At 74.9% G+C, this 110,780-nt stretch carries 110 protein-coding genes (2 of these 110 cut by a window edge); 54 read left to right on the forward strand and 56 right to left on the reverse strand.

Going from position 1 to position 110,780, the window contains the following annotated elements; all coding sequences use genetic code 11:
* On the forward strand, window positions 1–148 hold the 3' end of the coding sequence (locus ACIA5A_RS07275; RefSeq protein WP_396757431.1) for a type II toxin-antitoxin system Phd/YefM family antitoxin. Its footprint begins 263 nt before the window's first position; 148 of the gene's 411 nt are visible here — the last part of the coding sequence; its start codon lies beyond the left edge, outside the window; its stop codon occupies window positions 146–148.
* Window positions 149–754: 606 nt separating this feature from the next.
* Here the strand turns inward: ACIA5A_RS07275 and pgi are convergent.
* Entirely contained in the window at window positions 755–2,389 is a 1,635-nt protein-coding gene (gene pgi, locus ACIA5A_RS07280; RefSeq protein WP_396757434.1) for a glucose-6-phosphate isomerase, read from the reverse strand.
* Between the two features lie 235 nt (window positions 2,390–2,624).
* Here pgi and ACIA5A_RS07285 point away from each other — a divergent pair, with 235 nt between their 5' ends.
* The 4 genes from ACIA5A_RS07285 (at window position 2,625) to ACIA5A_RS07300 (ending at window position 7,803) form a co-directional block, all read left to right on the forward strand.
* Window positions 2,625–4,565: an ABC transporter ATP-binding protein gene (locus tag ACIA5A_RS07285; RefSeq protein WP_396757437.1), complete on the forward strand. Its 1,941-nt coding sequence runs from the start codon at window positions 2,625–2,627 to the stop codon at window positions 4,563–4,565.
* 78 nt (window positions 4,566–4,643) lie between these two features.
* Complete coding sequence (locus ACIA5A_RS07290) at window positions 4,644–5,693, forward strand: aldo/keto reductase (RefSeq protein ID WP_396757440.1); 1,050 nt, start codon at window positions 4,644–4,646, stop codon at window positions 5,691–5,693.
* A 416-nt stretch (window positions 5,694–6,109) separates the two neighbouring features.
* Window positions 6,110–7,201, forward strand: coding sequence for a hypothetical protein (locus tag ACIA5A_RS07295; RefSeq protein ID WP_396757443.1), 1,092 nt, complete (start codon window positions 6,110–6,112; stop codon window positions 7,199–7,201).
* 53 nt (window positions 7,202–7,254) lie between these two features.
* Window positions 7,255–7,803 carry an RNA 2'-phosphotransferase gene (locus ACIA5A_RS07300; protein WP_396757446.1) on the forward strand — a complete coding sequence of 183 codons (549 nt, stop codon included), beginning with the start codon at window positions 7,255–7,257 and terminating at the stop codon, window positions 7,801–7,803.
* On the opposite strand, the gene ACIA5A_RS07305 is transcribed toward ACIA5A_RS07300, so the two are convergent.
* From ACIA5A_RS07305 to ACIA5A_RS07330, 6 genes are read right to left on the reverse strand one after another with little or no spacing between them, the layout of a single operon-like run.
* Complete coding sequence (locus ACIA5A_RS07305) at window positions 7,790–9,061, reverse strand: sulfite oxidase (RefSeq protein ID WP_396757448.1); 1,272 nt, start codon at window positions 9,059–9,061, stop codon at window positions 7,790–7,792. The genes ACIA5A_RS07300 and ACIA5A_RS07305 overlap by 14 nt on opposite strands.
* A gap of 52 nt (window positions 9,062–9,113) precedes the next feature.
* A complete protein-coding gene (locus ACIA5A_RS07310) occupies window positions 9,114–9,752 on the reverse strand; it encodes a hypothetical protein (RefSeq protein WP_396757451.1) in 639 nt (212 codons plus the stop codon).
* The gene (locus ACIA5A_RS07315; RefSeq protein WP_396757453.1) at window positions 9,749–11,155 is read right to left on the reverse strand and encodes a selenium-binding protein SBP56-related protein; all 1,407 of its coding nucleotides are present in this window, start codon (window positions 11,153–11,155) and stop codon (window positions 9,749–9,751) included. Before ACIA5A_RS07315 ends, ACIA5A_RS07310 begins: the two co-directional genes overlap by 4 nt.
* A gap of 16 nt (window positions 11,156–11,171) precedes the next feature.
* Complete coding sequence (locus ACIA5A_RS07320; RefSeq protein WP_396757456.1) at window positions 11,172–11,897, reverse strand: ABC transporter ATP-binding protein; 726 nt, start codon at window positions 11,895–11,897, stop codon at window positions 11,172–11,174.
* Window positions 11,870–12,703: an ABC transporter permease gene (locus ACIA5A_RS07325; RefSeq protein WP_396757459.1), complete on the reverse strand. Its 834-nt coding sequence runs from the start codon at window positions 12,701–12,703 to the stop codon at window positions 11,870–11,872. The genes ACIA5A_RS07320 and ACIA5A_RS07325 overlap by 28 nt, the downstream gene beginning before the upstream one ends.
* On the reverse strand, window positions 12,700–13,668 hold the full coding sequence (locus ACIA5A_RS07330; protein WP_396757462.1) for a sulfonate ABC transporter substrate-binding protein: 969 nt from the start codon (window positions 13,666–13,668) through the stop codon (window positions 12,700–12,702). The genes ACIA5A_RS07325 and ACIA5A_RS07330 overlap by 4 nt, the downstream gene beginning before the upstream one ends.
* A 142-nt stretch (window positions 13,669–13,810) precedes the next feature.
* Between ACIA5A_RS07330 and ACIA5A_RS07335 the strand changes: the two genes are divergently transcribed.
* Window positions 13,811–14,977 carry an LLM class flavin-dependent oxidoreductase gene (locus tag ACIA5A_RS07335; RefSeq protein WP_396757464.1) on the forward strand — a complete coding sequence of 389 codons (1,167 nt, stop codon included), beginning with the start codon at window positions 13,811–13,813 and terminating at the stop codon, window positions 14,975–14,977.
* A 3-nt stretch (window positions 14,978–14,980) separates the two neighbouring features.
* Here the strand turns inward: ACIA5A_RS07335 and ACIA5A_RS07340 are convergent, their stop codons facing one another.
* From ACIA5A_RS07340 to ACIA5A_RS07370, 7 genes are all read right to left on the reverse strand, one after another.
* Complete coding sequence (locus tag ACIA5A_RS07340; protein WP_396757467.1) at window positions 14,981–15,490, reverse strand: NUDIX domain-containing protein; 510 nt, start codon at window positions 15,488–15,490, stop codon at window positions 14,981–14,983.
* A 70-nt stretch (window positions 15,491–15,560) separates the two neighbouring features.
* Window positions 15,561–16,118 (reverse strand): NADAR family protein, encoded by a 558-nt coding sequence (locus ACIA5A_RS07345; RefSeq protein ID WP_396757470.1) that lies wholly within the window; start codon window positions 16,116–16,118, stop codon window positions 15,561–15,563.
* A gap of 103 nt (window positions 16,119–16,221) precedes the next feature.
* Window positions 16,222–16,860 carry an SRPBCC family protein gene (locus ACIA5A_RS07350; RefSeq protein ID WP_396757473.1) on the reverse strand — a complete coding sequence of 213 codons (639 nt, stop codon included), beginning with the start codon at window positions 16,858–16,860 and terminating at the stop codon, window positions 16,222–16,224.
* Window positions 16,857–17,222 carry an ArsR/SmtB family transcription factor gene (locus ACIA5A_RS07355; RefSeq protein ID WP_396757476.1) on the reverse strand — a complete coding sequence of 122 codons (366 nt, stop codon included), beginning with the start codon at window positions 17,220–17,222 and terminating at the stop codon, window positions 16,857–16,859. The genes ACIA5A_RS07350 and ACIA5A_RS07355 overlap by 4 nt, the downstream gene beginning before the upstream one ends.
* A 151-nt stretch (window positions 17,223–17,373) precedes the next feature.
* Complete coding sequence (locus tag ACIA5A_RS07360) at window positions 17,374–18,045, reverse strand: peptidoglycan recognition family protein (protein ID WP_396757478.1); 672 nt, start codon at window positions 18,043–18,045, stop codon at window positions 17,374–17,376.
* 67 nt (window positions 18,046–18,112) lie between these two features.
* Window positions 18,113–18,859, reverse strand: coding sequence for a lysozyme (locus tag ACIA5A_RS07365; RefSeq protein ID WP_396757481.1), 747 nt, complete (start codon window positions 18,857–18,859; stop codon window positions 18,113–18,115).
* Window positions 18,860–18,945: 86 nt separating this feature from the next.
* Window positions 18,946–20,298, reverse strand: a complete 1,353-nt coding sequence (locus tag ACIA5A_RS07370; RefSeq protein WP_396757484.1) for a flavin monoamine oxidase family protein — start codon at window positions 20,296–20,298, stop codon at window positions 18,946–18,948.
* Between the two features lie 122 nt (window positions 20,299–20,420).
* On the opposite strand from ACIA5A_RS07370, the gene ACIA5A_RS07375 reads away from it, so the two are divergent.
* Window positions 20,421–20,771, forward strand: a complete 351-nt coding sequence (locus ACIA5A_RS07375; protein WP_396757487.1) for a YciI family protein — start codon at window positions 20,421–20,423, stop codon at window positions 20,769–20,771.
* Complete coding sequence (locus ACIA5A_RS07380; RefSeq protein ID WP_396757489.1) at window positions 20,768–21,973, forward strand: RNA polymerase sigma factor; 1,206 nt, start codon at window positions 20,768–20,770, stop codon at window positions 21,971–21,973. Before ACIA5A_RS07375 ends, ACIA5A_RS07380 begins: the two co-directional genes overlap by 4 nt.
* 6 nt (window positions 21,974–21,979) lie before the next feature.
* Here ACIA5A_RS07380 and ACIA5A_RS07385 read toward each other — a convergent pair whose 3' ends face one another.
* Window positions 21,980–22,399 (reverse strand): MarR family winged helix-turn-helix transcriptional regulator, encoded by a 420-nt coding sequence (locus ACIA5A_RS07385; RefSeq protein ID WP_396757492.1) that lies wholly within the window; start codon window positions 22,397–22,399, stop codon window positions 21,980–21,982.
* 118 nt (window positions 22,400–22,517) lie between these two features.
* Between ACIA5A_RS07385 and ACIA5A_RS07390 the strand changes: the two genes are divergently transcribed.
* Window positions 22,518–24,269 carry an ABC transporter ATP-binding protein gene (locus ACIA5A_RS07390; RefSeq protein WP_396757495.1) on the forward strand — a complete coding sequence of 584 codons (1,752 nt, stop codon included), beginning with the start codon at window positions 22,518–22,520 and terminating at the stop codon, window positions 24,267–24,269.
* A gap of 67 nt (window positions 24,270–24,336) precedes the next feature.
* Here ACIA5A_RS07390 and ACIA5A_RS07395 read toward each other — a convergent pair whose 3' ends face one another.
* A complete protein-coding gene (locus ACIA5A_RS07395; protein ID WP_396757498.1) occupies window positions 24,337–25,146 on the reverse strand; it encodes a hypothetical protein in 810 nt (269 codons plus the stop codon).
* 440 nt (window positions 25,147–25,586) lie between these two features.
* Here ACIA5A_RS07395 and ACIA5A_RS07400 point away from each other — a divergent pair, with 440 nt between their 5' ends.
* Together ACIA5A_RS07400 and ACIA5A_RS07405 are read left to right on the forward strand one after the other, a co-directional pair.
* Window positions 25,587–26,189, forward strand: coding sequence for a hypothetical protein (locus tag ACIA5A_RS07400; protein WP_396757501.1), 603 nt, complete (start codon window positions 25,587–25,589; stop codon window positions 26,187–26,189).
* Window positions 26,190–26,193: 4 nt separating this feature from the next.
* The gene (locus ACIA5A_RS07405; RefSeq protein WP_396757504.1) at window positions 26,194–26,739 is read left to right on the forward strand and encodes a hypothetical protein; all 546 of its coding nucleotides are present in this window, start codon (window positions 26,194–26,196) and stop codon (window positions 26,737–26,739) included.
* Window positions 26,740–26,983: 244 nt separating this feature from the next.
* Here the strand turns inward: ACIA5A_RS07405 and ACIA5A_RS07410 are convergent, their stop codons facing one another.
* Window positions 26,984–27,196 carry a cell division protein DivIVA gene (locus ACIA5A_RS07410; RefSeq protein ID WP_396757507.1) on the reverse strand — a complete coding sequence of 71 codons (213 nt, stop codon included), beginning with the start codon at window positions 27,194–27,196 and terminating at the stop codon, window positions 26,984–26,986.
* A gap of 12 nt (window positions 27,197–27,208) precedes the next feature.
* On the opposite strand from ACIA5A_RS07410, the gene ACIA5A_RS07415 reads away from it, so the two are divergent.
* On the forward strand, window positions 27,209–27,448 hold the full coding sequence (locus ACIA5A_RS07415; protein ID WP_396757510.1) for a winged helix-turn-helix domain-containing protein: 240 nt from the start codon (window positions 27,209–27,211) through the stop codon (window positions 27,446–27,448).
* 6 nt (window positions 27,449–27,454) lie between these two features.
* Here the strand turns inward: ACIA5A_RS07415 and ACIA5A_RS07420 are convergent, their stop codons facing one another.
* Together ACIA5A_RS07420 and ftrA are read right to left on the reverse strand one after the other, a co-directional pair.
* On the reverse strand, window positions 27,455–28,225 hold the full coding sequence (locus ACIA5A_RS07420) for a phosphotransferase (RefSeq protein WP_396757512.1): 771 nt from the start codon (window positions 28,223–28,225) through the stop codon (window positions 27,455–27,457).
* Entirely contained in the window at window positions 28,222–29,220 is a 999-nt protein-coding gene (gene ftrA / locus ACIA5A_RS07425) for a transcriptional regulator FtrA (RefSeq protein WP_396757515.1), read from the reverse strand. The genes ACIA5A_RS07420 and ftrA overlap by 4 nt, the downstream gene beginning before the upstream one ends.
* Window positions 29,221–29,291: 71 nt before the next feature.
* On the opposite strand from ftrA, the gene ACIA5A_RS07430 reads away from it, so the two are divergent.
* From ACIA5A_RS07430 to ACIA5A_RS07450, 5 genes are all read left to right on the forward strand, one after another.
* Window positions 29,292–29,753 carry a rhodanese-like domain-containing protein gene (locus tag ACIA5A_RS07430; RefSeq protein WP_396757518.1) on the forward strand — a complete coding sequence of 154 codons (462 nt, stop codon included), beginning with the start codon at window positions 29,292–29,294 and terminating at the stop codon, window positions 29,751–29,753.
* Between the two features lie 38 nt (window positions 29,754–29,791).
* Window positions 29,792–30,628 (forward strand): alpha/beta fold hydrolase, encoded by an 837-nt coding sequence (locus ACIA5A_RS07435; RefSeq protein ID WP_396757521.1) that lies wholly within the window; start codon window positions 29,792–29,794, stop codon window positions 30,626–30,628.
* Window positions 30,629–30,771: 143 nt separating this feature from the next.
* Complete coding sequence (locus tag ACIA5A_RS07440; RefSeq protein ID WP_396757524.1) at window positions 30,772–33,681, forward strand: M36 family metallopeptidase; 2,910 nt, start codon at window positions 30,772–30,774, stop codon at window positions 33,679–33,681.
* A gap of 321 nt (window positions 33,682–34,002) precedes the next feature.
* Window positions 34,003–34,443: a ribonuclease domain-containing protein gene (locus tag ACIA5A_RS07445; RefSeq protein ID WP_396757527.1), complete on the forward strand. Its 441-nt coding sequence runs from the start codon at window positions 34,003–34,005 to the stop codon at window positions 34,441–34,443.
* Window positions 34,444–34,499: 56 nt separating this feature from the next.
* Window positions 34,500–34,913 carry a barstar family protein gene (locus ACIA5A_RS07450; protein WP_396757530.1) on the forward strand — a complete coding sequence of 138 codons (414 nt, stop codon included), beginning with the start codon at window positions 34,500–34,502 and terminating at the stop codon, window positions 34,911–34,913.
* A 213-nt stretch (window positions 34,914–35,126) separates the two neighbouring features.
* Here the strand turns inward: ACIA5A_RS07450 and ACIA5A_RS07455 are convergent, their stop codons facing one another.
* From ACIA5A_RS07455 to ACIA5A_RS07490, 8 genes are all read right to left on the reverse strand, one after another.
* Entirely contained in the window at window positions 35,127–35,849 is a 723-nt protein-coding gene (locus ACIA5A_RS07455; RefSeq protein WP_396757533.1) for an HD domain-containing protein, read from the reverse strand.
* A 7-nt stretch (window positions 35,850–35,856) separates the two neighbouring features.
* Window positions 35,857–36,315: an ATP-binding protein gene (locus ACIA5A_RS07460; protein WP_396757536.1), complete on the reverse strand. Its 459-nt coding sequence runs from the start codon at window positions 36,313–36,315 to the stop codon at window positions 35,857–35,859.
* A gap of 230 nt (window positions 36,316–36,545) precedes the next feature.
* The gene (locus ACIA5A_RS07465) at window positions 36,546–37,895 is read right to left on the reverse strand and encodes a polysaccharide lyase family 1 protein (RefSeq protein WP_396757539.1); all 1,350 of its coding nucleotides are present in this window, start codon (window positions 37,893–37,895) and stop codon (window positions 36,546–36,548) included.
* A 19-nt stretch (window positions 37,896–37,914) separates the two neighbouring features.
* Complete coding sequence (locus ACIA5A_RS07470) at window positions 37,915–39,093, reverse strand: Gfo/Idh/MocA family protein (RefSeq protein ID WP_396757541.1); 1,179 nt, start codon at window positions 39,091–39,093, stop codon at window positions 37,915–37,917.
* The gene (locus tag ACIA5A_RS07475; RefSeq protein ID WP_396757544.1) at window positions 39,090–40,577 is read right to left on the reverse strand and encodes a mannitol dehydrogenase family protein; all 1,488 of its coding nucleotides are present in this window, start codon (window positions 40,575–40,577) and stop codon (window positions 39,090–39,092) included. The genes ACIA5A_RS07470 and ACIA5A_RS07475 overlap by 4 nt, the downstream gene beginning before the upstream one ends.
* Entirely contained in the window at window positions 40,568–41,869 is a 1,302-nt protein-coding gene (locus ACIA5A_RS07480) for an enolase C-terminal domain-like protein (protein ID WP_396757547.1), read from the reverse strand. The genes ACIA5A_RS07475 and ACIA5A_RS07480 overlap by 10 nt, the downstream gene beginning before the upstream one ends.
* Window positions 41,866–43,299, reverse strand: a complete 1,434-nt coding sequence (gene uxaC, locus ACIA5A_RS07485) for a glucuronate isomerase (RefSeq protein WP_396757550.1) — start codon at window positions 43,297–43,299, stop codon at window positions 41,866–41,868. The genes ACIA5A_RS07480 and uxaC overlap by 4 nt, the downstream gene beginning before the upstream one ends.
* 17 nt (window positions 43,300–43,316) lie before the next feature.
* A complete protein-coding gene (locus ACIA5A_RS07490; RefSeq protein WP_396757553.1) occupies window positions 43,317–44,645 on the reverse strand; it encodes a Gfo/Idh/MocA family protein in 1,329 nt (442 codons plus the stop codon).
* A gap of 239 nt (window positions 44,646–44,884) precedes the next feature.
* Here ACIA5A_RS07490 and ACIA5A_RS07495 point away from each other — a divergent pair, with 239 nt between their 5' ends.
* From ACIA5A_RS07495 to ACIA5A_RS07530, 8 genes are all read left to right on the forward strand, one after another.
* The gene (locus tag ACIA5A_RS07495) at window positions 44,885–45,931 is read left to right on the forward strand and encodes a LacI family DNA-binding transcriptional regulator (protein WP_396757556.1); all 1,047 of its coding nucleotides are present in this window, start codon (window positions 44,885–44,887) and stop codon (window positions 45,929–45,931) included.
* 97 nt (window positions 45,932–46,028) lie between these two features.
* A complete protein-coding gene (locus ACIA5A_RS07500) occupies window positions 46,029–47,372 on the forward strand; it encodes an ABC transporter substrate-binding protein (protein ID WP_396757559.1) in 1,344 nt (447 codons plus the stop codon).
* A gap of 29 nt (window positions 47,373–47,401) precedes the next feature.
* Window positions 47,402–48,382, forward strand: a complete 981-nt coding sequence (locus tag ACIA5A_RS07505; RefSeq protein ID WP_396757562.1) for a carbohydrate ABC transporter permease — start codon at window positions 47,402–47,404, stop codon at window positions 48,380–48,382.
* Window positions 48,379–49,242, forward strand: a complete 864-nt coding sequence (locus ACIA5A_RS07510; protein ID WP_396757565.1) for a carbohydrate ABC transporter permease — start codon at window positions 48,379–48,381, stop codon at window positions 49,240–49,242. The genes ACIA5A_RS07505 and ACIA5A_RS07510 overlap by 4 nt, the downstream gene beginning before the upstream one ends.
* On the forward strand, window positions 49,239–49,883 hold the full coding sequence (locus ACIA5A_RS07515) for a hypothetical protein (RefSeq protein WP_396757568.1): 645 nt from the start codon (window positions 49,239–49,241) through the stop codon (window positions 49,881–49,883). Before ACIA5A_RS07510 ends, ACIA5A_RS07515 begins: the two co-directional genes overlap by 4 nt.
* A complete protein-coding gene (locus ACIA5A_RS07520) occupies window positions 49,880–50,737 on the forward strand; it encodes a PmoA family protein (protein WP_396757571.1) in 858 nt (285 codons plus the stop codon). The genes ACIA5A_RS07515 and ACIA5A_RS07520 overlap by 4 nt, the downstream gene beginning before the upstream one ends.
* Window positions 50,734–51,717 (forward strand): sugar kinase, encoded by a 984-nt coding sequence (locus ACIA5A_RS07525; protein ID WP_396757574.1) that lies wholly within the window; start codon window positions 50,734–50,736, stop codon window positions 51,715–51,717. Before ACIA5A_RS07520 ends, ACIA5A_RS07525 begins: the two co-directional genes overlap by 4 nt.
* Window positions 51,714–52,328, forward strand: coding sequence for a bifunctional 4-hydroxy-2-oxoglutarate aldolase/2-dehydro-3-deoxy-phosphogluconate aldolase (locus ACIA5A_RS07530; RefSeq protein WP_396757576.1), 615 nt, complete (start codon window positions 51,714–51,716; stop codon window positions 52,326–52,328). Before ACIA5A_RS07525 ends, ACIA5A_RS07530 begins: the two co-directional genes overlap by 4 nt.
* On the opposite strand, the gene ACIA5A_RS07535 is transcribed toward ACIA5A_RS07530, so the two are convergent.
* The 17 genes from ACIA5A_RS07535 to ACIA5A_RS07615 form a co-directional block, all read right to left on the reverse strand.
* Window positions 52,321–53,085 carry a hypothetical protein gene (locus tag ACIA5A_RS07535; RefSeq protein WP_396757579.1) on the reverse strand — a complete coding sequence of 255 codons (765 nt, stop codon included), beginning with the start codon at window positions 53,083–53,085 and terminating at the stop codon, window positions 52,321–52,323. The genes ACIA5A_RS07530 and ACIA5A_RS07535 overlap by 8 nt on opposite strands.
* A gap of 27 nt (window positions 53,086–53,112) precedes the next feature.
* Complete coding sequence (locus ACIA5A_RS07540) at window positions 53,113–53,589, reverse strand: hypothetical protein (RefSeq protein WP_396757582.1); 477 nt, start codon at window positions 53,587–53,589, stop codon at window positions 53,113–53,115.
* A 114-nt stretch (window positions 53,590–53,703) separates the two neighbouring features.
* Window positions 53,704–54,624, reverse strand: coding sequence for a hypothetical protein (locus tag ACIA5A_RS07545; protein WP_396757585.1), 921 nt, complete (start codon window positions 54,622–54,624; stop codon window positions 53,704–53,706).
* Window positions 54,621–55,337 carry a phage tail protein gene (locus tag ACIA5A_RS07550; RefSeq protein WP_396757587.1) on the reverse strand — a complete coding sequence of 239 codons (717 nt, stop codon included), beginning with the start codon at window positions 55,335–55,337 and terminating at the stop codon, window positions 54,621–54,623. The genes ACIA5A_RS07545 and ACIA5A_RS07550 overlap by 4 nt, the downstream gene beginning before the upstream one ends.
* On the reverse strand, window positions 55,318–57,966 hold the full coding sequence (locus tag ACIA5A_RS07555; protein ID WP_396757590.1) for a putative baseplate assembly protein: 2,649 nt from the start codon (window positions 57,964–57,966) through the stop codon (window positions 55,318–55,320). The genes ACIA5A_RS07550 and ACIA5A_RS07555 overlap by 20 nt, the downstream gene beginning before the upstream one ends.
* On the reverse strand, window positions 57,963–58,412 hold the full coding sequence (locus tag ACIA5A_RS07560) for a GPW/gp25 family protein (RefSeq protein ID WP_396757593.1): 450 nt from the start codon (window positions 58,410–58,412) through the stop codon (window positions 57,963–57,965). Before ACIA5A_RS07560 ends, ACIA5A_RS07555 begins: the two co-directional genes overlap by 4 nt.
* Window positions 58,409–58,747: a hypothetical protein gene (locus tag ACIA5A_RS07565; protein ID WP_396757596.1), complete on the reverse strand. Its 339-nt coding sequence runs from the start codon at window positions 58,745–58,747 to the stop codon at window positions 58,409–58,411. The genes ACIA5A_RS07560 and ACIA5A_RS07565 overlap by 4 nt, the downstream gene beginning before the upstream one ends.
* A complete protein-coding gene (locus ACIA5A_RS07570) occupies window positions 58,747–60,318 on the reverse strand; it encodes a phage baseplate assembly protein V (protein ID WP_396757599.1) in 1,572 nt (523 codons plus the stop codon). The genes ACIA5A_RS07565 and ACIA5A_RS07570 overlap by 1 nt, the downstream gene beginning before the upstream one ends.
* Complete coding sequence (locus tag ACIA5A_RS07575; protein ID WP_396757601.1) at window positions 60,315–61,076, reverse strand: hypothetical protein; 762 nt, start codon at window positions 61,074–61,076, stop codon at window positions 60,315–60,317. Before ACIA5A_RS07575 ends, ACIA5A_RS07570 begins: the two co-directional genes overlap by 4 nt.
* A complete protein-coding gene (locus tag ACIA5A_RS07580; protein ID WP_396757604.1) occupies window positions 61,076–61,363 on the reverse strand; it encodes a hypothetical protein in 288 nt (95 codons plus the stop codon). Before ACIA5A_RS07580 ends, ACIA5A_RS07575 begins: the two co-directional genes overlap by 1 nt.
* A 1,414-nt stretch (window positions 61,364–62,777) precedes the next feature.
* A complete protein-coding gene (locus ACIA5A_RS07585) occupies window positions 62,778–63,260 on the reverse strand; it encodes a phage tail protein (protein ID WP_396757607.1) in 483 nt (160 codons plus the stop codon).
* Window position 63,261: 1 nt separating this feature from the next.
* Window positions 63,262–64,500, reverse strand: a complete 1,239-nt coding sequence (locus tag ACIA5A_RS07590) for a phage tail sheath family protein (RefSeq protein WP_396757609.1) — start codon at window positions 64,498–64,500, stop codon at window positions 63,262–63,264.
* A gap of 15 nt (window positions 64,501–64,515) precedes the next feature.
* A complete protein-coding gene (locus tag ACIA5A_RS07595; RefSeq protein WP_396757612.1) occupies window positions 64,516–65,199 on the reverse strand; it encodes a carboxypeptidase-like regulatory domain-containing protein in 684 nt (227 codons plus the stop codon).
* On the reverse strand, window positions 65,196–65,804 hold the full coding sequence (locus ACIA5A_RS07600; protein WP_396757615.1) for a glycine zipper family protein: 609 nt from the start codon (window positions 65,802–65,804) through the stop codon (window positions 65,196–65,198). The genes ACIA5A_RS07595 and ACIA5A_RS07600 overlap by 4 nt, the downstream gene beginning before the upstream one ends.
* Before the next feature lie 14 nt (window positions 65,805–65,818).
* Window positions 65,819–66,160, reverse strand: coding sequence for a hypothetical protein (locus ACIA5A_RS07605; protein ID WP_181568724.1), 342 nt, complete (start codon window positions 66,158–66,160; stop codon window positions 65,819–65,821).
* Window positions 66,161–66,336: 176 nt separating this feature from the next.
* Complete coding sequence (locus ACIA5A_RS07610) at window positions 66,337–67,068, reverse strand: LppM family (lipo)protein (RefSeq protein ID WP_396757619.1); 732 nt, start codon at window positions 67,066–67,068, stop codon at window positions 66,337–66,339.
* Window positions 67,069–67,277: 209 nt separating this feature from the next.
* A complete protein-coding gene (locus ACIA5A_RS07615; RefSeq protein ID WP_396757622.1) occupies window positions 67,278–67,775 on the reverse strand; it encodes a nitroreductase/quinone reductase family protein in 498 nt (165 codons plus the stop codon).
* Between the two features lie 140 nt (window positions 67,776–67,915).
* Here ACIA5A_RS07615 and ACIA5A_RS07620 point away from each other — a divergent pair, with 140 nt between their 5' ends.
* Complete coding sequence (locus ACIA5A_RS07620) at window positions 67,916–68,659, forward strand: hypothetical protein (RefSeq protein WP_396757625.1); 744 nt, start codon at window positions 67,916–67,918, stop codon at window positions 68,657–68,659.
* 11 nt (window positions 68,660–68,670) lie between these two features.
* On the opposite strand, the gene ACIA5A_RS07625 is transcribed toward ACIA5A_RS07620, so the two are convergent.
* Window positions 68,671–69,660, reverse strand: coding sequence for a LacI family DNA-binding transcriptional regulator (locus ACIA5A_RS07625; RefSeq protein WP_396757628.1), 990 nt, complete (start codon window positions 69,658–69,660; stop codon window positions 68,671–68,673).
* Between the two features lie 119 nt (window positions 69,661–69,779).
* Between ACIA5A_RS07625 and ACIA5A_RS07630 the strand changes: the two genes are divergently transcribed.
* Together ACIA5A_RS07630 and ACIA5A_RS07635 are read left to right on the forward strand one after the other, a co-directional pair.
* Window positions 69,780–71,012, forward strand: coding sequence for an MFS transporter (locus tag ACIA5A_RS07630; protein ID WP_396757631.1), 1,233 nt, complete (start codon window positions 69,780–69,782; stop codon window positions 71,010–71,012).
* A gap of 92 nt (window positions 71,013–71,104) precedes the next feature.
* A complete protein-coding gene (locus ACIA5A_RS07635; RefSeq protein WP_091055961.1) occupies window positions 71,105–71,437 on the forward strand; it encodes a hypothetical protein in 333 nt (110 codons plus the stop codon).
* A gap of 9 nt (window positions 71,438–71,446) precedes the next feature.
* Here ACIA5A_RS07635 and ACIA5A_RS07640 read toward each other — a convergent pair whose 3' ends face one another.
* From ACIA5A_RS07640 to ACIA5A_RS07660, 5 genes are all read right to left on the reverse strand, one after another.
* Complete coding sequence (locus ACIA5A_RS07640; RefSeq protein WP_396757634.1) at window positions 71,447–72,151, reverse strand: MBL fold metallo-hydrolase; 705 nt, start codon at window positions 72,149–72,151, stop codon at window positions 71,447–71,449.
* A 62-nt stretch (window positions 72,152–72,213) separates the two neighbouring features.
* Window positions 72,214–72,576, reverse strand: a complete 363-nt coding sequence (crcB, locus tag ACIA5A_RS07645) for a fluoride efflux transporter CrcB (protein ID WP_396757637.1) — start codon at window positions 72,574–72,576, stop codon at window positions 72,214–72,216.
* A complete protein-coding gene (locus ACIA5A_RS07650) occupies window positions 72,573–73,064 on the reverse strand; it encodes a fluoride efflux transporter FluC (protein WP_396757750.1) in 492 nt (163 codons plus the stop codon). The genes crcB and ACIA5A_RS07650 overlap by 4 nt, the downstream gene beginning before the upstream one ends.
* Window positions 73,065–73,295: 231 nt before the next feature.
* Window positions 73,296–74,369, reverse strand: a complete 1,074-nt coding sequence (locus ACIA5A_RS07655; protein ID WP_396757639.1) for an IS110 family transposase — start codon at window positions 74,367–74,369, stop codon at window positions 73,296–73,298.
* 343 nt (window positions 74,370–74,712) lie between these two features.
* Entirely contained in the window at window positions 74,713–75,945 is a 1,233-nt protein-coding gene (locus ACIA5A_RS07660; RefSeq protein ID WP_396757640.1) for an MFS transporter, read from the reverse strand.
* 136 nt (window positions 75,946–76,081) lie between these two features.
* Here ACIA5A_RS07660 and ACIA5A_RS07665 point away from each other — a divergent pair, with 136 nt between their 5' ends.
* The 3 genes from ACIA5A_RS07665 (at window position 76,082) to paaI (ending at window position 78,366) form a co-directional block, all read left to right on the forward strand.
* Window positions 76,082–76,531 carry a MarR family winged helix-turn-helix transcriptional regulator gene (locus ACIA5A_RS07665; protein WP_396757643.1) on the forward strand — a complete coding sequence of 150 codons (450 nt, stop codon included), beginning with the start codon at window positions 76,082–76,084 and terminating at the stop codon, window positions 76,529–76,531.
* A gap of 109 nt (window positions 76,532–76,640) precedes the next feature.
* On the forward strand, window positions 76,641–77,948 hold the full coding sequence (gene paaK, locus ACIA5A_RS07670; RefSeq protein ID WP_396757646.1) for a phenylacetate--CoA ligase PaaK: 1,308 nt from the start codon (window positions 76,641–76,643) through the stop codon (window positions 77,946–77,948).
* Window position 77,949: 1 nt separating this feature from the next.
* Entirely contained in the window at window positions 77,950–78,366 is a 417-nt protein-coding gene (paaI, locus tag ACIA5A_RS07675; protein ID WP_396757649.1) for a hydroxyphenylacetyl-CoA thioesterase PaaI, read from the forward strand.
* A 93-nt stretch (window positions 78,367–78,459) separates the two neighbouring features.
* Here paaI and ACIA5A_RS07680 read toward each other — a convergent pair whose 3' ends face one another.
* Entirely contained in the window at window positions 78,460–80,982 is a 2,523-nt protein-coding gene (locus ACIA5A_RS07680) for an AAA family ATPase (RefSeq protein WP_396757652.1), read from the reverse strand.
* Window positions 80,983–81,171: 189 nt separating this feature from the next.
* Between ACIA5A_RS07680 and ACIA5A_RS07685 the strand changes: the two genes are divergently transcribed.
* The 3 genes from ACIA5A_RS07685 (at window position 81,172) to ACIA5A_RS07695 (ending at window position 87,223) form a co-directional block, all read left to right on the forward strand.
* Window positions 81,172–84,120 carry a helix-turn-helix transcriptional regulator gene (locus tag ACIA5A_RS07685; protein ID WP_396757655.1) on the forward strand — a complete coding sequence of 983 codons (2,949 nt, stop codon included), beginning with the start codon at window positions 81,172–81,174 and terminating at the stop codon, window positions 84,118–84,120.
* A 112-nt stretch (window positions 84,121–84,232) separates the two neighbouring features.
* On the forward strand, window positions 84,233–85,003 hold the full coding sequence (locus ACIA5A_RS07690) for a DUF5995 family protein (RefSeq protein ID WP_181568712.1): 771 nt from the start codon (window positions 84,233–84,235) through the stop codon (window positions 85,001–85,003).
* Window positions 85,004–85,126: 123 nt separating this feature from the next.
* Complete coding sequence (locus ACIA5A_RS07695; RefSeq protein WP_396757658.1) at window positions 85,127–87,223, forward strand: amino acid transporter; 2,097 nt, start codon at window positions 85,127–85,129, stop codon at window positions 87,221–87,223.
* Between the two features lie 192 nt (window positions 87,224–87,415).
* Here ACIA5A_RS07695 and ACIA5A_RS07700 read toward each other — a convergent pair whose 3' ends face one another.
* From ACIA5A_RS07700 to ACIA5A_RS07720, 5 genes are all read right to left on the reverse strand, one after another.
* On the reverse strand, window positions 87,416–87,622 hold the full coding sequence (locus tag ACIA5A_RS07700; protein ID WP_181568710.1) for a hypothetical protein: 207 nt from the start codon (window positions 87,620–87,622) through the stop codon (window positions 87,416–87,418).
* A gap of 119 nt (window positions 87,623–87,741) precedes the next feature.
* Window positions 87,742–88,944 carry a low temperature requirement protein A gene (locus tag ACIA5A_RS07705; RefSeq protein WP_396757661.1) on the reverse strand — a complete coding sequence of 401 codons (1,203 nt, stop codon included), beginning with the start codon at window positions 88,942–88,944 and terminating at the stop codon, window positions 87,742–87,744.
* Window positions 88,945–89,144: 200 nt separating this feature from the next.
* Window positions 89,145–90,062, reverse strand: a complete 918-nt coding sequence (locus ACIA5A_RS07710; protein WP_396757663.1) for a helix-hairpin-helix domain-containing protein — start codon at window positions 90,060–90,062, stop codon at window positions 89,145–89,147.
* 219 nt (window positions 90,063–90,281) lie between these two features.
* Window positions 90,282–90,629, reverse strand: coding sequence for a TcmI family type II polyketide cyclase (locus tag ACIA5A_RS07715; protein WP_396757666.1), 348 nt, complete (start codon window positions 90,627–90,629; stop codon window positions 90,282–90,284).
* Window positions 90,630–90,726: 97 nt separating this feature from the next.
* Window positions 90,727–91,566 (reverse strand): BTAD domain-containing putative transcriptional regulator, encoded by an 840-nt coding sequence (locus ACIA5A_RS07720; RefSeq protein ID WP_396757669.1) that lies wholly within the window; start codon window positions 91,564–91,566, stop codon window positions 90,727–90,729.
* Between the two features lie 410 nt (window positions 91,567–91,976).
* On the opposite strand from ACIA5A_RS07720, the gene ACIA5A_RS07725 reads away from it, so the two are divergent.
* The 20 genes from ACIA5A_RS07725 to ACIA5A_RS07820 all read left to right on the forward strand — a co-directional run.
* Window positions 91,977–92,339, forward strand: a complete 363-nt coding sequence (locus tag ACIA5A_RS07725; protein ID WP_396757672.1) for a TcmI family type II polyketide cyclase — start codon at window positions 91,977–91,979, stop codon at window positions 92,337–92,339.
* Window positions 92,336–94,069: an acetyl-CoA carboxylase carboxyltransferase subunit alpha gene (locus tag ACIA5A_RS07730; protein ID WP_396757674.1), complete on the forward strand. Its 1,734-nt coding sequence runs from the start codon at window positions 92,336–92,338 to the stop codon at window positions 94,067–94,069. Before ACIA5A_RS07725 ends, ACIA5A_RS07730 begins: the two co-directional genes overlap by 4 nt.
* The gene (gene accB / locus ACIA5A_RS07735) at window positions 94,069–94,545 is read left to right on the forward strand and encodes an acetyl-CoA carboxylase biotin carboxyl carrier protein (protein WP_396757677.1); all 477 of its coding nucleotides are present in this window, start codon (window positions 94,069–94,071) and stop codon (window positions 94,543–94,545) included. The genes ACIA5A_RS07730 and accB overlap by 1 nt, the downstream gene beginning before the upstream one ends.
* The gene (locus tag ACIA5A_RS07740; RefSeq protein WP_396757680.1) at window positions 94,545–96,011 is read left to right on the forward strand and encodes an acetyl/propionyl/methylcrotonyl-CoA carboxylase subunit alpha; all 1,467 of its coding nucleotides are present in this window, start codon (window positions 94,545–94,547) and stop codon (window positions 96,009–96,011) included. The genes accB and ACIA5A_RS07740 overlap by 1 nt, the downstream gene beginning before the upstream one ends.
* Window positions 96,008–96,718, forward strand: coding sequence for an SRPBCC family protein (locus ACIA5A_RS07745; RefSeq protein WP_396757683.1), 711 nt, complete (start codon window positions 96,008–96,010; stop codon window positions 96,716–96,718). Before ACIA5A_RS07740 ends, ACIA5A_RS07745 begins: the two co-directional genes overlap by 4 nt.
* Complete coding sequence (locus tag ACIA5A_RS07750) at window positions 96,715–97,125, forward strand: cupin domain-containing protein (RefSeq protein ID WP_396757686.1); 411 nt, start codon at window positions 96,715–96,717, stop codon at window positions 97,123–97,125. The genes ACIA5A_RS07745 and ACIA5A_RS07750 overlap by 4 nt, the downstream gene beginning before the upstream one ends.
* Window positions 97,122–98,393, forward strand: a complete 1,272-nt coding sequence (locus tag ACIA5A_RS07755; protein WP_396757689.1) for a beta-ketoacyl-[acyl-carrier-protein] synthase family protein — start codon at window positions 97,122–97,124, stop codon at window positions 98,391–98,393. The genes ACIA5A_RS07750 and ACIA5A_RS07755 overlap by 4 nt, the downstream gene beginning before the upstream one ends.
* Window positions 98,390–99,637 carry a beta-ketoacyl synthase N-terminal-like domain-containing protein gene (locus tag ACIA5A_RS07760; protein WP_396757692.1) on the forward strand — a complete coding sequence of 416 codons (1,248 nt, stop codon included), beginning with the start codon at window positions 98,390–98,392 and terminating at the stop codon, window positions 99,635–99,637. The genes ACIA5A_RS07755 and ACIA5A_RS07760 overlap by 4 nt, the downstream gene beginning before the upstream one ends.
* Before the next feature lie 219 nt (window positions 99,638–99,856).
* Entirely contained in the window at window positions 99,857–101,242 is a 1,386-nt protein-coding gene (locus tag ACIA5A_RS07765) for a class I adenylate-forming enzyme family protein (protein ID WP_396757694.1), read from the forward strand.
* Between the two features lie 217 nt (window positions 101,243–101,459).
* Entirely contained in the window at window positions 101,460–101,723 is a 264-nt protein-coding gene (locus ACIA5A_RS07770) for an acyl carrier protein (protein WP_091056030.1), read from the forward strand.
* A complete protein-coding gene (locus tag ACIA5A_RS07775) occupies window positions 101,723–101,968 on the forward strand; it encodes a hypothetical protein (RefSeq protein WP_091056033.1) in 246 nt (81 codons plus the stop codon). Before ACIA5A_RS07770 ends, ACIA5A_RS07775 begins: the two co-directional genes overlap by 1 nt.
* Window positions 101,961–103,091: a beta-ketoacyl-[acyl-carrier-protein] synthase family protein gene (locus tag ACIA5A_RS07780; RefSeq protein WP_396757698.1), complete on the forward strand. Its 1,131-nt coding sequence runs from the start codon at window positions 101,961–101,963 to the stop codon at window positions 103,089–103,091. Before ACIA5A_RS07775 ends, ACIA5A_RS07780 begins: the two co-directional genes overlap by 8 nt.
* Before the next feature lie 107 nt (window positions 103,092–103,198).
* Window positions 103,199–103,690 carry a hypothetical protein gene (locus tag ACIA5A_RS07785; RefSeq protein ID WP_396757700.1) on the forward strand — a complete coding sequence of 164 codons (492 nt, stop codon included), beginning with the start codon at window positions 103,199–103,201 and terminating at the stop codon, window positions 103,688–103,690.
* On the forward strand, window positions 103,687–105,306 hold the full coding sequence (locus ACIA5A_RS07790) for a class I adenylate-forming enzyme family protein (RefSeq protein WP_396757703.1): 1,620 nt from the start codon (window positions 103,687–103,689) through the stop codon (window positions 105,304–105,306). The genes ACIA5A_RS07785 and ACIA5A_RS07790 overlap by 4 nt, the downstream gene beginning before the upstream one ends.
* Window positions 105,303–106,544, forward strand: coding sequence for a beta-ketoacyl-[acyl-carrier-protein] synthase family protein (locus ACIA5A_RS07795; protein ID WP_396757706.1), 1,242 nt, complete (start codon window positions 105,303–105,305; stop codon window positions 106,542–106,544). Before ACIA5A_RS07790 ends, ACIA5A_RS07795 begins: the two co-directional genes overlap by 4 nt.
* A 61-nt stretch (window positions 106,545–106,605) precedes the next feature.
* Entirely contained in the window at window positions 106,606–107,706 is a 1,101-nt protein-coding gene (hppD, locus tag ACIA5A_RS07800; RefSeq protein ID WP_396757709.1) for a 4-hydroxyphenylpyruvate dioxygenase, read from the forward strand.
* Window positions 107,703–108,626: a phytanoyl-CoA dioxygenase family protein gene (locus ACIA5A_RS07805; RefSeq protein WP_396757712.1), complete on the forward strand. Its 924-nt coding sequence runs from the start codon at window positions 107,703–107,705 to the stop codon at window positions 108,624–108,626. Before hppD ends, ACIA5A_RS07805 begins: the two co-directional genes overlap by 4 nt.
* A gap of 2 nt (window positions 108,627–108,628) precedes the next feature.
* Entirely contained in the window at window positions 108,629–109,426 is a 798-nt protein-coding gene (locus tag ACIA5A_RS07810; RefSeq protein ID WP_396757715.1) for a DUF3050 domain-containing protein, read from the forward strand.
* A complete protein-coding gene (locus ACIA5A_RS07815; protein WP_396757718.1) occupies window positions 109,423–110,394 on the forward strand; it encodes a thiamine pyrophosphate-dependent dehydrogenase E1 component subunit alpha in 972 nt (323 codons plus the stop codon). Before ACIA5A_RS07810 ends, ACIA5A_RS07815 begins: the two co-directional genes overlap by 4 nt.
* Window positions 110,394–110,780, forward strand: partial view of an alpha-ketoacid dehydrogenase subunit beta gene (locus tag ACIA5A_RS07820; RefSeq protein WP_396757721.1) — the start only. Its footprint extends 579 nt past the window's final position; 387 of the gene's 966 nt are visible here — the first part of the coding sequence; its start codon is at window positions 110,394–110,396; its stop codon lies beyond the right edge, outside the window. Before ACIA5A_RS07815 ends, ACIA5A_RS07820 begins: the two co-directional genes overlap by 1 nt.

Here is a 110,780-nt window from a genome sequence, read left to right on the forward strand (position 1 = left end):
GCAGTCCAGCCGGCGACACGCCGCCGAGCTGCGCGCGTTGACCGACGCGCTCGCCGAGGCGTGGGCCGAGCTGGATCGCCGCGCGCCCGGCGGCGACCCCGCGCTCGCCCGCCTGAAGGCCGCCCACGCCGACCTCCTACGCCGCTGACCCGCTCCGCCGCGCCCGCCCCGCCCCGCCCCGTCGATCTTGGACTTGCGGTGCCAGGAATTGTCCCTTCCGGACCGTTATCCGAGGCGCCACAACTCCAAGATCGACGGGCTGGGTGGGTGGGGCGCTGGGGCCAGGGTCGTCCGTCAGTCGGGTGGAACGCCATGGGTGTCTAGCGGGCCCTGAGGCACCCGTGCTGTTCCACTCACGGGCAGGGTGGGGCCTGAGTGGAACGCCATGGGTGTCTACGGCGCCCTGACTCACGCGTGGCGTTCCACCCAGAGGTACGAGGGGGGCGGTCACCGACGGAAGGCACGTCGACCCGGCCAGGCTCGTCCACGTCTGGAAGAGCCCGACGGTGGTCTCGGCAGTCGGCGTGGCGGTCGGTCCGGCCGCGTTCCGGCCAGGTGCGGGGCAGCGCCCTTGCCCGCACCTGCCGCCGCGCCCGCTCGAACGCCCGGGCGCGGCGGCTCGTCGAGCTGGTGGCGGGTGGTGATCACGAAGCAGCGGGATTGCGCGCCGTGGAACCGCGCGCAATCCCGGGTCGACGCGGTGGTGCTGCCGCGACGCCCGGGCGGTCGGGCCGCCCGGGCGTCGCCGGTCGGGTCAGCTCCGGCCGCGCTCGGCGCGGTAGCGGCGGATCAGCTCGGCGGTGGAGGTGTCCACCTCGGTCAGGTCCGGGTCCGGCCCGGTGAGCTTCGGGGCGAGCTGGTTGGCCATCACCTTGCCCAGCTCCACGCCCCACTGGTCGAAGGCGTTGATGTCCCAGACCGCGGCCTCGGTGAAGACGATGTGCTCGTAGAGCGCGATCAACTGGCCCAGCGTCGACGGGGTGAGCTTCGGCGCCAGGATCGAGGTGGTCGGGTGGTTGCCGGCCATCACCCGGTGCGGCACCACCTCGGCCGGAGTGCCCTCGGCCTCCACCTGCTCCCGGGTCCGCCCGAACGCCAGCGCGGCGGTCTGCGCGAAGAAGTTCGACATGAACAGGTCGTGCATGTCGCCCAGGTCGTGGTTCGGTCGGCTGAACGCGATGAAGTCCGCCGGGATCAGCCGGGTGCCCTGATGGATGAGCTGGTAGAAGGCGTGCTGGCCGTTGGTGCCGGGCTCACCCCAGAAGATCTCCCCGGTGGGGTACGTGACAGGCGTGCCGTCGACGCGTACCGACTTGCCGTTGCTCTCCATGGTGAGCTGCTGGAGATAGGCCGGGAACCGGTGCAGATACTGCGCGTACGGGAGCACCGCGTGGGTCTCCGCGCCGAGGAAGTCGGTGTACCAGACGTTGAGCAGCCCGAGCAGCGCCGGCACGTTGCGCTCGACAGGCGTCGCGCGGAAGTGCTCGTCGACGGCGTGGTAGCCGGCCAGCATCTCGCGGAACCGGTCCGGGCCGACTGCCAGCATCACCGACAGCCCGACCGCCGACGGCAGCGAGTAGCGCCCGCCCACCCAGTCCCAGAAGCCGAACATGTTCTCCGGGTCGATGCCGAAGTCGCGGACCCGCTGCTCGTTGGTGCTGACCGCGACGAAGTGCCGGGCGACGGCGTCGTCGTCGGCGTCCAGCCCGGCGAGCAGCCAGCGTCGCGCCTGGTCGGCGTTGGCCAGCGTCTCCTGGGTGGAGAACGTCTTCGAGACCACCACGAAGAGCGTGGACGCCGGGTCCAGGTCGGCGGTCTTGTCGTGGATGTCGGTCGGGTCGATGTTGGACACGAACCGGCAGGCGATCCCCGCGTCGCGGTAGGCCTTCAGCGCCTCGTACGCCATCACCGGGCCCAGGTCGGAGCCGCCGATGCCGATGTTGACCACGGTGGTGATCCGCTCGCCGGTGTGGCCGCGCCACGCGCCGGAGCGCACCCGCTCGGCGAACGCCGCCATCCGGTCCAGCACGGCGTGCACGTCGGCGACGACGTCCTGGCCGTCGACCGTGAGGGAGGCGTCGCGGGGCAGGCGCAGCGCGGTGTGCAGCACCGCGCGGTCCTCGGTGACGTTGATGTGCCGCCCGGCGAACATGGCCGCGATCTTCTCGGCCAGGCCGACCCGCTCGGCGAGCGCGGTGAGCAGCGCGACCGTCTCGTCGGTGAGCAGGTTCTTGCTGTAGTCGACGTGCAGGTCGGCGACCTCGCCGGTGAGCCGTTCGCCCCGCTGCCCGTCGGCGGCGAAGAGGTCGCGCAGGTGGGTGCCGCGCATCGCCTCGGCGTGCTTGCGCAGCGCCTGCCATTCGTCCGTGGTGGTGACGTCCACAGCCATCGGGTCGATCTTCTCCTTCACGACGGGCGGTCGGCGTTCGCCGGCGACCCCACCAGCCTGCCACCCGCGGCCGGTTGCCGCGACGCGACCCGGCGTCACCCACCCGGCGGGCGCGTCGTGGGAGGTGACGCCGCGACACGCGGTTGGGACACCTGTTCGACACGCCGAACACGGGGAGACATCGACCGATAGCGGAACGTAAGCTCCGGGAGGCTTGCCGGAGGAGGAGGCGCACATGGTGAGGGTGATCGGCCCCCGGACCCCACCGGAGGGGGAGGCGACGGCCGAGGAGTCGCCGTTGCCGGAGCTGGCAGACGGACACTGGATGAACCGGGCCACCGAGTTCGCCCACACGAGCTTCTGGGCGGTGGCCCGGCGGCTGCCCGCGCTCGTCCGCGAGGCCGTCGGCCTGGCCTGGTCGACCAGCCGGCGGGACACGATCGCCTCGATCGGACTCAACGTCGCCGCCGGGGTGCTCACCACGCTCGGCCTGCTCGCCACGACCGGCGTGCTCCGGCAGCTCTTCGCCGCCGGGCCCACCCCGGACCGGATCCGCGCGGCCCTGCCGGCGCTGCTGGTCGCGGCCGCCGCCGTGACCGGTCGCGGCGCGCTGACGATCGCCGCGGGATGGGCGCAGGCCCGGCTCATCCCACAGATCAACTACCAGGTCGAGCTGCGGCTCTTCGAGGCCACCACCGCCGTCGAGCTGGCCGCCTTCGACGACGCCGGCTTCGCCGAGGAGATGGACCGGGCCCGTGACCGCGGCATGGCCGAGGCCGCGTCGATCGTGGACCACAGCGTCAACCTGGTGACCGGCCTGGTGGGCGTGCTGGCCACCGCCGCCGCGGTCACGGTCATCCAGCCGCTGCTGCTGCCCTGCCTGCTCCTGGCCGCCGTGCCCGAGGCGGCCACCGCGGTCAAGCTGGCCCGCCGGCAATACCTCGCCCTGCTGGCCTGGATCACCCGGCGCCGCCGGATGTACATGCTGGCCCGGCTGATGGCCGACCGGCACACGGCCGCGGAGATCCGCGCCTACCAGATGCGCGACTTCCTGCTCGCCGAATACCACCGGATGATGACCGTCGAGACCGGGGCCCAGCTTCGGCTGGCCCGCTCCCAGACCGTCACCCGGGCACTCGGCCTCTCCGTCACCGGGGTGGCCGCGTTCGCCGTCTACGCCGTGCTCGGCGGCCTGCTGCTCACCGGTGTGGTCGCGCTCGCGGCGGCGGCGACCGCGCTGCTCGCCCTGCAGTCCGCGCGCAGCAGCCTGCGTACCGCGATCTTCGCCACCAACTCGCTCTACGAGGACGCCCTCTACTACCAGGACTACCGGGACTTCCTCGACCGCGCCGGCCGGCGCATCCCGACCGGCGGCGACCGCCCGGTCGACGGGTTCGACCGGATCGACCTCGACCGGGTCAGCCTGCGCTACCCGGACACCGAGGCCGCCGCCGTGGACGAGGTCAGCCTCAGCTTCCGGCGCGGCGAGGTGGTCGCGCTGGTGGGGGAGAACGGCTCCGGCAAGACCACGCTCGCCAAGCTGATCGCCGGCCTCTACCGGCCCACCGGCGGCAGCATCCGCTGGGACGGGGTGGACGCCGCCGACCTCGACCCCCGGCAGATCGCCGCCCAGGTCGCGGTGATGAGCCAGGACTGGTGGAAGTTCCCGTTCACCGCCGGGCAGAACATCCGGGTCGGCCGCCACGACCGGACCGGCCGGGACGGACCCACCGTGGAGGCCGCCGCGCGGGACGCCGCCGCGCACGACATGATCAGCGAACTGCCCTTCGGGTACGACACGTTGCTGGACCGGCAGTTCAAGAACGGCCAGGACCTGTCCGGCGGGCAGTGGCAGCGGCTGGTGGCGGCGCGCGGCCTCTACCGCGACGCCCGGCTGCTGATCTGCGACGAGCCCTCCGCCGCGTTGGACGCCCGCGCCGAGCACGCCCTGTTCCAGCACCTGCGCCGGCACCCGGGCCGGACCGTCGTGCTGATCACCCACCGGCTGGCGAACGTCCGGCACGCCGACCGGATCTTCGTCATGGACCACGGCCGGCTGGTGCAGTCCGGCGACTACGACACGCTGATGGCCGCCGACGGGCCCTACCGGGAGCTGTTCGAGTTGCAGGCCGCCGGCTACCTGGCCGGCGCGAACAATGCCGCCGGCGACCGTTGACCTCCAGCGCACTCGAACTCCTACCGTGACCGCACCGGCCGCCGCCCGGTCAGCGCGGCGTCACATCCTGGAGTTCCCATGCGCTACCGCGTCCTCGGCGGCACCGGCATCGAGGTCAGCGTCCACTGCCTCGGCACGATGATGTTCGGCGCGGTCGGCAACCCCGACCACGACGACTGCGTACGGATCGTGCACGCCGCGCTGGACCGTGGCGTCAACATGGTGGACACCGCCGACATGTACTCGGCGGGTGAGTCCGAGGTGATCGTCGGCAAGGCGCTGCGCGGCCGTCGCGACGACGTGGTGCTCGCCACCAAGGTGCACTTCCCGATGGGCGAGGGCCCCAACCGGGGCGGCAACTCGCGGCGCTGGATCGTCCGCGCGGTCGAGGAGAGCCTGCGCCGGTTGGGCACCGACTGGATCGACCTCTACCAGATCCACCGGCCCGACCACACCACGGACATCGAGGAGACGCTGGGCGCGCTCACCGACCTGGTCCGGGCCGGCAAGATCCGCGCGTTCGGCTGCTCGACGTTCCCGGCCGACGAGATCGTGGAGGCCCAGCACGTCGCCGAGCGGCGGGCGCTCGGCCGGTTCCGCACCGAACAGCCCCCGTACTCGATCCTGGCGCGCGGGATCGAGACGTCGGTGCTGCCGGCGTGCCGCCGGCACCGGATGGGCGTGCTGGTGTGGAGCCCGTTGGCCCCCGGCTTCCTGTCCGGCCGCTACCGGCGCGACCGGCCGGTCGACCTCACCGCCGGCCGGCCCGCGCTCACCCCGGCCCGCTTCGACCCGGCGCTGCCCGGCAACGCCGCCAAGTACGCCGCCGTCGAGGACCTGGCGGCGCTCGCCGACGAGGTCGGCTGCACGCTGCCGCACCTGGCGGTGGCGTTCACCGCGGCGCACCCGGCGGTCACCTCCACGATCATCGGGCCGCGCACCATGGAGCAACTGGACACGCTGCTCGCCGGCGCGGCGCTGACGCTCGACGACGCGGTGCTCGACCGGATCGACGAGATCGTGCCGCCCGGCGTGAACCTCTACCAGCCCGACGGGGCCTGGTCCCCGCCGACGCTCACCGATCCCGCGCTGCGCCGCCGGCCGCTGCCGGAGCGCGCCGCCGCCTGACCCGCGCGTGCCCACTCCCGCCGTGGGTGCCCACTCCCGCCGCCCCTGCCCGTCCGCACCTGCGTGCCACAGCGGTGCCTCGTTCTGTCGCCGACGTGCGGCCGGTGGATCTTGGTAACGAACGGCCCCTCTGGGGGCCTCTTCGTTCCAAGATCTACGACGGTCCTGATATGTGAGACGTCGATCCCGGAAAGTGGTCACCGAGGACGATCCACAGTGGTGAGGCGGATGGTCGCAGGCCTGGGCCGGGCGGTCCTCCGTCCGTCCGTCCCGGCCGGACGGCGGGCTTGCCGGGTGGGCGGTACGGCGGAGCGGGCTGGGGTCGCCGGGTGGGCGGCGGGAGGGCGTGGGGTGGGGGACCGGTGGGTGGGGACGGGTGGTTGCCGGGGAGGACGGGGTGGGGCAGGATCGCCGGAATGCTCCGTCCCCGCCCTCGCCTCGCCGCGGTGATCGCCGTGCTCACCCTGGTCACCGGCGGCTGCTCCGCGTCCGGGGCCACCGCCGGAACCGGCGCCACCGCTCCCGGCGCCACCTCGGCCGCTCCCGGCGCCTCGGCGGCCGTCGGCGGGGCAGGCGCGCCGTCGGCGTCGCCCGCGCCGGCAGGCCGGGCCGGGATCGGCGCGCGACCGAGCGCCCCGGCAACTCGGGCCTGCACCGTGTTCCCGGCCGACAACGTCTGGCACGCCGACGTCTCCCGGTTGCCGGTGCACGCCCGCTCCGCCGCGATGGTCGGCACGATCGGCGCCGCCGCGACCGTGCACGCCGACTTCGGCTCCGGACAGTGGGAGGGCGCGCCGATCGGCATCCCGGTCACCGTGGTTCCGGCCGGGCAGCGGAAGGTGCCGGTGACCTTCGGGTACGCCGACGAGAGCGACCCGGGGCCGTACCCGATCCCGCCCGACGCGAAGGTGGAGGGCGGGCCGTCCGGCACCGGTGACCGGCACGTGATCGTCTGGGACCGGGCCGCCTGCCGGGCGTACGAGCTGTTCGACGCGCACCGGTCCGGCGCGGGCTGGCGGGCCGGCTCCGGTGCGGTGTTCGACCTGCGGTCCAACCGGATGCGCCGGGCCGGCTGGACGTCCGCCGACGCGGCCGGGTTGTCGGTGCTGGCCGGGCTGGTCCGCTACGACGAGGTGGCGGCCGGCCGGGTCGATCACGCGATCCGGGTGACCGTGCCGCGTACCCGCACCGGCTGGACGTGGCCGGCCAGCCACTCCGCCTCGTCGGCCACCGACCCGGCCCTGCCGCAGCTCGGTCAGCGGTTGCGGCTCAAGCGCTCGGTGGACCTGTCCGGGCTGCCCCGGCAGGCGCGGGTCGTGGCCGAGGCGATGCGGATCCACGGGCTGGTCGTGGCCGACCACGGTTCGGCCTGGTACATCTCCGGCGCACCGGACCCGCGCTGGGACAACGTCGCGTTGCACGCCCTGGACCGCCTGCGCGGCAGCGACTTCGAGGTGGTGGACGTCGCCGGCCTGATGACCGACCCCAGGTCGGCCGCCGTCCGGTGAGTCGGCCGCCGAACCCGGTCGACGCGGCCGGGCCAAGCGTCCACACTGTGCGGATGGAACACCGTGACCTGGTCCGGGTGAGCAGGCGGATGTCGCTGGCGTTGCGCCACCGTCCCGACCGGTTCGGCCTGACCCTCGACCGAGCCGGCTGGGTGCCGGTCGCCGACCTGCTCGCCGCGATGCGGATCGGCCGTGCCGAACTGGACGCCGTGGTGGCCGGCAACGACAAGCAGCGCTTCGCGGTCGAGTCCGGCCCGGACGGGGTCGACCGGATCCGCGCCAGCCAGGGGCACTCGGTCCCGGTCGACCTCGGGCTGGCCCCGGCCGATCCGCCCGGCCGGCTCTTCCACGGCACCGGCGAGGACGTGCTGGCCGCCATCCGGGCGCAGGGGCTGCGCCGGGGGCGGCGACACCACGTACACCTGTCGGCGGACGTGCCCACGGCCCGGCGGGTCGGGGCGCGCCGCGGCGGCGCGGTGGTGGTGCTGGAGGTCGACGCCGCCGCGATGGCCGCGAACGGCCACCTGTTCCACAGGTCCGCGAACGGGGTGTGGCTGACCGACACCGTCCCGCCGGCCTACCTGAGCGTCAGCACGCCGTGACCGGGTGCGCCACCACGGCGTCGAATAGGTACGCGAGGTCGTTCGGGGCGGCCCGGTCCGGCTGACCGGCGCCGGTGCGGTCGGTGGCGCGGGCGCGCAGCGTGTGCCGGCCGGCCGCCGGTGGACGCCAGCGGGCGGTCCAGCGCTGCCAGGGGCCGCCCCGGTCGGCGGCGACCAGGTCGGCCGGGCGCCACCCGTCGCCGGTGTCCACCTCGACCCGCTCGATCGGGCCGCTGCCGGACCAGGAGCGGCCGCGCAGCAGCACCTCCTCGCCGGCCGTCACCCGGGCGTCCCAGGCCAGCTCGAACGCGCTCTTCACCGGCTGCGCGCCGAGCACCGTGCCGTCGGCCGGGTGGTCGGGGCCGAACAGCCGGTAGAACTGGGTGTTCCACGGCGAGAACAGCGGTGTGGTGGAGACCTCGACCGGGCCCACCCACTTGATCGAGGAGATGCCGATCCAGCCCGGCACCACCACCCGCACCGGGAAGCCGTGGTCGGCGGGCAGCGGCTCGCCGTTCATCTCGTACGCCAGCAGCACGTCGTCGAGCGCCTTGGCCAGCGGCAGCGGCCGGCGGACCCGGCCCAGGTCGACCCCGCCGGTGACGTAGTGCGGGTCGAGGCCCTCGGGCATCACGTCGACCGCGTCGTCGCGCAGGCCGGCCCGGCGCAGCACGGCGCCCAGCCGCACGCCGCGCCAGCCGGCCACGCCGACGCCGCCCAACCCCCAGGCCACGCCCGGCGTGGGGTCGCCCTGCTGCTCGGCGAAGAAGCGTCGACCGTTGCCGGCGCACTCGACGAGCGCGGTGCTCTCCTCGGCCGGCAGCCGGCGCAGGTCGTCGAGGCTGAACTCGACGGGTGCGGAGCGGGTGGGCGCGCCGTGCAGCCCGTCGCCGAACAACGACAGTCGCCAGGCGGCCGGGTCGAGGCGCGGGGTGACGGTGTGGTTGCGGACGAAGAAGCGGTCGGTCGGCACCACGTGGCCCTGCCCGGCCATCGACGACCAGCGCATCTCCGCGTTGCTGCCCAGCGGGCGCAGCAGCTCCGGCGGCAGTGGCTTGACGATCGGCGGGTCCACGCCGACCGGGGCGGACTCCACCGCGACCGGCTCGCGTTCGGCCGCCGCGGCGGTGACCGCGGCCATCGCCGCGCCCAGCTCCCGCAGGGCGTCGCGGTCGACGCCGGACCCGCGCGCCTCGCCGGCGAGCCACTGCCGGCTCCGCTCGGCGTCGTGCACTGCTTCGGCGGGGGAACGGCTCACGGGTGACCTCCGGTGTTCGGCGACGCTGCCTATCCCTATTCAACCAGTAGGACTAGCTGGCGCCGAGCAGCGTCACCACGCCGGCCGCCACCAGCACGCCTGCCCAGAGCCGGTCGACGTTGAACCAGGCCCGGCGCAGCACCCCGACGCCGAGGACCTCGTACACCAGCAGTGCGACGACCAGCGCGACGCCGAGCATGGCCGCGGTGTGCACGGCCGCCGCGGCCAGCCCGGTCAGCGCGCCGGCCGGCGCGGCGGCCAGGTGCCCGGCGTGCGGTCCGGCGCCGACCGCCGGCTCGGCGAGCAGCACCGGCAACAGCATCAGGCCCGCGCCGTGCGCCGCCGACATCAGGAACGACCAGGCGGCGAGCTGGGCCGCGGACAGCCGCATCCCGGCCCAGCGGAAGTGCCGCTCGGACAGCAGCCGCCACAGCCCGAACCCGACGAGCACCAGCCCACCGGTCACCGCGACCACGGTGCCGGCGGTCGCCGAGCGGATGGCGCTGACCAGCGCGGCGACCACCGCCACGGACGCCAGGTGACCGGCCGCGATCGGCGGCAGCGCGGCCAGCAGCGCGGCCCGCCGCTGCTCCTGCAGGCCCCGGGCCACCGCGAACAGCCAGCCCATCGCCGGGTTCAGGCCGTGGAACGCGCCGAGGCCGGCCAGCGCCGCCCAGGTCGCGCCGGTCACGGGAAGCAGTACGAGTCGGACGAGGCGTCGCCGCCCTGCAACCGGGTCTGGTGCACCCGCCGGCCCCGGAACTCGTCGCCGCGCGGGAAGAAGCGCGGGTCCGGGACCAGCCCGCCGTGCTCCGGGTCGACGTCCAGCTTCGCCACCCAGGCGCCCACCCCGTCGGGATAGAACTGGTCGTCCCAGGCGCCGTAGAGCGAGTTGCTGACGTAGACGCGTCGGCCGTCGCGGCTGATCTCGACCATCTGCGGGCCGCCGGCCAGCGGCTCGTCGGGGAACGCCGGGTGCGGGGTGCGGTGCACGATGCCGCCGAGGCGCACCGAGCCGACCCGCACCGGGTGGAACGGGTCGCTGACGTCGTAGCGGATCAACTCGCCGGTGCCCCAGCAGGAGACGTGCAGGAACCTGTCGTCCACCGACAGGTCGATGTCGGTGACCAGCGGCGGCACCGCGCCGAACGGTTTGAGCAGCTCCGGCAGGTCGCCCGGGTCGGCGGGCTCGGCCGGGACGTCGATCACCTTGGTCACCGCCCAGGCGTCGCCGTCGCGGTGCCACAGCCACACCGAGGCGGACAGGTCCTCGACGTTGATCACCACGCCGACGAAGCCGTACGACTTCGTCGGGTCGTGCGCGGGGCGCAGCTCCAGCGCCATCTGGTACGCGTCGCCCAGGTCGACGCGCTGCACGTGGCGGCGCTTCGCCAGGTCCCAGAAGTGGAGCGCGTGCCCGTACCGGCGGCCCAGCAGCAGCTCCCCGACGAGCCCGTCCTCGATCATCGACGGCGTGCCCCACTCGCTGGTGACCAGCACGTCCTGGGTGTAGTGCCACCAGAAGTCGTACGCCAGGAACTGCGGTCCCCGGTCGGCCTCCCACGCCCCGCGTACCTCGAACGTGGTGTGGTCGAGCACCGCGATGCCGCCGGGTCCCTCCTGGCCGTCGGCGCCGCCGAGCGCGGAGACGTAGATGCCGTCCGGACCGCAGTGCACGGTGTGCGGGCGCGAGTAGCCGGCCCGCCTCCCCAGCTCCTCCGGGCCGATCACCGTGACCAGTTCGGGGCGGCGGGGGTCCGGCTTGGTGTCCAGCACGTGGATCCGGGACGAGCGCAGCCCGGGCACGATCAGGTAGCGGCGTTCCACGTGCGGGTGCGGCGCGGTCGGGCAGAGCGCGCTGCTGCACGCGTTCCAGCCGAAGTGGTGCACCTCGTCGCCGGTGTGCGGCAGCTCGGTCCAGCCCACCACCCGGCCGTACTCCTCGGAGCCCGGGTCGGTGTCCAGCACCGCGATCGCGTCGGGGCGCTGCCCGGCGCGGTCGAACGCGGCCACGTAGGCCAGCTTCTCGGCCGGGGCGGCGGCGGCCAGGGCGGGGGACGGGTAGAACGACGGGTCGGGGGTCCAGCGGGTCATCGGTCCTCCGTGACGGTCAGGTGGTGGGCACACCGAGGCGGTCGAGCAGCCGCCGGCGCAGCGCGCCGAAGGCCGGGTCGTCGGGGCTGCGGGTCGGGCCGAGGTGGACCGGGATCTCCTCGGCGATCACGCCCCCGTCGAGCAGCAGGACGCGGTCGGCGAGCAGGAGCGCCTCCTCCACGTCGTGGGTGACCAGCAGCGCGGCGAAGCCGTGCTGGGCCCGCAGCCGGCGCAGCAGCCCCTGCATGCGCAGCCGGGTCAACGCGTCGAGCGCGCCGAACGGCTCGTCCAGGAGCAGCAGGTCCGGTTCGCGGACCAGCGCCCGCGCCACCGCGACCCGCTGCGCCTGGCCGCCGGAGAGTTCCGCCGGCCAGGCCCGGCCCCGGTCGGCGAGGCCGACCTCGGCCAGCGCGCGGGTGACCCGGCCACGGACGTCCGGGCCGCCGACGCCGAGTGCGACGTTGTCGGCGGCCCGCTTCCACGGCAGCAGCCGGTGTTCCTGGAACACCACAGCGGCGGCGCCGTGCACCGTCCAGGCGCCGCCGGCGGCGTCGTCCAGCCCGGCGAGCACGCGCAGCAGGGTGCTCTTGCCGGAGCCGCTGCCGCCGAGCAGCGCCACCGTCTCGCCGGCGGCGACGGTCAGGTCCACGCCGGCCAGCACCGGGGTCGGGCCGAAGGAGCGGGTCACCGCGCGCGCGGTGAGCACCGGCCCGCTCACGTCGCGCGCAGCCCGCGTCGCCATGCCAGGGTTCTCCTCTCCGCGAGGCGGATGAGCAGGTCCGACGCCAGGCCGAGCAGCGCGTAGACGAGCAGGCCGAGCACCACCACGTCGGTCTGGCTGAACTCGCGCGCCTCCATCATCAGGAAGCCGACGCCGGTCTGGGCGTTGACCTGCTCGCCGACGACCAGGCTGAGCCAGGCCGCGCCGATGGCCAGGCGCAGGCCGAGGAAGAGGGCGGGCAGCGCGCCGGGCAGCACCACGTGCCGCAGCCGAGCGGCCGGGCCGAGGCCACAGGTGCGGGCCGCCTCCACCAGCCGCTCGTCGATGTCGCGGATGCCTGCGTACAGGTTGAAGTAGATCGGGAAGAACGCGCCGAGCGCGACCAGGGTGATCTTCAGCGACTCGCCGATGCCGACCCAGATGATCAGCAGCGGGACCAGGCCGAGGTGCGGCAGCATCCGGGCCGCCTGCACCGGCGGGTCGACCAGGTCGTCGCCGAGGCGTAGCAGCCCGGCCGCCGCGCCGAGCACCAGCGCCAGGCCGCCGCCGACGAGCAGGCCGAGCGCGGCGCGGGTGAGCGAGTCGAGCAGGTGCACGCCGAGCGTGCCGTCGGCGGCCAGCCGCCAGCCGGTGGCGAGCACCGTGCTCGGCGCCGGCAGCTTCTCCGCCGGCAGCAGCCCGACCCGCGCGGCGGCCTCCCAGGCCAGCACCAGCGCCACCGGGCTGAGCAGCCGCCGCCACCGCCGGGCGGTCACGGCACGCGGTCGTCGCGGCGCCGGCCGGGGTACGACCGGAGCGGGCGCCTCGGCGAGCGCCGGGCCGCTCACCGGAACGCCTCGTTGAACCGCCCGTCCACCCGGCCGGCGATGTCCACCGGCCCGGGCACCAGTTTCAGCCCGACGAAGCTGTCCGCGATGGCCTGCAACTCCGTGCCGATCTCCGGGGTGACCGGCGCGAGCGGCTTGGCGCTGCGGGCCAGCGCCCGGGTGGTCACGTCCAGCGGGATGTTCAGCTCCGGCGCGAGGACGGCGGCCCGCTCGTCCGGGTGGGCGATGCCCCAGTCGGTGGTCTGCCGGTAGGCGTCCAGGAACGCCCGGACGTCGTCGGTGCGGTTCTTCACCGCGTCCGGCGCGGCCAGCACGTACTCGCGGTTGCCGGCCAGGCCGGTGGCGTCGGCGAGCACCCGCACGCCGGGCCGCTCGGCCAACGCGAAGTAGGGGTCCCAGATGATCCACGCGTCGACCTGCCCGTTGTCGAACGCGGGCCGTCCCTCGGCCGGCTTGAGATACTTGACGTTGACGTCGGCGAGCGTCATCTTGTTCGCCTCCAGCAGCTTCACCAGCAGCCAGTGCACGTTGGAACCCTTGTTCAGCGCCACGGTCCGGCCGCGCAGGTCGGCGAAGCTGCGGTACGGGCTGTCCGCCTTCACCAGCACCGCCTCGCCCTGCGGGATGGGTTGGGACGTGCCGACCACGGAGAACGGGATCTTCCCGGCCGCGGCGAAGACCGGTGGCGCCTCACCGGTCTGTCCGATGTCGATCGAGCCGGCCTTGAGTGCCTCGGTCAGCGCCGGGCCGCTCTCGAACAGCGACCAGGTGACGTTCTTGGCGGCGCCGCGCGCCTTGACCAGGCTCAGGCCGCCGAAGCGTTGGTAGCCGATCCGCAGCGGGGCGTCGTCGCCGCGGGCGTCGGCCGGCTCGCCGCCGCAGGCCGCCAGCGTGGTGGCGGCGAGCAGTGCGAGCGCGGCGAGCAGCGCGCTGACCCGGCGGCGGGGTCTCGACGGGGTACGCATGGCGACTCCTCGGGGAGGGGGATGGCCCGGCCGTCGGCGGGCGTCAGCAACCTACCAACCCGATAGGATTTATGGGTAGTGTGTCGCGGTGGTCGTCCCATCCCTCAGGAGACGGCCCGCCCGACTCGCGCCGGAGGCCACCATGTCGCTCACCTTCCACTGGTTCCTGCCGACCAACGGCGACAGCCGGGCCATCGTGGGCGGCGGGCACGGCGTGCCGGTCGGCGCCGCCGGCGGGGTTCGCCCGGCCGACGTCGCCTACCTCGGGCAGATCGCCCGCAGCGCCGAACAACTCGGCTTCGCCGGCGCGCTCACCCCCACCGGTGCCTGGTGCGAGGACGCCTGGCTGTCCACCGCCATGCTCACCGAGGTCACCGAGCGGCTGAAGTTCCTGGTGGCGTTCCGGCCCGGCCTGCTCTCTCCCACGCTCGCCGCGCAGATGGCCTCCACCTTCCAGCGGCTCTCCGGCGGCCGGCTGCTGCTCAACGTCGTCACCGGCGGCGAGTCCACCGAGCAGCGCGCCTACGGCGACTTCCTCGACAAGGACGCCCGCTACGCGCGCACCGACGAGTTCCTGCACGTGGTGCGGGCCCTGTGGCGCGGTGACACGGTCGACCACGACGGCGCCCACCTCCGGGTCGAGGGCGCCAAGCTGGCCCGGGTGCCCGACCCGGTGCCGCCTGTCTACTTCGGCGGGTCGTCCGCCGCCGCCGGCCCGGTCGCCGCCCGGCACAGCGACGTCTACCTGACCTGGGGTGAGCCGCCCGCCCAGGTCGCCGGCAAGCTGGACTGGATCCGTGGGCTGGCCGGCACGGCCGGCCGCGAGCTGCGCTACGGCATCCGGCTGCACGTGATCAGCCGGGACACCGCCGACGAGGCGTGGGCGCAGGCCCGCCGGCTGCTCGACGGCATCGCCCCCGACGACATCCGCGCCGTGCAGGAGGGGTTGCGGCGCAGCGAGTCCGAGGGGCAACGCCGGATGCTGGACCTGCACGGCGGCTCCCGCGACGGCCTGGAGATCGCGCCCAACCTGTGGGCCGGGGTGGGCCTGGTGCGCGGCGGCGCCGGCACCGCCCTGGTCGGCAGCCACACCGAGGTCGCCGACCGGATCGCCGAATACCACGCGCTCGGCATCGACGAGTTCATCCTCTCCGGGTACCCGCACCTGGAGGAGGCGTACTGGTTCGGCGAGGGGGTGTTGCCGATCCTGCGCCGGCGTGGGCTGTGGCGGCACCCGGCCGGCGAGCCCGCCGTCGAGGCGTCGGCGAGCGTGCCGTTCTCCCCCCAGCCGGTGCCGGCCCGCGGCTGACGCTCAACGCGGGGGCTGCCCGGCCAGGAAGTCGGCGAGCACCCGGGTGTGCGTGGAGAACGCCAGCTCGACCGGCTCGGTGAGCACCAGCCACTCGGTGGCCTCCTCGGTCGGCGCGGACGGCGGCAGGTCACCGGCCGGCCGCTCCGGCAGCACCCCGAAGACCATCATCGTGCCGCCGGCCGGGGCTCCGTGCACCGCGAACAGCCGCGCCTGGTCGGCGTCGGCGCGCAGCCCGGTCTCCTCCCGCAGCTCACGCACCAGCGCCTCGGACCACTCCTCGCCGTATTCGACGAAGCCGCCCGGCAGCGCCAGCTCGCCGCGGGCCGGCTCGATGTCGCGGCGTACCGCCACCACCCCGAGGCCCTCGGGCGTGCGAACCGGCAGCACCGCCACCGCGACGGGCAGCGGGTTGCGCCACACCGTCTCGCCGCAGGTCGGGCAGACGCGCGGCCACCCGGCACCCGCCGGGTAGGCCGCGCCGCAGAAGGAGCAGTGCGAGTACGCGGTCACACCGCGCACGTTACCCGCCTGACCTCGGCCCGTCGTCGGTCGAGGCGTGCCGGCCCGGAGCGGGCGCCCGTCACGACCGGCCCGCCAACCGGGAGCGTGCCTCCGTCAGGGCGAAGCCGAGCAGGTTCTCGCCCAGCCAGGTCGCCGGGTCGGCGGCGCGCGGATCGTCGGCGGTGAGGCCGATGCCCCAGAGGCGGTCGGTCGGGCTCGCCTCGACAAGCACCCGGTCGCCGGTGCCGAGCAGGAAACGCCGCAACGGCTCGTGCTGGCCGAACTTGGCCACGCTGCCGGCCACCACGACGTCCCAGCGACGGGCCGCCCAGACCGCCTCGTCGAAGCCGCGCACCTGCCGCCCGAGCGCCTTGGCCCGGTGCGGATGCGACGCGCCGAGCACCCGCTCGGCGATCGCGTGGTCGTCGAAGAGGGTGGCCTTGTGCCACATCATCCAGTGCTCGGCGGTGGCGAACTCCCGACCGTCCACGGTGAACGGCGCCGGCCACCACTGGCTGAGGCAGCCGGCGCCGACGCTGCCGTCGCGCTGCGGGCGGTGCCCCCAGAAGTGCAGGTATCTGATCGGTCGGCCGGTGTCGAGGGCGGCGGTCAGGTCGGCGACGGATCGGATCAGCATGGCCCGATCCTGCCAGCCCGCACCGACATGCCACTTCGTCCGCGCTCCGCTCTGTCGAGCGGGGCCCCTTCCTCTACCGCATGCGTCAACCGGGGGCCCCGCCTCACACCTCGGCGCCGGTGTAGAAGGCGGCGACCCGCTCGCCGGCGGCGCGGGCCTGGGCGGCGGGGGTGCCGGCGTCGACGCTGGCCGCGGTCCACCTGTCGCCGGACGCGGTGACGAACCGGCGGCCCTCGTCGGAGCCCATCCACTCGACCGCCGAAGCCGGGTCCACGCCCTCGCCGGCGGCGCCGAAGTGGGAGGCGAGACCGAGCAGCGCGAGGTCCCAGCCGATGCCGACCGCGCCCGGACCGTACTCGGCCCACCGCTTGTCGTCGATGTGCGCGACGTGCTCCAGCGCGAAGCGGGTACGCCCGGCGCCGGCGTCGCTCAGGCGCACCTCGATCCAGCTCACCTCGCCGCCGAACTCCCAGGTGGCGGCGAAGCCGTGCGGCGGGTCGCACCGCTGCACGGTGCCCTCGGCGTTGCCCTCCAGCCGGTAGCGGCCGCCGACGCCCAGGTCGCCGGAGACCGGCAGGAACCAGCGGGGGATCCGTTCCGGGTTGGTGCAGGCGTCGAAGACGTCCTCCACCGGCGCGTCGTACGTCTGGCTGACGGTCAGCACCCGCGCCTGCCCGGCGGGCAGCGTGCGGTCGCCGATCCGGCGCTCGACGGCGCTGATCTGGCCGGTCACGTCGGTCATGGGTCGGTCCTCTCGTCGTCGGGGTCGTTCTCGCGCAGCCTCCGTTCGCGGCGGCCCCGGGCCAGCTCGGTGGCGAGCGCGGCCAGCGGCGGCGTCCAGAAGCGGCGGAAGCCGGCCAGCCACGCGTCGATCTCGCGCAGCGGGCCGGGGTCGACCGCGTAGAGCCGGCGGGTGCCGTCGGCGCGCACGGTGGTGAAGCCGTGCTCGCGCAGCACCTTGAGGTGCTGGGAGACGGCGGGCTGGCTGATGCCGAACTCGCGCCGCACGGTCTCGCCGAGCGCGCCGGCGGGCTGCTCGCCGTCGGCGAGCAGCTCCAGGATCCGCCGTCGGACCGGGTCGCCGAGGACGTCGAAGGCGTGCACGACCCCTTTATATCAGAACGAGCTTATATAAGCGAGCACTGCATTATCGGCGAACTGTGCCGACGCCTGAACTCCGGCGTGCCCGGTCCGTTGAGTTAAGCGGGGCCCCTTCCTCTGCCGAATGCGTTAACAAGGGGCCCCGCCTTGCATCTCAGCCGCCGAGGCGGGTGGCCACCGTGCGGCGCAGCTCCGGCAGCCGGTCGTGCAGCAGGCCGGGGCACTGGGTCGAGTTGAAGTCCTTGTGCCCGTAGATCTCGGTGGGCGCGATGCCGTACTGTTGGCAGGTGAACGCGCAGAACCAGACCAGGCTGTCCCACAGCGCCTGGGGCGGCTGCACGTCGAGGTAGATGCCGTCGTTCTCGATGCCGATGGCCTGGCTGTTCTGCCCGACGCAGTGCGCGCCCTGCACCATGCTCTGCCCGTGCAGCAGCCCGTAGAGGCTGCCGTGCCGACCCTCGGTCAGATAGCCGCCGCGGCTGTTGGTGAAGTGCTGGCCGGAGTCGAGCCAGCCGTTGGAGTCCATGTGCAGGTTCTGGATGTCGCGGGAGTTCCGGTAGGCCTGGGCGAGGCTGTAGTCGGTGGTGTTCGGGAACGCCGTGTGATGGATGATGATCTTGTTGGGTCGGCTCTGCACCACGCTGACCGGCGACGAGGGCGGCCGGGCGCTCCAGGTCGCGCAGTTGGCGATGGTCGGCTGGTCGACCCGGGCCGCGGCGGCCCGCGCGTCGCCGGCACCGACCTGGGTGAGCGCGCCGGCGCCGGCGGCGGCGCCGAGCAGGACCGCGCCGCGCAGCACGGCCCGCCGGGGGAGAGGAACGGACATCGGGGCCTCCTCGTGGGTACGGACGCCGCGGCGGGACGGGCCGTCGAGGCCCCCCCGCCGCGGTGGGTCAGCAGGTGCCGTTGCAGGCGAGCACCCGGAGCCGGTCCAGGGTGCCGTTCCAGACGTTCTGGTCGCCGGGGAAGGTGCCGGAGGAGGACCACTGCCAGAAGGAGTACGTGCCCCAGCCGGCCGGCAGCGTGCCGACGCTGCTGGAGTAGCGCGCGATCCACAGTGGGTTGTTGGCGGCGAACTGCGAGGTGTTGCCGGTGCAGGTGCTCCACCAGTCGGTGGTGGTGTAGATGGTGGCCCACCGGCCGGTGCGGGCGTAGTACTGGTTGACGAACGAGGCGATCCAGCTCCGCATCGACGCCTGGCTCAGTCCGTAGCAGGTGGCGCCGTACGGGTTGTACTCGATGTCGAGCGCGCCGGGCAGCGTCCTGCCGTCCCGCGACCAGCCGCCGCCGTGGTCGACGAAGTAGTTGGCCTGGGTGGCGCCGCTCGTGGTGTCCGGGCGGGCGAAGTGGTACGCCCCGCGGATCATCCCGACGTTGTACGAGCCGTTGTACTGCTGGGCGAAGTAGGCGTTGGTGTAGTAGGTGCCCTCGGTCGCCTTGACGTAGGCGAACCGGGCCCCGTTGGCCCAGGCGGTGGACCAGTTCACGTTGCCCTGGTAGCTGGAGACGTCCATGCCGGGCAGGCCGGCCGGTGCGGCGTGGGCGGGCGCCGCGCCGAGCAGGGCGGCCGCGGCGGCGGTGACGGTGGCGAGGGCGGCGGCGCCGGTGGCGCGCAGCGCCGTGCGCAGGAGACGGTGCATCTTTCCTCCCGGGGGGTTGCCGCTCGTGGCGGCGGGAGTTGGACGAAAGGAACTGTCAACATTAGGTCACACGACGGAGAAACTTTTCAATAGACGTATCGAAGATTTTCTTGGGATTTGATGCCGCCGAGCGCCTCGGCGGCGGCGCGCTCGCCGGCGGTCACCGCGCCCTCCAGGTAGCCGCTCCACCGGGTCGCGGTCTCCGTCCCGGCCCAGTGCACCCGCCCCACCGGCGCCCGTAGCTCGGGGCCGTAGTCGCACCACGAGCCGGGGGTGAGCAGGCCGCAGAAGCAGCCGCGGGTCCATGGGTCGGCCGACCAGTCGTACTCGACCAGCTCCTCGGGCTCGGCGGCGGCCGGGCCGAAGAGCGCGACCAGCGCGTCGCACAGCGCGGCGCGGCGCGCGGCGTCCGGCAGCCGGCGCAGCGCCCGGGCCTGCGCGCCGTAACTGAATCCGGTGAGCACCCCGCCCGGCAGGCCGGGCAGCGAGTTGTCCACCGTCTCGGTGAGCGGCCCGGTGTCCGTGGTGGCCACCCCGGACCGGCCGTCGGCCCGCCAGAACGGCGCCGGGTAGCGCGCGTGCACCTTCAGCGCCGCGCCCATCGGCATCCGCTGGGTCAACCCGTCGCGCAGTGCCGGCAGCGGCGGGTCGTACCGGATCCGGCCGGCCAGCGCCGGGGCGAGCGCGACCACCACCGCGTCGCCGGCGTGCACCTCGTCGCCGGCGCGGACCCGCACGCCGCAGGCGTCCTGCGCGATCGCGTCCACCGGCGCGCCCAGGCGCAGGCGCCCCGGCGGCAGCGCGTCCGCCATCCGCCGCGCCAGCGCGGCCGGCCCGCCGACGATCCGGTCCTGCTGCGCGCCGCCGGCCATGCCGAGCAGCGAGCCGGCCCCACCGCCGCTGCGCAGGTAGAACAGCATCTGCAACATCGACACCTCGTCCGGCGAGGCGGCCAACAGGCCCCCGGCGAGCAGTCGGCCGGCGTAGCGGGCGACGACCCGGTCGCCCGCGGTGGCGTCGAGCCAACCGCCAAGCGTGGTCCGGTCCCACTCCGCCGCCCCGGCGGCCCGCCACGGCGCGGCCGGGTCGACGCCGGCCGCCAACTCGTCCAACGTGCCGAGCAGCCCGGCCAGCCCGGCCGGCTCCTCGGACGCCGGCCGGCCGTCCAGCAGTCGCGTCGGCGCGCCGTGCGCCGGAGACGGGAAGGTCTCCAGTCCGTACGCGGCGACCAGCGCGTACATCCGGTCCTGGGTGGGGCCGATCCACTGCGCGCCGAGGTCGAGCCACCCGCCGCCGGGCAGCCGGCGGCTCAGCGTCCGGCCGCCCACCCGGTCGCGCGCCTCCAGCACCAGCGGGTCGGCGCCGGCCTCGGCCAGGGCGAGCGCGCAGGCCAGCCCGGAGAACCCCGCCCCCACCACGATCACCCGGCCGCCGCGCACGCGCCGGCATACCCCGATCCCGGCGAGAATCCCGTCCGTCCGGCGTGTCGAAACCGGCGTCCGCCGTTCGTGTGAAGGGTGGAGGGCGGCACCGGGCCGCCGGAGGGCACGAGGAGGAACCCGTGAAGCAGTACCTGATCAGCATGTACCAGCCGACCGGCGCGGACCGGCCGGACCCGGAGTTCCTGGCCGGTGTGATGCGCGAGGTCGAGACCATCCGCCGGGAGCTGCGCGAGGCCGGGAGCTGGGTGTTCGGCGACGGGCTGCACGCGCCGGAGACCGCCACCGTGCTGCGCCCGGCCGGCGACGAGGTGCTGGTCACCGACGGGCCGTTCGCCGAGGGCAAGGAGTACCTCGGCGGCGTCACCATCATCCGCGCGCCCGACCTGGACGCCGCGCTCGACTGGGGTCGCCGCTACGCCCGCGCCACGACCCTGCCGATCGAGGTCCGCCCGTTCCAGAGCGAGGGATGACCGCTGTCGAACGGGTCTTCCGGGCGGAGTACGGCCGCGCGGTAGCCGTCCTGGTCCGCCTCCTCGGCGACATCGACCTCGCCGAGGAGGCGGTCCAGGAGGCGTTCGCGATCGCGGTACGGCGCTGGGCGGTCGACGGCCCGCCGCCCAGCCCGAGTGGCTGGATCGTCACCACCGCCCGCAACCGGGCCATCGACCGGCTGCGCCGCGAGTCCACCCGGGCCGCCCGGCACGCCGAGGCCGCCCTGCTGCGCGCCGCCGACCCGCCCGCCGAGGAGGGACCCGTGCCCGACGACCGGCTCCGCCTGATCTTCACCTGCTGCCACCCGGCGCTGCGCCCCGCCGCCCGGGTGGCGCTGACGCTGCGCCTGCTCGGCGGCCTGAGAACCGCCGAGATCGCCCGGGCCTTCCTGGTGCCGGAGTCGACCATGGCGCAGCGCCTGGTCCGGGCCAAGGCCAAGATCCGCGACGCCGGGATCCCGTACCGGGTGCCCCGCGACGCCGACCTGCCCGACCGGGTGCGCGGGGTGCTGGCCGTGGTCTATCTGATCTTCAACGAGGGGCACACCGCCAGCGCGGGGGAGCGGCTGGGCCGGGTCGAGCTGGGCGCCGAGGCGATCCGACTCGGTCGGCTGCTGGCCGCGCTGATGCCGGACGAGCCGGAGGTGCTCGGCCTGCTCGCGCTGATGCTGCTCACCGAGGCGCGCCGGGCCGCTCGCACCGGGCCCGACCAGGTGCCGGTGTCCCTGGCCGAGCAGGACCGCCGTCGCTGGGACCCGGCGCTGGTCGTCGAGGGGCAGGAGCTGGTGCGGCGGTGCCTGCGGCGCGACCGGCCCGGCCCGTACCAGATCCAGGCCGCGATCAACGCGGTGCACGCCGACGCGACCACCGCCGCCGGCACCGACTGGACCCAGATCCTCGCGCTCTACGACCAGTTGGCGGCCCGCGCGCCGGGGCCGGTGGTGGCGCTGAACCGGGCGGTCGCGCTGGCCGAGGTGCGCGGACCGGCCCCCGCCCTGGCCGAGGTGGACCGGCTGGACCTGACCGGCTACCACGTGTGGCACGCGGTGCGGGCCGACCTGTTGCGCCGGCTCGACCGGCCGGCCGAGGCCCGGGCCGCGTACGACGCGGCGATCGCCGGCACCGCCAACACCGCCGAGCGGGAGTTCCTGCGCCGCCGCCGGGACCGCCCGGCCGGGTAGCCGTGCCTACGCGTCGCGCAGCCGGCGCAGGATCCGGGTCAGCTCCGTGCGGTCGCCCGCGTCGAGCGCCTCGAAGAACCGTTCCGCCTCGGTGGCCCGCGCGGTCTGGATGGCGGCGCCGACCCGCTCGCCCTCGGCGGTCGGCGCGACGAGCGTGGCTCGCCTGTCACCCGGGTCGGGTCGCCGCTCGACCAGCCCGCGTTCCTGGAGCCCGTCCACCACCTCGGTGGCCGAGCGGGGCGCGATGCGCAGGTGCTCGGCGAGCGTGCCGGGCCGTAGCGCCCCGTGCCGCAGCAGCACCCCCAGCGCCCGCGCCTGCCCCGGGCTGATCTCCCACGGTTCCAGCGCGCGTTTGGTCTGGTGGCGCAGTCGCCGGGTCACCGCCCAGAACGTCTCGGCCAGGCTCTCCTCGTCGCTGCCGGTCACGGGAATACGGTAGCAGCATCTCCTGTTGTTCCCTCATGATGAGGTAACCTCAGCATTATTCCGGACAGAGGAGAACCCCTTGGCATCCACCCCCGACGGCCGTGGAGCCGGCCGAACCGTGTCCGCCGCCGAGAAGGCCCAGGCCCGCGACGTGTCACTACGCCGCATCGGCGGCCTCTTCACCGCCCACCGCGGCCCGCTCGCCGCCGTGGTGGCGATCATCGTGGCGTCCTCGATCATCGCGATGGCGTCGCCGTTCCTGCTGCGTACCGTCATCGACCGGGCCCTGCCCGAGCGTGACCTGACGTTGCTGGCCTGGCTGGTCGCGGCCATGGTCGCGGTCGCCGCCGTGACCGCCGTGCTCGGCGTCGCCCAGACCTGGATCTCCACCCGGGTCGGCCAGGAGGTCATGCACCGGCTGCGCACCGACGTCTTCGCCCACCTCCAACGCCAGTCGATCGGCTTCTTCGTGCGCACCCGCACCGGCGAGGTGCAGTCGCGCATCACCAACGACATCGGCGGCATGCAGTCGGTGGTCACCTCCACCGCCACCTCGATCGCCGCCAACCTCACCACCGTCGTCGCCACCGCCGTCGCCATGCTGGCGCTGAGCTGGCGACTCACGCTCGTCTCGCTCGTCGTGCTGCCGCCCGCGCTCTGGCTCACCCGCCGGGTCGCCCGGCTGCGCCGCGAGATCACCGCGCGCCGCCAGCGGGAGCTGGCCGACCTCACCGTCACCATCGAGGAGAGCCTGTCGGTCAGCGGCGTCCGGCTGGCCAAGACGCTCGGCACCGGCACGGCCCTGGTCGACCGGTTCACCGCCTCCTCGGCCCGCCTGGTCGACCTGGAGCTGCGCTCCGAGCTGGCCGGCCGCTGGCGGATGGCCGCCATGACGGTGGTCTTCGCCGCCATCCCCGCGGTGATCTACCTGGGCGCCGGCCTGCCCGGCACCGCCGGCACGCTCACCATCGGCACGCTCGTCGCGTTCACCGCGCTGCAGGGCAACCTGTTCCGCCCGCTGATGGGCCTGCTCAACGTCGGCGTCACGCTGACCGCCTCGCTGGCGCTGTTCGCCCGCATCTTCGAATACCTCGACCTGCCGGTGGAGGTCGCCGAGCCGACCCGCCCGGCGACGCTGGATCCGGCCACGGTCCGCGGCCACCTGCGCGTCGAGGACGTCACCTTCAGCTATCCGGGCAGCGACACCGCCGCGCTCGCCGGCGTCAGCCTGGACGTCCCGGCCGGCACCAGCCTGGCCCTGGTCGGCGAGACCGGCTCCGGCAAGAGCACGCTCGCCGCCCTGCTCAGCCGGCTGCACGACCCGGACGCCGGCCGGATCACCATCGACGGCGTCGACCTGCGCGACGTGCGCCTGGCCGACCTGGCCGCCGTCGTGGGCGTGGTCAGCCAGGAGACCTACCTGCTGCACGCCACCGTGCGCGACAACCTCCGGTACGCCCGGCCAGATGCCACCGACGCCGACATCGAGGCCGCCGCCCGCGCCGCCCGGATCCACGACCTGATCGTCGCGCTGCCCGACGGGTACGACACCATGGTCGGTTCCCGCGGCCACCGCTTCTCCGGCGGCGAGCAACAGCGCCTGGCCATTGCCCGGACGCTGCTGCGCGACCCGCGGATCCTGGTCCTCGACGAGGCGACGAGCGCGCTGGACACCGAGACCGAGCGCGCCGTGCAGCGGGCCCTGGACGAGCTGGCCCGCGGCCGTACCGTGGTGACCATCGCGCACCGCCTCTCCACGGTCCGCGACGCCGACCGGATCGCCGTGCTCGACCACGGCCGCATCGTCGAGTCCGGCACCCACCAGTCCCTCCTCACCCACCAGGGCCGCTACGCCACCCTCCTCGGCTGAGCGTCCCCTCCCGCCCGGTCGATCATGAAGTTGGCGGCATGAATGGAGATCATCATCGCCGTCAACTTCATGATCGACGCGGTGCGGGCGGGGGTGGGGGTGGGGGGTCCGGGGGTGGGGGGAGCAGGGGCTCCAGGGGGGTGAACGTCTCCACCGGGGCGTCGGGGCGTGGGCCGCGGCGTGCGGTCGGCGGGCGCGCCCGGTCCCGTCGGGTGGGCTCGGGGCGCGGCGGGTCGGGTGGGGTGCCGCTGTCGCGCTCCTGGGCGTACTCGGTGCGCCGCCGGGCCAGGTCGCGCTCGCACTCCAGCGCGATGCGCTGCTCCCAGTACGGCTGGAGCAGCCGACGGACCCGCTCGTCGAGGTGCACCGTCACGTCCGGCTCGCAGGCGAACGACACCTCGCCGCGCGCGTACGTCCAGGGTGGCGGGTCGTCGGCGGCCAGCGCCTCGGTCAGCGCGGCGAGCAGCTCACGTGGGCGGTGCGGCGGCACCTCGCCCGCGCAGCGGACCGCCAGGCGGCGCAGGCGCTGCGTGGCCTGCGGCTGGAAGTAGTCGACGTACCAGCCGAACAGCTCCGGCCGGGCGGTGTCGGAGGACCAGGTGAAGGTGGCGCGGATCAGGAACACGTAGACCTGTCCCTGCGCCGGCGCCACCAGCGGCTCCGGGTACCGCCGGTCGACGGTGGTCATCGGCGTGGCCGGCGCCTCGGACCACCAGAGTCGCCGCAGCGTCGGCTGGGCGCCGGCCCAGAACCTGCGGGTACGCGAGCGCGCCGCGTCCCCGAGCGTCCGGGCCCGAGCGGCCCAGCGTCGCCGCCGGCCGTCGACGGGTACGCCGGGTGTCGCCCCCGGGCCGGGGTCGTCCGGCTCTCCGGTCATCGCACCCCCTCCGCCGGTCGGCAGCCACCCGCCCGGGAGTCGAGGTCGGCGGCTCCCGGGCCGGTCGGGCGAGGGGTGTACGGGTCGTCGCGCGCGGCGACCCGCGATCCACCGTAACAACCGCTGCGGGCGGTGGCGGGCAGCCGCGCGGGCGAGGGCATCCAGCTCCTGATCGACCGATCGGATGAGCCGCTTCCTAGTCCTATCGACGGGACTTCGGACCGGCAGTCTGTTAACGTGCTCATGCGGTCGGTCCCGTTGATGGGACCGACCGTCCAGACCGGACGCCGATCTCCGCGTGATGTCTTGATTCCGCCAGGTGGCGCTTCGTAGCGTGAAACTCCGCGATCGGGCCGGCGGTGGGGGCGCCGGCGGTCCGACGCGATCGTCACTGTGGGGTGGGAATGCTGATCGCCGGAGCCGTACCGGTAGCGCGCGTCATGGCGGAGTTGAGCACCGAGCGGTCCCTGTTCCACTCCGCGGCCGACTTCCAGCACGCGTTCTCCTGGACCGTCCGCCGGCTCGACGGTGACCTGCGCGTCCGCCTCGCCGTGCGGCAGGAGCGGAACGAGGACCTGGACCTGCTCTGCCACGGCCCGCGCGGCCGGACCGCGATCGAACTGAGCTACGTCACCATCCGCTGGAACGGCGCCGACCCGCACACCGGCGAGGACTACGGCCTACGCAGCCACACCGCCGCCGAGATCGTCCGGAACCGCTTCGTCGCCGACGTCGAGCGGCTGGAGATCCTCTGCGGCGCCGAACCGGCCGGGACGGACGGGCTGGCCCTCCTGCTCACCAACGACCACGCGCTGTGGCGGGCCCCCGTCACCGACCAGCCCACCCGGGACCGCGAGTTCCGGCTGCACGACGGCCGGCGGCTCACCGGCGCGCTCCGGTGGGGCGTCGACGGCCGCTACTTCCTGCCGAACGAGCGCCACCTGACCGGCGACTACCGGCTCGACTGGCGGGACTTCAGCCACCTGCCGGGGCGCCACGGCCAGTTCCGCTGGCTCGCCGTGCCGGTCGCGGGGCGGGACTGACCGGATGGGCGTGGAGGCGCGCCAGGCCGCCGGCCGGACCGTGGAGTTCCTCAGATCCGTCGCCGAGCGGCGCTACGACCGGGTCTGGACCCCCGACGTGCTCCGTCGTACCCCGGACGTGCAGGGGTTCGCCGTCTTCCACCGCGGCGGCCTGGCGCTGGCCCAGGTCGCGGTCGCCCCGGGCGACCCGACCCGCTGCCGCGTCCGGACGTCCTGCGCGGCCGGCGCCGACGTGACGGACGTGTCCGAGGCGACGGTCTGGGCGGACATCAGGAACCAGTTGACCGAGGAGGGGCACTACCGTTGCCTCGTCGCGCCCGACCGGCACGCCTGCCACGTGGTGTTCACCCGTGACCTCAGTGTCCCACCGATCGGGGACGCGACCGCGCCCGCCACGCGTTCCGCACGCGATCTGCTCGACGGCGCGCTGGCGACGTGCGTGCACAACGCCACGGCCGACTTCCGCGACCTGTCCGCCTACCTCGCGGCCCGACCGCTGGAGCCGACCGAGGCCGACGCCCGGTTCCTCTTCGCCTGCGCCCGGGGCTGAGCCGTCCTGCGGGACGGCGTCGGCTCCGCGGCCGGCCGCAACCCCGCGAGCCGGACGAAGATCTCCCGCTTCGCGGTGGCTGCGCCACGCCGATCGAGGACGTAACCGGTCAACCAGAGCCAACCGAGGTGCGTCAGCTCGGGGCCGACCGAGGCGACCCGGAACGTCAGCGCACGGTCGCCGGCGAACTGCACCGAGGCGCGGCCGTCGACCCGCAGCAGGTCACCCGGTCGCGGGCGCACCGCTACCAGCGGCCCTCGTTCGGTGGACGGCACTCACGGGCGTGCATCGCCTGCCAGTCCCGCAGGGCCCGCGTCAGCCGCTCGTTCTCCACCGTGAGCCGGCGGAGCTGCCGGTGCAGGTCGGTCAGCTCGTCGGCCACCTCGGTCTGGAACGCGCGTACCTGATCGCCGTCGACGCCCCGCCGAGTCGCGGTGTGATCGAATCGGATCGCCACGCGAGGAGTGCCATGCGAGAAGTGCCGGATTACTGGCGCATCGCCGATGACGTGATCGCCGATGTCAGATCGAAGAAGCTGAAGCCGGGGGAGAAGCTGCCCTCGATCGCCGTGCTGCGCGAGAAATACCGTGTCAGCCACGGCACCGTGCAGATGGCCTATGCACGGCTGGAAGCCCTGCGGGTGATCCGGCGTCAGCAGGGCAAGGGCGTCTTCGTGACGGACCCGAAGACCTGGATGAGAGAGCCGTAGCCCGCGTCAGTCCAGCAGGGCCTTCGTCCACTGGTCGGTGCGGCGTTCGGTGTATTCAGCGTCGTTGCGCCAGGCGTCGCCGTGCCCGGTCCGCCAGTGCGTCGTCCAGGGTTGCACCCCGAGCGCGGCCTGGTCCCGCAGGAAGTCGTGCATCGCCCGGGCCCGCGCGGGCAGCAACGGCACCAGATCGCGGCGCTGCCGCTCGTCCAGCCCGTAGGCGTCCACGAGGGCGCGCAGGCGCTGCCCCGCGTCGGCGCGCTGCCAGTCGGGGTGCGCCGACAGCGGGACGAAGCCGTGCGCCGCGTAGGCGAGATCCCACAGGCGTGATCCCGGACCGGCGTTGTCCCAGTCGATGACGACCCACCGGTCGCCGATCACGAGGTTCCACGGCGCGAGGTCGTGGTGCACGATCATGTCGTCCCGGTCGGCTGGGATCAGGACGCCCCACCGCGCGTCCGGCGGCGGGGTGAACGTCGCGAGCGCGTCGTGCAGCTCGCGCGCCAGCCGGCCCACCCGGGCGAGCCGGTCCAGCGGTTCGAGCAGGTCGAAGCGGTGCGGCCAGGGCACCTCACCCGCCGCGTAGGTGAGCACCTCCCGCCCCCGCTCGTCGATCCCGAGCGGCCGGGGAGCGCCCCGGAAACCGACCGACCAGAGGTGGTCGAGCAGCGCGTGCACCGACGGGGTCCAGGGACCGGCCGGCCGGCGCACGGTGTCCCCGACCCGCACCACGCCCGCCGACACGTTCCCGCCCGCGAGCGGGACCTCCTCGGCGCTCATCGGCCCACGGTCCCGTCCGCGACCCGGAAGGCCCGCCGGTACGCCGACGGCGAGGTCCTCATCGCCCGCGCGAAGTGGTGCCGGTAGGTGACCGCGCTCTCGAAGCCCGTCGCGGCGGCGATCTCGTCGATCGGCGCGGTTGTCGTCTCGAGCAGCGCCAGGCTCGCCTGGATCCGCTGCGCGACCAGCCACCGGATCGGGCTGGTTCCGCTGGCGAGCTTGAAGTGGCGCAGGTAGGTGCGGGTCGACATGTGCGCCTGTCGGGCGAGTTCGCCGACGGTGAGGGGCCGGTCGAGGTTGCTCATCGCCCACGCCATGCTCCGGCTGATCCGGTCGTCGTCGTGACCGACCGCGACCGGGGCCTCGATGAACTGCGCCTGTCCGCCGTCGCGGTGCGGCGGGATGACCAGCCGGCGGGCCACCGCGTTGGCGACGGAGGGGCCGAAGTCGGTGCGGATCAGATGGACGCACAGGTCGAGTCCGGCCGCGCTGCCGGCGCTGCTCAGCACGCCGTCGTCGTCGACGTAGAGCACGTCCGGGTCGACCCGGACCAGGGGGAAACGTTTCTGCAGCAGCTCCGCGTAGCGCCAGTGGGTGGTGGCGCGTCGGCCGTCGAGCAGCCCGGCGGCGGCCAGCGCGAAGGCGCCCGAACAGATCGAGACGATCCGGGCGCCCCGTCGGCGGGCCCGCCGCAGCGCGGCGGTCACCGCGGGCGAGGGCGCGCCGTGCACGTCGCCGACCCCGGGCACGATCACGGTCTGCGCCGCCTCGAACACCTCCAGCCCGTTGGCGGTGGACAGCGTGGCGCCGCCGAGCATCCGGACCGGCTCCGGGCGCTCGGCGCACACCGCGAGGTCGTACCAGTCGACGTCGAGTTCCGGCCGGGGCAGCCCGAACACCTCCGTCACGATGCCCAGCTCGAAGGCGGACATCCCGTCGTAGGCCAGCACCGCCACGCTCCGGCCGGCATCGTACGTTGCGGGTGCCACGGTCATGGCGCGAACTTAGCGGATGTCGGCACTGTCGCCACTGCCCGCCGGGCGACGGTTCGGCAAGCATCGAGGGCATGTCTTCCGTACTCTCCGTCGCCCCGGCCGATCCCGCCGCCGCGGCCGCACACTTCGCCGCCCGACTGCGCTTCGAGACCGACGTCAGCGACGTGCACGCCGATCTGCACGCCGCCGTGGCCGGGTTGCTCGTGGTGGACTCGCGCAGTGCGCAGGCGTGGGACCAGGGCCACCTGCCCGGTGCCGTGCACCTGCCCACCGCGGAGATCCCGGCGCGGGCGGCGGACCTGGTCCCGCCGGGCGCGGTGGTCGTCACCTACTGCTGGGGGCCGGGTTGCAACGGCGCCACGCGTGCCGCGCTGGCCTTCGCCCGACTCGGTCACCAGGTCAAGGAGATGCTCGGCGGCTACGAGTACTGGGTGCGGGAGGGGTTCCCGGTGGAGAGCGCCGCCGGTGTGGTCAGCCGGCCGGTCGACCCGTTGACGGCACCGCTGCGGCCGGCGGCGGGCTGTGGTTGCTGAGACATCCGCCGACGGGCCGGCCGGTCATACTGTTCCCGATGGCCGTGGTCGTGCGTACCGAAGATGGTTGTCGCCTGTGGGCCGACCAGGCCGGCGCCGGACCGCCGCTGGTGCTGTGTCACGGCGGTCCGGGCATGTGGGACTACCTCGGCCCGGTCGCCCGGCTGCTCGACGACCGCGTCCGGGTCATCCGGTGGGACCAGCGCGGTTGCGGGCGCTCCGAGCGGCGCGGACCGTACGCGATCGACCGTTTCGTGGCCGACCTCGACGCGGTCCGCGCGCAACTCGGTGGCCCGAGGGTCGCGCTGCTCGGCCATTCGTGGGGCGCGCACCTGGCCCTGCGGTACGCGCTCACGCACCCGGACCGGGTCAGTCACCTGATCTACGTCTCCGGCACCGGCATCGACCCCGAACGCGGCTGGCACCCGCACTACGAGCGGAATCTCCGGCGGCGGCTCGAACCGTATCGGGACCGGTGGGAGGCGCTGGGGGCCGGCCCGAACACCCCGGCGGTGGAACGCGAAAGGGCGGTCCTGCAATGGTCGGCCGACTTCGCCGACCCGGCCACCGCGCTCCGGCACGCCGAGGCCATGGCCACGCCCTGGCTGGGTCTCAACCGCGACTGCAACCAGGCCGTCAACGCCGAGGTGAAACGGGAGCTGAGAGAGGCCGACCTGGCCGCGCGGTGCCGAACGCTGGAGGTGCCGGTGCTGATCGTCGACGGACCGGAGGACATCCGCCCGCGCTGGGGCGTCGACTCCCTCCACCGGGCGCTGCCCCACGCGGGGCGGGTGAGTCTGGCCGGGGCCGGCCACCTGCCGTGGGTCGAGGATCCGCACGGCTTTCGTCACGCGGTGACCACCTTCCTGACGTGACACGGTGAGCGCCAACCCATCGACACACTGTCATTAATGGATGTTTGGCGGGTGTCGGCGGGCCGATCATCCTGGTCGGATGTCGGGACGGACATCGCCGTTCGACGATGACAGGAGGGACCGTGCGCACACCATCCCGTGCGTTGACGGGGACCACCGCGCTGCTCATGGCAGCCGGCATGGTCCTGACCGCCGCAGCCGGCGGTCAGGCGGCACCCCGGGAAGAGACCCGCACCGAGGCCTCACCCGACCACCTGCCGGGCGACCGGCACGACACCAAGGCCACCGACAACCGTAGGGGCCGCGTCGCGGCCAGCGCGCGACAGCGGGACCGGGCCGCCGCGCTCGGCGCGCGGGTCCGCTGGACCGACTTCGGTACGCCTGCCACGCTCACCTCGACCGGCAGGCCGCTCGCCACCGGCCTGCCCGCCGACCCGGCCGCCGCGGCCCGGGCGTACGTGGCGGCGAACCGCGACGTGCTCGGGCTGACCGCCGAGGGCGCCGCCGCGCTGGAGCAGTTGACGGTGGCGCCGATGGGGCAGGGCGCGACGGTGGTGTTCCGGCAGCGCTTCGGCGAGCTGCCGGCCGCCGTCGACGGCATCCTGGCGGTCGGCGTACGCCAGGGAGCGGTCTGGCACGTCAGCTCCTCGCTGGCGCGGGACGCCCAGGCGCCCGCGCCGGCCACGATCGACGCCGCGCAGGCGCGACGGGCCGCGATCGCGGACTCCGGCCGCGCCGACGCGCGGGTGTCGCGTACCTCCCTGGTCGCGGTGCCCACCGCGGACCGGGGGCCGCGCGCGGCGTGGGAGGTCGTGCTCGGCGCGGACACCACCGGCGCGGACCCGGCCGCCTACGCGACCTACGTGGACGCCCGCGACGGCGCCGTGCTGGTCCGCGAGGACCTGATCGACCACGCGGCGGACAACCCGTCCTGGGACGTCTTCCCGAACTCGCCCCGGGTCGACCGGTCCTCGGTCGACACCCGGGTGCGCTGGTGCGCCGCGCCGGCCGCCGGCTGCCGCGAGGTGGTCGGGGTGCCGGGGCAACCGGCGTGGGACGTGGACCCGGCGACCGGGGCGTCCACCACCACGACGAAGGGCAACAACGCGATCGCGGTGCAGAACTGGTTCAGCAACGACCCGTTCAGCGTCGGCACCGAGACCGCCACGCCGCGCCCGGACCGCACCTACGCCTACCCGTGGACCAACCAGTGGCAGGAGCGGCGCTGCGACCCGGAGGTGTTCACCTCGCCGCAGGCCAACGACATCGACGCGGCCCGGGCCAACCTGTTCGGCATGCACAACCGGATGCACGACTGGACCTACCACCTGGGCTTCACCGAGGACACCTGGAACCTCCAGCAGGACAACCTCGGTCGCGGCGGCCTCGGCGGCGACGCCGAGCAGGGCAACGCGCAGGCCGGCGGCGTCAGCGGCGGCCCGCCGACGTTCCCGGCGCGCAACAACGCCAACCAGATCACCCCGCCGGACGGCGTCGCGCCGACGACGAACATGTACCTGTGGCAGCCGGTCGCCGGCTCGTTCTACGCCCCCTGCGTGGACGGCGACTTCGACATGTCGGTGATCGCCCACGAGTACGGCCACGCGGTCACCAACCGCATGATCGCCGGCCCGAGCGCCGGGGTCAGCTCGCCGCAGGGCATGAGCGAGAGCTGGTCGGACCAGCTCGCCATGGAGTACCTGTTCGAGCACGGGTACGCCGCGCCGGGCCGGCGGGGCTTCACCATCGGCGAGTACACCACCCAGGACCCGAACGCGGGCATCCGCAACTACAACATGAGCGCCAGCCCGCTGAACTACTCGTCTGTCGACTACGACGTCACCGGTCTCCAGGTGCACGCCTCCGGCGAGGTGTGGAGCGCCACCAACACCGACATCCGGGCGGCCATGATGCGCCGCTGGGGCGCCGGCACGCCGGCGGTGCAGAAGGCGTGCGCGAACGGGCAACGGCCGGTGACCGCCTGCCCGGGCAACCGGCGCTGGATCCAGCTCGTCGTCGACTCGTTCCTGCTGATGGCGGTCAGTCAGGTCAGCATGGTCGACGCCCGGGACGCGATGCTCGCCGCCGACCGGATCCGCTTCGGCGGGGCCAACCAGGATCTGCTCTGGAACGGGTTCGCCGCGCGCGGCCTCGGCGAGAGCGCGGCCAGCGTCGGCAACGCCGACCCCGACCCCACCCCGGGCTTCACCTCGCCGTACGCCCGCGAGGGCTCGCTGCGGCTGCTGCCGCTCGGCGAGCGCGGGCCGGTGGCCGGGGCGCAGCTCTTCGTCGGGCGCTACCAGGCGCGGGCGGTGCCGGTCGCGGACACCGACGCGGCCACCCCGCTGACCGACCGGGTTCTCCTGGTGCCCGGCACCTACGAGTTCGTGGTCCGGGCGCCCGGCCACGGGCACGTCCGGGTCGGTCCGGTGACGGTTCGGGCCGGGCAGAACCGCACGCTGCCGGTGGTGCTGCCGACCAACCTGGCCTCTGCCGGCGCGGGGGCGACGGTCACCGGCGACGGGATCAACCTGCCGTCGATCGCCGACGACGACGAGGCCACGAACTGGGCCTCGCTCGCCGCGCCGGTGGCCGGGCGGCAGGTCACCGTGGACCTGGCCGGCGGGCTCCAGCAGGTACGCCGGGTGCAGGTCAGCGCCATGCTGCGGCCCCCGGTCGTCGGGGACGCCGACGCCGGCACGCAGAGCCGGTATTCGGCGGTGCGGCAGTTCCGGGTCCTGGCGTGCACCGCCACGGGCGCGGTGACCTGCGCCGAGGCGGCCGACTTCCGGCCGGTGTACACGAGCCGGCCGGACGCCTTCCCGGCGGTGGCGCCGCGGCCCCGGGCGCCGGAGCTGGTGCTGCGCTCGTTCGACATTCCGCGCACCGCGGCCACCCACCTGCGGGTCGAGGTGCTGACCAACCAGTGCACCGGCGGGCCGGACTACGCCGGTGAGCAGGACGCCGACCCGCGGGCGGCGACCGACTGCGCGACGGCGAGCCCGCAGGCGCAGAACGTGCGGATCGCCGAGTTCCAGGCGTTCGCGCGCTGAGCACGCGGCGGGGGGGGGCGGGGGGGCCCGCCCCCCCCCCCCCCCCGGGTTGACCCCCCCTTCGGGGGGGGGTCGCCCGGCGGGGGCGGGTACCCCGGCGTGGACTGTGTGGCGTGCGAGCTTGACCGTGTGCTCTGCGCTCGGGGGCGGGGGGGCGGGCGGCGGGTCCGGGCCACCCCCCCCGCCACCGGGTGTTCACCCGCGATTCGGGGCGTGGTCGCCGGGCGGGGGCTGTACGCCGGGCAGGATCCTGGTCAGACTGAGCGACGACCGGCAAACGACGTCGGTCGATGCCTTGCCGGCTCGCTCAAGGAGGATCCCTTGACCCCGTTCCGCGCCGTCGCCACCCGCGTCCGCCGCGCCCTGGCCGCGTCCGCCCTGGTCACCGCCGTGGCCGCCGCCGCGCTCGTGGCCCCCGCCACGGTCTCCACCCGGCTCGCCGAACCCGCCGACGCCGCCGTCTACAGCTCCTGCACGCTGTCGCGCTGCGCGGACGCGCGCACCGCGCGCTCCGGCTGGTCGGCGAAGAGCTTCCCGACCAGCCGCGGCTGGTACTCCTGGAGCGGCGGGCAGTGCAACTTCGCCGGTGGGCAGTTCTACAACCGCGAGGGCCAACTGCCCACCGGCGCCACCTACTACGAGTACGACGTCTACCCGCGCGCCTGCAACGCCTCGCGCGACGCGTACCGGATCGTGGTGAACAGGAGCACCGGGGCGACCTGGTTCTCACCCGACCACTACGCCAACTTCTACCGGCTCTGAGTTCCGTCGGCGCCGGCCCTCCCGGCCGGCGCCGGCCTTCGGAAAGGACGGATTCCATGGCTGGAGCGCCGCCGCAGCCGCCGGGCTGGCTCACGCTCGACGCCGGCTCGGCGCCGGAGCCGGCGGGCGTGCCGGTGCCCGGTGCGGCCGCCCGCACCCGGGCGGCGCTGCACGAGGCGCTCGCCGGGGCGGTTCCGCTGCCCGACTGGTACGGCCGCAACTGGGACGCGCTCGCCGACGTCCTCGCCGACCGGCTCGACGAGGGGCCGCTCACCCTCGTCGTGCGCGACGCGGCGGACCTGCTCGCCGACGAGCCGCCCGCCCAGTTCGGCACGCTGCTCGACGTGCTCGGCGCGGCGGCCGCCGGCGGTCACGCCGCCCTGCGGGTGGTCCTGCGAGATCACCCCGACCGGCTGCCCTCCCTGCGTGACCGCATCACCGCCGCCCTGGGCGCTCCCGACCACACCTGACTCTCCACCGCTTCGCCCCCGTTCCGCCGGACCGCCGAGCGACCAAGGAGTGCGCGCCATCGCGGACCCGGGACGCCGACACAAACTCCGTGATCACACCGATGGTGCCGGTGGCGGGTGGGGAGCGTGCGTCGACCATGAAGTTGACGGGGGCGGAGAGCGCTTTCCAGGCGGTCAACTTCATGATCAACGGGCGTGGCGAGGGGGAGGGGGTCAGTTGGGGTGGTCGAGGATGGCGCTGAAGCGTTCCTCGGCGAGGTCGAGCTGGGCGAAGATGTGGCGCTTGACCGGGGCGGACAGGGGGGTGTCGGCTCGGGCGATCAGCTCGCGGAAGACCGGCACCAGCGGGCGGTACTTGGCGGCCGACCGGGCCACCTTGGGGCCGACCGTGTGGATCACGCCGACGCCGTTGTCGGTGAAGTCCGACACCTTGATCACCCGGGCCCAGGGCTCCCGGTCCAGGCTGGCCGCCACGTGCTCCCGGTACTGCGCGTGCCGGTCCCGGTCCGGGTCGTACGCCGGGTTGGTGACCGCCGCGACGAGCCGCGCCACCCGTGGGCCGAAGCGGTCGGCGAGCGTGGCCAGCGCCGCCGCCGTGACGTCGGCGCCGGCCGGGGACGGGCCGGCCAGCTCGGCCGGGTGGTCCTCCACCGCGTCGTGCAGCAGCCCGGCGACGATCACGTCCACGTCCCGCACCTGGTAGTGGTGCATCATCCGGATCGCCACCCGCAGCAGGTGGTTCAGGTAGGGCTCGCGGACCCGCCGGTCGTCGCGGTGCAGGTCGGCGGCGAGGTCCAGCGCCCCGGTCAGCCGGTCCCGCGCGGCCTCGTCGAACGCGGTGATCTCCAGCCGGAAGCGGGCCAGCAGGCCGGGCTCGCCGTGGATCTCGGTGATCGCGTGCATCGGCATGGTGGCGAGGTACGCGGGGAAGTCCATGCCTCCCTTATAGCTGATCTTCGCTCCCCGCGGTTGTCGGCTGGCCGACGCGCGGCAGGTCGTCGCCGGTCAGCCGCTTCACCAGCCGCACGCAGGTGCCCTCCGGGGTGCCGACGATCGTCGCCTCGTCCATCACCCGAGCCATGATCAGCCGCCCCCGGCCCCGGTCGAGGCCGTCGTCGCCGTCGGCGGGCCGCCAGCCGCCGTGGTCGCGTACCTCGATCTCCAGCCGGTCGTCGCGCAGCTCGACCCGGAGCGTGGTGATCCCCTCGGGGGCGAACCGGTAGCCGTGCTCGATGGCGTTGGCGCACGCCTCGCCGGTGGCGATCAGCACCGTCTCCACGTCCCACTCGTCGACGCCCCGGGCCTGCAGCCAGTCGCGCAGCCGTTCCCGGGTGGGCGCGAGCCGGCCGGGATCGGCCGGGAGGTCGATGGTGAGGATCCGGCCGGCCGTCCCCTCCGTCACGTCCGGCCCTCCGTCCCGTGCCCGTCCCCGGGCCTGGGCGCCCACTCGCGCTGCCACCCCCTGCTGTCACCCTCTTGTCCCCGGTGGCGGCCGATTCATGCCACCCGCCGGCGAGTCCGTCAAAGGTGATCATCGCGCATCGCGGCCGGTGTGTCAGCCGACACCCCCGACGAACGGCGTCCGACCGGCGCCCCGAGGGGGTACGCCGGCCGGGCCGGGGTGCGAGCGGGTCAGAGCGGCAGCCGACCGGCGCCCGCCCAGGCGTCGACGACCAGCGGGACCAGCGGTGTCGGCAGCGGCGGCGCGGCACGCAGGGTCGGGGTCCACCCGGCGTCGCCGCCGAGGTCCGGGTCGTGGACCGCGTTGTACGCGGCGAGCAGGTCCACCGGCCGGGGCAGCCGGTCGCCGCGCCGCACCCAGCTCCCGCGCTCGGTGAGCGCGGTGCCGCCCCAGTCGTGGATCAGCTCCGCCGGGTCGACGTCGTCGGCAAGCGTGAAGAAGTTGTTCTCGGCGTGGATGGCGGACTGCACGCCGACACCGAGGGCGTACTCGAAGCCGGCGCCGCCGAGCCGGTAGTGGTTCTCGTGCACGTCGACCTGGCCGAAACGCACCCGGGGCAGCCGTTGCAGGTCCCCGTCGAAGAGGTTGTGGCGCACGGTGACCTTGAGCCGGTCGACGTCCGGGCCGACCGTGTTGGAGGAGCCGATCAGCATCAGCTTGTCCCGGCCGACGAACCGGTTCCAGGACGCGGTGACCAGGCTGGCGGTGTGCGTGACGTCGAGCGAGCCGTCGTGCACCTGCCAGGGCCGGCCGAAGTGGACCGGCTGGGCGCTGTCCGGGTTGTCCCCGTCGGTGAACGTGTTGTGGTCCACCCACACGTGCTCGCTGCGGCGCACCGAGATCTGGTCGTACTGGGAGTTCCAGTTCCCGGTGTCGCCGTCGGTGGGGGACCAGGCCGGGAAGCAGTCCCGGGCGTCGGCGAACTCCAGGTTGCGCACGATCACGTCGGTGACCCGGTCGATCATCAGGGTGAGCCCGGTGAGTTTCGCGCCGCGCAGCCCGACGATCGTGGTGTGGGAGCCGACGTTGATCTGCGTATGCGCGGTCTGCGCGGCCACCGAGCGGACCCGGGCCGCCTCCACCGGACCGCTCGGGTTCACCCGCCCCCAGACCGCCGGGTCGTACGCGGCGAGGTAGGCCGGCAGCGAGTATTCCGGGTCGGCCAGGTCGGCGCAGTCCAGGAGCGTGCCGTCGGGTCCCTCGAACCCGTCGATGGTGCCGGCCACGTACACGATCTTCGGGGTGGCGTCGGCGGCGTTCGTGGCGTTGTCGCCGCCGAGCGCGGCGACCAGTTCGGCGCGGGTCCGCACCACGCGTACCCGGTCGGCGGTCGCGGCCGCGCCGCCTGTGGTGCCGGCGCCCTCGGCGGCCCAGCCGTCGTTCGCCGGCAGCGCCTGCCGGCCGATCAGCTCGGCGGCCCGCGACGGGCGCGGCCCGGCGGGGGCGGCCGGCGCGGGCGCGGCGACGGTGAGGGTGAGGGCCGCCGCGAGGATGGCGGCGGGCCCGATTCGTCTGCGCATGACTCGTTCCGTCCTTCGGTCAGAGATGGTTGTCGTCGAGGTCCACCACGTACGGTCGGGTCGCCCACGGCACCCCGGCCTCGGACGGCAGCGCGCCGGTGTCCGCCGCCGCGCGCAGCACCTCGCCGACGCCGCGGATCACCCGCACCCGCTGCGGCCCGTCGCCGACAGTGCGCACCACGTCGCCGCCGAGCAGCGTCGGCTCCGGCGCGTCCCGCAGCGCGTCCAGCACCGCGGTGAACGGCCCGGTACGCGCCAACGGCGCGATCAGCGGCACGCCGCCGGCCCGGTGGTCGAGCAGGTTCGCCAGCAGCCCCTGCCGGCCGGGCACCACGCGCGGGCGGGCGTCCGAGGGCAGCCGCAGCCGGTCGGTCGGGTACTCCAGCACCGCGCGGCCCCGCCCGCCGGTGACCAGCACGTCGCCGGCGACGTGCTCCTCGGCGGCCAGGGTGAGCGCGGCCAGCACCGGCGGGCCGGCGTGCGGGGTGAGCCGCAGGACCGTGGTGTCGTCCACCTCGATCGGGCGTACCCGGTAGCGTTCCACCTCGATCCGGGCCGGCCGCACCGGTTCGCCGGTAACCGCCCCGGCCACCGCCAGGCACTGCATCAGCGCGTGCGCGAGCGGGTTGGCCAGCACCCCGTCGAGCGCCGGCCGGCCGTCCACCGACCGACGCCCGGCCCACGCCGAGCGGGCGTAGTAGGCGTCCGGGCGCTGCCACCCGGCGACCGTGGCGATGCCGGAGACCGGGCCGAGCCGGTCGGCGGCCAGCGCCCCGGTCAGCTCGGCCAGCGCGGCCGAGCCGAGCGCCTGGAAGTTGACCTGCACCGCCCGCCCGGCGGCGTCCGACGCGGCCAGCAGCGCCCGGTGCTCGGCCAGGTCGAGCACCGGCGGTTTCTCCAGCAGCAGGTCGGCGCCGGCGGCGAGCACGTCCCGGGCGATCGGCAGGTGGGTGTGCGGCGGCGTGCAGACCACCACCACGTCGGGGCGGGACGCGGCGAGCATCGCCCGGTGGTCGGTGAAGACGCCCGTGCCCGGCGGCGTCGGCGCGTCCGGCTCGTCCTCCTGCGGACGCACGTCGACCAGGGCGACCAGGCGCAGCCGGCCGGCGGCGTGCAGCGCGGCGATCACCCGCCGGTGCCAGCGCCCGTGCCCGTTCGCCCCGACAAGCGCCACCCGAGGCGGTCCGTCGGCGGTCACCGGGCACCGGCCAGGGTGGCCCGGACGCCGTGGCGCTCCAGCGCGGTCAGCCAGCCGGTCACGTCCGCGCGGAACTCCTCGTCGGCGGCCAGGTCGGCGGGGAAGACCTCGCGCACCGCGAAGACCGCGTCGACCACCCCGGCCGGCGTCCGCCGGCCCCGGGCGAGCGCGGCGCGCAGCCGGCCGGCGAGCGGGTCGTCCAGCGGCAGCGGCCGGCCGTCGTCGGCGTGGCCGAGCAGGAAGCGCAGCCAGGCCGCCACCACCAGCGCGCACCAGCGCGCCGACCGGCCGGCCGCGCGCAGGTCGGCGACCGTGTGCAGGACCCGTTGCGGCAGCTTCTGCGAGCCGTCCATGGCGACCTGCCAGGTGCGGTGCCGGATGGCCGGGTTGCCGAAGCGGGCCAGCACCTGCTCGCCGTACCCGGCGACGGAAACTCCGGGCGGCGGGGTGAAGCTCGGCGCGACCTCCTCGGCGAGCAGCCGGCGCAGCGTCGCGTCCAGGTGCGGCAGCGTCAGCGCCTCGGCCACCGTCTCCGCGCTGGCGAGGGCGCCCAGGTACGCGGTGGCCGAGTGCACGCCGTTGAGCGCGCGTAGTTTCAACCGCTCCCACGGACCGGCGTCGTCGGTGAGGATCGCCCCGGCCCGGTCCCAGGCGGGGCGGCCGCCGGGGAAGTCGTCCTCGATGACCCACTGCGACCACGGCTCGGCCTCCACCGCCGCCAGGTCGGTCACGCCGAGCGCCCGCCGGGCCGTCTGCCGGGTCGCGTCGGTGCTGGCCGGCACGATCCGGTCGACCATGGTGCCGGGGCAGGTGACCTGCGCCGCCACCCGGTCGCCTGTCGCGTCGGGCACCCGGGCCAGCGCCAGGCTCTGGTCGACGAGGGAGCGCAGCCGGCGTCCGTTGGCCGGCAGGTTGTCGCAGCTCACCAGCGCCAGCGGCCCGGCGTCGGCGGCGGCCCGGGCGAGCAGCCCGCGCACCAGCAGGCCGGGCACGGTGCGCGGCGGCCGGTCGGTGGTCAGGTCGGCGGTCAGCTCGGCGTCGGCGACAAGCGTGGCGGTCACCGGGTCGAGCTGGTACGCCTTCTCGGTCACGGTCAGCGTGACCACCCGGATCGCCGGGTCGGCGAGCAGCCGCACCACCGCGTCCGGGTCACCGGCGGCGTGCCGTACCCCGGCCAGCGCGCCGACCACCCGGGTCGACGCACCCTCGGCGGCGAGCGTGGTGACGCTGAACAGCGAATCCTGCGCGGCCAGCGCCTCGACCACGTCGGTGCTGCGCGGCGCGACGCCGACGATGCCCCAGTCGCCGCCGGCCGCGCCGACCGCCGCCTCGGTGTGCACGGCCTGGTGCGCCCGGTGGAACGCGCCGAGCCCGAGGTGGACGATGCCGGCCGGCACGGTGCCGGGGCGCAGCAGGGGCCGGCTCTCCTCGGGCAGCCGGCGCAGCGTGGCCAGGCCGAGCCGGGTGTCGACGGTCAGCGCCATGCCGGGCCGTCCGGGAAGCGGAACTCGGCGATCGACTCCGGCCGCATGGTGGCGCTGTAGCCGGGCGCGGTGGGCAGCAGGTAGCGCCCGTCGCGGGTGCGGACCGGGTCGACGAAGTGTTCGTGCAGGTGGTCCACGTACTCGACCATCCGGCCGTCCAGCCCGGTGCTCACCCGCAGGTGGTCGAAGACCGCGAGGTGCTGCACGTACTCGCAGAGTCCGACGCCGCCGGCGTGCGGGCAGACCGGCACTCCGAACTTCGCCGCCAGCAGCAGCTCGGCCAGCACCTCGTCGACGCCGCCGACCCGGCACGCGTCGACCTGCATCACGCCGATCGCCTCGGCCTGGAGCAACTGCTTGAAGATGACCCGGTTGGCGGCGACCTCGCCGGTGGCGACCCGGCACCGGCCGCCGGACAGCTCGGTCACCGCGCGGGCGATCCGGGCGTGCCCGAGCACGTCGTCGGCGTGCGTCGGCTCCTCGATCCAGTACGGGTCGACCTCGACGAGCGTCGCCATCGCGGCGATCGCCTCGTCCACGTCCCACACCTGGTTGGCGTCCATCATCAGCAGCGCGTCCGGGCCGATCTCGGCCCGGATGATCCGCGCTCGCCGCCTGTCGTCCTCGAGCCGCCCGCCGACCTTCATCTTCACCGCGCGCCACCCCGCCGCGTACGCGTCACGGGTCAGCGCCCGCACCCGCTCGTCCGGGTAGCCGAGCCACCCCACCGACGTGGTGTACGAGGGGAAACCGTCGCGCTCCAGCCCGGCGAGCCGGTCGGCGAGACCGTCGCGCCCCTTGTCGAGGATCGCCGCCGCCTCGTCCGGGGTGAGCGCGTCGGTGATGTGGTGGAAGTCCACGGTGGCCACCAGCTCGTCGGTGGGCATCTCGGCGAGGTAGCGCCACATCGGCTTGCCGGCCAGCTTGGCGCGCAGGTCCCAGACCGCGTTGACGAGCGCGCCGGTGGCCATGTGGATGACCCCCTTCTCCGGGCCGAGCCAGCGCAGTTGCACGTCGGCGGTGAGCGAGCGCCAGAACGCGACAGGCTCGGCGGCGATCTCGGCGACCGTGCGCCCGCGCACGTGGTGGGCGAGCGCGCGGACCGCCGCGCAGGTGATCTCGTTGCCCCGGCCGTTGGTGAAGGTGAACCCGGCGCCGGTCGGCCCGCCGTCGGTGGTCAGCTCCACGTAGGTGGCCGAGTAGTCGCCCCGGTTGATCGCGTCCGACCCGTCGCCGCTGGCGGCGGTGGGGAAGCGCACGTCGTGCACCGCGACGTCGACGATCCTGGTCATGACCGCTCACCTCCGAACTTGAAGACCTGCTTCGGCAGCCGGTAGGCCAGGTCGACGATGGTCTCTGCGGCCTCGTCCTCGGTCAGCCGGTGTTCGGCGACGAGGCGGGCCAGGAATCCGGCGTCGACCCGGCGGGCCACGTCGTGGCGTACCGGGATGGAGCAGAACGCGCGGGTGTCGTCGACGAACCCGGCGGTGTTGTAGAAGCCTGCGGTCTCGGTGACCGCCTCCCGGAACCGGCGCAGCACCTCCGGCGAGTCGAGGAACCACCACGGCGCGCCGAGGCGCAGCGCGGCGTAGCCGCCGGCCAGGGGTGCCAGCTCCCGGGTGAAGGTGTCCTCGTCGAGCGTGTAGAGCACCACGGTCAGCCGACTGTCGTTGCCGTGCGCGTCGAGCAGCGGGGCGAGCCCGTGCACGTAGTCGGTGGCCTGCGGCACGTCGCCGCCGACGTCGCGGCCGTGCCGGGCGTGCAGCAAGCGGTTGTGGTTGCGCACCGCGCCCGGGTGCACCTGCATCACCAGGCCGTCGTCGAGCGACATCCGGGCGAACTCCAGCAGCATGTGCGCCCGGAACGCCTCCGCGTCGCCCGCGTCGGCGAGGCCACGCCGGCCCTTGTCGTACAGCGCCGCGGCCTGAGCCGGATCGAGGTCGAGGGTACGGGCGGTCGGGTGGCCGTGGTCCGACGAGGTGGCGCCGGCCGCGACGAACGCCGACCGGCGCTGCCGCAGCGCGGCCAGGTAGCCGGCGTACGTGCCGGTGTCCTCGCCGGAGACCTCGGCGAGCCGGTCCACGTTCGCCGCCCAGCCGTCGAACTCCATGTCCACCACGTCGTCCGGGCGGAACGTGGTGACCACCCGGCCGCCCGGCCCGCCCCAGCCGTCGGCGGCGAGCTTGGCGTGCCGGCCCAGGTCGTCCAGGGGCGACTCGGTGGTGGCGAGCACCTCGATGCCGAAGCGGGTGAACAGCTCCCGCGGCCGGAACGCCGGCTCGGCGAGGCGGGCGGCGAGCGCGTCGTAGACGGCGTCGGCGGTGGCCGGGGACAGCGGGGTGTCCACGCCGAACACGTTGCGGAACGTCTGCTCCAGCCACAGCTTCGACGGGGTGCCCCGGAACAGGTGCCAGTGCGCGGCGAAGCGCCGCCAGACGGTCCGCCCGTCGGTCTCGACCGGGCTGCCGTCGACGCTGGGCACGCCGAGGTCGGCCGGGGGCACGCCCTGGCTGAGCAGCATCCGGGTCAGGTAGTGGTCGGGCACGATCAGCAGCCGGGCCGGGTCGGGGAACGGGCGGTCCTCGGCCAGCAGCGCCGGGTCGACGTGCCCGTGCGGGGAGATGATCGGCTGCTCGGCGGCCAGCGCGTACAGCTCGCGGGCCAGCGCGCGCTGGCCGGGCTCGGCGGGCAGGAGCAGGTCGCTGGGGGAGATGATCGGCACGGGGGAGGGCTCCTCGGTCAGGGCAGGGTGAGCAGGTCGGCGACCCGGACGGGCGCGCCGGTCTCCAGCGAGCGGTTGGCGGCCAGGCCGGTGAGCAGCGCCAGCGCCCCGTCGTACGCGGTGGCGGCGCGGCCCATCGGGTCGGTCTCGCCGCCGAGCAGCACCCGGGTCATCCGGGCGTCCGCGCCGCCGTGCCCGCCCCGGGTCCAGCCGTCCACGCCGATCTCGACCGGCGGCTGCCAGAACGGGCGCAGCGTGAGCCGGGCCGCGCCCCGCTCCTCGGCCGCCTCGTCGCCGTGCAGTGCCGCGCCCTTGAGCGCGGACGCGCCGCCGGGGCTGACGTGGTCGCTCTCGGTGACCTCCAGTTCGAGGCGCCCGCGGCTGCCGTTGACCATCACCCGGTAGCCCTCCCAGGGGGCGTACGCGGTGAGGTGGTAGGTCATCGTGGCGCCGGTGGAGTAGCGGGCCAGCACCGCCAGGTCGTCCTCGATGGTCACGCCGGGGGCGAACACGTTGCGGTCCCGGTGGTAGCCGTCCTCGGCCTCCGCGTCGAGGTACAGCTCGCGCAGCCGGGGGTGCTCGGCCAGCCGCAGCGCGAAGGGGTCGTCGGCGGCGGCCGGTGCGCCGTGCGCCCGGTCGTAGTCGCGGGCGTAGCTGTGCCGGCGGCCGTCCTCGCCGTAGAAGAACAGCCGGCCGGCGGCGTGCACCTCGACCGGGCGGGCGTCGAGCCACCAGTTGACCAGGTCGAAGTGGTGGCTGGCCTTGTGCACCAGCAGGCCGCCGGAGGTGGCCTTGTCGCGGTGCCAGCGACGGAAGTAGTCGGCGCCGTGACGCACGTCGAGCAGCCACTCGAAGTGCACCGAGCCGATCTCGCCCACCGCGCCGTCGGCGAGCAGCCGCCGGACCTGCTCGTGCAGCGGGTTGTAGCGGTAGTTGAACGCCACCGTCACCCGCCGGCCGGTCTCCGCGACCGCGTCCAGGATGCGCCGGCAGCGCACCGCGTCGACGGTCATCGGCTTCTCGGTGACCACGTCGCAGCCGGCGCGCAGCGCCGCCGTCACGTACTCGTCGTGGGTGACGTCGACGCTCGTCACCAGCACCACGTCGACGCGTTCCTTCGCCAGCATCGCGGCGAAGTCGGCGGCGGCGTAGGTGGGCACCGAGGGGTGGCCCAGCTCGGCCAGCCAGCGGTTGTGCGCGTCCATCCTCGTCCGGTTGACGTCGGCGAGCGCGACCAGCTCGGCGGTGTCGGCGTGGTCGAGCGCGAGCGATCGGAGGAACATCTCGGCGCGTGCCCCGGCGCCGACCAGGGCGTGTCGGACCCGTTTCCGGGTCGGTGGTGACATGACGTCGGCCTCCCGCGGTGCTGCAAAGGTTTGCAGCCGAAGAAACCACGCCGGTTGACACGTCGTCAACGGTCGATGGCTATCCCGCCCTATGAATCCACTTTCGCGCGCTTTTATGCACCCACCGGGAGTGCCGCTGCAATCGAGCCGTAATAATGGACCGTTGACACCGGAGCAACCGTTTGCATTAATTGGCGACACCCACGTGACCCCCACCACATCGGACGAGGGAGCCCGCCGTGCCAGCCACCATCCGGGACGTCGCCCGGGCCTCCGGCGTGCACATCTCCACCGTCTCCCGCACGTTCTCGGCCCCGCACCTGGTCAACCCGGAGACCCGGGTCCGGGTGCTGGCCTGCGCGGAGGACCTCGGCTACCGCCCCAACCGGGCCGCCCGCGCCCTGATCACCGGCCGGACGCACAACATCGGCCTGATCGTGGCCGACATCGCCAACCCGTTCTTCCCGCCGCTGATCAAGGCGGCGGAGGGGCAGGCCCGGCACCGCGACTACCACGTGTTCGTGGCCGACACCAACGAAGACCCGGTCGCCGAGGAGGACCTGGTCCACGCGCTCGCCAAGCAGGTCGACGGCGTCCTGCTGTGCAGCCCCCGGATGAGCAACAGCCTGATCGAGCAGGTCAGCCGCGAGGTCCCGGTGGTGGTGATAAACCGCCAGGTCGCCGGCCTGCCCTGCGTGATGATGGACGTCGGGCAGGGCGCGCGGGCCGCGGTCGAGCACCTGCTCGGCCTCGGCCACCGGCGGATCGCGCTGCTCGGCGGCCCGCGCGGCTCCTGGACCAACCGGGAGATGCGCCGGGCCGCGGCCGCCGCCGCCCGGGGCGGCGGCGCGGACCTGACCGTGCTCGGGCCCAACCAGCCCACCGAGACCGGCGGCGGCGCGACGGCCGAGGCGGTACGCCGCAGCGGCGTCACCGCCGTGCTCGCCTACAACGACCTGATGGCGCTCGGCCTGATCGAGGGGCTCGACGCGCTCGGGCTGCGGGTGCCGCAGGACGTCAGCGTGATCGGCGTCGACGACATCGCGCTGAGCCGGCTCACCCGCCCCAAGTTGACGACGGTGGCCACGCCGACCGCGGCCGCCGGCCGGACGGCCGTCGACATGCTGCTGCAACACGACTCCGACGCGCCGCGCGGCGCCCGGGGCCGGGGCGCGGCAGCCGGCGACCGTCGCACCACCGCACAGGTAATGCTGCAGACCGTACTGGTCGTCCGCGACTCGACCGGGCCCGTTCCCGAGCCCGGTCGGAACGGCGCCGGGGCCTGACGAGGTGGCCCGGGTCCGCATAGCGGTGCGGACCCGGGCGGCCCGTGGACGGCCGCCGGTGACGTCGTCGCCTCCCACAGCCGAGGAGTGAGCGCAGATGCACCCCGCAACGCCCCCCACCGCCGGCGCACCCGCCGGGCGGGATCACCGTACCCCTCTGACCCGACGTCGATTCGTCCGCGGCCTGGCCGCGGTCGCGCTCGTCGCGCCGCTCGCCCTGGGCGCGGCCGGCTGCGGCGACGACGACGCCGCCGGCGACGGCGGCCCGGTCAAGCTCTCCGTCTTCTGGTGGGGCGGCGACGCCCGGGCCAAACTGACCGAGGACGCCCTGGCGCTCTACACGAAGAAGCACCCGGACGTGACGTTCGAGAAGACCTGGCAGGCCAACCAGGGCTACTTCGACAAGCTGGCCACGCTGACCGCCGGCGGCAACCCGCCCGACCTGTTCCAGATCGACGACAACTACCTCGCCGAGTACGCCGCCCGCAGCACCACGCTCGACCTGGGCAGCTACCGCGACTCCGGCAAGCTCGACGTGTCGAAGTTTCCCAAGAGCCTGCTGGAGTACGGCGTGGTCGACGGCAAGCTCGCCGGGGTGGCCGCCGGGGAGAACACCCAGGGCCTGGTCTACAACAGGACGCTGCTGACGAAGAACGGGCTGCCGGAGCCGACCACCGGGATGAGCTGGGAGGAGCACATCGCCTGGGCGGAGCAGGTGGCGAAGAAGACGAAGGTGCCCGGCACCCAGGACCCGAGCGCCGACTACAAGGCGCTCTGGGTGTGGCTGCGCCAGCAGGGCAAGGACCTCTACCAGGGCAAGGAACTCGGCTTCACGGTCGAGGACGTGACGAAGTGGTTCGAGCTGTGGAAGGGCGCCCGCGACCGGGGCGCCACCCCGACCGCGGACGTCATCCACCAGGGCAACGCCACCGACATCACCAAGCAGCTCGTGGTCACCGGCAAGGCGGCCACCTCCTGGGTCTGGGCCAACCAGATGCCCGACCTGAAGAAGAACACCAAGGACGAGTTGGGCGTGGTGGCGTACCCCGGTGACCCGAGCGCCCAGTGGGCCCGCGCCTCGATGTACTGGTCGGTGTTCCGGGGCAGCAAGCACCGCGACACCGCGGTCGACGTGATCAACTTCCTGAACAACGACCCGGAGGCGGTCGCGCTGCTCGGCACCGACCGTGGCCTGCCCTCCAACATGGACCTGCGGGCCAAGGTCAGCGAGACCGCCACCGACCCGGCCATGAAGCAGTCCATCCAGGTCGAGTCCGAGCTGGCGCAGAAGTTCGGCCCGTCCCCGCAGGTCCCGATCAAGGGACACAGCAAGGTGAAGTCCGAGCTGACCAAGGCCGCCGAGAACGCCCAGTACGGCCGGGCCACCCCGGCGCAGGCGGCGGAGCAGTTCGTCACCGCCTGCAAGGCCGCGATCGCCTGACCCGACGACGAGAAGAAAGGAACCGGCGCGTGGCCCTCACCACGGCGCCCGGCCGGACCCCCCGGACCGGACCGGTCGGCCCCCGCCCCACGCGGCGCGGGGCCGGCCGGGCCCGGTACGGCGAGGGCCTGGCGGGGTACGTCTTCCTCTCGCCCTGGCTCATCGGACTGATGGGCATCACGGCGCTTCCCATGCTGCTGTCGCTCTGGCTCAGCTTTACCGACTACGACATCCTCACCCCGCTGTCCGAGGTGCGGTGGGTCGGGCTGGCCAACTACGAACGGATGTTCACCGCCGACCCGTCGTACTGGCACGCGGTGCGGGTCACGCTGACGTTCGCGCTTGTCGCCGTGCCGTTGAAGCTGGCCGCCGCGCTGGGCGTGGCGCTGCTGCTCAACCGCACCTGGCGCGGCGTCGGGCTGTTCCGCGGCCTGTTCTACCTGCCGTCGCTGCTCGGCGGCAGCGTCGCGCTCGCCATCGTCTGGGTCAACATGTTCAACCGGGACGGCGCGTTCAACTCGTTCCTCGCCCTCTTCGGCGTCGAGGGGCTGCCCTGGGTCGCCGACCCGGACTGGGCCCTGCAGACGCTGATGGTGCTGGCGATCTGGCAGTTCGGCGCGCCCATGGTGATCTTCCTGGCCGGGCTCAAGCAGGTCCCGGTCGAGCTGTACGAGGCGGCGGCCGTCGACGGGGCGGGCGCGTGGCGGCGGTTCCGGGCGGTCACCCTGCCCATGCTCTCCCCGGTGATCTTCTTCAACCTGGTGCTGGAGACCATCCACGGCTTCCAGGGGTTCACCGCCGCGTTCGTGCTCAGCAACGGCACCGGCGGCCCGGTCGACTCCACCCTGATGTACACGCTCAAGCTCTACATCTCCGGCTTCACCGACCTGGAGATGGGCTACGCCTCGGCGATGGCCTGGGTGTTCCTGCTGGCCATCGCGCTCATCACCGCCGTCTTCTTCAGCACCGGCCGGTTCTGGGTGCACTACTCGGACGGAGACGACTCGTGACGGCCCTGACCGCCCGCCGGCGGCCGGGCAACCGGCAGGCGCTGCGCCTGCTGGTGCTCGTGGTGATCGTGGCGGTGGTGCTCTATCCGCTGGTCTGGATGCTCGGCACCTCGGTCAAGTCGCAGGCCGAGATCGTCAACAACATCGGCCTGCTGCCGGAGGAGTTCACCCCCGGCAACTACGTCGACGGCTGGACCAACTTCGACGTCGGCTTCGGCCGGTTCTTCCTCAACAGCGCCATGGTCAGCCTGCTGACCGTGGTCGGCAACGCGCTGTCCTGCCTGCTCGCCGCGTACGCCCTCGGGCGGCTGCGGTTCCGGCTGCGCAGGGTGTGGTTCACCGTCATGATCGGCACCCTGCTGCTGCCCGGGCACGTGCTGATCGTGCCGCAGTACATCCTGTTCCGCAGCCTCGGCCTGGTCGGCGGCGACTGGCCGTACCTGCCGCTGCTGGTGCCGCACTTCCTGGCCACCGAGGCGTTCTTCGTCTTCCTCATGGTGCAGTTCATGCGCGGCATCCCCCGCGAGCTGGACGAGGCCGCCAAGATCGACGGCGCCAGCCCGTACGGCGTCTTCCGGCACGTGATCCTGCCGCTGAGCCGGCCCGCGCTGGTCACCACCGCGATCTTCTCGTTCATCTGGACCTGGAACGACTTCTTCCGGCAGCTCGTCTTCCTGTCCACCCTGGAGGACTACACCGTGCCGGTGGCGCTGACCCTGTTCATCGACTCGACAAGCCAGAGCGCGGTCGGCCCCATGTTCGCCATGTCGGTGCTGTCCCTGCTGCCGGTGTTCCTGTTCTTCCTCGCCTTCCAGCGGATGCTCGTCGAGGGCATCAACACCAGCGGGTTGAAGGGATGACCGCCGAGCGTCCCCGCCGCGACTGGCGGGACACCGTGGCCGAGGCGGCCGACCTGGCGCTGCTCGGCCTCGCCGTGGCGGTCGTCGCGCTGCCGCTGCTCACGCTCGCCCCGGCGGTCGCCACCGCGTCGGCCGCGCTGCACGACCGGTCGGTCACCGGGAGCTGGCCGCCGGCGCGGACCAGCCTGGCCCGCCTCGGCCGGGCGCTGCCGGCCGGCGCGGCGGTCAGCGCCGTCGCGCTCGCCGTCGCCGCGCTGCTCGCCGCCGACCTGCTCGCGCTGGCCGGCGGCCGGGTGCCCGGCGGCGGGCCCGCGCTCGCGGTCACCGCCGTCGTGGTCGCGGCGGTGCTCGGGTACGCGGGCCTGGTCACCGTCGCGGTCGGACGCACCGGCGGTCGGGGCTGGCGTGCCGCCACCCGGCAGGCGGGCCGCGCCTGTCTGCGCCGGCCCGGCGTCTGGGCCGCCGCCGCCGGGACCTGCGCCCTGGCCACGGTGCTGGCCGCGCTGGTCACGCCGGTGGCGGTGCCGATCCTCGGCGGGTACACGCTGGCGGCGCTGCACGCGGTGGACGGCCGTCACCCGGCCTTCGCGTCGGAACCCGCGGAGGCGCGCGGTGTGGCGATTCGCCCGGAGGCGTCGTGACCGCCACGGCCGCAGGCGGAGTGGAACGGCTGGTCGTGGCCGGGACGGAGGTCGCGCGCTACGTCCTCCGGCCGGAGCTGGACCCCCGGCACGGACCCCGGCCCTACCTGCACCCGGTGCGGACCCGCGCCGGCACCCCGGTCACCGACGCGCTCCCCGCCGACCACGTCTGGCACCTCGGCGCGTCGCTGGCCGTGCAGGACGTGGACGGCACCAACCTGTGGGGCGGGCGCACCTACGTGCGCGGCAGCGGTTACACCTGGCGCGACGACCACGGCGTCGTCGCCCACACCGGCTGGCGGGAGCGGGCCGCCGACCGGCTCGACCACGACCTGGCGTGGCGGGACCCGGCCGGCCGGCCGCTGCTGCGCGAGCACCGCCGGCTCACCGCCGCCCCGGCCGGCGACGACGCCTGGTGGCTGACGGTGTCCAGCACGCTCACGTCCGCCACCGGCGCCGACGTCCGTCTGGGCAGCCCCGCCACCAACGGCCGTCCCGGCGGGGCCGGCTACGGCGGCTTCTTCTGGCGGGCGGTCACCGGCGTCGAGGCGCGGGTGTGGACCGGGGAGGCGTCCGGCGAGGAGGCGGTCAACGGTTCCGCCGCGCCGTGGCTGGCGTTCGCCGGCACCGCGCCCGGCGGCGGCGCGTACACGCTTGTCGTCACCGGCCTCGGGCCGGGCGACAGGTGGTTCGTCCGCACCGCCATGTACCCGGGCGTCTGCGTCGCGTACGCCTTCGACCGGCCGGCGGTGGTCGCCGCCGGCACGCCCCGCCGCAACCGGCACCGGGTGCTGGTGGTCGACGGCCACCTCGACCCGGCCGCCGTCCCGGCCCGGCTCGCGGCGTCGCCGTGACCGGGCCGGAGGTCGCCTGCGTGGGGGAGACCATGGTGGTGCTCACCCCCGACGACGGCGGGCCGCTGCGGCACGCCGCCCGGCTCACCGTCGGCGTCGGCGGCGCCGAGTCCAACGTGGCGACGGGACTGGCCCGGCTCGGTCACCGCGCCGCCTGGGTCAGCCGGGTCGGCGACGACCCGTTCGGCCACCGGGTGGTCGCCGAGATCGCCGACGCCGGCGTGGACGTCGGGCTGGTCACGGTGGACCCGGCCGCACCGACCGGCGTCTACCTCAAGGACCCCGGGCCGGCCGGCACCCGGGTGCACTACCACCGGGCCGGGTCGGCGGCGAGCCGGCTCGGCCCGGTGGACCTCGCCGACCCGCGGCTGGCCGGGGTGCGGATGCTGCACCTGTCCGGGATCACCGCGGCGCTCTCCGACTCCTGCCGGGACCTGCTCGCGTACGCGCTCGACCGGCGGGCGGCGCCCGGCGCCCGGGTCACCTTCGACGTGAACCACCGACCCGCGCTCTGGACGGCCGAGCGGGCCGCCCCGGTGCTGCGCGAGCTGGCCGACCGCGCCGACGTGGTGCTCGTCGGGCTGGACGAGGCGGCGACGCTCTGGGGCAGCGCCGACCCGGCGGCCGTACGCGACCTGCTGCCCGGGCCGGAGCTGCTCGTGGTCAAGGACGGGCCGGTCGGCGCCACCGCGCTGGCGCGTACCGGACCGGCGGTCTTCGTGCCGGCGCTGCCGGTGGACGTGGTGGAGCCGGTCGGCGCCGGGGACGCGTTCGCCGCCGGCTTCCTCGCCGGGTTGCTGCGCCGGGCCGACCTGAGATCCTGTCTGCGCCTGGGCCATCTCACCGCGGCGCCGGTGCTGGCCGTGCCGGGCGACACCGCGCCGCCGCCGGACCCGGCGCGCATCGCCTCGGCGCTGGCCCGGACGGACCGGGAGTGGGCGACGCCGGCGCGGCGTCCCGACGGAGGGAGCGGCACATGACCGGGCACGACTTCGCACCACTGTTCGGCGACGCGCGGGTGATGGTGATCCTGCGCGACCTGCCGCCCGAGGAGACGGTGCGGCTCGCGGAACTGGCCTGGGACCTCGGCATCGGCGTGGTGGAGGTGCCGATCCGTACCGTGGGGGCGGTGCCCGCGCTGCGCGCCGCGGTGGCGGCCGGGCGGCGTCGGGACCGGATCGTCGGCGCCGGCACGGTCCGCACCCCGGCCCAGGTCCGCCAGGCGGTGAGCGCCGGCGCGGCGTTCACCGTCGCCCCCGGTCTGGACCTGGCGGTCGCCGACACGGCGCACACCTACGGCATTCCGCACCTGCCCGGCGTGGCCACCCCCACCGAGGCGCAGCAGGCGCTGGACCACGGCCTGCGCTGGCTCAAGGCGTTCCCGGCGGTCAGTCTCGGCCCGGCCTGGTTCCGGGCGGTCGCCGGGCCGCTCCCGGAGGCCCGGTTCGTGGCCACCGGCGGCATCGACGCCGGCAACGCGGGCGACTTCCTGGCCGCCGGTGTCCGGGTGGTGGCGGTCGGTTCGGCGCTCACCGACCCGGCGCAGCTCCCGCGCCTGGCCGAGCTGGCCACCGGCCGCCCGGTCAGGTGACCGTGCGGCCGGACGTGGTGACCGTGGTGCGGACCGCCTTGACGATCGCCGGGATCGAGCCGATCAGCAGCACCAACGCCCAGATCAGCGCCACCACGGCGAACACCACCGCGCCGAGGTCGTCGAGGATGCTGACCAGGATCACCGGCAACAGGCCGTGCAGGAACTGCAGCACCACCGTGCACAGCAGCGTGGTCAGCGCCAGCAGCACCAGACCCTTGTTGCGCAGGAACCGTGGCTGGGCGGCCAGCAGCAGGCCCGCCCAGACCAGCTTGAGCAGCAGCACCAGCCCGAGCAGCACGGCCGCGTCGTCGACCGGGAAGAACCCCCACACCGCGAGGTAGGCGAGCGTGCCGAACGGGGGCGCCAGGAACAGCGAGACCATCACCGTCAGCTCGACGAACGCGATGATCAACAGGACCAGCGACACCAGCAGCAGGACGATCGAGAAGATGAGCGTGGCGACGCCCTGCACCCGGCCCTGCACCCGGTCCGGCAGCACCAGGCTCAGCGCGAACAGCCCGGTGGTCCAGAGCGCCACCACGTCGATCAGGGCCAGGTAGCCGATGCCCCGGCCGGACGGCTCGGCCACCGCGCCCACGTCGCCCAGCTCGACGCCGAGCTGCCCGGCGCTGTCGCGCAGCGCGCCACCCGCGTCGCCGCCGCCGGTCAGCGCCGCGGCGCCCAGCTCCACGCCGACCACCAGCGCCACCACGAACAGCGCCAGCAGCAGGAACGGCTTCCGCAGCTCACCCATGTCGCGCCTCCCCGCCGGCGGGCCCGGTCAGGACCGGGCGACAGTGACCGTGCACCCGCCACCTCCCGGACACCGCAGGAGCACCTCGGTCTCCCGGTCCACCGCCACCTTCGCCACCGTCGCGCCGTCCGGCCCGGGCGTCACCTCGTCGGTCACGGTCACGTCCGCGTCGCCGGGCGCGCGGGCGGTCACCTCGAACGGTGTCGCGCCCCGCAGCAGCAGCGTGCGCAGCGAGCCCGGGTCGGCGACCCGCAGCCGGCAGGTGGCGCCGAAGGCGACCACCAGCCCGTCGGCGGTGCCGACCGGGTCGGCGGCCGGTGGCAGGCAGGTCACGGTCACCGTCGCCGGGTCCACCGCCCCGGCGCCGTGCCCGAGCCGGGCCAGCGGGCCCGGCCCCGCGCCCGGGTCGCCCGGGCCGTCCCGCCGCCCGGCCACCGCCACCACCCAGAGCAGCACCAGCAGGACGGCCAGCACGACCAGCAGCACCTTCTGCCGACCGCTCACGGTGCCGTCCCTGTTCGCGACTGCGGGGCTCGCAGGACCGGCTCACTCCTCGCGCTCACGGTGCCGTCCCTGTTCGCGACTGCGGGGCTCGCAGGACCGGCTCACTCCTCGCGCTCACGGCTGGCCGACCGGGGTGAACCGGACCAGGTCCACCCCGGCGAAGTAGGAGTCGGTGCCCTGGGTCTTGCTCACCGCCACCAACGTCAGCTCGTGCGCGCCCTTGGTCAGCTCCAGCGTGGCCACCTCCACCTCGTCGGTGATGGCCACCGCCGGGCTGAAGCCGAAGAACGTGTCGCCGACCTGCTTGCCGTCGACCAGCCAGATGGTGTTCGCGTAGTCGGGCGCGGTGGTGCGCACGGTGGCGAACCGCCAGGCCCCGGCCGACGGCAGGTCCACCCGCACGGTCACCCGGTCGCCGACCGCCCGACCGAGGAAGAACAGCTGCTTGTCGCCGGACCAGGTCACCTCGCAGCAGTTGTCCTGCGCCACCACCGCCGCCTTGGTGGGGCCCTTCGAGGTGACCTCGGCACCGGCGACGAGCGACTCCGCCTCCACCGTCACCGGCCGGGCCTGCGGCGTCGGCGGCGTGTCCGGGCCGCGGGTCACCAGCCACACCACCACGCCGCCGACCACCAGCAGCAGCACCGCCGCGGCCGCCAGCCACGGCCACGGCGAGCGCTTCGGCGCCACCACCGCCCGCACGTCGTACGTCACCCGGCCGCTGGAGCGGGAACTCTCCTCGGGGGCGGTGTTCGCCGAGTACGCGAACCCGGTCATGTCGTAGCGCCGGGGTGGGGTGCCGGGCGGCACGGCGAGACGCACCAGGACCGACACCGAGCCCTGCCCGGGCACCACCCGCTGCGGTTCGGCCACGGTGAACCAGGCGCGCTGGGTGCCCTCGCCCGGCGCGACGTCGAACACCACGGTGTCCGGGGCCGCGCCCGGGTTCGACACGGTGAAGGTCAGCTCGCCGGCGTTGCGGGCGTCCAGGGTGAACTGCTCGGCGGCGGCGGCGACGGTCCATTCGGTGGTCATGACGGCTCCTCGGGCGGGTCGTGGGGCGGGGGTGGGGGCACGTGCGCCCGGCCGACCGCGCGCACCGACCCGGCCGGCGACGACACCGGCTCGGCGGGTGGCGGCGTCGGCTCCGCCGGGGGCGGCGTCGGCACGGCGGGCGGCGGCGTCGGGTCGGCCGGGGGCGGCGTCGGGTCGGCCGGCGGCGGGGGATCGGCGGGCGGGTCGGCGGCGGCGGCGACCACCTCGACGGTGACCGCGGCCGGCTTCTCCGCCTCGACGATCCGGGTGACCAGGCCCAACCGGTCCGCGGCGGCCGGCGGCACGCGTACCACCAGGTGGAACGGGCGCTCGGCCGGCTCGTCCAGCACGAACCCGGTCACCCCGGTGGCCAGCTCCAGCGCGGTGCGCATCCCGTACGGGGTGCCGCGCCAGCGGGCCAGCAGCGCGCCGTGCGCGACCAGGTCGCGCAGCCGGCCCAGCGGCAACGGCAGCGGCGCGTCCGCCCGCGGCGCGCTCACCACGTGGTCCATCGCCACCCAGCGGGTCAGGTACGCGACGAACCCGTCCGGCGTCCGGTACGGCCCGAACAACGCGTCGACGTCGGCGAGCACCGCCTCGTCCGGGGCGTGCAGCGCCTCCATCACGTCCAGCAGCGCGCCCAGCACGCTGCCCGGGCCGGCGGCCCGCTGGTACGCGGCCGGCAGCAGCCGCTCAATCGCCGTTCGGCGCATCCTGCCGCACCACCTCGATGTCGTGCTCGCCGGAGCAGAGCAGCCAGGTGCCGGGGACGGTGACCACGTCGGCGGTGGCCTGGTTGGCGCTTGCCGTCCAGTCCTCGCCGTCGCCGCTGCGGTAGACGCCGCGCTCGCCGCCGGCCAGCACCAGCCGGTCGCCGGTGGCGGACGGCGCGGTCGCGGCGATGGCGTCCACCGGGGAGAACCGGGTCCGGTCCCGCAGCGGCAGGCCGCAGTTGACCGACACCGACCGCCACTGCGGCTGCCCGGCGAGGGTGTCCAGCCGGACCACCCCGCCGCTCTGCGTGGCGGCCAGCGCCAGCGGACCGCTGAACGCCAGGTCCCGGCAGGTGCCGCCGATCCAGCCGGCGGCCATCGACTGCCACTGCACGTCCGACTCGAACAGCCGGGTCCGGTGGCAGCCCTGCCCGGGTTTCTTCGGGTCCGGCTCGCCCGCGCCGCACCACAGCAGCGTGGCCGGGCCGTCGTACTGCACGGCGAGGACCCGGTTGTCCACGTTGGCCAGGCCGACGTGGCCGAACGTGCCGGGGCGGCCGGCGGCGGTGGAGAGGTAGACCCCGAAACCGGCCTGCGCGGCCACCGCCACCCCGGGCGCGCCGCGCTCGGAGACGAACGCGCGGACCGCGTAGAAGCCCCGGTCGGCGTCGGCCGGGTCGACCAGGATCTGCAACGGCACCGCGCCCGGCAGCAGCGGCACCTCGTAGAGTCCGGCGTCGGTGGCCAGCAGCAGCGCGCCGGTGCCGTCGCGGTCGATCCAGGCGAGGTCCCGCACCCCGGCCTCCAGGTCGGTGAGCAGCGTCCAGTTCTCGCCCAGGTCGGTGCTCAGCCGCACCCGGGAGCCGCCCGCGTCGCGGGCGGTCACCACCGCCACCGAGCCGGCCCGGGGCACCACGCCGGGGCGCACCGGGGCGGGGGCGGGCGCGACCCGCACCACCGTCTCGCCGTCGAACCGGCCGGCCGGCTCCCAGCCCGCGCCGGCGTCGGTCGAGCGGAACAGCACCGGTCCGCGCCCGGCGTACCAGGTGTCCGGCTGGTACTGGTCCACGGCGAGCGCGCGGACCTGCGCGTCCGGCGCCTCGTCGACCACGAACCGCACCGACTCGACGTACCGCACGCCCGGCTCGGCGTGCTCCAACATCCGGTAGACGTTGGAGGCGCGCAGCGGCTCGCCGAACGCCCAGCCGGTCGGGTTGAGCGGGGTGGGCAGCGGGCTCAGCGTCTGGTGCAGCCGGTCGTGGATCCGGCGGCGGACCGCGTCCACGTCCTCCTCGCGGCGCACCACCACCCGGGCCCGCACCGAGACCGCCTTGTAGCGGGCCCACCCGGCGCGGACCGCCGTGCCCAGCGCGCGCCGCCGCTCCAGGTCGGCCTCGACCCGGCGGCGCGCCTCCTCGACCTCGTGCTCGCGCAGCACCGCCACCGGCAGCCGGCCGCCGGGGCGGGCCGCCTCCGGCACGTACGGCACCAGCACCACCTCCACCTCGCCGGGGCGGGCGAAGCTGTAGACCGCGGCCCGGGTGAACGCCCGCGCCCGGGCCACCGCGCCGGAGCCGGTGGCGAGGATCTCGAAGTCCCGGGCGGTGACCGCGCGCTGCTGGGCGAAGAACTCGTACGGCCCGCGGGCCAGCACCGACTCCAGCGACTCCAGCTCCCGCCCGCCGGTGGCCGGCAGCGGGTTGTCCACCCTCAACCCGGGCAGCGGGTCGCGCAGGCTGGTCAGCACGCCGGCGGCCACGTTCCCGGTCGGCCCCCCGCCGCACCGGTACCACAGCCGCACCTGCCGCCCGGCCGGCGGCACCGCCGCCACGGTGGTCGCCCCGGCCGCCCCCTCGACGGCCGGGCCGCCCCCGCTCCCGGCGTCCGGCCCGGTCCCGGTCGGCCTGACCGGGCGCAGGTCCAGCGCCGGGGCGAACGTGACCACCCCGGACGCCCGGTCCACCAGGTAGACCTTGGCCTGCGGGCCCAGGCCGGCGAAGCTGTCCACCGGCCGCCAGATCTCGTACGTGCGGCCCTCGTGCTCGCGGGCGGCGGCGCCCAGCTCCACCGAACCGGCCGGCACCTCCACCCCGAGCAGCAGGTCCAGCGCCTCGGTGGTGCGGGTCAGCGGCGCGCGGGCCGCCCGGAACGTCTGTCCGGGCTGGCCGGTGCCGGTGCCCAGCAGCTCCGCCTCGACCGGCTCGCAGTGGTGCACGCGTACCGTCACCTCGGTCTCGCCGGCGGGCAGCACCACCGGCTCGGTGGTCACGAAGACGATCGGTCGGGGGTCAGCGCCGCGGGCCGCGGCGACCCGGGTCCCGGCCGGCACCCGCACCGCGCCGCGGTCCGCGCCGGTGCGGGTCAGGCGCACGTCCGCCCAGGCCGCCGCCGGCGGGTGCCGGGTCGCGCCGAGCAGGTTCAGGAACGCGACGTACGCCTTCTCCGGCAACTGGTTCAGCCGGTAGATCATCACCTCGGTCAGGTAGGCGAACGCCTCCACCAGCGCCATCCCCGGGTCGTGCGCGGACAGGTCCGTCCAGTCCGGACACGAGCGGCGGATCCGTTCCCGCGCCTCGGTGACCAGGTCGAGGAAGGCGCGGTCGTCAAGGTGCGGCACCGGCAGCGTCATGGCGTGACCTCCTCGCCCGGCAGATCGCCGGGGTCGTCGTCGGGCGGCAGCAGGTCGACGGAGAACACCAACTGGCCGGGGGAGAGGCTGGCGCGCACCCGGTAGTCCAGCCGGATCACCAGGCGCCACGGGTCGTCCGGGTCCGGTCCGGCGTCCACGTCCAGCACCTCCACCCGCGGCTCCCAGCGCCGGATCGCCTGCCGCACGTAGTGGATCGCCAGCCCGGCGGTGGTGTCGTCGTTCGGCGCGAAGACCAGCCGGTGCAGTCGTGAGCCGTACCCGGGGCGCATCAGCCGCTCGCCCGGGGTGGTGGACAACAGCAGGTACAGCGCCTGGCGTACCGTCTCGTCGCCCTCGGTCATGGCGAGCCCGCCGGCGGCGGTCAGCGCGAGACCACCGGCGCGACCGGCGTCGAAGCCGGCGCCGACGAAGCGGAACGCCCTCACCGGTCCGCCCCCAGGAACATCTGCCGCGGGTCGCGGACCTGGTGGTGCACGGTCCCCGGCGGGGTGCCGTCGGTGAGGCCGTCCAGGTTCGACAGCACCACCGGCTGCCGGTCCACCCGCACCCAGGCGCTGTAGCCGACCGTCACGGTCATCGTCTTCAGGCACGGTTTGATCGTCGGGCCGTAGTTCGGGCAGGCGATGATGTCGCGTCCCTCCGGGTCGGGTCGCACCAGCACCGGCACGCCGCGCACGGTGACCCAGCGCTGTGCGGGGCGGTTCGTCACCCGCCCGTCGTGCCCACAAGTGATCAGGGAGTCGCGGTGGATCCAGCGCATCAGCCACCTCCGGAGGAACGGGCGAGGGTACGGGCCTGCGCGGCGGCGGTCTCGGCGTCCTCGGCCGCCGGGGCGTGCAGGAAGTCGACGGTCTTCGCGCGCACCACCATGGCCCGGCCCGGCGCGGAGAGCACCAGGTCGCCGGCGGCGTGCACGGTGGTCAGCTCGGGGCGCAGCTCGACGAAGCTGCCCGCGTCGGTGGCCAGCCGCAACGTGCGACCGTCGTCGTCGATGACGATCGACTGGCCGGTGCCGGTCCGCATCGACCACCGCCGGGACCGCCCCGACACGATCCCCGCGTCGTACGGCTCGACCGCGCCGAACATCGCGCCGAGCACCACGCCCGACGCCGGCTCGCCGCCGGGCAACGCCACCAGCACGGTGTCGTCCGGGTCGGGCAGCGCGACGATCCCCTTGCCCCGGCCCGCGCCCGGACAGACCACGGCCAGCCAGCCGGCGTCCAGGTCCCCGTACGCCGGCAGCGTCACCCGGGCCCGGCCCAACCCGTCCGGGTCGTCGACGTCGGTGACCCGGCCGAGCGTGACCGTCGCCGCCGGGGGCGCGGTGACCGGGGGCGGCTCGGGCGGGGCGGTGGAGAACCGGGTCAGGTGGCCGTCCGCGTCCACCGTGTGCACCACCTCGGTGAGCACGTACACCCCGGCCACCGGGTCCGGGACGCCGGCCAGCGCGACCCGCCGGCCAGGCCGCAACGCCGGATCCCCATCGGCCGTGCCCTCGGCGGTCACCAGCGCGGCGACCCGCGCGTCCAGCCCGGCCTGGGCCAGCGCGGCCAGCTCGTCGTCGCTGCGGGCCGGCTGGTCCACCGCGGTACGCACCCCGTCCGCGCCGACGTCGCCCGGCTCCGGGCGCAACGGGATCCGTCGCCCGCTGCGCGCCTCGCCGGCCCGCTGCCCCAGCGGCTCGGCGCGTTGCGGGTGCCAGCCCAGCGCGGCGCACTCCGCGCCGGCCCGGTCCAGGTTCTCGGTGACCCGCAGCGCGTGCACGCTCCCGCCCAGGGTCAGCGGCAGCGGCTCGCCGTACCCGTCGAGGGTGAGCAGCCGCAACCGGTCACCGTCCACGCTCAGGTGCAGCCCGGCCCGGCCGGCCACCTCGCACAGCAGCTCCAGGTCGGTGTGCCGGTGCTGGAGCAGCCGGTCCAGGCGCGGCCCGTCGGTCTCGGCGACCACGCTCAACCCCAGCCCGGCGCACAGCTCCCCGGCCAGCTCGGCGGCCGTCACCGACTCGAACACCCGCAGCTCCTGCCGCTTGCGCAGCCGGTGCAACGGGTCGTACGCCCGGATCCGCAGCAGCGCGGCGCCGTCGCCGGCGTACTCCACCTCCACGGCGGTCACCTCGCCGGTGAACAGCGCCTCCGGGTGACCGTCCAGGCGCACGTCGAGGGCCGCGCCGGGGCGTACCGGCGGGTCGAGCGCCCCCGTGCCGGGCGCGGTGGCCAGAGCCAGCTCGCATTGCGTCGGCAGGTCCAGCCGGGCGGCGACCCGGATCCCGCGCAGCCGGGTCGGGTCGGCCAGCGGCCGGCCGTCCAGGGTCACCGTCGCGGCCCGGGTCACGGCGTGCCTCCCGTCGTGGTGGCGGCCTCGGGTGGTGGCGCGGCGCCGCCGATCGCCGGCACCGCCAGCGCGGTGCCGGCCGGCACCGCGAGCGGGTCGGTGATCCGGTTGTGCTCGGCGAGCAGCCGCCAGCGCAGCGGTGATCCCAGCGCGTCGTGCGCGAGCAGGTCGAAGCGGACCCCGGACCAGCCCGGCTCCGTCGCGCCGTCGGCGGCGGCGACCACCGCCGAGCCGGGCGCCACGGTCGGCGTGCTCGCCGTGGCCAGTTCCTCCTCGAAGCCGGCCTGGGCCGCGTCGGCGGTCTCCGCCACCCGGACCAGCCGCAACCGCAGCCAGGAACGGCGCGGCGTGCCGGTGAGCGTGAACGCGTCGAACCGTTCCGCGATCGCCGAGATCACGCCCGGCACGTTCCAGGTCTTGCCCCAGACCAGCCGGACCAGCGGTGGACGGGGCCAGCCGTGCTCGACAGTCGAGTTCTCGGCGAGCATCCACAGCGGCCGGGTCAGCGCCCGGACGTCCTCGGGGCGGGCCGGCGACTCCACGAAGTCGACGTCGAAGAGCAGGTCCAGCACCAGCTCGGTGCGCCCACCGCCGGTGAAGACCAGCGGGTCGTCGGCCAGACCGGCGCCGGTCAACGGCCCGTCCGGGCCGCCGCGGGGCCGTATCCCGGCCAGCCGGGTGACCTGCACGGTCTCCGGGTTGAGCAGGCAGTCGACCCGGGTGCCGGACTCGTCCACGAGGAAGGCGACGCGTTCCATCAGCCACCCGCCTGTTCCCGGTCCAGCCGGCTCTCCCGCCAGGCCGCGCCCGCGACCGCCGGCCGGGGCGCCGGCTCGTCGGGCAGCGCCGGCCACAGGTCCCGGTGCGCCGTGCCGATCTCCGCCGCCGGCCGCGTCCGGCCCGCCCGTCCGCTGCCGGGTGACCCGACGACGGCCTCGTCCGGCAGCGTGGGCCACGGACTCGACGGACGTCGCCGGCCGGCGTCGTCCACCGCGCTCGCCGCCGACGGCTGCGTCGCCCGCTGCCGCCGCGACGACAGCGGCACCTGGCGCTCTCCGTCGCGCGACGGGTCGTCGGCTCGGTGCCCGGCACCGGTCCGCGCCGGGCGACGTCCCGCGTCGCCCGATCCGTCGGCCGTCCCCGGATCACGTCGCGCCGGGGCGAACGAGAGTGGACGGACGCCCGGCCACCCTCCCCGGTCCGGTTCGGCGGTGGCGTCGGCGCGGCCGCCGTCGGACGGGCCCGCCCGCTCACCCTCGCGGCCGAGGCGCCCCGCGCGCCGGGTCGACCACCCCGCCCGGGTGATCCCCGGCGACCCGTCTCCGCCGGCCGGTCCGGTCGCGTCGGCCCGGCTGCGGCGTCCCCCGGACGTGCCCGGCCCCGTGGAGCCACCCGGCCCGGCGACGCCGTCGGTTCCCCCCGATCCGACGGGACCGCCGGGACCCGAGGTGCCGTCCAGCCCGAGGCTCCGTCCCCATGGACCGGCCGCTCCTCCGGGGCCCCGCCCCCAGGCGCCGGCACCGGCGAGTCCGCCCGACGTGCCGGCGCTGTCGGGTCCGCCCGACGTGCCGGCGCTGTCGGACCCGCCCCACCCGCCGGCACTACCCGGTCCGCCGGACGCACCGCGATGGCCGGGCGCGCCCGGTGTGCCGCCCCTTCCGGTGCGGCCGCGTCCCGCCGTGCCGCCCGGCCCGGCGGCGGACCCCCACGTCCCGCCCGATCCGTCGGTTCCCCACACTCCGCCCGGTCCGGTTCCGCCCCGCCCCGGCGTGCTGTCGCGGGCCGGGGGACCGCCCCCGGACGCCCCCGGATCGGCGGCGCCGCCGGCCGGCCCGGGCGCGCGCCCGGACGACGCTCCGGTCGCGCGGCTCCTGGCGGTCCGGCCCCACCGCGTCGGTCCGGCTCCGGTCGATCGCGATCCCGTCCGCGTCCGGGACGGGCGCGGTCCGGCGCCGTCCGGTCCGGCGATCCACGCCGTCACGTCGTCCACGTCGGACCGACCTGTGTCGGCTGCGAGACCACCCACCGGGACACCCGTCCCGTCAGCCGGTACCGACGGTAGATCTTGGTACGAATCGGCCCCCAGGGGGGCCCTTTCGTACCAAGATCTCGACGGGCCCACGCCGTCCCCCCGCCACGCCCGCCACAGTCGGGTCAGCCGACCCGCCACCGACCGGTCGGTGACCAAGGAGTTCGTGTCGGCGGCGTGGTCGTTCTCGACGCGAACTCCTTGGTCACCGAGCACGGGCGGGAGGCGGGGGAGGTCGTGCAGGAGGCCGGGGGCGTGCGCGGCGACCAGACGGAGCCAGTGCTCGGGTGGCTCGCCGGGGCGGCGCGCCGCCAGCTCGCCGGCGAGCGCGGACCGGTCCCCGGCGAGCGGGGATCGGCTGCCGGCCGGCGCGGAGGGGGAGGGGTCGGAGAGGCGGTCGGCGGCGGCCCGCAGGGCGCGGGCCAGCCGGTCACGCGGGCGCCGGGGCGGCCGCACTGCCGGACTCCAGCTCCAATCCCTCGTACGCCAGGGTCAGCGCCTCGATGGCGATCTCCTGCGAGAGGGTGTTCAGGTTGGCGCCCCGCCACCGCGTCGGCCAAGCGTTGATCATGTTCCAGCGCAGCACCTCGGCGGTGCCGGCCGGGTCGAGCAGCACCACCGAGACGTTGCGCCGGTTGACCGTGCCCTTCGCCGCCGCGTTCACCCAGTCCCACAGCTCGCGGGCGTTGGTCAGGCCGAAGTGCAGCGTCACCGGGGCGTACTCGACCTGCCCCGGCACGGCCCGGATGCGCTCGTTGCCGGCCTCCCGGTAGGCCAGCGACGGTATCGCCACCTCGAAGCCGCTGACCTCGGTGAAGTGCCCGTTGGTGACGCCGTTGATGAGCAGCTTGAAGTGGTACGCCCGGTACGGGTCGACGGGCGCGCCCGGCTGCGGCGTGGCAGTGGTCGGCATGTCAGCCTCCGATCGTCTCGGTCTCGGTGCCGCCGGCCCACTGGCTCAGCTTGAACACCACGAACTCCGCGGGCTTGACCACCGCGATGCCGATGTGCGCGACAACCATCCCGGCGTCGCGGACGTCGGCCGGGTTGGTCTCCTCGTCGCACTTGACGAAGAACGCCTCCTCCGGCGTGCGGCCGAGCAGTGCGCCGTCGCGCCACACCCGGGTCAGGAACGCGCCGATGTCGCGCCTGATCGAGCGCCACAGGGTGAAGTCGTTCGGCTCGAACACCATCCAGCGGGTGCCGTCGGCGATGGCCTGCTCGATCGAGATGGACAGCCGCCGCACGTTGAGGTAGCGCCACTCGCTGGCCTCGGCGGCGAGCGTACGGGCGCCCCAGAGGCGGATGCCCTCGCCGGCGAAGAACCGGATCACGTTGACGCCCTTGGGGTTGAGCACGTCGTGCTCCGGCCGGGTGACCCGGTAGGCCAGGTCGACCGCGCCGCGTACCGGCTCGTTGGCCGGCGCCTTGTGCACGCCGCGCAGCGCGTCGGTGCGGGCCCAGATGCCTGCCACGTGCCCGCTCGGCGGGGTGAACACGAGGTCGCCGCCGAGCGGGTCACGCACCCGGATCCAGGGGAAGTAGTAGGTGGCGAAGTCGGACTGCCGGGGCCGGTCGCCGCCGGTGCCGGGCGGCTCGTCGTCGGCGCCGCCCGGCGTACCCCCGGCGGGCTTGTCGGACGCCGCCGGCTTGGCGGGTTTGTCGGGCGTGGCGACCCGGGTGAGCCGGGAGACGTCGGCCACCTCGGGCGGCGGGTCGCAGATCGCCACCATGGTGCGCAACCGTTCGGCCATGCTGATCAGGGCCTCGTGCGAGACCGGGTCGTGGTAGCCGGGCGCGGCCAGGATGGAGATCTCGTCGATCGCCTCCAGCACCTGCAGGCCGCCGCGCCGACCGCCGGTGCCGGTGAGCTGGCCGCCCGCGCCGACGTTCACCACCCAGCAGCGGGTGCCGCCGTTGTCCAGGAAGCCGAACACGGCCCGGGCCAGCGGGGTGCTCTCCGGGTGCTCGCCGTCGGCGTAGAGGCGCAGGAACTCGGTCCAACTGTTGACCGCCATCGGCCTGTCGACGTACGCGGTGGGGTTCGGCGCGACCCCGACGAACGCGGCGGTGCTCGTGCCGACCGGCCCGATCGGGCGGGCCCCGGAGGGCACCTCCTCGACGTAGATGCCGGGGGAGAAGTAGGTGGGCATCGGTCCTCCTGGGGATCAGTCGGGTGCGGGGACGACGACCAGGTCGTCGCCGGCCGGGTCCAGCTCGGCGGTGTGCACGCGCCCCCGGCCGACCAGCCGGATCCGCACCGGACGGTCCGGGGCGTCGGGATCGTGCGGCACGCCGACCAGCCGGAACCGGCCGGCGGCGTCGGTCTCGGTGGCCTGCGCGGTGCCGACCAGCTCCACCCGCATCGCGGCCAACGGCTGGTCCTGCGGCCCGACCACCCGGCCGTCGAGCGTGCGCATGTCGAGCTGCCGCAGCCGCAGCGGCTGCCGGACCGGCGGCGCGGTCGGCGCCGGCCGGTCGATCCGGGCCGGCACGTCGAGCAGCAGCGCCGGCCGGGGCGCCACGCCGAGCGCTCGCCACAGCGCCGGGTCGCCGGCGTCCAGCACCGGCTCGGGCCGGCCGGTCCCGCTGGTGGCCGCGGCGAGCACCCGGTCCAGCGCCGGCAGGGCCGCCGGCCCGCCGCCGCTGACCAGCAGGCGGACCACGAACCGGTACGGCTCGCGCGCCGCGCCGCCGGTGGCGGTCTGCCGGGCCGGCCGCAACTCCAGCGGCCAGACCGTGAGGCCGCCGTCCGGGTCGTCGCGGGGCGGGCCGACCGGGACGGGCTCACCCGCCGCCCCGGTCAGCCAGGCCGTGACGTCCGCGACGGCCGCCTCGATCGCGCCGGTCATCGCGGCGGCGTCCCCTGGATCCGGTACGCGATGGCCTCGTTCCAGACGTGCGGGTAGACGCCGATCTCGAAGTAGCGGGTGAACCGGTTGATCGGCGCGTTGGTGTGGTCGTGCCAGAGCAGCCACACCGGGGCGATGGTGAACAGCGCGTAGTTGAGCGCCACCAGCGGCAGGTAGAGCGGGCCGAGCAGCCGGGCCTGGAAGACGTGCACGTCCTCGTGCCGTTGGATGCCCGGGCTGGACCCGGCGCAGACCGTGCCGATGGTGGTGGCGTAGCGGGGCGAGACGCCCTCGACCACGTTGACCCGGCCGCTGCCGGCCGAGACGACCCGGTCGAGCTGGTGGCCGAAGACCAGGTGCAGGGCCAGGTAGAGCGCTCCGACGAACGTGTTGAGCAGGCTCCACGTGTGGTCGACGACGAAGAGGAAGACTCCCTTCGCGTCGGCGCCGTACGTGCCGGCGGAGGCGGTGGCCCAGCCGAAGGGCGCGCCGACGAGCAGGCCGACGACCGCGCCGACGAGCAGGCCGACGGTGCCGGCGACGAGCTGCCCGAGCACGGCGCCGAAGGCGATCTGGACGGCGGCGCTGAGGATGCCGAAGATCATGACGGTCACCTCTCTCAGACCCAGGAGCGGACGAAGCGGGGCTCGTTCCCCTGGGCGAGCTGGGTCGGCGACGCCTGTGTCGCCTGCCGGTTGCCCGGGGGCAGTTGGTTGATGCCGAGCGCGGCGGAGAAGATGACCAGCCCGTTGAAGAACGCGATGATCCACTTTTCCGGTCCGGCGTCGGCGAACGCGGCGGTCAGGTAGGAGAGCAGGAGCGCGAAGCCCAACGCGATCCACTTGCGGGCCTTGTCGCCGCTCGGCCCGATCAGGCCGCCGATGACGTTCGTGGCGAGCAGGGTGGCGGCGCTGGCGCCGGTCAGACTGCCCAGTGCGGCCCAGGTGAAGAGATCGTTCACGGCGATCCCCCTTTTCAGACGGTGCGGTGGTGCGGCCTCGGGTGGGGGTGGTGCGGCGGCCCGCGGCGGTGGCCGCGGGATCCGCCCGGTCGGCGGTGGGGCCGGCGGGCTGTCGCCGGGGCTCGGGGACCGGACCGGCCGCCGCCGACGCTGGTCGGGGGCCGGACCGGCGGAACTCAGACCGGCGGGCCGGTGGGCGGCGCCGGCGCGCCGGGCGTGGCCGGCGTGGAGGGTGCGGTGGTGGGCGCGGTCGACGTGGCGGCCGGACTCCCGCCCCGGCGGCGGCGCAGCAGCAGCACGACCACCGCGGCGACGACCAGCAGCAGCACGACCACCGCGCCGACGACAAGCAGCCAGGGGAACGAGTCACCGCCGACCACGGCCGCGGCCGCGCTGGTGGCGGGTGCCGGCGGCGCCTCGGCGACGGCCCGCAACTCGGCCGGCTTGGGCTGGTTGGCGACCACCTTCCAGCTCACCGCGCGGCCGGTGGTGGTGCCGTTGGTGTCGAGCACTCGCCCGGGGAACGTCACCGAGATCTCGAACGACATCAACGTCATGAACGCCTGCTGGTTGCGGGGGTCCTGTTCGGCCACCTTTCCGCCGTATTTTTTCGGATCCAGCGGCAGCGAGAAGCGATAGAGATCGCCGTCCCGAACAAGATTCACGCTTTCGCTGGTGAATTGCGCCAGCGGTGTTTTCCGGTAGGTGATCTGAATGCCGTAGAAGTTGGGATCCTCGTAGCGGGTCTCGGTGCCGGCGGGAAGCGTGGGAATGTTCTGCCGCAGTTCGGCGAAGGCCACCGCGACGTCCGGGTTGCGCTGTTTGAGCACCGACTTCTGTGCGGTCAGCAGGAGCTGGCCGGAGATCGTGTCGTCGGCGTTCACGGTCAACCCCAGGTTGAGTTGCATGCAACCGCTCAGTGTCGCCACGAGGGCGAGACACACCGCGACGCGGAATGCCCGGCTGCGGCGGAGTCTCGTATTCATGCGCCCAGTGTGGGCGGTCGGCGTGGACTCGACAGTCAGCGATCAGCCGCCGCTTTGTCGCCGATCTTACCGGCCGCCTCTCCCATTCGGACGACCCCGCAAACGTGCCCGATCGATATCCTGAAAGGTTGTCATTCCTCCGTTCCCGGCGCCGACCGGTCCGCGACGACCCGGAAGACCGGGATGCCCGGGGCGACGCGGGCGAACTCGGTCAGCGGGGCGTGCCGGTCCACCGGCACGTGCGGGCGCGCGCCGGGGGCGAGCGCGAGGTGCCGGCGCAGGATCGGCGGCCGGTCCGCCACGTCGACCTCGACGAGCCGGACCGGTTCCCGCCCGCCGTGGCGCAGCACCGCCCGACCGCCGGCGGCCCGCACGTTGGCCACCCAGTTGACCCGGTCGCCGAGCATCGACACCAGGTAGCGCTCGCCCTCGTGATCGGCGACCACAAGCGGCAGGGCGACCGTCCGGCCGCTGCGCCGACCCCGCACCTCCAGGGTCACCCAGTGCCGGGGGCCGAGCCCGGCGGCGTGCTGTCGGGCGGCGAGCCCGTTCAGCACCCGCGCGAGCCGGTTCGGCCGCCCGTCCCGGTACATCCACCGCACCTGTCGACGCCACAGCTCCGCGCTCATCAGGCCCCCTCTCGTCCCCCTCCATTGGGGACCGGACGGTCGGCGGTGACCAGGGTCGATCGACCCGGACCTCCACCGCTCAGGCGGGTGGCTGCCAGTCGGCGTACCGGGCCACGCCGCGCAGCGCCGCCCCGGACGGGGTGAGCCGCCGCCGAACCGGCACGGCAGGGCGACCGGCGCCTGATCGACCAACCGGATGTCGCCGATCCCTGCCGCCCGGGCCGCGACTCGTCGGCGCCCGCCGGCCGCTCGCCCCGCTGGTCGCCGAGTTCCGGCACACGTTCGCCGAGCTCGCCGACGTGCTCGACGACATCGCGACCGCGCTCGACGACGCCGACGACCGGGCGGCGCTCGCCGCGCTGGACCGGGCCCGGCACGCCGACGCCGGGGTGGAACGGCTGCGCGGCGCGGTCCAGGCCGCCGGCGAGGCGCTGCGGCTCAACGTCCGCCGGCGTCGCCACCTCGGTCGGCTGCGCTCGGTCGAGGGCTCGATCCGGCAGATCGACTACGCCGTGCGCAACGTGCGCGTGCTGGCCCGGGCCGCGGTCACGTTCACCCGCGGCGCCGCACCGGTCCCGGCCGACCTGGGCGGCACCGTCCGCACGCTGGCCGAGGCGGTACGCGCCGCGGGTGACGCGCTCGCCGCCGACCTCGGCGGCCAGGACGAGGTCGCCGACGCGCACGCCACCCGCGCCGACGCGGCGGCGCTGGAGGCGGTACGCGCGGCCGGGCGGCTCTTCACCGCCGGCTCGACCCTGCCGCTCGCGATCATCATCGGCCAGGTCCGGGCCACCGCCATCGACCTGCTGCGCGGCGTGGGCGTGGACGACGACGCGACGGTGCTCAGCCGGGTCGACGCGGCGGTCACCGGGCCGGAGCGCTGACCGGCGTCACCTCAGGCGCTCTCCCGGGTCACCAGCGTCGACGCGAACGCGGTGCTCGGCGCCGCCGGCACCTCGGTCAGCACGGCGGTGGCCGCGGCGGCGGCGATCCGGTCGACCGGGTGGGTCGCGGTGGTCAACGCCGGGCTGCTCATCGCCGCGTACGGCAGGTCGTCGAAACCGGCAACCGCCACGTCGTGCGGCACCCCCACGCCCCGCCCGCGCAACGCGGCGATCACGCCGAACGCGGTCGCGTCGCTGGCCGCGTAGATCGCGTCCACGTCCGGCCACCGGCGCAGCGCCGCCAGCGCTGCCGACCCGCCCCGTGCCGCGGTGAAGTCGCCGGTCACCAGCCGGGCCGGCGAGCCCGCAGCGTCCATCAGCTCCCGGTAAGCGGTCACCGACCGTTCCGCGCAGGTCAGCCAGCGTGGCCCGGTGATCATCACGATGCGGCGGCGGCCGGTGGCGTGCAGGTGCCGCAGCACCGCGTCCGCCCCGGCCGCGTTGTCCACGTCGAACGACGGCACGGTCGCCGAACCCCGGCCGATGGAGACCACCCGCCCCCGCAGCCGGGCCGGCACCGCGTCCAACGCCGCCTGCGTGGTGTTGACCAGGATCACGCCGCAGACGCCCCGGTCGGCGCCGAGGCGGGCCAACCCGGACGGGTCGGCCAGCGGCAACCACTCCAGCGACACCCCGATCCCGTGCGGCGCGCACACCCGCGACGCGGCGCTGACCACCCGGTGCACGTACGGGTCGTCGAAGACCCGGTCGTCGCGGCCCACCACGGCCACCACCAGCCGCACGCCGGCGCCGCGCACCAGCGCCCGGGCGGTCCGGTCCGGCACGTAGCCGAGGTGCGCGGCGGCCGCGCCCACCCGGGCCCGGGCCTGCGTCGAGGCGAAGCCGTAGCCGCCGAGCACCCGCGAGGCGGTGGCCCGGGACACCCCGGCTGCCCGGGCCACGTCGTCGAGCGTGGCCGGTCGTGCGGTCGGCGTACCCATGGATCGCATCATGCCCGGTCCGGGCCGCGGTGGGTAAGGGGCGGGCGGGCTTGTGGTGGTAGCGCTCTCAGGTGTGCGATCGTCGTCGGGAACCATTCGCCGGAAGGGACTACCGCACCGTGAGCAAGACCCTCGACGCACCGGCCGCGCGGCCACCGGTGCCCCGGCCGGTGCTGGCCGCCCGCACCGGGGTCGCCGTCGTCTTCGCCCTGAACGGGCTCGCGGTGGCGAGCTGGTTCTCCCGGGTGCCGGCGGCCCGCGAGGCGCTCGGCCTGAGTCCGGGCCGGCTCGGCCTGCTGCTGCTCTGCATGTCGGTCGGCGCGCTGCTCGCCATGCCCGCCGCCGGCCTGGTCACCCAGCGGCTCGGCCCGGCCCGCACGGTGGTCGTGGCGACCGTGCTGGTCGCGCTCGGCATGACCGTGGCCGGCCTCGCCACCGGCCTGGCCGGCTGGGCGGTCGGCGTCGGGCTCGGCCTCGCCGCGTTCGGCTTCGGCTCCGGCCTGTGCGACGTGGCGATGAACGTCGAGGGCGCGGCCGTGGAGAAACGACTCGGCCGGACGATCATGCCCCGGTTCCACGCCGCCTGGAGCCTCGGCTCGGTGGCCGGCGCCGGCCTGGGCGCGGGCGCCGCGCGGCTCGGCGTACCGATCGAGGTGCACCTGCCGGTGCTGGCGGTGGTGATCCTGACCGGCACGCTGCTGGGCGCCCGGGCGTTCCTGTCCGCGCCGGCCGAGTCGACCGACGCGGGCGCGCCGGCGGCCCGGCGACGCGCGCTGCTGGCCGCCTGGCGGGAGCCGCGCACCCTGCTGGTGGGTCTGCTGGTCCTGGTGATGGCGTTCACCGAGGGCAGCGCCAACGACTGGCTGGCGGTGGCGTTCGTCGACGGGTACGGCGTGGACGAGGCGGTCGGTGCCGCCGTGTTCGGCGTGTTCGTCATCGGCATGACGCTGGGCCGCACCGCCGGCACGGTCGCCATCGACCGCTGGGGACGGGTGCCGGTGCTGTACGGCACCATCGGACTGGCCTCGGCCGGCGCGGCGCTGGCCGTGCTGGCCGGCTCCGGCCCGCTGGCCGTGGTCGGGGTGGCCATGTGGGGGATCGGCGCGTCGCTCGGGTTCCCGGTCGGGATGAGCGCCGCCGCCGACGACGAGGACAGGGCGCCGGCCCGGGTCAGCGTGGTCGCGGTGATCGGCTACACGGCGTTCCTCGCCGGGCCGCCGCTGCTCGGATTCCTCGGCGACCACTTCGGCGTGCTGAACGCGCTCGGCGTCGTGCCGCTGCTCCTGCTGCCCACGCTGGCGCTGGTGCCGGTGCTCCGCCCGCCGGCCACCGCCTCGACCACGGCCCGCTGAGCCCGCTGCCCAGCCGACTCCCACGGCGCTCCCAGGCGCCTGCCAGGCGCGCGTGCTGCACTGGAGCACGACGCCGAGGAGAGGAGGCGGGCATGGGCTGGTTCAGCCGACGGGCCGCCGACCCGACGACCCCGACGAAGCTCGACCGCGAGGCGAACCGGGAGGACCTGGCGCAGCTGGAGGCGTTCGTGACCAGCCGGCGCGGGGTCGAGTTCTATCTCGAACCGGAGACCACGGCCACCGACACCACGGTGGTCGCCATCGCCCACGACGGCGAGTGGATCCGCCGCCGTACCGGCTCGCCCCGGGTCGCCGGCACGATCGCCCGGCGGCACGCGGTGCCGCTCTACGAGGCGGCCCGCACCGGCTACCCGGAGCGGATGCGGGCCTGGAACCGGGCGCACCCGGAACGCCGCAAGCGCTGAGCGCCGCGCTCAGTCGCCGAGCGCGGCGCGGGCCTGGTCCCGGCGCAGCGGCTCGTCGTGCGCGGAGACGTACCACTCGACGTGCGCGGAGAGCAGGCCGCGGGCCAGCTCCAGGTCCGGCCCGTCGGTCGGGGTGCGCTCGTGCAGCGGCGGTGGGTACCAGCAGTCGCCGAGCAGCAGCACCCGGGAGTCCGGCACCAGCACCACCGTCGAGTCGCTCGCGTGCCTGCCGCCGACGTGCCGCAGCACCACGCCGGTGGGCAGCATCAGCTCGTCGGTGAACGTGCGGGTCGGCGGCAGCACCGCGAAGCCGTCGAAGTCGTCCACCGCCAGCGCCCGGGCCCGGTAGCTGGGCCCGAGCCGGGGCTCGGCGCGGACCGTGTCGCGTAGGTGCCGGTGGCTCCACGGGCGGGCCGCCTCGGCGCGCAGCGGGGCCACGCCGGCCTCGTGCCCGACGATCTCCACGTCCGGCCAGGCGCAGGCGCCCCAGACGTGGTCCCAGTGGTGGTGGGTGTAGACCAGCCAGCGCGGCTCCGGCAGCCGGGCGGCGGCGAGCCCGGCGCGGATCTCCCGGGCGTGCGCGGGACTGTGCCCGGCGTCGACGAGCACGCTGCCCCGGTCGTCGGCGACCACCGCCACGGTGGGCCGGACCGCCCCCGGGTCGGGGTCGCCCGGGAACAGCCAGACCCGGTCGGCGAGGTGGCGTGGCTCCATGGCGGCATCCTCTCGCAGCTCGGCCGGATGCTACCGCCGTCCCGCGGTCACCGGCTGCCCCGTCAGCCGGTGAACGCGGACGCCACGGCGTACCCGAGGAACGCCGCGCCGAGGCCCGCGACCACGCTGACCAGCACGTTCGCGTACGCGTGCCGGCGCGATCCGGCGCGGGCCAGCCGCAGCGTCTCGTAGCCGAGCGTGGACCAGGTGGTCAGCGCGCCGCAGAAGCCGGTGCCGACCAGCGCGGTCACCGCCGGGTCGGCCGGCACCGCGAGGACCGCGCCGAGCAGCAGCGAGCCGGCCACGTTGACGGTGAGCGTGCCGACCGGGAACGCCGAGTCGTGCCGGGCCTGCACCGCCCGGTCGGTCAGGTAGCGCAGCGGGGCGCCGAGCGCCGCGCCGAGCACGATCAGCAGGACGGTCACCGGGCCACCCCGCGCCGGGCGCCGAGCAGCCGGCCGGTCACCGCGTCCCCGGCGGCGACCGCAGGCAACGCGGTGAGCACGGTGGCCGCCAGATAGGCCAGCGCGGTACCCGGCGCGCCGGCCGTCACCAGGCGCTGCGCGTCGACCGCGTACGCGGAGAACGTGGTGAACCCGCCGAGCACCCCGACGCCCAGGAACGGCCGGACCAGCGGGCCGGCCGGGCGGGCGGTGAGCACCGCCATCAACGCGCCGATCAGCAGGCAACCGGTGACGTTGACGCCGAACGTGGCCCACGGGAACCCGGTGGGCGGGTGCGGCAGGGCGGCCTGGACGCCGGCGCGGGCCAGTGCGCCCAGCGCGCCGCCGGCGGCGATCACGCCCAGCACCGCGGCCGGGTGCGCGGCCAGCTCGGCCCGGTCGGCGGGTACGCGGAGGTCGACGTCGGGATCGACGCGGGACTCGGGCGGTCGGTGCACGGTGCCTCCCACCAGGACGGGCATCACTGGCAGGGACCGTTGGCGACGTTCGCGGTTCTCCCGGTCTGGCCGGGACGGCGGGCCCCACCGCCGCTCGCCCCCGAGCATAACCCCGCCCTCCCGCCCCACCGTCACCCCTGCGCCCGGCCCGGCCCGGCCCGCGATCTTGCAGTTCCGGCCCCGGCAAAGGGTGCGAATAGCCCATCTCGGGGGCCGAAACTGCAAGATCTGTGAAGGTTGTTGTCAAGCGGTGGCTTCGAGGGTGCGCCAGATTTGGCGGGCTATGTAGCGTTTGAGGCTGCGGGTGATCTCGGCTGGGGTGCGGCCTTCGGTGGTGCGGCGGTTGGTGTAGTCCTTGGTGGGTTGGTGGCATCGTTGGCGGGTTTTGGCGATGGTGTGTAGGGCGGCGTTGAGGGTGCGGTCGCCGCCTCGGTTGAGGCGGTGGCGGGTGATGCGTCCGGAGCTGGCGGGGATGGGGTTGACGCCGGCGAGTGAGGCGAAGGCGGCTTCGTTGCGGAACCGGCCGGGGTGTGACCAGGCGCTCAGGGCGATCGCGGCGGTGACGGGGCCGATGCCGGGCTGTTGGAGCAGGGTCGGGCAGAGTTTGTCGACCAGGGTGCGGATGTCGGTGAGGTTGGCTTTCAGGAGTTGGTTGAGGCCCAGGATCTGCTCGGCGAGGGCTGCCAGTTGAGTGCGACGCAGCCGGTCGAGACCGCTGCCGCTGCCGCTGGTGGTGAGGGTGAGGGTGGTGGCGTGTTGGACCTGTCGCAGGGTGCTCAGCCCTCGCATCTGCGTGCGGAGGTCGTCGTCGGCGGTGAGGATCACCGATTTGAACAGGTTGATGGTGGCGGTGCGGGTGTCGCTGTAGTGGCGGCGGCAGACGTGTAGCAGGCGTAGGGCTTCCCGGTCGCCGTCGGTGCGGGGTGTGGCGACGTGGTCGGCGGCCAGCATGCCACGAGCGGCGTGCACGGCGTCGAGCGCGTCGGACTTGCCGCCTCGCCGGTGGCGTCCGGTAGCGGGTTTGGGGGCTTCCAGGACGTCCTCGCCCGCGGCGCGCAACACGCGCAGCAGGCCGACACCGTGACTGCGGGCGCCGTCCAGGGCCCAGGCCCGCCGGCCCGTTCCCAGCCCGGTCGTCTGCCGCACGGCCCAGGCCAGCAGAACACCGGCGCCCTCGTCGGTGGCCGGCACGGTGATCTCGGCCAGCACGGTCCCGACCGCAGTGAGGACCGCAGCGGTGTGCGTATCGGTATGGGTGTCCACACCGACGACCGCGTCGACACGGTCAGCCAGACGTTCTGCCAGGATGGAAAGCACGGACGGTTCTCCCTTGCACGGGACGACGTTCGGACGGCGTCGGCCCGGGAGCGATCACCCGGCGGCACATCTGTGATGAGTCACGCGACACGGGCTGCACACCCCTCGCGGACAGGCTTCTGATCAGGCCAACAAGGTGGGCCGGGCCGACGCCGGCAACCCACGAGGACAAGTCGACTCCACGGCACGCCATCTGACGGCGGCCAGATCTTGCATGAGTCACTCGTCGATCACCGACGTCGAACCCTACCGATACCAGCCTCCCGGAACCGGCCCACCTATAGAAGCGTCGACGGGTGCCGGGTGCCGGGCTGGGTGGGGCGGGAGCTGCGGGGTGGGTGGGTCAGGAGGGGGTGGGGGACAGGTCTCGTGGAGTGGGAGTGGGAGTGGGGGTGGTGGGGGTGCGGCGGGCGGCGCGTTCGGCGACCAGGAGCACCGCGAGGCCGAGCAGGGTGAGGCCGGCGCCGGCCCAGATCGGGGCGGTGAAGCCCAGTCCGGCGCCGATGGTCAGGCCGCCGATCCAGGCGCCGAGCGCGTTGCCGAGGTTGAACGCGGCGATGTTGGCGCCGGAGGCGAGCGTCGGGGCCTGGTGGGCGTACCTCATGATCCGCATCTGCAGCGGTGGCACGGTGGCGAAGCCGAACGCGCCCATCAGGACCAGCGCGACGACTGTCGACACCGGGTCGGCGGCGGTCAGCGCGAAGCCGACCAGCACCAGGGTGAGGACCGTGAGCACGGTGACCAGGGTGACCGGCAGCGAACGGTCGGCCGCCCGGCCGCCGGCCAGGTTGCCGACGAACAGCCCGACGCCGAAGAGCACCAGCAGCCACGGCACGGTGCTGGTGGCGAAGCCGCTCACCTCGGTCAGCGTGTACGCGATGTAGGTGAACGCGCCGAACATGCCGCCGAAGCCGAGCACGGTGACCAGCAGCGAGAACCAGACCTGGGGCTGGGCGAAGGCGCGCAGCTCGCCGCGGAGTCCACCGCCTGCGGCGGCGTCCGTGGCCGGGCCCCGGCCGGGCACCAGCAGCGCCAGTCCGGCCAGCGCGACCACGCCGATGCCGGTGATCGCCCAGAACGTGGAGCGCCAGCCGAAGTGCTGGCCGAGGAACGTGCCGAACGGGACGCCGAGGACGTTGGCGACGGTCAGCCCGGCGAACATCATCGCGATGGCGCCCGCCCGGCGGGCCGGCGCGACCAGGCCGGCGGCCACCACCGCGCCGATACCGAAGAACGCGCCGTGGCAGAGCGCCGCGACGATCCGGCCGGCCAGCATGGTGGCGTAGTCGCCGGCCAGCGCGGAGAGCAGGTTGCCGGCGATGAAGAGCAGCATCAGGGCGAGCAGCACCGGCTTGCGGCGCAGGCGGGTGACCGCGGCGGTGAGCGCCACCCCACCGACGGCGACGCTGAGCGCGTACCCGGAGATCAGCCAGCCGGCGACCGCCTCGGTGACCGCGAAGTCGGCGGCGACCTGAGGGAGCAGCCCCATGATCACGAACTCGGTGAGGCCGATGCCGAATGCCCCGATCGCCAGTGCCAGCAGGCCGCCCGGGAACGCGGAGGTACGTGAGGACATGACATCCGTTCCATGCGTCAGAGTAATGAGAGCGCGTGCAACTACCCGCGCCAGCAACGAAATAGTTGCACGCGCTTTATATCGGCGCAAGCGTGCTAGGCTGGAACGACGTCCACGTCACACCCGAGGAGGGCCGATGGGCATCGGCGACGACGCGGTCGAGATCCGCGCCCAGGGTTGGCGCACGCTCGCCGCGCTGCACGGCCTGATCGAGACCGCCCTGGAACGCGCCCTGCAGGCCGAGCACGACCTCTCCGTCGTGGAATACACGGTCCTCGACGCGCTCTCCCGGCAGGACGGCTGGCACATGCGGATGCGACAACTGGCCCGCGCCGCCGCGCTCTCCGGCAGCGCCACCACCCGGCTGGTGACCCGGCTGGAGGAGCGCGGCCTGCTCACCCGGATCCTCTGCGCCGACGACCGCCGGGGCATCTACACCGAGCTGACCCCCGCCGGGTCGGCGCTGCTGGACCGGGCCCGCCCCACCCACGACCGGGTGCTCGCCGACGCGCTGGCCGAGGCCGAACGCACCCCCGAGCTGGCCCCGCTCGTCGACGCGCTGCACCGCCTGCCCGCCGCCCGCTGACCGCCTCCGCCGCCGCTGCGCTGACCTGGCAGGACGGCCCGTACGGGCGTACGGTGATCGGCATCCCGCCCGGCGCGGCGGCGTCGGGCCCGTCGCGCAGGAGGCAACCGTGCAGGACCGCACCCCTCGTCCGGACGAGCTGGATCCCGTCGAGCGGATCGGCGTCGACGAGCTGCGGGCGCGGCAACTGGGCCGGCTGCGCTGGTCGCTGCGGCACGCGTACGACCACGTGCCGCACTACCGCCGCGCGTTCGACGACGCCGGCGCGCACCCCGACGACGTACGCGACCTGGCCGACCTGGCCCGCTTCCCGTTCACCGCCAAGGCCGAGCTGCGGGAGAACTACCCGTTCGGCATGTTCGCCGTGCCCCGCGAGAAGGTCGCCCGGCTGCACGCCTCCTCCGGCACCACCGGACGCCCCACCGTGGTCGGCTACACCCGCGCCGACCTGGACACCTGGGCGAAGCTCATGGCCCGATCGATCCGGGCCGCCGGCGGCCGGCGCGGCGACCGGGTGCACGTCGCGTACGGCTACGGGCTGTTCACCGGCGGCCTCGGCGCGCACTACGGCGCCGAGGAACTGGGCTGCACGGTGGTCCCGGTGTCCGGCGGCATGACCGAACGCCAGGTCATGCTGATCCGCGACCTCGAACCCGAGGTCATCATGGTCACCCCCAGCTACATGCTCGCCATCGTGGACGAGATGGAACGCCAGGGCGTCGACCCGCGGGCCACCTCGCTGCGGGTCGGCGTGTTCGGGGCCGAGCCGTGGACCGAGGACATGCGGCGCGAGCTGGAGCAGCGGCTGGACATGCACGCGCTCGACATCTACGGGCTCTCCGAGGTGATGGGTCCCGGCGTGGCGGTCGAGTGCGTGGAGACCAAGGACGGCCTGCACCTGTGGGAGGACCACTTCTATCCCGAGATCATCGACCCGGTCACCGGCGCGGTGCTGCCCGACGGCGAGCGGGGTGAGCTGGTGCTGACCTCGCTGACCAAGGAGGCCATGCCGGTGGTCCGCTACCGCACCCGGGACCTGACCCGGCTGCTGCCCGGCACCGCCCGCCCGATGCGGCGGATCGAGAAGATCACCGGACGCACCGACGACATGATGATCCTGCGCGGGGTCAACGTGTTCCCGACCCAGATCGAGGAGCTGATCCTGCGTACCCCCGCGCTGTCGCCGCACTTCCAGTGCGTGCTGGACCGGCAGGGACGGCTGGACACCCTCACCGTCCACGTGGAACGCCGCGCCGGGGCCGCGGTGGACGAGGCCGAGCGCGCCGGCACGGCCCTGGTCGAGCAGGTCAAGAACACCATCGGGGTCTCGGTGGCGGTCCGGGTGATCGAGCCGGACGGGGTGGAGCGCTCGATGGGCAAGATGCGACGCATCGTCGACCAGCGGCGGGAGCGCTGACATGGCGGGGGACGACCGTCGTACCGCGGCACATGCCATGTTCGACGCGGACGTGGCCTCGAAGGGGCTCGGCATCGAGCTGGTCTCGGCCGGCGGCGGGGCGGCGGTGGCCCGGATGCGGGTCACCCCGGCCATGCTCAACGGGCACGCGATCGGCCACGGCGGTTTCGTGTTCCTGCTCGCCGACACCGCGTTCGCGCTGGCCTGCAACAGCCACGGACCGGCCACGGTGGCCGCCGGCGGCGAGATCAGCTTCCTGCGCCCGGTCCGCGAGGGCGACGTGCTGGAGGCGTCCGCGACCGAGCGGGTCCGGCAGGGGCGCAGCGGCATCTACGACGTCACCGTCCGGCGCGGTGACGAGGTGGTGGCCGAGTTTCGGGGGCGCAGCCGCACCCTGCGAGGCGGGGCCCTTTCTTAACGTATGCGGCATGGCAGGGGCCCCGCTTAACGCCCGGCGCGGCCCGTCCGGGTCGGAGTGGCCCCGTGCCCGCTCCGACCCGGAACCAGCCCGTCAGGCCGCCAGCCTTAGGGCGGCACCCGCCGAGGCGCGCCGGCCCACCGGCTCGGGCAGGCGGGCGGCGCGTTCGAACGGGTGCGCCGGCTCGGCCACCGCGCCCGGTCCGGCCACCGCCGGCTCCGTACCGCCCGGCGCGGCCCTCGACGGCGGTCGGCCCGCGTCGGACCCGACGTGGGCCGACATCGTCGGGCCGCCCGCCTGGGACGGTGGGACGGGCGCCGGTCGGGCCCCTCCACCCGACCGGCGCGGCCGTCCCACCCCGAGCGGGCAGCCCGCCCGCCCGTCGGCGTCCCGTTCGGGTACGCCGTCCCCCGAACCCGCCGCGGCCGGGCGGGTCGCGGCGGGGCCCACGCCGGACCGCCCGGCCGTGACCGCGCCCGATCCGGCGCCGGCACCCCCCACGGTGCCGGCGACGGACGTGACGCGGGCGGGTGTCGCGGCGCCGGCATCCCCCTCGGTGCCGGCGCCCGGTCTGTCGGTGGCGACCCGCACGGCGCCCGGCCCGGCGTTCGCGCCCGCCCGGACGCCGGCGCCCGGACGGCCGTTCGCACCGGGCCCGGCGTTGGGCCCGGGGCGGGCGGCGGCGCGCGAGGCCGGCCGGTCGGGACCGATCGCCGGGCCGGGCTCGCCGCCGACGAGCCGGCGGGCGAAGTCCGCGCGCACCGCGCGGGGCAGCCGATGGGCGGCCACCCGGGCCACCACCGGCTCGACGACCGTCCAGCCGCCCGTGCCGGCCGAACCGACCAGGGTGACCGCCCGGACCGAGCCGACCGAGCCGACCGGCCCGACCGGACCGACCGGAGCGACTGCCCCGACCGAACCGAACGAAGCGGCCGCGCCAGCCGAGCTGACCGGCGCGACCGCACCCGCCGGGACGACCGCGCTCGCCGGAGTGACTGCACCGGCCGGGACGGCGGCGGCCGGGACAGCGGCGGTGCCGGTGCGACGGAGCAGGCCGGCCGCGGCCAGGGCGTGCAGCGCCGGCCCGGCCTGCCCCGCCGGCCAGCCGAGCATCCGTTCGACGGTGGCGGTGGTGACCGGACCGCCGATCGAGGCGGCGGCCATCAGCGCGGCGCGTCGCTCACCGTCCAGCGTGTCCAGCCGGGCGTCCACCAGCCGGCGTACCGCTGCGGGGACCCCCGCCGGCTCGGCGACCGGGTCGGCCGCGGCGTAGGCGGTGGCGACGCCCGGGTTGCCGCCGACAAGTGGCAGCAGCCGCGCTGCCAGCGCGGCCGGCCGGTCGGCCCGGTCGAGCAGGTGCCGCAGCAGGCGACCGGTGTCGCGGGCGCCCAGCGGGGGCAACCACACCCGGTGCCGGCCGGCCGGCGACGGGTCGGCCCGTCCGGTGCGATGCGTGGTGACCACCGCCAGCGCCAGTCCACGGTCGCCGGCGGTGGCGTGCAACTGGCGCAGGAACCGGTGCAGCGCCGGCGCGGCCCGGTCCAGGTCGTCCACGGCCACCACCACCGGGCTTCCGGTGGCCCGGTCGAGCAGCAGCTCGCGGCAGGCCGTGGCGGCCCGGGCGCCGGCCGCGGCGTCGCGGGGCGCGGCGAGGAACGCGGTCAGCGCGGCGCCGGCAGTCGACCGTCCCGCGCGCGGGGCCCGGGGGCGGGCCCCGGCGGCGTCCGGCGTGAGCAGCGCCCGGACCAGGTCGGCCAGGGGCGCGAGGTCCCCGTCCGGGTACGGCGGGCAGTGCGTCACGCACCAGCGCACGGTGACGCCGTCCACCCGCGTCACGGCGCGGGTCAGCTCGTGCAGCAGCCGGCTGCGACCGCTTCCGGGCGGCCCGGTCAGCGAGATCCATCGTGGACGGCGCTCGCACAGCGCCCGGGTCACCGCGTCGGCCGCGCCGGCCAGTTCGCGCCGGCGGCCCACCAGCGGGCCCCGGTGCCGTGCCGGCCGGTGCGGGGACACGCCGGTGACCCGCCAGACGTCGAGCGGCGACGCCTTGCCGGCCAGGGTGGTGGTGGCGAGAGGGCGGGCGTCGACCAGGCCGTCCACCGCCCGCCGGGTGGTGGGACAGACCACCACGCCGCCGGGCGGGGCGTACTCCTGGAGACGGGCCGCGGTGGTGATCACCGCGCCGCTGGCCGCGCCGTGCCCGCCGTCGCGGGCTCCGGTCAGGTCGACGAGCACCTCGCCGGTCGCCACCCCGACCCGCACCCGCAGCCGGGTGCCGCCGGGTGACCGCCGGTCCAGCGCCGCCTGGATCTCCAGCCCGGCCCGCACCGCCCGGTACGCGTCGAAGCCGTCGCAGTCGGGCGCGCCGAACAGCGCCATCACCGCGTCGCCGACGTACTTCTCCACCACGCCCCGCCAGCGGCGCAGCACCCCGGAGACGGTGCCGAAGTAGACCCGTTGCAGCGTCCGCACGTCCTCCGGGTCGAGTCGTTCCACCAGGGCGGTCGAGCCGACGATGTCGACGAAGAGCACGGTGACGGTCCGGCGTTCCTCCGGCAGCGGCCAGCGGGGCGCGCTGACGCCTTCCCGACTCCCCACGGGCGTGGTGATCACCATCGCACCCACCCTTTCCCTGGTCCGGTGCCCGACGACCTCCGGACACTTTCACCACCGGGTCCTCGGGGGATCGGTAGGACGACGTATGTCGGGCACGCGCAACCGTTAGTCGGTTTGTCGACGCGAGGAGTACGAGTGGGGCCGTGAGGCCGTAGAACGGTGCGGGGACCTGTGACTAGGCTGCGTGCCATGGCCAGCGACCCGGACACCGCACCGCTCGTCGGCCGCACCGGCACCGTCGCGACGCTGCGGTCGGCGCTGCTCGACGAGGTCGCCCCGGGGCAGACCGCGGCGGTGTTCCTCACCGGCGAGAGCGGGGTCGGCAAGACCCGGCTGCTCGGCGAGGTCGGCGAGCGGTTGCGCCAGGGCGGCGCCCTGGTCCTCACCGGCACCTGCCTCGACATCGGGGACGCCTCGCCGCTGCACCCGGTGCGCCAGGCGTTGCGCCGCCTCGACGCCGACCAGGCCGGGGCGCGCACCACCTCGGCGGTCCGCGGCCTGCTGAACGTCTTCGACGAGGAGACCCCCGGTCCGGACGGCGCTGGCGCGTTGCTGGAGCGGGTCGCCCAGGGGCTGCACCTGGTGGCCGGCGGCCGGCCGCTGGTGCTCGTCCTCGACGACCTGCAGTGGGTCGACCGGAGCACCCGCCAGCTCCTGCTCTATCTGCTCGCCGGCCTCGGCGACCTGCAACTGTCCGTGCTCGCCGCGATCCGGGCCGAGTCGCTGCGCGGCGCGCACCCGCTGCGCCGGGTGCTGACCGAGCTGCGCCGGCTGCGGTCGGTGCGGGTGGTCGACCTGCTCCCGCTGGACCGGGCCGGCACGGACGAGCTGGCCGCCGCGATCGTCGGCGCGCCACTGCCGCCGGAGGCCGCCGAGCAGATGTGGCAGCGCAGTGGCGGCAACCCGTTCGTGGTGGAGGAGCTGGCCCGCGACCGGCGCGACGGGCGCGACGGCCTCTCCGACACGCTGCGCGAGGTCTTCCTGGACCGGGTCGACGCGTTGCCCCAGCCCGCGCACGCCGTGGTGCAGGCGGTCGCCGCCGGCGTCGAGGCGGTCGAGCACTGGCTGCTGGCCCAGGTGGTGCGGCTGCCGGAGGACGAGCTGCTGGACGCGGTGCGCGAGGCGGTGGCGCACCGCCTGCTGGTCGGCGCCGACGACGGCTACCGACTGCGGCACCGGCTGGTCGCCGAGATCCTGGCCCACGAGCTGCTGCCCGCCGAGCGGGCCGCGCTGCACCGTCGCTACGCCGAGGCGCTCACCGCCGTCCCGGCCGAGCTGCACCAGGCCCGGCTGGCCCACCACTGGCGGCAGGCCGGCGAGCCGGCCCGCGCGCTGCCCGCGACGATGGCCGCCGCCCGCGAGGCGGAACGGCTGCACGGGTACGCCGAGGCGCACCGCCACTGGTCCGCCGCGCTGACCCTGGCCGCCACCCCGACCCCTGTGCCGCCGGACGGCAGCCGGCCCGAGCCGGTCGAGGTGGACCGCGCCGAGCTGCTCAGCAACGCCGCCGAGGCCGCGCACCACAGTGGAGAGCACGCCCGGGCGCTGACCCTGCTGGAGGAGCTGTCGGCCGACCCGGCCGGCCCACCGGCCTGCGCGCTGCACATCCGGCGCGCCCGCTACCTTGCCGCCGCCGGCCGGTCCGCGCCGGCCGAGGAGGAATACCGGCGGGTGCTCGCCTCGACCGACTGCACGCCGCACGAGCGGTGCACCGCCGCCGCCCGGCTGGCCGAGCTGCTGCTGCACCTGGGCCGCTACGCCGAGGCCGGCGACCAGGCCCGGGAGGCCCTGGACCTGGCCGCCGGGGTGCCCGGGTCCACCTCGGAGGTGGTGCTGGCCAGCGCCGCGCTGGGCTTCAGCGAGGCGTTCCTGGAGGACCCGACGGCCGGGCTGGCGGTGATGCGCCGGGCGCTGGAGACCGCCGAGCGTTCCGGCCGGCCGGAGGACGTGGCCTGCGCCTACCTGCACCTCGCCGAGCTGCTCACCGGGCCGTTGAACATCCTCGAGGAGGGGGTGGTGGTGGCCCGCCGCGGCGCCGAGCGCGTCGCCGAGCTTGGCCTCGGCCGCACCTGGGAGACCCGGCTGCTGGCGGTCGCCACGAACGGCCTGTTCCGGGTGGGGCAGTGGGCCGAGGCGGAGAAGGTGGTCGCCGCCGCGCTGCGGCACCGGCCGTCCGGCGCGGACGCGGTCGAGCTGCTGCTGGCCCGGTGCCGGCTCTCCGTCGGCTACGGCGACGTGGAGGCGTCCGACCGGGACCTGGAGGCGGTCGCCACGGTGCTGGCCGGCGGTGGCGCCCGGCACGTGCTGCCGATGCTCATCCTGCGCGCCGGGCTGTTCATGTGGCAGGGCCGGCACGACCTGGCCCGGCAGGCGGTGCAGCGGGGCCTGACCGAGAGCCGCTCCGACGACGTGATCGTGCTGGCCACGCTGGCCTGGCACGGGCTGCGCGCGGAGGCCGAGGCGGCGGCCAGCCGGACGGTCGAGGTGGACCCGACCGCGGTACGCCGGCTGCGCGAGGCGGTCGACCGGGTGACCCGCAAGAGCGGGCAGGCCGGCGCCCCGGTGCGCTACGTGGCCGACGGTTTCCTGGCGCTCTGCGACGCCGAGCTGAGCCGGCTCGACGACGGCCGGGGTGACCCCGAGCTGTGGGGGCGCTCGGCCACCGAGTGGGACCGGCGCAACCATCCCTACCCGGCGGCCTACTCGCGACTGCGGCAGGCCGAGGCGCTGCTGGCCCGGCGCAGCCGGGTGGCCACCGCCGGCAAGTTGCTGCGCCAGGCCCACGCGATGGCGCAGTCGCTCGGCGCGGTGCCGCTCAGCGCGGAGATCCGTACCCTCGCGGGCCGGGCCCGGGTCACCCTTGACGACCCGCCGTCCGCCGTGCCGGTGCCCCGGCCGCGGGCGGCGGCGCCCGCGACGCCGAACGCGCCGACGGTGGACGAGCTGGCGGTGCTGACCGCCCGGGAGCGCGAGGTGCTCGCCGCGGTCGCCGAGGGGCTGACGAACAAGGAGATCGGCCAGCGGTTGTTCATCAGCGAGCGGACCATCGGCGTGCACGTGTCGCACATCTTCGACAAGCTCCAGGTCCGCACGCGGGTGCAGGCCAGCGCGATCTTCCTGCGCAACCGCCCGGAATAGACGTACGTCGGTAATACGTCGTTCGACTGATCCGACGCGCCCGGGGCGGCTGGCAGGCTGTGCCGCGGAATCGGGTGGCGTCGTGGGGGACGCCGACCATCGTGGAGGAGAGATGACCGAACCGGTCTGGGGTCCCGTGCACCAGGACATCGTCGGGTTGCTCGCCGACCACCCCGCCGACGTGCCGGCGGTCGTCGACCATCTCACGAAGCTGCAGGACCTGCTGGTCCGGCTCCCGCCGCTGGAGGCGAGCTGCCCGCTGGCCGACTTCAACAAGCTCTACCTGGTCATCACCAGCACCGTGCTCGACGGTCTCTACGAGGACCGGTTCGTCGATCCGGCGTTCCTCGCCCGGCTGGACGTGGACTTCGCCGCCCGCTACTTCGAGGCGCTGCGATACTGGACCGACTCCAGCCCGAGCACGCCGCGGGCCTGGTCGTGCCTGTTCAAGCGGATGCGCGGTCCGGACGCCCGGCCGCTGCCGTCGGCCGCCGCCGGGGTCAACGCGCACATCAACTACGACCTGCCGTTCGCACTGGTGACCACGCTGGAGAGCCTGGAGTCGGAGCCGGTCGACGGCAGCGACCAGCACCGCGACTACCTGGAGATCAACAAGATCTTCGCCGAGCGGATCCCGGAGCTGCGCCGCGGCTACCTGGACCACTGGCAGCTCATGATCGACATGGTGAACGGCGACATCGACGACTGGTACCAGGGCGAGCTGGTGGAATACACCCGCAACGTGGCCTGGCGCAACGCGCAGAAGATCTGGCGCTGCCGCCACGACCCGCACGCCCGCGAGTGTGAGCGGACGCGGCTGGACGACAACGCCGCGCTGCTCGGCCGGCTGCTGCTATCGCCCCTGGGGGCGTTCCTGCAGTAGCCGGGACGGGGGGTCCCCGTGTCCCGCCGTCCGGGCGCGGGACACGGGGACGCCGTCCCCCTCGTCGCTGGTTCGATCGCCATTCCGGCGGGTCACGCCCCGGGTACCGCCTACCGTCGGGTCATGGCGCAGGCACGGGACGGGGAGCAGCCCCGGCGTACGCGGGACCGGCGCCGCGAGGCGCACGCCGCCGCCGCGGCCCGGGCCGGTCGCCACGCCGAGCCCGGCGACCGGGCCGCCCGCGCCCCGGGAGCGCTGCCGGAGCGGGTGGAGACCCCGGCCCGCCCGCCGGCGCCCGCCGACCGGCTGCACCGCTGGCTGTTCCAGCACCGGGTCGAGCCGGTCGGCCCGGAGGTCCGGGAGCACCAGACGCGGGCCCACCCGTGGTGGCAGGTGATGTGCCTGACCGGGGTCGACTACTTCTCCACCCTGTCCTACCTGCCGGGGATCGCGGCCGTCGCGGCCGGCGCGCTCAGCCCGCTGGCCACCCTGCTGATCGTGGCGCTGACCCTGCTCGGGATGCTGCCGATGTATCGGCGGGTGGCCCGGGAGAGCCCGCACGGGCAGGGCTCGGTGGCGATGCTGGAGCGGCTGCTGCCGTTCTGGCGGGGCAAGGTGTTCGTGCTGGTGCTGCTCGGCTTCGTGGCCACCTCGTGGATCATCACGATCACGCTCTCCGCCGCCGACGCCAGCGTGCACCTGCTGGAGAACCCGATCCTGCCCGAGTCGTTCCCGCACGACGCCACGGCCGCCGTGGTGGTGACCGTGGTGCTGCTGCTGGTGCTCGGCGGCGTGTTCCTGCTCGGCTTCAGCGAGGCCGTGCAGGTAGCCATCCCGCTGGTGGCGGTCTTCCTCGCGTTGAACGCGGTGGTGGTGGTCGCCGGGCTGGCCGACGTCGCCGCCGACCCGGGCGTGCTCGGCGACTGGACCGACCGGCTGACCCGGGTCGGCGGCGCCGGCGACGTGCTGGCCACCAGCGTGCTCGCCTTCCCGCTGCTGGTGCTGGGGCTGTCCGGCTTCGAGACCGGGGTGAGCATGATGCCGCTGGTCCGGGGCGACGGCGAGGACCCGGAACGGCGGCTGGCCGCCCGGATCCGCAGTACCCGGCGACTGCTCACCACCGCCGCGCTGATCATGTCGGTCTACCTGGTCGCGACCACGTTCGTCACCACGGTGCTGATCCCGCCGGACGCGTTCGCGCCCGGTGGGCCGGCCAACGGTCGGGCGCTGGCGTACCTCGCGCACGAGCGCCTCGGTGAGGCGTTCGGCACCGTGTACGACATCAGCAGCGTGCTCATCCTCTGGTTCGCCGGCGCCTCGGCGATGGCCGGCCTGATCAACATCGTGCCGCGCTACCTGCCGTCGTACGGGATGGCGCCGGAGTGGGGCCGGGCGGTGCGGCCGGTGGTGCTTGTCTACACCGCGATCAGCATCGCCATCACCGTCGCGTTCCGCGCCGACGTCAACGCCCAGGCCGGCGCCTACGCGACAGGCATCCTGGCGATGATGGTCTCCGGTGCGATCGCGGTGACCATCTCGGCGCTGCGCGCCCGCCACCGCGCGGCCGCCGCCGGGTTCGCGGTGCTCACCGCCGTGCTGCTGTACGCGCTGGCGGAGAACGTGGTGGAGAAGCCGGACGGCATCACCATCTCCGGGTTCTTCATCGCCGGGATCGTCGCGGTCTCGTTGATCTCCCGGGTCACCCGGACCACCGAGCTGCGCGCCGAGCGGATCGAGTTCGACGAACCGGCCCGCCGGTTCGTCGACGAGTCGGTCGCCCGGGACGGGCGGCTGCACCTGATCGCCAACAAGCGGCAGAGCGGCTCGGTGAAGGAGTACAAGGTCAAGGAGCGGGCCCAGCGGTCGATGAACCCGGTGCCCGGCGCCGCCGACGTGATCTTCCTGGAGATCGACATCAGCGACCCGTCGCAGTTCAGCGACGTGTTGCGGGTGCACGGGGTGGAGGTGGGCGACTACCGGATCCTGCGCGCGCGCAGCCCGGCCGCGCCGAACGCGATCGCCGCGATCCTGCTCGCGCTGCGCGACGCGACAGGGGTGCGCCCGCACTGCCACTTCGAGTGGTCGGAGGGCAACCCGATCGCGCACCTGCTGCGCTACCTGATCCTGGGGCGCGGCGACACCCCGCCGGTGGTCCGCGAGATCATCCGCAAGTCCGAACCCGACCCCACCCGCCGCCCCGGCATCCACGTCGGCGGCTGAGGGGTAAGGAGGGGCCCCTTCTTAACGCATTCGGTAGAGGAGGGGGCCCCGCTTAACGCCGCGGTTGGGTCGGCAAACCCAGCCTCCTAGGATGCTTCAGGCGGGGTGAGCGGGGGCGCGGAAGGCACGGAACGGCCCGCGCTCGACGGGCGGGCGCGGGCCGGGGACGTGCGAGGGTTACGCGGGCAGGGCCTACTTGGACGGCTGCGGCAGCTTGCAGTCGACCTTCGGGTTGGCGCCGATGTAGTTCAACGGGCCGGCCACGATGGTGACCAGGATCGTGCCCGCCTCCGCGCAGTTGGTGTCGTCGTTGCTGTAGTAGCCGCGCTGGCCGGCCGCGATGGCGCCGATGATGAGCCAGATGACGACCAGGACGCCGAGTATCGAGGTGCCGCGCATCAGTTGCCTCCACTGGGGTTGTGGCGAGTTCGAGGTGGAGGGCATGTACCCCGCGCGGGTGATCCGTCAAACGGCGTGCCGGTTCGGACACGGCCGATTCCGATTACCGGACGGCGCGCTCAGTGCGGCGGCACCGGCTCCTCGGGCGGGCGGCCCCGGCTGCGCCGGTGGTCGGCGACGGCCACCCCGGCCAGCACCAGCAGGGCTCCGAGGGAGGCGTACACCGGCGCGAGGAACACCAGCGCCGGCGCGATGCTCAGCAGCGCCAGCACCCCGCCGGGGCGGGACCGCGACACCCGGCTGAACACCTCGTACTCGAAGGCGGCCCGACCGGCCAGGAACAGCGCCGGACCGCCGAGGATGACCGCCAGCCAGGCCGGTGGGGTGTGTCCGGTCGGCTCCAGCAGCACCAGATCGAAGCCGGCGGCGGTGGTGACCACCCCGGCCACCATCAGCAGGTGGGTGTACGGCGCGGTGTTCAGGAACTTGCTCGGCTGGTTCGACCGCGCGATGGCGTCCGGCAGCAGCTCACCGGACTTGTGCACGTAGATGCGCCAGAGCAGCAGCGTGGTGCCGAACGCGGTGGTGAACGCCGCGATGTTCTCCACCTCGGAGTGGTGCAGGCTGAACACCGTGCCGGAGACCAGCACGGCGTCGCCCAGCGCGATGATGAAGAACTGCTGGTAGCGCTCGGAGAGGTGCTCGGCGGTGACCCGGCGCTGCGCGTCCGGCACCGCCCCCAGGCCGGGCACCGGGTAGGCAAGCCGGAATCCCAGGTAGTCGATGGCCAGCGCGCCGGCCCAGCACCACAGGCGGGCGGCGCCGTGTGCGGCGACCCCGCCGACCAGCCAGGGCACCGCCGACACCGCGAACCAGACGAAGATCCGGATGGCCCGGCGACGGGTCTGCGGGTGGCGCCGGACCGCGGGCATCAGGAACAGCCCACGTCCGAGATGGATCGCCACGTACGTGCCGGCGAAGACCAGCCCGCGCGCGCCGAACGCCTCCGGGATGGCGGTGGTCATCAGCAGCGCGCCGAACATCACCGTCACCACCAGCAGTTTGATCTCGGCGCGCTGCGGGTCGTAGAGGTCGGTGACCAGCGTGGTGATCGCCCACGTCCACCAGATGGCCATCAGGATGATCAGCGCCTCGGCGGCGCGTTCCCAGCTCACCTCGCCGATCAGGTAGCGCGAGGTCAGCGCCAGCGCCACCACGTAGACCAGGTCGAAGAAGAGCTCCAGCAGCGTCACCCGGCGTGGCGCCTCGGGATCGCGGACCGGGGGCCGCGGGCCGGCGGGCTCCGGGGTCGCGGTGGGCACGAGCTGCTCCCTGCGGTGGCGGATCGCGCGGCGGGGCCGTCCGCCCCCTCACCGACGGTAGCGACGCCCGCGCACGCCCGTCGGCTTTCCGGCATTCCGGCCGGCCGGACCCGCGGTCCGGGGGCCACGGCGGGGTGGCCGGAGGACGCCGCGGGCCGGTGGCGACAATCGTCGCCACCGGCCCGACATCGTGGCACGGGTTACTCGGCGCCCGCCGGAAGCACCCGGTCGGCCTCGGCGCGCGCACCGGCCAGCACCTTCGCCTGCTGCGGCCAGGTGGCCAGGCCGGGCGCGGCGCGCAGGCCGGCCGCCTTCACGGTCTCCCGCAGCGCGGCCTCGTCCAGCTCGGCGAGCTGCCGGTAGGTGCGGATGCCGGCCTCCTGCAGCGCGGCGGCCAGCTTCGGCCCGATGCCCTGGATGCGGCGGAAGTCGTCCGGCGTGTCGGTGCCCGCCGGCGCGTCGTTCTCCGCCGAGCTGCGGGGTGCCGGGACGACAGGCGTGGCCGCCGGCTCGGTGCCGGTGATGGTGGCCGGCTCCGACACCGCGCCGACCGGCGTCGGCGTCGCGTCCACCGCGGGCTCGTCCTCGACGGTCGGCTCGGCGTCCACCGACGGCGTCGCGTCCACAGCGACCGGCTCCGGGGCGGTGGTCGGCTCCGGGGCGGTGACCGGCTCCGAGACGGCGATCGGTTCCGGAGCGGTGATGGGCTCCGGGGTGTCGATCGGCTCCGAGGCGACCGGGGTCGGGGCGGCGGCCGACTCCGCGCCGGTGAGCGGCTTCGAGTCGTCCGGGGCGGTGGTGGGCTCGGGCTCGGCGGTGACGACGACCGGCTCGCGGTCGGTGCCGGCGGGGTCGGTGTCGAGACGCGCGGCGCTGTCCTCCTCGACCGGGCGCGGCTGGTCGGTCACGGCGGCGGGCGCCGGCGACTCGTCGACCACCGCGACGGGCCGCGCTTCGTCGACGGTGGCGGTCACCTCGGTGGCCGGGGCGGCGGCACCCTCCACGGTGGGCGTCGAGGTGTCGGCGCCGGACCGGCGGCCGAACACCGCCCAGCCGACGCCCACTCCGATGAGCAGGGCCAGGATCACGAGCAGCCACTGCCCGAAGCTCGACGGCATGGTCAACCTCCTTCTATGTACGTGCACGATTGTCACGAGAAAGCTCGGGGCAGCTTCGCACACGTGCGCGCGGGGCGACAGGCAGGTCGGCGCCGGGGCCCGGCGGTGGGACCGGCCGCGCCGGGCGGTGGCCGGAGGATGACCGTGGGTGGGGGAGGGCACCCCGGGACCTGGTGCCGTGCGCGGTCCCGGGGTGCCCCCGTCGGTGGCCCGCGCCGGTCAGTGGATCCGGTCGGGCGCGGTGGCGTCGGCGGAGTCCCAGCTGTAGAAGCAGCCGGCCACGGCGTCGCGGGGGGAGTGCCAGGTCGGCAGGTACGGCGAGGTGTGCGCGGACAGCCGCTCGTTGACGCGTTCGTAGAGCGGGTTGTCGCGCAGCTCGGCGGCCAGGTCGGGGGCGACGTCGACGGTCTCCATCAGATGGACGCACAGGTCGTGCAGGTAGTACAGCGACCGGTGCCGGACGCCGGTGAGCCGGGGCAGGTCGGTCGCGTCGGACTCGGCGAAGATCTGGGCCACCCGGCCCTGCGATCCGGGCACGATCCGGCTGACCACCAACAGTCGACTCATCGCAGACCCCTCTCGCCGCGCCGCCGCCGCGCCGAACCCGGCCGGCCGGCGGCGGTCGTCGTACGTCCACGGTGTCGGTGCGGGTGTCACCTCGCCGTCACGGCGTACCCCTGGGCATTGATGGCGGTGGTGAGGTCGCGCCGCGCGGGTGCGGCGCGGGGCCGCGTGGCGCGGTGGCGGGGGTCCGGCCGGGACGCCGTGGTGGCGGGTCCGGGCGGCTGGCCCGGCGGATCGGGGCGAGGGTGTCGTCGAGCAGCGCGGTCATCGCCGGGGACGGTTCCAGGCGGAGTTCGCGCAGGAGCATGTCCCGGTAGACGTAGAAGGAGTGCACCGCCTCGAACGCGTTGCCCTCGGCCAGGTGGATGCGGACGACCAGCCGGTGCGGGGTCTCGCGCAGGGGTTCGGCGGCCATCGCCTCCAGCGCCGCCTCCAACGCCTCGCCGTGGCGGCCGGCGACGAGGTGGTTGCCGGCCAGTTCCTCCAGCATGTGCAGGCGGAGTTGGCGCAGCCGTTCCCGTTCCAGCAGCACCCAGTCGTCGTACCAGCCGGGGAGCAGGTCGTGCCGGCCGGCGCCGGTGACGCCGCGGGGGAGGGCGCCCTCGCGGACCCGGGCGGCGGCCGCGACCAGCTCGTCGGTGTCGAGGTGGACGGTGGGGTCGAGGCGGACGGTGTCGCCGTCGGTGCGCAGCGGGCAGCACGGGTCCTGGCGCAGCCGCCACAGCGCGGTGCGCAGCGAGGAGAGCGCCCGTTCCTCGGGGTTCTCGGGCCAGAGCAGCCCGGCGAGGTGACTGCGGGTGGCGCCCGGGCGCAGCCCGATGAGCGCGATGACGCGTTGCAGGCCGCGGGGCACCACCACCGGCACGCCGTCGTGCAGCAGTTGGAAGCCGCCGAGCAGGTGCAGTGCCACCCGGGGGGTGTGGTCGCCCGCCGTCGGCATCGTCGATCCACCGGACACGGCGCACCCCCCACCGTCGGGAACGGGGTCCCGACTGTCCTGTCTGCCCGGATCTGCTCGCCCGCGACTCCTCGCCGGCGATGTGCCGTGGCCGGGCCGATCGGAACGGAGAATATCAACGTCTGTTACTCTCAGTCAACGTCGGGAGACGTCGTTGACTGTCCGTAACGGACTCGTAAGTCGGCCGTGATCTGCGAATAAGTGTCGCCAACCGGTAACCGGAAGTGGATCTTCGCATAGCTCATGCACAGTTTGCGTCAACGCAGCGTCACCATCCCCGTGGCCCGATGGTGGCCGGTTGACGCCCGGTTGACGACCCCGGCGGCACGGTGAGCCATCCGTGCGGCGTGACCGCTCCGCCGCGCACCGGGACGTACTCAGGGAGGCCGCGGATGGACCGATCGCTCATCGTCGCCAAGGTGGTGCCCACCGCCGAGGACCGGGTCGCCGAGATCTTCGCCGAGTCCGACGCGACCGAGCTGCCCGGCCTGGTCGGCGTGCGACACCGCGCCCTCTACCGGCTGCACGACCTCTACGTGCACCTGCTGGAGACCGAGACGCCGACCGAGGGCGCGGTCGAGGACGCCCGTGGGCACCCCGAGTTCGTGCGGATCAGCCAGCGGCTGCGGCCGTACGTCTCGCCGTACCTGCCGACCTGGCGCTCGCCCCGCGACGCCATGGCGCACTGTTTCTACCGCTACGACGCCCCGGGTCACCCGGCGAACCCGTACGACGCCGCCGGGCGGCGGCCGTGACCACCACCGCGCCCCGGGACGAGCAGCTCTGGTCACGGTGCGACGGCTGCGCCTCGCTGCTCTACCGCAAGCGGCTGCGCCGCAACCTGGACGTCTGCCCGGAGTGCGGGTCGCACGCGCGGCTGGACGCGCCGGAGCGGGTGGCGCAACTCGTCGACCCGGACTCGTTCACCCCGCTGCCGGACCGGGCGGTCCGGGTCGACCCGATCGACTTCGTCGACGTGGTGCCGTACCCGCACCGGCTCGGCGCGGCCCGCACGGGCACCGGCCTGGACGAGGCGGTCCTCTGCGGCACCGCCCGGCTGGGCGGGCACCCGGTCGCGCTGGCGGTGATGGACTTCCGTTTCCTCGGCGGCAGCCTCGGCTGCGCGGTCGGTGAGCTGATCACCCGCACCGCCGAGCGGGCGCTCGCCGACGGCACCCCGCTGGTGCTGGTCACCGCCTCGGGCGGGGCGCGGATGCAGGAGGGCGCGCTGTCGCTGATGCAGATGGCCACCGTCAGCCAGGCCCTCGCCGGGCTGCGCGAGGCGGGCCTGCTCACGGTCAGCGTGGTCACCGACCCCACGTACGGCGGCGTGGCCGCGTCGTTCGCCACCAACACCGACGTGGTGCTCGCCGAGAGCGGCGCCCGGCTGGGCTTCGCCGGCCCCCGGGTGATCCGCCAGGTCACCGGCGCGACGCTGCCGGACGGTTTCCAGACCGCGGAGTACCTGCTGCGGCACGGCCAGGTCGACCTCGTGGTGCCCCGGCACGCGTTGCGGGGCCGGCTGGCCGCGCTGCTCGCCGCCGCCGAGGCCGGTCGCCGTCCGCCGGCGGCCCGGCCGGCGTCACGTCCGGCCGTCGCGGCGCCCGCCGTCGCGGGTCCGGCCGGCGACCCCTGGGAGACGGTACGCACCGCCCGGCACCCCGGTCGACCCACCACCCTGGACTATCTGGAGACCGCGTTCGACGGCTTCGTCGAGCTGCACGGCGACCGCCTCGGCGCGGACTGCCCGGCGATCGTCGGCGGCGTGGCCCGCCTCGACGGCCGCCCGGTGATGGTGATCGGTCACCAGAAGGGACACACCACCGCCGAGCTGGTGGCCCGCAACTTCGGAATGGCCTCCCCGGCCGGGCACCGCAAGGCGCTGCGGCTGATGCGGCTCGCGGCCCGGCTCCGGCTGCCGGTGGTGACGCTCGTGGACACGCCGGGCGCGGACCCCGGCGTGGCCGCCGAGCAGCAGGGCCAGGCGGCGGCGATCGCGGAGAACATCCTCGCGCTGAGCGTGCTGCCCACGCCGGTGGTCGCGGTGGTCACCGGCGAGGGCGGCAGCGGCGGCGCGCTGGCGCTCGCGGTCGCCGACCGGGTGCTCATGCTGGAGCACGCGGTCTACTCGGTGATCAGCCCGGAGGGCTGCGCGGCGATCCTGTGGCCGGACAGCTCGGCCGCGCCCCAGGCCGCCCGGGCGCTGCGGCTGACCGGCGCCGACCTGTGCCGCCTCGGCGTGGTCGACGAGCTGGTGCCGGAGCCGAGCCCGGCCGCACACGGCGACCCGGCCGGCGCGGCGGAACACCTGCGCCGGGCCGTGGCGGCGAACCTCGCCCCGCTGCTCACGGTGCCCCCGGCGACCCTGGTGCGCCGCCGCCGCCAGCGCTTCCGTCGCTTCGGCGCGGCCCGCTCCGCCGGCCCGCCGGCGACGACCGTGCCGGGCGGGACCGCGTCGGCCGGCGGCCGGCCGGAGGTGGCGTGATGACCGACGACGGGTCCGAGCAGGTGCTGGACGGGCTGCGCCGGCAGGCCCGCCGGCTGGTCGACGACCTGGCCGGCCCGGTGCGCCGGGTGCGGCTGCGCAGCGGGGACGCGGCGCTGGAGGTGGAGTGGCACGACCCGGTGCCGGCGCCCCGCGACGCGACCCCGCCGGCCGTCGAGCCGGTAGCCCCGGCCGGCCCGGTGCCGGCCCCGGTCACCGACCGCCCGGCCGTGCGCTCGCCCGTGGTGGGCACGTTCTACCGGGCCCCGGAGCCCGGCGCCGCGCCGTTCGTCGCGGTCGGCGACCTGGTCCGGCCGGGCCAGGTGATCGGCATCGTGGAGGCGATGAAGCTGATGAACGAGGTGACCGCCGGCCAGGCCGGCCGGGTGGTCGAGGTGCTCGTCGACGACGGCAAGCCGGTCGAGTACGACCAGCCGCTCATCGCCCTGGAACCGGTCACCGGACGGGACGCCTGATGTTCGACAAGGTGCTGATCGCCAACCGGGGCGAGATCGCGCTGCGGGTGCTGCGCGCCTGCCGGGAACTCGGCGTGCGGACCGTGGTGGTGCACTCCAGCGCCGACGCCGACTCGCTGCCGGTGCGACTGGCCGACGAGGCGGTCCGGATCGGCCCGGCGGCCAGCCGCCGCAGCTACCTCAACGCCGCGGCGATCGTCGAGGCGGCCCGGCAGACCGGCGCGCAGGCGGTCCACCCCGGTTACGGCTTCCTCTCCGAGGACGCCGACTTCGCCGAGATCTGCGCGGAGAACGGGCTGGTCTTCGTCGGCCCGCCGCCGCAGGTGATGGCCGCGCTGGCGGACAAGTCCAGCGCCCGCGCGCTGATGAGCCGGGCCGGCCTGCCGCTGCCGCCGGGCAGCGTGCGGACGTCGCCGACGGTGGCCGAGGCGCAGGAGGTGGCCGCCGAGGTCGGCTACCCGGTGATCGTCAAGGCCGCGGCCGGCGGGGGCGGGCGCGGGATGACCGTGGTGCGCTCCGCCGCCGAGCTGCCCCGCGCGTACGCCCGCACCCGCGCCGCCGCGCAGGTCGCCTTCGGCGACGACCGGGTGTACGTCGAGCGATACCTCGCCGACGCCCGTCACGTGGAGGTGCAGGTGCTCTGCGACGGCCAGGGCAACGGCGTGCACCTGGGCACCCGGGACTGCTCGGTGCAGCGCCGGCACCAGAAGCTGGTCGAGGAGGCCCCGGCGCCGGCGCTGCGACCGGCCACCCTGGACACGCTCGCCGAGGTCGCGCTGCGCGGCGCGCTGTCGGTCGGCTTCACCGGCGTCGGCACCGTCGAGTTCCTGGTGGACGACGCGGAACGGGCCCACTTCCTGGAGATCAACTGCCGGATCCAGGTGGAGCACCCGGTCACCGAGATGGTCACCGGCGTCGACCTGGTGCACGAACAGCTCCACGTCGCCGCCGGCACGCCGCTGCGGCTGCGCCAGTCCGACGTGCGGCTGCACGGGGTGGCGATCGAGTGCCGGGTCAACGTGGAGGACCCGGACCGCGACTTCGCGCCCGCGCCCGGCCGGCTGGAGCGGTTCCGACCGCCCGGCGGCCCGTTCACCCGGGTCGACACGCACGGTCACGTCGGCTACCTGGTCAGCCCGCACTACGACTCGCTGCTGGCCAAGGTGGCGGTCTGGGCGCCGGACCGCGACGCCGCGCTGGACCGGCTGGACCGGGCGCTTGCCGAGTTCGACGTGGCTGGACCCGGCGTCCGCACCACCATCCCGTTCGCCCGGCGGGTGCTGCGCGACAGCGCCTTCCGGGCCGCCCGGCACACCACCGCGCTCGTCGAACGCCTGCTCGCCCCGCACCCCGGGGACGCCGCCCCGCACCCCGTGCCCGATCCGCGCGGCGCGGCCGACCCGGCCGGCCGTACCCCCGCTCCCGCCGTGCCCGCCGCCGGCCCGACCACCTGGAGGAACCCATGACCCTCGCCCCCGACCGCCCGCTGACCAGTGAGATCACCGACATCCTGGTGACGAACTGCGGCCTGGACCCGGAGGCGGCCGCCGCCGCGCCGGCGGCCAGCCTGGAGGAACTGGGCATGGACTCGCTGGCGCTGCTCGAACTCGCCGCGGTGGTGGCCGACAGGTATCGGGTGAAGATCCCCGAGCAGGCCGGCGGGCTGAGCATCGACGGCGTCGCGGACCTGGTCGCGCGCCGCGCGGACCCGCCCGGGCACACCGAGAACGGGGTGGACATCGCCGCGCCGCTGCCGCTGGTCTGGGACGTCACCAACGACGTGGCCCGGTGGACCGAGCTGTTCACCGAGTACGCGGTGGCCGAGATCCTGCACCGCGACGGCGACACGGTCCGCTTCCGGCTCACCATGCACCCGGACGACAACGGCGTGGCGTGGAGCTGGGTCAGCGAACGCACCGCCGACGCGGCCAGCCGGCAGGTGCACGCCCGGCGGGTGGAGACCGGGCCGTTCGAGTACATGCGCATCCACTGGCGCTACGAGGAGATCCCCGGCGGCACCCGGATGACCTGGACCCAGGACTTCGCCATGAAGCCCGGCGCGCCGCTCGACAACGCCGGCATGACCGAGCGGATCAACACCAACAGCGCGGTCCAGCTCGCCGTGATCAAGGAGAAGATCGAGCGGGCGTACGCGGCGGGAGGCACCCGATGACCGACACCACCACCGGCCGGGTCCGCGCCCACGACGTGCCCGCCGACCGGCGGCGCGGCGGGGAGCTGCGGGTGCTGCTCGGCCCGAAGACCGTCGGCAGCACCTCCGGCTTCATGGGCGTCGCCGCGCTCGCGCCGGGGGAGAGCATCGCCGAGCACTACCACCCGTACAGCGAGGAGTTCCTCTACGTGGCGCGCGGCGCCATCACCGTCGACCTGGACGACCAGCCGGTCCCGGTGGCCGCCGGCGAGGCGCTGTACGTGCCGAAGGACGTCCGGCACCGGCTGCGCAACACCGGCGACGAGCCGGCCGAGGTGGTCTTCCACCTCGGCCCGCTCGCGCCCCGCCCGGAACTCGGCCACGTCGACACCGAGAGCGCCGCCCCACCGCCACGGGAGCCGTCGTGACCGGCCGGCGCACCGTGGTCACCGGCATCGGGGTGGTGGCCCCCGGCGGCGCCACCCGGGACCGGTTCTGGAAGACGATCACCGAGGGGCGGACCGCCACCCGGCGGATCAGCTTCTTCGACCCGTCGCCGTTCCGCTCGCAGATCGCCGCCGAGTGCGACTTCGACCCGGACGCCGCCGGGATCACCCTGGCCGAGCGGCAGCGCGCCGACAGGTACGTGCAGTTCGCGCTCGCCTGCTCCGCCGAGGCGCTCGCCGACAGCGGGCTGACGCTCACCGACGCCGAGCGGGAGCGGGCCGGCGTGGTGCTGGGCACCGCCGTCGGCGGCACCATGGCGCTGGAACAGGAGTACGTCCGGGTCAGCGACTCCGGCCGGCACTGGCTGGTCGACCACACCCTCGGCGGCCCGTACCTCTACCAGGCGCTGGTGCCCAGCAGCCTGGCCGCGGACGTGGCCTGCCGGCACGGCCTGCACGGCCCGGCCCAGGTGGTCTCCACCGGCTGCACCTCCGGCATCGACGCGATCGGGTACGCCCACCAGCTCGTCGCCGACGGCGAGGCCGACGTCGTGCTCGCCGGGGCCGCCGACTCGCCGATCTCCCCGGTCACCGTCGCCTCGTTCGACGCGATCGGGGCCACCAGCCCGGACAACGACGACCCGGAGCACGCGTCCCGGCCGTTCGACGCCGACCGGCACGGCTTCGTGCTCGCCGAGGGCGCGGCGGTGCTGGTGCTGGAGGAGGCCGAGCACGCCCGCCGCCGGGGCGCGCACGTCTACTGCGAGGTCGCCGGCTACGCCAGCCGCAGCAACGGCTTCCACATGACCGGCCTGCGGCCGGACGGCGCGGAGATGGCGGTGGCCATCACCGACGCGCTGCGCCAGGCCCGGCTCGCCCCGTCCGCCGTGTCGTACGTCAGCGCGCACGGCTCCGGCACCCGGCAGAACGACAGGCACGAGACCGCCGCGTTCAAGCGCGCGCTCGGCCCGACCGCGTACCGGGTCCCGATCAGCTCGATCAAGTCGATGGTCGGGCACTCGCTGGGCGCGATCGGCTCGATCGAGATGGCCGCCTGCGCGTTGGCCATCGAGTACGGCGTGGTCCCGCCGACCGCCAACTGGACCACCCGGGACCCGGAGTGCGACCTGGACTACGTGCCGAACGAGGCCCGGGAGGTGCCGGTGGACGTGGCGCTCTCGGTGGGCAGCGGGTTCGGCGGCTTCCAGTCCGCGATGGTGTTCCGCCGCCTCGTCGGTGTTCCGGCATGACGGCGCGGGCGGTGGTGACCGGCATCGGCGTGGTCGCGCCCAGCGGCGTCGGCTCCGACGCGCACTGGGCCACCGTGGCGGCCGGGACCCGGCGCACCGGGCCGGTCACGCTGTTCGACCCGGCGTCCTACCCGACCCGGGTGGCCGGCGAGGTGGCCGACTTCGACCCGGCCGGGTTCGTCGACGCCCGGCAGCGGGTGCAGACCGACAGGTGGAGCCACCTCGGTTTCGCCGCCACCCGGCTGGCGCTGGCCGACGCCGGGCTGGCGGACGTCTCGCCCGACCCGTACCGGTGGGCGGTGACGCTGGCCAGCTCCTCCGGCGGCAACCTGTTCGGGCAGCGGGAGCTGCAACGGCTCTGGGGCGGGCCGACCCGCACCGTCGGGGCGTACCAGTCGATCGCCTGGTTCTACGCGGCGAGCGTCGGCCAGTTGTCGATCCGGCACCAGTTCAAGGGCCCGTCCGGGGTGACCGTGTCCGAGGCGGCCGGCGGGCTGGACAGCCTGGCGCACGCGGTGCGCACGGTCCGGCGGGGCACCCCGGTGGTGATCGCCGGGGCGACCGAGTGCCCGCTGAGCCCGTACGCGCTGGCCTGCCAGCTCCGCTCCGGACTGCTCAGCGACGTCGCCGACCCGCAGCGTGCGTACCGGCCGTTCGACGTCGCGGCCAGCGGTTACGTGCCGGCCGAGGGGGGCGCGGTGTTCGTGGTGGAGGAGTTGGGGCACGCGCTGGGCCGGGGCGCCCGGATCTACGGGGAGATCACCGGCTGGGCGGCCACCCACGACGCCGCACCCACCGACCCGGAGCACGGGCCGGACCCGACGCACTACGCCCGCGCGGTGAAGCTGGCCCTGGACCGGGCCGCGGTCCGCCCGCACGACGTGGACGTGATCTGGCCGGACGCGCTCGGTGTGCCGGCGTACGACCGGGCCGAGGCGGGCGCGCTGCGGGCCGTGTTCGGCGACCGGACGCCGCCGGTGACCACGCAGAAGCCGCTGACCGGCCGCGCCCACCAGGGTTCGTCGGCGTTGGACGCGGCCACCGCGCTGCTCGCGTTCTCCCGTGGCGTGCTGCCGGTCTCCGCCGGCCCGGACGAGCCGGCGCCCGGGTGCGAGCTGACGTTCCTGCGCGAGCCCCGCCCGCCGCGCAGCCGGATCGCGCTCGTCGGCGCGCGCGGGTTCGACGGGTTCAACAGCGCCCTGGTGCTGCGGGGCGCCGCGCCCCCGCCGGCCACGGCGGGCTGAGCGGCCGGCCGCGCCCGGCGCAGGGTGGCGCGGCCGGCGGGCCACCAAGCCGGCGTGCGCTCGATCCTGCCTGTCCGATCGAGCCTGAGCAATCCACCCAGCCGCTGTTTTGGATCTAGCCATTTGCATCTGGCGATGCGGAGAAGACCCGACGTAGGGTTCCGTCAGCTCCCAAGGGGAGCGGGTCTCACGTATCTCTAGGCTGGGCGGTGGCGGGTCGTGACCGGGGCAGAGAATCCACAGGCGACGGCGGGTTGGGTGGACGAGGTCCTGCTCGCCGGTCCGGCCGGCGACGTCTGCCTGCGCCTGCCCCAACCTGTCGACCGGGGCACGCTGCGCCGGCTGGTCGGCGAGGCGCAGGAGCGGATGACCGGGGCCGGGCTGCGTCCCGGCGGGGCGGTCGCGCTGCGCCTGCCGCCGTCGCTGGCGTACGTGGCGCACCTGCTCGCCACCTGGCGGGCCGGCGGCCAGGCGGTGCTGCTCGACCACCGGCTCACCGACCACGAGGTCGACCGGGCGCTGCACCGGCTGCACCCGCAGGTGGTGGTCGCGCCGGTGCGCTCCGGCGGCGGCGCGCTGCGCGTCTTCGTCGACGTCACCGCCGGGGTGAGCGCCTGGTCCGACCGGCCGGCCGGCAGCCCGCACGCGGTGATCCAGCTCAGCTCCGGCTCCACCGGGCCGTCCAAGGTGATCGGTCGCACCGCCGAGGACCTGGTCGCCGAGGTGCGCCGCTACACCGAGATCGACGGGGTGGCCCGACCCGGCGAGCGGATCATCCTGCTGCCCAGCATGGTGCACGTGCTCGGCCTGGTCGGCGGCCTGCTCTACGGCCTGCACGCGGGCGTCGAGCTGTGCCCGCCGGAGCGGCTCAGCGGCGACGCGGTGCTCGCCGCCGTCGCCGCCCAGGACACCCCGGCCACCGTGCTCGGCGTGCCGTTCCACATCGGCCTGCTCGCCTCCACCCTGCCCGGCGGGCCGTTGCCCCAGCTCGCCCGGATGACCACCGGCGGCGAGCTGGTGCCCGCCGCGGTCGCCCGGGCCTTCACCGACCGCTACGGCGTCCCGCTGGGCAACATGTACGGGATGACCGAGGTCGGCGTCATCGGCACCGACCTGTACGGACGCCACCGGCCCGCCATCGCGCCCGCCCCCGGCATCCGGGTGCGGGAACAGGACGGCGAGCTGTGGGTGAGCTGCCCGGCCAACCCGTACGTCGGGCTCGCCGACCCGACCCGCTGGGCCGACGGCTGGCTGCACACCCGCGACGCCGGCGTGGTCGACCCGGACACCGGGCTGGTGACCATCCGCGGCCGGCTCGACTCGCAGGTGTCGGTGGGCGGCCTCAAGGTCGACCTGACCGAGGTGGAGGCCACCGTCGCCGGGCTGCCCGGCGTCACCGCCGCGGTGGTGGTCTGGGACGACGGGATCAGCGCCTACGTGCAGCACGACGGCGCGCTGACCGAGGACGCGCTGGACCGCCTGCTCGCCGAGCGGCTGGCCGGCTTCAAACGGCCCCGCGCCCTGCACCTGCTCGACAGGTTGCCCCGCACCACCACCGGCAAGCTGGTCCGCTCCGTCCCGGCGCTGCGGGAGGCGGTCTCGTGACCGGCCCGCTGCGCGAGCACGACCACCACCGCGCGTCCGGCGGGCGACCGGCGTACCCCGATCCCAACCCGGTCCGACCGGACGGCGCGCCACCCGCGCGCCGGACCCGCCGCCGCGTCAGCTCCCGTGCGACGCCGACGGCCCGGCCGGTCCCTGAAGGACACGGTGTCCCGACCGGGCACCGGTAACTGTTTCACCTGGAAATGAGGTTCCGCCCATGCGCGACGAGGTCCGCACCTTCGTCATCGAGCAGCTCGCCGACATGAACTACGACGTCGAGGAGATCGACGACGCCACCACCCTCGGCCCCTCCGGCGTCGACCTGGAATCGCTGGCGCTGGCCGACCTCGCCGTGCGCGTCGAGGACCGCTACGGGTTGAAGTTCGCCGACGACGAGTCGGAGAAGCTGGCGCTAATGACGGTCGGCGAGTTCACCACCATGGTGGCCGACCGGGCCGCCGCGAACAGCGACCACTCCTGATGCCCGGTCAGCCCGACCTGGGGCGAGCTGACCTGGTGAGCATGCTCGCCGAACTGACCGCGAAACCCGCCGACCAGGTGCCGGACCGGGTCGGCTCGATGGAGCTGGCCTGGCTGGTGCACCTCGTCGAACAGCGCTACGACCGCCGGCTCGACCTCACCGACGACCAGCTCGCCGGCATCCGCACCGTCGACGACGCGCTTGCGGTGTTCCACACCTCGCTCACCGCTCCCGCTGATGGCTGAGCGGGATCTCGTACGGATCACCGGCACGCACGCGGTCAGCGCCCTCGGCAGGGGCGCCGACGCGTTGCTGGCCGGGGTGCTCACCGGCGCCCCGGCGTTCACCCCGGTGCGCCGTTTCGACACCACCGGCCGCCGGGTCACCGTGGCCGCCACCCTGCCGGAGACCGGCACGCTCGCCGACGAGCTCGCCGACGCCGTCGACCACGTCGTACGGGCCGTCGGGCTGGGCCCGGCCGACCGGGCGGGCACGGCGCTGTTCCTGGCCACCCACGGCGGGCCGCCCTCGCTGCCCGTACCGGATCGGGCGCCGGAGCCGACGGTGCCGGCGCTCGCCGACCACCTGGCGTCCCGGTGCGGCCTGGGCGGGCGGACCCGGGTCTACACCACCGCCTGCGTGTCGGCGAGCACCGCGGTCGCCGACGCGGCGGCGCTGATCCGCCGCGGCGACCTGGAGCGGGTCGTCGTCGCGGCCGGCTACCTGGTCGAACCGGACCAGTACGCGCTCTTCGACGCCGGCCGGGCGCTCGCCGCCGACGGGGCGGTACGCCCGTTCAGCGCCGGCCGCACCGGTCTGCTGCTCGGCGACGGGGTGGCGGCGGTGGTGCTGGAGTCGGCCGACGCCGCCGGCCGACGGGGCGCGGAGACGGTGGCTACGGTGGCCGGGTGGGGACGGGCCGGGGACGCCTACCACCCGTGCCAGCCGCATCCCGGCGGGGACGGGCTGGCGCGCGCGGTGGACGCGGCGTTGCGCCGCGCCGGGCTGCCCCCGGGCGCGGTCGGCTACGTCAACGCGAACGCCACCGGCACCGCGTTCAGCGACGCCTCCGAGGCGGCGGCGTTGCGGCGGGTCTTCGGCGAGCGGACCGGGCGGTTGCCGGTCAGCTCCACCAAGTCGGTGCACGGGCACGCGTTGGAGGCGTCCGGGCTGCTCGAGCTGGTGGTCACCGTGCTGGCGCTGCGGGACGGCAAGCTGCCGCCCACCGCCGGCTGGCTGGCCCCCGACCCGGACTGCCCGCTGGACGTCATCCGCGACGCGCCCCGTCCCGCCGCCACCGGGCACGCCCTGACCCTCAACGCCGCCTTCGGCGGCGCCAACACCGCGCTCCTGGTGAGTGCCCCGTGACCGCCCCACCGCACCACCCCACTCCGCGATCTTGCACGTTCGGCCCCGACGGAAGTGGCACAACGCCCATACCGGGGGCACCAACTGCAAGATCGACGAGCTGGGGGGTGCTGGCCGAGGCGCGCTGGCCCGAGGACGGCGACGGGAGAGCACCGGCCCTGCCGGGGTTCGTGCACTCGGAGTTCGCGCCGCTGGTGGCGGCGGTCGCCGAGCGGTGCCTCGCACGGCGCTACGGGTCCGGGCCGCTGCCGGCCGGGAACCGGACGGCGGTGCTGCTGGCCAGCGCGAGCGGGGACACCGCCGGCGCGGCGCACGTGCGGGCCACCGTGGCCGCCGGCGGGCGGGTCGGACCGCTGTTCTTCTTCCAGTCGGTGCCGAACAGCGTGGCCGGGCACGTCGCGGCGCGCTGGGGACTGGACGGGCCGGTGGTGTGCCTGAGCCCCACCGGCGACCCGAGGGCCGAGGGCGAGGCCGAGGCCGAGCTGTTACGCGACGACGGCGACGCCGCACAGGCGTTGCTGATCCTGATCGAACTGGCACCGGACGGTACGCCGGGCGAGGCGACCGCGGTGCTGCTGGGGGAGGGGACACGTCAATGAGGACGAAGGGACTGCGCGGCGCGCTGGCCGCCGACACCGAACTGGGCGCGGGCAACGTGCTCGCCCGGGTGCTGGCCCACGGCGCCGACCCGGACGGTCCGGGGCTCACGTTCGACACCGCCGTCGACGGCCGCCCGGCCGAGACGCCGCTGACGCTCGGCGAGCTGGACCGGATGGTCGCCGCCCGGGCGGCCTGGCTGCACGAACGCGGGGTGCGCCGGCGTGACCCGGTCGCGGTCTGGGCCGGCGCCGCCGCCGACATGGTGCTGTCGTTCCTGGCGCTGACCCGGCTCGGCGCGATCCCGGCGCTGATGAACGGCAAGCTGCGCCCGGAGATCGCCGCCGAGTACATCCGCCGGCTGCGCGCCGCCGGGGTGCTCGCCGACGCGGCGCACGCCGCCGCGCTGGCCGGGCACGACCTGGGCGCACCGCTGCTCGGCGAGCCGGCGACGGCCGGCGCCGGGGACCCGGACGCCGCGCCCGCGCCGTACCGGCACCACCAGGACGACCCGATCGTGATCACCCACACCTCCGGCACCACCGGCGTGCCGAAGGCGGTGCTGCACTCGCACGCCAGCCTCTTCGCCGCCACCCGGCACCTGCTGTCCATGCCGCAGGCGCAGGGCACCCGCCGGATCCTCAACGCGCTGCCCGCCCCGCACACCGCCACCGTGCTCATGGTCAACCAGGCGCTGGGTAACCGGGCCGAGATGTTCCTCCTCTCCGAGCAGGGCGGCGAGCGGGTGCTCGACGCGATCCAGCGCTGGCGCCCGGACGGCGTCTTCGGCTTCTCGGTGACCTGGGCGGAGCTGGCCCGTTTCGACCTGTCCGGCTACGACCTCGACTCGGTGCGGCTGTGGTTCAACACCGGCGACTGCTCGCACGAGCCGCACGTGCGCCGGCTGGTCGCGGTCGGCTCCCGGGACGTGGTGACCCGCGAGGGCGTGACCCGGGTGCCCGGCTCGGTCTTCATCGACGGGCTCGGCTCCAGCGAGATGGGCCACTCGATGTTCCACGTCACGCACACCGTGGACACCAACCACTACGGCCGCTGCGTCGGCCGCCCCTACCGGTTCGCGACCGTCGCCGTGCTCGACGCCGACGGCAACGAGCTGCCCGCCGGGCAGGTCGGCTGGCTGGGCATCGACTCGCCGTCGCTGTTCCGCGGCTACTGGAACGACTCGGTCACCACCTACCGCTACCGGCTGCGCGGCTGGTACCTCACCGGCGACCTGGTGTACGCCGACGACGACGGCCGCTACTACCACCTCGACCGGGCTGTCGACTCGATCGAGACGGCCGACGGGAGGCGCTTCTTCACCGCGCTGTCCGAGGAACGGATCCTCGCCGCCTGCGCCGACGTCACCGACTGCACGGTGGTGATCGTCAAGGCGGACGACGGCGACGTCACCACGGACGTGCTGCTGGAACTGGCCGCCGGGGCCGACCCGGCGCAGGACCGCACTGCCCGCATCCGCGCCGCGCTCGGCCCGGACGTCGCGGCCACGCTGCGCCGGGTGGTGCCGGTACGCGCCGACGACATCCCGGTCACCGTCACCGGCAAGGTGCGCAAGGTGGCGCTGCGCGAGCGCTACCTGACCGAGGCGCCGTCATGACCGCGCTGATCACCGGCATGGGCCTGTTCACCCCGGTCGGGCGGGGCGTGGTCGAGACGTTCGACGCGTTGCTCACCGGCCGGTCCGGGCTGCGCCGCCCCCCGGAGGGACACCCGGCGCGCGACAGCCTGGAGGTGGCCGGGGTGCTGCCGCCGATCGACCCGCGCACCGTCGCCTTCGGCCCGGAGACGAAGATCCTCGACCGGGTCGTGCTGCTCGCCCTGATCACCGCCGCGGAGGCGCTCGCCGACGCCGGCATCGAGGTCGGGCGCGACGTCGACCCGGAGCGGATCGCGGTGATCGTCGGCGGCGTCGGCGGGATGTCCACGCTGGAGAGCCAGGTCCTCGCCCGCGCCGACCGGGGCCGGGCCGCGGTCAGCCCCTACCTGCTCACCGGCATCCTGCCGAACATGCCCTCGGCGCGTATCGCCATCGCGCACGGCATCCGCGGTTACAGCTCGGCGGTCGGCACGGCCTGCGCCTCCGGCGCCCAGGCCGTCGCCGACGGGGTACGCCTCATCCGCGCCGACGAGGCCGACGTGGTGGTCTGCGGGGCCAGCGAGGCGCCGCTGTTCGGCACGTTCGCCGACACCTTCGGCAACGCCCGGGCGCTGGCCCGGGGTTGGGACGAGCCCACCGAGGCCAGCCGGCCGTTCGACAAGCGGCGCAACGGTTTCGTGCTCGCCGAGGGCGCGGCGCTGCTGGTGCTGGAGCGGGCCTCGCACGCCGCCGCGCGGGGCGTCACCGGTTACGCCGAGGTCGCCGGCTACGGGACGACCACCGACGCGTACCACCCGACCGCGCCGCGACCGGACGGCGCCGGCGCGGCCGCGTGCATGCGCAAGGCGCTCGCCGCCGGCCGGATCTCGCCGGCCGACGTCGGCTACGTCAACGCGCACGGCACCGGCACGAAGCTGGGCGACGTCGCCGAGACCACCGCGCTGGCCGAGGTGTTCGGCGTCGGCGGCGTGCCGGTCAGCTCCACCAAGGCGCTCACCGGGCACCTGCTCGGCGCGTCCGGGGTGCTGGAGACGGCGGCCACCGCGCTGGCGCTCGGGCGTGGCCTGCTGCCACCCACCTACCACCTGGACGACCCGGACCCGGAGTGCGAGGCGGACCACGTCCGCGCCGTGCCCCGGTCCACCCGCACCGACCACGCGCTGACGAACTCGTTCGGGTTCGGCGGCCAGAACGTCAGCCTGCTGCTGCGCCGGGTCGCCACCCCGGCCACGGACTGACCGGACTCCAACCCCGGGCGAGGTGCCCGGGTCTCGACCACGGGGGATGAGGGGGAAGCCCATGCACGTCAACGGCATAGACCATCTGGAGCTGTACGTGGGGGACGCCCGGCAGGCGGCCTTCTACTTCGACACGGCGGTCGGGTTCCGGCTGCACGGCCAGGGCGGCCCGGAGACCGGGCTGGGCGGGCAGCGGTCGCTGCTGCTGGCGCAGGCCGGCATCCGGCTGCTGCTCACCACCGGCCTGTCCGCCGAACACCCGGCCGCCACCTACGTGCACCGGCACGGCGACGGCATCGCGGTGGTGGCCCTCGCGGTCGACGACGCCGCCGGGGCGTACGCGGAGCTGGTGGACCGGGGCGCGACGCCGGTGACGCCACCGCGGACCTACACCGGCGCGGACGCCGAGGTGGTGCTCGCCGAGGTCGGCGGCTTCGGCGACGTGCTGCACCGCCTCGTCGAGCGGCGCGGCGACCGGAGCGTGTTCCTGCCCGGCGCGATCGAGCCGGTGCCGGCCGCGGACGGCGACGCGCTGCTGGCCGAGGTGGACCACCTGGCGGTCTGCGTGCCGCCCGGGCAGCTCGACGAGACGGTCGCGCACTACGAGAAGGTGTTCGGCTTCGCCGAGATCTTCGACGAGCACATCGAGGTCGCCGGGCAGGCGATGAACTCCAAGGTGGTGCAGAGCCCGTCCGGGCAGGTGACCCTGGTGCTGCTGGAGCCGGACACCGGCGCCCGGCCCGGGCAGATCGAGGACTTCCTGCGCTGGCACGCCGGCGCCGGGGTGCAGCACCTCGGGCTGCGCACCGACGACATCGTCGCCACCGTCGGCGCGCTCGCCGGCCGGGGCGTCCGGTTCGCCCGCACGCCCGGCGCCTACTACGACGACCTGGAACAGCGGGTCGGGCGGCTCGACGCGCCCGTCGACCGGCTGCGCGAGCTGAGCATCCTGGTCGACTCCGACCACGACGGGCAGCTCCTGCAGATCTTCACCGAGTCGATGCACGTGCGCCGCACGCTCTTCCTGGAGGTGATCGAGCGGCGCGGGGCGCGCACCTTCGGCAGCGGCAACATCAAGGCGCTCTACGAGGCGAAGGAACGTGAGCTGGCCGCGGCGGGGGCGACCCCCACCGTCGCGGCCGGAGGGAGTGCAGGGGTATGACGACAATCGATCCCGGGCTGACCGTCGAGGAGGAGGCGCTGCTGCCCTCCGACGACGACGTCCGGCACTACGCCGAACACGGCTGGTACCTGTCGAAGAAGCTGCTCACCGACGAGGAGGTGGACGCCCTCGTCGCGGCGACGGACCGCTACTACGCGGGGGAGCGCGACCGGCGGCTGCCGGTGCGCCCGCCGAAGCTGGCCTACTGGGACCCGTCGCGCGGCGACGTGCAACGGCACAACGACTACGTCCACCACGAGCACGACGGCATCGCCCGGATCCTGCGCAAGCCGCTGATCGGGGCGGTCGCCGCCCGGCTGGCCCGGGCCGTCGAGATCCGGATCTTCCAGTCCACGCTGATCTGGAAGCCGCCGGTCGCCGGCGAGCCGTCCAACATCGTGCCGTGGCACTTCGACAAGCACTACTGGGCGTCGTCGTCGTCGGAGAACATGCTCACCGCGTTCATCCCGTTCCACGACTGCGGCGAGGAGATGGGCACCATCACCATGGTCGACGGCTCCCACCGGTGGCGGGAGATCGGCGCCGACGACACCGTGGTCCGGCACTTCGCCGACCGGGACCGCGACCAGCTCGAGGTGATGCTTGCCGAGAACGCGGCGTACAACCACGCCGAGATCCGCAAGGTGCCCATGGTGATCCCGAAGGGACACATGAGCTTCCACCACTGCCGCACCTACCACGGCAGCGGCGCCAACGTCAGCGGACGCCCCCGACGGGCGGTCTCGCTGCACCTGCAGGACGGCGACAACGCCTGGCGGGAGTATCCGCTCTCCGACGGCTCGCTCGCCGCGTACAACCACGACGTGCTGGTCCGCCGCACCCACGAGGGCCGGCCGGACTACGCGGACCCCGATTACTGCCCGGTCATCTGGCGCGACCGCGCCCAGCAGGGAGGCTGACAATGTCACGGTACGACTGGGGGAAGACGCACCCGGGCATCGAGCGGCTGGAACGGGCGGTGACCGAGCGGCGTGACGTGGTGGTCAAGCACCCGCTCTACGCCAACCTCGACACCCACGAGGCGCTCGTCACCTTCATGGAGCACCACGTCTTCGCGGTCTGGGACTTCATGTCCCTGCTGAAGTCGCTGCAACGCCAGCTCACCTGCGTCACCGTGCCGTGGATCCCGACCGGGCCGACCGGCAGCCGCCGCCTCATCAACGACATCGTCATGGTGGAGGAGAGCGACGAGCTGGGTGAGGGCTACATCAGCCACTTCGAGCTGTACGTCAACGGCATGACCGAGGCCGGCGCCGACACCACCGCCGTGACCAGCCTGGTCGACCTGCTGCGCGCCGGCCGGCCGGTCACCGAGGCGCTCGGCGCGGCAGGCGTGCCGGCGGCCTCGGCCGCGTTCGCCGGCACCACCTGGCGGATCATCGAGAGCACGCCGGTGCACTGCCAGGCGGCGGCGTTCGCGTTCGGCCGGGAGGACCTCATCCCGGAGATGTTCACCCAGGTCGTCGCCGTCAACGAGCGCAGCAACCGGCTCAACACGTTCGTCGACTACCTGGAGCGGCACATCGAGGTCGACGGCGAGCAGCACACCCCGATGGCCATGCAGATGCTCGCCGACCTGTGCGGCGACGACGACACCAAGTGGCAGGAGTGCGCGGACACGGTGAACGACGCGCTGGCCGCCCGGGCCCGGCTCTGGGACGACATCCTCGCCGCGATCAAGGAGGGCCGTCCGGCGTGACCGGAGCCGACCCGGCCGCGCTCTACCGGACCGTCCGGCTGATCCGCCGCTTCGAGGAGCGCGCGATCGAGCTGGTCGACGCCGGGGAGATCGTCGGCGGCATCCACCCCTACCTGGGCCAGGAGGGGATCGCCGCCGGGGTGTGCGCGGCGCTGGCCGCCGACGACCTGGTCACCGGCACCCACCGCGGGCACGGGCACGTGCTGGCCAAGGGCGCCGACCCGGCCCGGATGCTGGCCGAGCTGTGCGGCCGGGTCACCGGGCTCAACCGCGGCCGGGGCGGCTCCATGCACGCCGCCGACTTCGGCGTCGGCGTACTCGGCGCCAACGCCATCGTCGGAGCCGCCGGCGCGATCCTCACCGGTGCGGTGTGGGAGCGCCGGCGGCGCGGCGCCGACGTGGTCGGCGCGACGTTCTTCGGCGACGGCGCGGTCAACGAGGGGATGCTGCTGGAGGCGTTCAACCTGGCCGCGCTCTGGCGGGTGCCGGTGCTGTTCGTCTGCGAGAACAACGGCTACGCCACCACCATGCCGGTCGCCGGCGCGGTCGCCGGCACGATCGCCGGGCGGGCCGAGGCGTTCGGCATGCCGGCGACCGCCGTCGACGGCCAGGACCCGGAGACGGTACGCGCGGCGAGCGCCGCCGCCGTCGCGCGGATGCGCGTCGGCGGCGGCCCCGAGCTGATCGAGGCGCACACCTACCGCTTCGACGCCCACCACACCTTCGAACACCGGGTACGCCTCGACTACCGGTCGCCGCGGGAGGTGGCCGAGGGCCGCTCCCGCGACCCGGTCGACATCCAGGGCGCACGGCTGGCCCCGGCGGTGCGGGCCGAGGTGGACGCGGCGGTGGAGGCGGTCCTCGACGCCGCCGTCGACTTCGCGCTGGCCGGCCCGCACCCCGACCCGGCGACCGCCCTGGACCACCTGTACGCCAGCGGGCTGACCGCCCGGACCGGAGGTGGCTGATGCCCCGGCTCTCCTATCGCAGGGCGCTCACCCGGGCGCTCGCCGACGAGATGACCCGCGACGAGTCGGTCGTGGTGCTCGGTGAGGACATCCGGGTGGCCGCCGCGAACGTCACCACCGGCCTGCTGAAGAGGTTCGGCCCGGAGCGGGTGCGCGACACCCCGCTGTCCGAGCAGGCGTTCACCAGCTTCGCCACCGGCGCGGCGCTGGCCGGGGCCCGCCCGGTGGTGGAGTTCCAGATCCCGTCGCTGCTGTTCCTGGTCTTCGAGCAGATCGTCAACCACGCGCACAAGTTCCCGCTGATGACCGGCGGCCAGTGCGCGGTGCCGGTCACCTACGTGGTGCCCGGTTCCGGCTCCCGCACCGGCTGGGCCGGGCAGCACTCC

The organism is Micromonospora sp. NPDC051300, from assembly GCF_044455315.1.
Taxonomy (GTDB): Bacteria; Actinomycetota; Actinomycetes; order Mycobacteriales; family Micromonosporaceae; genus Micromonospora; species Micromonospora robiginosa.

Excerpts from the sequence above, each read along its gene's own strand:
- ACIA5A_RS07290 (WP_396757440.1), top strand. The coding sequence starts at position 4,644 with ATGCGCTACCGCGTCCTCGGCGGCACCGGCATCGAGGTCAGCGTCCAC.
- ftrA (WP_396757515.1), bottom strand. The coding sequence starts at position 29,220 with ATGACCGTGGCACCCGCAACGTACGATGCCGGCCGGAGCGTGGCGGTG.
- ACIA5A_RS07380 (WP_396757489.1), top strand. The coding sequence starts at position 20,768 with ATGACCGCTGTCGAACGGGTCTTCCGGGCGGAGTACGGCCGCGCGGTA.
- ACIA5A_RS07725 (WP_396757672.1), top strand. The coding sequence starts at position 91,977 with ATGGACCGATCGCTCATCGTCGCCAAGGTGGTGCCCACCGCCGAGGAC.
- ACIA5A_RS07720 (WP_396757669.1), bottom strand. The coding sequence starts at position 91,566 with ATGCCGACGGCGGGCGACCACACCCCCCGGGTGGCACTGCACCTGCTC.
- pgi (WP_396757434.1), bottom strand. The coding sequence starts at position 2,389 with ATGGCTGTGGACGTCACCACCACGGACGAATGGCAGGCGCTGCGCAAG.
- ACIA5A_RS07515 (WP_396757568.1), top strand. The coding sequence starts at position 49,239 with ATGACCGCCGAGCGTCCCCGCCGCGACTGGCGGGACACCGTGGCCGAG.
- ACIA5A_RS07300 (WP_396757446.1), top strand. The coding sequence starts at position 7,255 with ATGGAACACCGTGACCTGGTCCGGGTGAGCAGGCGGATGTCGCTGGCG.
- ACIA5A_RS07405 (WP_396757504.1), top strand. The coding sequence starts at position 26,194 with ATGGGCGTGGAGGCGCGCCAGGCCGCCGGCCGGACCGTGGAGTTCCTC.
- ACIA5A_RS07685 (WP_396757655.1), top strand. The coding sequence starts at position 81,172 with ATGGCCAGCGACCCGGACACCGCACCGCTCGTCGGCCGCACCGGCACC.
- ACIA5A_RS07680 (WP_396757652.1), bottom strand. The coding sequence starts at position 80,982 with ATGGTGATCACCACGCCCGTGGGGAGTCGGGAAGGCGTCAGCGCGCCC.
- ACIA5A_RS07660 (WP_396757640.1), bottom strand. The coding sequence starts at position 75,945 with ATGTCCTCACGTACCTCCGCGTTCCCGGGCGGCCTGCTGGCACTGGCG.
- ACIA5A_RS07435 (WP_396757521.1), top strand. The coding sequence starts at position 29,792 with ATGGCCGTGGTCGTGCGTACCGAAGATGGTTGTCGCCTGTGGGCCGAC.
- ACIA5A_RS07450 (WP_396757530.1), top strand. The coding sequence starts at position 34,500 with ATGGCTGGAGCGCCGCCGCAGCCGCCGGGCTGGCTCACGCTCGACGCC.
- ACIA5A_RS07700 (WP_181568710.1), bottom strand. The coding sequence starts at position 87,622 with ATGCGCGGCACCTCGATACTCGGCGTCCTGGTCGTCATCTGGCTCATC.
- hppD (WP_396757709.1), top strand. The coding sequence starts at position 106,606 with ATGCACGTCAACGGCATAGACCATCTGGAGCTGTACGTGGGGGACGCC.
- ACIA5A_RS07715 (WP_396757666.1), bottom strand. The coding sequence starts at position 90,629 with ATGAGTCGACTGTTGGTGGTCAGCCGGATCGTGCCCGGATCGCAGGGC.
- ACIA5A_RS07565 (WP_396757596.1), bottom strand. The coding sequence starts at position 58,747 with ATGCGCTGGATCCACCGCGACTCCCTGATCACTTGTGGGCACGACGGG.
- ACIA5A_RS07335 (WP_396757464.1), top strand. The coding sequence starts at position 13,811 with ATGTCGCTCACCTTCCACTGGTTCCTGCCGACCAACGGCGACAGCCGG.
- ACIA5A_RS07760 (WP_396757692.1), top strand. The coding sequence starts at position 98,390 with ATGACGGCGCGGGCGGTGGTGACCGGCATCGGCGTGGTCGCGCCCAGC.
- ACIA5A_RS07550 (WP_396757587.1), bottom strand. The coding sequence starts at position 55,337 with ATGCGCCGAACGGCGATTGAGCGGCTGCTGCCGGCCGCGTACCAGCGG.
- ACIA5A_RS07615 (WP_396757622.1), bottom strand. The coding sequence starts at position 67,775 with ATGAGCGCGGAGCTGTGGCGTCGACAGGTGCGGTGGATGTACCGGGAC.
- ACIA5A_RS07365 (WP_396757481.1), bottom strand. The coding sequence starts at position 18,859 with ATGCACCGTCTCCTGCGCACGGCGCTGCGCGCCACCGGCGCCGCCGCC.
- ACIA5A_RS07595 (WP_396757612.1), bottom strand. The coding sequence starts at position 65,199 with ATGACCGGCGCGATCGAGGCGGCCGTCGCGGACGTCACGGCCTGGCTG.
- ACIA5A_RS07695 (WP_396757658.1), top strand. The coding sequence starts at position 85,127 with ATGGCGCAGGCACGGGACGGGGAGCAGCCCCGGCGTACGCGGGACCGG.
- ACIA5A_RS07810 (WP_396757715.1), top strand. The coding sequence starts at position 108,629 with ATGTCACGGTACGACTGGGGGAAGACGCACCCGGGCATCGAGCGGCTG.
- ACIA5A_RS07745 (WP_396757683.1), top strand. The coding sequence starts at position 96,008 with ATGACCCTCGCCCCCGACCGCCCGCTGACCAGTGAGATCACCGACATC.
- ACIA5A_RS07295 (WP_396757443.1), top strand. The coding sequence starts at position 6,110 with ATGCTCCGTCCCCGCCCTCGCCTCGCCGCGGTGATCGCCGTGCTCACC.
- ACIA5A_RS07530 (WP_396757576.1), top strand. The coding sequence starts at position 51,714 with ATGACCGGGCACGACTTCGCACCACTGTTCGGCGACGCGCGGGTGATG.
- ACIA5A_RS07610 (WP_396757619.1), bottom strand. The coding sequence starts at position 67,068 with ATGCAACTCAACCTGGGGTTGACCGTGAACGCCGACGACACGATCTCC.
- ACIA5A_RS07430 (WP_396757518.1), top strand. The coding sequence starts at position 29,292 with ATGTCTTCCGTACTCTCCGTCGCCCCGGCCGATCCCGCCGCCGCGGCC.
- ACIA5A_RS07805 (WP_396757712.1), top strand. The coding sequence starts at position 107,703 with ATGACGACAATCGATCCCGGGCTGACCGTCGAGGAGGAGGCGCTGCTG.
- ACIA5A_RS07320 (WP_396757456.1), bottom strand. The coding sequence starts at position 11,897 with ATGGCGACGCGGGCTGCGCGCGACGTGAGCGGGCCGGTGCTCACCGCG.
- ACIA5A_RS07500 (WP_396757559.1), top strand. The coding sequence starts at position 46,029 with ATGCACCCCGCAACGCCCCCCACCGCCGGCGCACCCGCCGGGCGGGAT.
- ACIA5A_RS07315 (WP_396757453.1), bottom strand. The coding sequence starts at position 11,155 with ATGACCCGCTGGACCCCCGACCCGTCGTTCTACCCGTCCCCCGCCCTG.
- ACIA5A_RS07665 (WP_396757643.1), top strand. The coding sequence starts at position 76,082 with ATGGGCATCGGCGACGACGCGGTCGAGATCCGCGCCCAGGGTTGGCGC.
- ACIA5A_RS07350 (WP_396757473.1), bottom strand. The coding sequence starts at position 16,860 with ATGACCGACGTGACCGGCCAGATCAGCGCCGTCGAGCGCCGGATCGGC.
- ACIA5A_RS07640 (WP_396757634.1), bottom strand. The coding sequence starts at position 72,151 with ATGGAGCCACGCCACCTCGCCGACCGGGTCTGGCTGTTCCCGGGCGAC.
- ACIA5A_RS07750 (WP_396757686.1), top strand. The coding sequence starts at position 96,715 with ATGACCGACACCACCACCGGCCGGGTCCGCGCCCACGACGTGCCCGCC.
- ACIA5A_RS07475 (WP_396757544.1), bottom strand. The coding sequence starts at position 40,577 with ATGGCGCTGACCGTCGACACCCGGCTCGGCCTGGCCACGCTGCGCCGG.
- ACIA5A_RS07420 (WP_396757512.1), bottom strand. The coding sequence starts at position 28,225 with ATGAGCGCCGAGGAGGTCCCGCTCGCGGGCGGGAACGTGTCGGCGGGC.
- ACIA5A_RS07625 (WP_396757628.1), bottom strand. The coding sequence starts at position 69,660 with ATGGGTACGCCGACCGCACGACCGGCCACGCTCGACGACGTGGCCCGG.
- ACIA5A_RS07395 (WP_396757498.1), bottom strand. The coding sequence starts at position 25,146 with ATGACCGGAGAGCCGGACGACCCCGGCCCGGGGGCGACACCCGGCGTA.
- ACIA5A_RS07535 (WP_396757579.1), bottom strand. The coding sequence starts at position 53,085 with ATGGGTGAGCTGCGGAAGCCGTTCCTGCTGCTGGCGCTGTTCGTGGTG.
- ACIA5A_RS07795 (WP_396757706.1), top strand. The coding sequence starts at position 105,303 with ATGACCGCGCTGATCACCGGCATGGGCCTGTTCACCCCGGTCGGGCGG.
- ACIA5A_RS07780 (WP_396757698.1), top strand. The coding sequence starts at position 101,961 with ATGGCTGAGCGGGATCTCGTACGGATCACCGGCACGCACGCGGTCAGC.
- ACIA5A_RS07710 (WP_396757663.1), bottom strand. The coding sequence starts at position 90,062 with ATGCCGTCGAGCTTCGGGCAGTGGCTGCTCGTGATCCTGGCCCTGCTC.
- ACIA5A_RS07480 (WP_396757547.1), bottom strand. The coding sequence starts at position 41,869 with ATGACCAGGATCGTCGACGTCGCGGTGCACGACGTGCGCTTCCCCACC.
- ACIA5A_RS07600 (WP_396757615.1), bottom strand. The coding sequence starts at position 65,804 with ATGATCTTCGGCATCCTCAGCGCCGCCGTCCAGATCGCCTTCGGCGCC.
- ACIA5A_RS07775 (WP_091056033.1), top strand. The coding sequence starts at position 101,723 with ATGCCCGGTCAGCCCGACCTGGGGCGAGCTGACCTGGTGAGCATGCTC.
- ACIA5A_RS07490 (WP_396757553.1), bottom strand. The coding sequence starts at position 44,645 with ATGTCACCACCGACCCGGAAACGGGTCCGACACGCCCTGGTCGGCGCC.
- paaI (WP_396757649.1), top strand. The coding sequence starts at position 77,950 with ATGGCGGGGGACGACCGTCGTACCGCGGCACATGCCATGTTCGACGCG.
- ACIA5A_RS07285 (WP_396757437.1), top strand. The coding sequence starts at position 2,625 with ATGGTGAGGGTGATCGGCCCCCGGACCCCACCGGAGGGGGAGGCGACG.
- ACIA5A_RS07770 (WP_091056030.1), top strand. The coding sequence starts at position 101,460 with ATGCGCGACGAGGTCCGCACCTTCGTCATCGAGCAGCTCGCCGACATG.
- ACIA5A_RS07635 (WP_091055961.1), top strand. The coding sequence starts at position 71,105 with ATGGGCTGGTTCAGCCGACGGGCCGCCGACCCGACGACCCCGACGAAG.
- ACIA5A_RS07545 (WP_396757585.1), bottom strand. The coding sequence starts at position 54,624 with ATGACCACCGAATGGACCGTCGCCGCCGCCGCCGAGCAGTTCACCCTG.
- ACIA5A_RS07360 (WP_396757478.1), bottom strand. The coding sequence starts at position 18,045 with ATGTCCGTTCCTCTCCCCCGGCGGGCCGTGCTGCGCGGCGCGGTCCTG.
- ACIA5A_RS07690 (WP_181568712.1), top strand. The coding sequence starts at position 84,233 with ATGACCGAACCGGTCTGGGGTCCCGTGCACCAGGACATCGTCGGGTTG.
- ACIA5A_RS07585 (WP_396757607.1), bottom strand. The coding sequence starts at position 63,260 with ATGCCGACCACTGCCACGCCGCAGCCGGGCGCGCCCGTCGACCCGTAC.
- ACIA5A_RS07575 (WP_396757601.1), bottom strand. The coding sequence starts at position 61,076 with ATGGAACGCGTCGCCTTCCTCGTGGACGAGTCCGGCACCCGGGTCGAC.
- accB (WP_396757677.1), top strand. The coding sequence starts at position 94,069 with ATGACCGACGACGGGTCCGAGCAGGTGCTGGACGGGCTGCGCCGGCAG.
- ACIA5A_RS07740 (WP_396757680.1), top strand. The coding sequence starts at position 94,545 with ATGTTCGACAAGGTGCTGATCGCCAACCGGGGCGAGATCGCGCTGCGG.
- ACIA5A_RS07455 (WP_396757533.1), bottom strand. The coding sequence starts at position 35,849 with ATGGACTTCCCCGCGTACCTCGCCACCATGCCGATGCACGCGATCACC.
- ACIA5A_RS07345 (WP_396757470.1), bottom strand. The coding sequence starts at position 16,118 with ATGCTGATCCGATCCGTCGCCGACCTGACCGCCGCCCTCGACACCGGC.
- ACIA5A_RS07790 (WP_396757703.1), top strand. The coding sequence starts at position 103,687 with ATGAGGACGAAGGGACTGCGCGGCGCGCTGGCCGCCGACACCGAACTG.
- ACIA5A_RS07555 (WP_396757590.1), bottom strand. The coding sequence starts at position 57,966 with ATGACGCTGCCGGTGCCGCACCTTGACGACCGCGCCTTCCTCGACCTG.
- ACIA5A_RS07590 (WP_396757609.1), bottom strand. The coding sequence starts at position 64,500 with ATGCCCACCTACTTCTCCCCCGGCATCTACGTCGAGGAGGTGCCCTCC.
- ACIA5A_RS07465 (WP_396757539.1), bottom strand. The coding sequence starts at position 37,895 with ATGCGCAGACGAATCGGGCCCGCCGCCATCCTCGCGGCGGCCCTCACC.
- ACIA5A_RS07400 (WP_396757501.1), top strand. The coding sequence starts at position 25,587 with ATGGCGGAGTTGAGCACCGAGCGGTCCCTGTTCCACTCCGCGGCCGAC.
- ACIA5A_RS07415 (WP_396757510.1), top strand. The coding sequence starts at position 27,209 with ATGCGAGAAGTGCCGGATTACTGGCGCATCGCCGATGACGTGATCGCC.
- ACIA5A_RS07330 (WP_396757462.1), bottom strand. The coding sequence starts at position 13,668 with ATGCGTACCCCGTCGAGACCCCGCCGCCGGGTCAGCGCGCTGCTCGCC.